The organism is Vibrio sp. 947 (assembly GCF_033339115.1).
Taxonomy (GTDB): domain Bacteria; phylum Pseudomonadota; class Gammaproteobacteria; order Enterobacterales; family Vibrionaceae; genus Vibrio; species Vibrio alginolyticus.
Map to the genome: position 1 here is coordinate 174835 of NZ_JAWOTX010000007.1, position 95590 is coordinate 270424.

Here is a 95590-nt window from a genome sequence, read left to right on the forward strand (position 1 = left end):
CCGCCGTAGTAAAGTGAAGCACCTGCTAGAACTACAACTAGAGCGATTGCGATGATTGAGATGATTAAGTTAAACATTTGTTAATTACCTTTTTTATTATTTATTTATTTATTTGTTCGTTTTGTTTTTTTGTTTTGTGTGATGTTCATCACATGTCTAAATAATATTGTTAATAATGTGACCTAGCAACCATTTTTTTTAAATAATTAAAAACAATTTTTTTAGCAAACTTAATTCTCTTTTTTATTAATTATTTACAAAGTAAAAAAAATTATTTATTGATAAATGTAAAAATTAACTATTTTAAGACAATAAAAAAGCGAGCCGAGGCTCGCTTAAGATTGATTTAACTTACTATTTTATAATGACTTTTTTTGCTGGCTTAAGGGCGAATGTTATTCCAGACATAGGCTCTTTATCACCAAAAGCCCTACATGATTCACCCATACAGTACTCTCTAAGAGTAAATCCTTTGCACCTTTCGATAACTATTGATGACTTGGCAAGCTCTTCTTTCCAGTCTTCAAGACCGACATTCTTCAAAATAAGGTACTTGCTCTTAGGATGGACTGTTACAGCGTAACCAAGCTCTACAGATTCTTTTTTACACTGCTCATAGGCAAACTTTTCAACAGCCTTTTCTTCATACTCAACACCAGGATTGGAAAAAAGGTATACAGAAAGACCAATGACTGATAGTGCAATGAAGAAAATCAGAGTTCCAGCAAATTTGAAAAAGTTTTTCTTTAAAAATGGCATATCTACTCCGCTAATTTATTCAAAACATCTTTCTTAGATTTTTTAGGTTCAGTATTAGCGATTGTGTTTTCTAGATCTTCAATTGAATCCTTTACTTCTTCAACCGTTTCTTCTTTCTTAGTAACACGATCAATAACGTTTTGCTTGATAGAATCATAATTTGGAGTAGGGGATGTAGTGATCTTCCATGTGTTTGTTGCAACCACATAACGCATATCTTTCACATAAACGCCGCTATTCTCATTTGTCATGTGTCTATTGAGCTTATTAATTTCGAGCATAGGGCTTTTAGTCCTACTCTCATATAGATGCTCATTAGTGATTCTGTTCTTTTCATCTTGTCTGTTCACCATAGAAGCGCCAAGCAGAATGAATGAAGCTGTAAGCATAATCAAACTAAAGACAAAGAATCCATATCCAGAAGAAGTAAATTTCTTCATCTTATCTTTGAAAACAATATTTTTGTTTTCTTTGTGGTACTTCAAGTTAGCAGCACTAATTTTAGCTACAGAAATCTTCTCTTCATCCTTGACCACTGCTAATGAAAAGTTTTCCTTGATTATGGTAACGCTATCTGAATCATCAAGCTCTTCTATAATAGAGGTTAAAGCTCCGCGACCTGAACCGCCTTCATGTATTTCCCAAAGATAACCTTCGCCATAAGAAACTATGTTGTAGAAAGCATTATCAATAGGCGTTACATTGGCTGAAGCAAAGTTAAATAAATATTCCTTAACTTCCTTTTTGGTTACTTTTGCATAATAACCCATGTAGAACTCGATTGGCTCAGAAACAACGACTTCCTTTTCTTTAGTCTGCTTTTTCTTATCTTGTTTCTTGGATTTTTTAGCAAAAAAACCTTTCTTATGTTTTTCGTCACTAACATTGATGACTGAGTTTTCATCAGGAGTGCTTGCATCGGAGTTAGAATCATCAACAGCAAAAGAATCAGGAGTAGGAGAATCGTCTATTACAAGCGCCTCCTGGCGCTTGTTTTTTCTTTTGAAAATTCGACTTAAAAAGCCTTTTTTATCTTCACTCATTTTTATTTCTTCTTATCTGTTTCCAAAAATGGTAACTGTTGGACGGATCATTATAAATGTACTGTTTTTAGAATAGTTCTGCTTTTGATAAGCAATATCTGAATCTTCAGCAAATGATGGGGCATTTCTATCATCGCTATATTCATTAAAACTAATACCGCCAATGATTACTGACTCACCAGCCATGATCTTAATAACATCACTAAACTTCTGCTCACGAGTTTGAGGCTGAGAAACCATTCCTAATTGATTACCAGCATTTAGCTCTACCCATTTAGTTAAGCTGCTAATCTCCATGCCAAAATCGATTGTAACGAGCTGGGATTTTGCATCAAACCAAGGTTTCAAATGTAGTTTCGTACCTAAATCAAGGTATGTAACAGAGACATCTGAAGACTCACTATCGGATTCAGTATCTGATGTTCCACTAAGCTCATCTATATACGGAACTTTATCACCAACACTCATCATTACTTCTCGACCTGATAAGGTTTTCATAATTAATGATTGTGATGTTTCAGCTTTACCATAGGTAGATAAGAAATCAATAACGTTTGAAAGAGTAAACTCTCCATTGCCGATCTCCAGGGCTGACGATGTACCAGTTATCGATGCATTTGCTTTAACATCTCTAATTGAGCTTCCTAGTTCTTCGGCAGGATTAGTGCTATTGCTATTATCACTGTCAGAATCTGACGAGTCATCTGATGAATCATCACTGGTTATGGTGTCACCAGTTTGAACGCCGTCACCAATTTTTATTCCAAACTTACTCCAATCAATGCCTTCAGCTTTATGCCTATTCACTTGCACTGTTATGATAGCTACTTGCATTGAAACCAAGCTGGTGTTCACTGTCAGCCTATCAAGATACGTTGTAATCTTCTGATGATTAGCTTTTGAAGCTTTATAGAAGATTGTAGCCGCATTTACAGAGTAGCTTACTTCTTCAGCACCCATTGATTTAAGATCGTTTTGTATCTGTTTGGCTATCACATCATCTTGAGGAATTCGCAATTGGTAAGACGTTAACTTCTCAACAGTAACAATATCGCCAGCATGGTAGCTGAAGTTGATGCCATAAGCTGCCTCAAAAGCATCCAGTAAATGACCAAGCTTACCATCAAAGTCAATCATTACTATTGGCATGGTTCTAATAGCTTCGTCAGGCATAACTAGATACAAACCTTTTTGCTTCAGAATTGGAACCAGGTCATTTAGAGTAGCACTAACTCGAAAACCAGTCTTAATATTCTTATTAGAAAACTTATCTGGTATAGGGGATCCTTCCTCTAAAATTAAAAGGTCGTTAATAGGAACAAATCGAATTGGAGGCTCTTCATTCTTCCAATCATTTACAACATTATTGGTTATCTTGTCCTGATTTAATGCTTCTTCCAATGATTTAGGAATAGATTTACCCGAGGTACAACCAGACAAAGTAGAAACAGCCAGAATACAACCAATTATTAAACTTAATTTGTTAACTTTATTTTTATTCATTATTAGAAATCTCTACATACACGTCTTTAGCTGAATCGTAATAAATCTTGACACCATCTACTTCAGCCACGAAGTCAAGATTTTGGTTAACGGAAGCTCTTCCTGTTTCAGAAAGCGATTGCTCAACTGGATCTACCTTTTCACACATTGCCGATTTATCTTCAATATACTGATATGGCAGGAAAGGATTGGTTTCAGAGGCGATAGCATTAGAACAAAGAAGAATAGAAGTAAAAGCTATAATCTTATTCATAATTTTATTCATAATTTTTGTTTTATAACTTAAACTAATTAATTTCCGTTTTCAAACTTTTTTCTCTTATAAGATGAAGAAGTTTTAACATTTCCGAATACGATTCACTTGCAGCTACATTTCCAATAACTCTATTTTTACCAAAAAGCAGGTAGAAGTCATTGCAAAAAATAAAACCATTGATGAACTTATTGATTTCCACTGGTAAATTACTGTAAACACTTGTCATATCTTCTATAGACTCAAATTTACTGGTAACGCTTGAGAGGTCAAGTCCATCACTAAAAATGCCAACGTAGGCTTTTCTTGTTTTAAAGTTTGATACGAATTCACTCACTGCTCTAAGATCTACAGGGTTAGCATCAATCAACATACTCATTTTTTATTCCTTTTAGAGGTTTAAAAACACCTATTTTTTTTATTGAATTTTTATTTTTGTCGATAATATCATAAAAACCAGAATATACTAAACAAGCTTTTTGATTTTTGTTTACAAGAACAGTACCGCTCATTCCCTTAGGGTAAATACAATTATCTGAATAATATGCAGAACCATCACCATTAGGTGTTAAGTTACACATGTTAAGGTAATTTGCAGTATATCCATAATCTTGACACTCACCGATAAGTTCAGAACTAAACTTTCCAGATAAGGCAATGTCGGAACCTGTTAAGCCAGTGTATTTACCAACATAAAATGGTTTCATTACTTCGTAGTATTTTGCGCCTGAATGTATATAGAGAGGAATGTACTCTTCATCATCACCTGTGAAACAGTGGCTGGCAGTAATGACTAAATCATCGCTCATCAAACCTTTGCATTGATGAACATAGATTCCATCTACTTTCTTAAGTAGATTAATAGAAATGGGTGCTTTGTGATTAGATTTAAGGAGTGAATTAAGAAGAAAAGGGGCTACAAGTAGCCCCAATATAACAATCGGCTTCTTAACCTTGACTAGAAATTTCTTCATTTTTAGCAAGACCACCAAAGCATTCGATAACACCGTTTAGCACGGTATTTGTGTATTTTGTGAAAGCGTTGAATTCAGTGTCGAACTGCTGTAGTTCCGTGTCATATTCATTGCCTTTAAGAATTTCCTTGAAGCATGATCCTAGCTTGAATTTCTTAATCATAAAGCTTTCGTCAATGCTCATACGCGCATTCACTTCTTCATCTTCATTGCTATAAGACAATGCTAGGTTGACAACGCTGTAATTTTTCTCGCCAAGATAAATTTCTAGGTTACGATCACCTTCAAGCGCTTGAGCTGAATATGATATCTTACCTTGTTTACGCCCATCACGCTGTGGTTCGCGAATGACACACTCACTCATAAGCTCAAGTTGATCTGGCATTGTGTTTGTGTCTTCAACCCAAGCTGTCATTTTAAGAGGGATATCTGTAGCCACTTGTAGTGGAGCAAACTCAAAACCTTTGAACTCATTATCGGTTAGTTGGATTGTGCGCTCTAGAAGGTCAATGAATCGCTCTGCTTGCTTCATATTACCAGTGTTTAGGATTAGGCGCTTTTCAGCGATACACAACCATCCTAGAGTGGTTGAAAACTTACTCTGTGCTGTTTTAAGAAGCTCGTTCTCAAGCTTAGTCTTGATCTGAGATTTCTCGTCTTTTGGCACTTTCTCAACATTGTTTTCTTTCTTAAATTTTGCGAACTCAGCATCCAACAGTTCTTTAAGCTCTGAAGTATTAATTTTCTTCTCTTCAGTTTTAAGCGCCATCAGAATATTTCCTTCTGATACAGCACCAAGAACCTGCATGTCAAAATGTGGGGGAACCCAACCTGAATAGTGTCGAACATTGCCAGATACGCGCTTAAAAGGCAGGCTTTCTAGGCATTTATTGATACTGTCAGCAGATAGATTTTGGAAAGCCTCATTTTTTGTTGAAATGAAAGCATTTAAAACGCCAAATGGTTTAAAAGACATATTTATTCCTTAATTTATTTAGTTGTTTAGTTTATTTAAATGATGTGCTCAAAAATAAAAATTTCTAGCAGTTCACTTTTAAATCCAGGGTGATTGAGACATCTAGTGTTCAAGTAGTAGTTAAGGTTATTCCTAAACTGTGTATTGCCCGAATCAATCGATAGAGCTTCATCAACCAAAATTCTTTTATTAGACACATAATAATCATACAAGCTATCATTTTCAAAGGTTTTTTTCATTTTATTTGAATGCTTTGCGATTATAAACATGATTTCCAGACTGATTTTGTTCACAGAGCCATTGAATTCAAGAAAATCAACTGAATTTATATATCTTTTTAATTCGTTGTATAGTAAGTCATTCATATTAAATCCCGTTCAGCAGATTCGCAAAAAATTCTGCGCTCTTAACTGGATCTCCGTCAGGAAGGTCTTGCTTAACTGGTGCCAAGTTCGCTTGTGTTTCTGTAAGCTTTCCGCTGTATACCTCATCAAGAACAATCGCGTACATTGAATCAAATCTAGCTTTCATTTTTGACATTTCACCGACTCTAAGATCGAAACCGCCAATTCTTCGCCTTGTTTCTTTGATAATCCAATTATTGTGCAATTCATTTTTAGGGTTTGTTGCAACACTGTACGCCCTACAAGGAGGTACACAGCCTTCGATTAGGAGAGACTTTGATATTGTAATCAAATGAGACACGTTCGGCGGAAAATCAACGTATCTTGGGTCTTTTGTAATTTCGATTTCTAATGCTTTGAAATCTACACTTTCCAGATTGTTTTGTACAAATTCATTGTATAAAAACACTCGAAAAACACCTGAGTCATCCCATAATCTCTTATACCTGAAGGACATTCTCTGCATAAATGCAACAAATTGCTGATTAACGATTACGCGAGAATTTTCACAAAAATCCACAAACTGGTTTGGAGTAGGGGCGAAAGAGCCAGTCCATCCAGATAAAAGGTTATCCAAGTTTTCTTGTATTGTAGTTGGGTTTATCGATTTACGCTCTAATGCATCCACCCACTCCCTGAACAAGTCGGTGACTTTCGATGGTTCTTTTGGTATTCGAAAGGATTCAAAATAGGAGCTGAATCTTTTAAACATTTCAGCGACATACGGCTGATACGAGTAACGCTTTGCAGCAGCAAGAATTGTATCTAAAGCCTGAGGTGTGTCACCTCGATCTTCAAGGTATTTGCATACAAATTTTTCAATTTTGTCATCCGTAATGCCGTATCTTTGCATTTCAGCCACAATCAACTCTGCATCAACAGAGGTAAAACACACAATATCTTGTGATTTATTATCGACTTTCTTTGTTTTTTGTATATACTGATAAACAGTATCGGATATAGACATATTTATTACCTAAAAATCTACAGGTAGATCATCAAAATTGAATTCTTTATCTTTTTCATTTAGCGCATTAACACTACTTGTAAGCGAGTTTGACAACCAGCGTTGAATAAATGAGTTCATCATTGCTAATGGCTTTCTTTGGAGCGGATTATCCCTAAGCCACTCATATATGTCAAGAATTTCCATGTCAACATCAACGCCAGGAAATGCCTGCCTTAAAAGTGCTAGGTGCTTATCCCTAACACGGAATACCTGCCCCTCGGTTTCATACCTTTTTGTGGGCAACCAACCATTGTATTCGCCAAGAACTTCCAAGGTAGGATCTACATACTTAACAGCAAGTTCGTTATCTTCATTGTTAATCGCATCGAACAAAGATTTGCTTTGTTGCGAAGAGCGAGTATTAAGCATTCGAAGATTTGCAAGCTTTGCTTGCTCTAGCTGTTCATTCTTTAGCAATTTAGCTAGAAAATAAGAAGACACCTTATTACTTAAACTCTCTAAGTCTAGAGATACTGTAAGTATGTCACTATCAATGGAGCTTACCTTGCTAACAAAATCTTCTGCATCACCTGCTTTTCCGAAGATAGCTAGAACATGTTCCGAGTCTATATCTAGATTAGATTGTTCGTCTCCGTGCTCCCATAGCGTAAAAAGCAACATCATTGCTTTTCCAAATTCATCATGCGACAACTTGCCGATTAGTGCTTTTAAGTCCGTTGAAGGACACAGTTTCAGTGTGTGAAATTTCATTTTTTATTACGAAATTGATTTTATGTGTGTTAATATTAAGGAAAGCAATGATATTAATAAATTTGGAAAAAGTAAATGCAAATTAAATTTGACGAACTAAAGACTTACTTCAAGCAAGTTGCTCCACATGTGTCTGAAGACATCATGGATGACTGGCTTCGTTCTGGCGCTGAAATCCTTAAGCTTGACATTGAAAGGGTAGAAAAATCTCTTACTCCAGAGTCACTATCCAAGAAAGTTGAGAATTCATTGCGCTATTCGATTAAACGTCTTTCGACCTTCAATCCACGCGATATGGGGGTTTTATATGTATCCCATAATGGTGGTTTTGTAAGTTATGGTAATGATGATGTTCACAGTGTTTCTACTGTGGTTCAAGAAAAACTAGCAATGACTAACGTACAATCTATGCCTAATGCCGCATTGAGAAGTATGAGATTGAAAGATGATGCGATGAGAGAATTCCTCAAAGAAATGCATCGCTATGAGCTTAAACCGCTAGACGCACTAGTGGCGAAGGTTAAATCTGGTGAGCCGTGGGATGAATACCCTTGGATGTCTGCGAATATCGGCGGTCTTTACAAAGATAAGTTTGATAAGGTCTGGATGGTGGATTTCAGAATCCCTAAAAACCATGAAAAGGCTGAAGCTGCATATAAAGATATTGGTGATGGAAGCCGAGCTGCTATGGCTCAAAATAAAGCATTCATTGAAGGCAAGTACGGTGTGAAAATCGATCATTGCGCTGCTGCTATTCTATCGGTGGAAGATTTTTCTTGTATGGTAACGGTAGAACCAATTAATGATGATCTTTGTTTAGCCGTTAAAGACATCGGTGACTATTACTACAATGAATACGTTCAGAAGGGCATTGTACCTGTTGTTTCCTACGATAAGGAATTCGAAACAGTAAACGATATGCCTTCAGGTCTTAAAGGAGCAATTTCTGAGTATGCTTTATACAATAAGCTGGCTTCAGAATCTGATAAGATGAAGAAAACTGCTCGTAGCAGAGTTGAAGAGCTATTACAGATCCAAGGTGTTAACATCGCTCCTGTAGGCAAGAAAACTCAGGTTGGAGCTATTAGCTTTTCTACATCAGAAACTAAACCAAGTGTGGACAGTAAGCTGCTGATGAAGAAGTTTGTTGAGCTTGGTGGAAATCCTGAAGACCCAGAGATTTTCTCTCAATCTAAATCATCAACAAGATTAAATGTAACAAGAAGCAAAAACCATGTTGATTATGGCTTCATCACGAACCTAGCATCTTCAGTTGAATCATTAATTAAAGACTCTGTTGTTGAAATGAAAGAGATTCACAACATTCATGAAGAAACCAAGCGAAACTTCGATCCAACCGAGCCTGGTGTTTTAGAGGAACTGGAAAAAGAGTCTAAGGAAAAAGCTAGTTCATACGATGACGAACTTGAACTCTTCTAGTTTTTTATTAGTTTAAAAAAATCGACAACTGTAATAACATAGTGGATATATTTTATATCCACTTTTTTATTTAAGAAATAATATGAATATCATACTTTACCCAAGAGTTTATAATAAAAGAGGCGCTGAGAATTCTCATAGCGTCTTAGGTGTGACTCATGAAGGTGAGCTTGTAAATGTTAAACTTCGATTAGATAAAGTAACTGAAAATAGCCCTTCAATAAAAGAGTTTAGCCGTGATGACAGAAAGGCTAAACAGGCTTGTACTGCAACGAAAGATAACGGTAAGGATAAAAGGGAAGGGGTTCTCCTATTTACCCGTTGCTTTCTAGATGAGAAAGATTACAACAATAATGAAACCAACTATGTTGCTAAGTGGGCAACTGTCCTTTGTGAAGACAAGGATAGTAATGAACCATTAATAAGTTTTGGTCGATTGGTTATTCCTAAAGATTTCGAGATCTACAAGTCATTAGCAGAAAAACTTCAAGTGGCATTAGAAAAAGAAGAAGATGATGAAATAGATTCCATCAAAACTGAAATGGCTAAATATTCTGGTTTTTCATTCCCTGGCATTATATATTCACACGATAAAATTAGAACCTTTATTAGTAGCGAAATTGAAGAAGCCAGAAAGTATGTAAAACAATCAATACATGAGACGTTTCAATCTGGAATGGTTGGTGGCTTTGCTATTCGTTTGCTCACAAAAGACTATAAAGTGATCCCAAACTCCTATTTGGAGGTGTACCAAAAATATAACCCAAAAACAAAAGAATATATAACAGCTAAACAAACAGCAGACATGTATTTTGATTCAGACCATGCAAAAACTGCGTTTAAGAGTAATGAGTTTTTGATTGATATTATTCCTTTAAAGAGGATGAATTCAGGAAAATTTACAACTAAGCATTATTCATCCAAAAATGTTTACCCAATGGTCAAATCTCTTTATTCAACGATTAAGGGAAATATCAAAATCTGTAAGGTTGTAGCTAAAACCTACAACTTTGTAAACCCTCAAAATTTCGATGAGACAAAAGTTCTCCTTGATAGAATGCATTCCCTGTCAGAGCCGCTAGGTCATCCCATGAGGCTATCTAAAGACGGAACGATGTCTTTGTTGCTTAGAGGTGAGACAAGTGACTCTATAAACACTGATACTGAAAAGTTCTACTGGGTTGGAAATGATCCATCAAGAATGTCTATGACTAGAAATCAAAGGATTCTGTACCTTCTTGATAAGGGACATATGCCAACTTCTTCAAAGGGTAGAGTAACTGACACCGTTAAACTAATAGAAAATGACTCATATCCAATCAATAATGATGACGATGATGATTCTTCAAGTGAAAACATGAAATCCAATAAAATGGAAATAGAGGAAGACTCTCAAATAATCGATGAAATTGTAACGGATTCTGATGAAAAAGATTTAGGCAAGGATACAGATTGCGAACAAGAGATGGATGGAATCGTAAATCATGTTAAACAATCAGAAAACCAAGTAGAAGCGGAACTTAGCTCAGATGAAGAACTGGAGCAATCAGAGCCATCTCAAGATTCAACTTCTCCACATATTTCAGATGAAGAAAATTTTGTCGATGAATGTCACGTAGATGCTGAATCTAAAAGTGATTCAAATAATAATGAAGGCATTAATTCAACAGATGTAAATATAAATGACGTTGATGAAAATAAAATCCAGACTTTAGATGATCATATACAAACTGAATCAACTGTCACTCATGTTGATTTTGGTTCTCTAGTCGAGCTAGAAGATTCGTTATCAACAACTCAATCGGGCAATCACGAAGATACAAACCCCGAGGGAATTGTTGATGTATCCCCTGAAAACTCATTTGTACAAGATCAAGAACCAATAGAAGTACGTAACGATTCATGTGAAATCGTTGAAGAATCTGATTCTACTGATAATTCAGATGAAGGTGTTGAGGAATATGGTTCTACTGATAATCTAGATGAACAAGTTGAAGAGTCTGATTCTACTGATTATTCAGATGAAGGCATTGAAGAGTCTGATTCTACTGATAATCTAGATGAACGTGTTGAAGAGCCTAACACTACTGATAATTCAAGTGATGAAGATCTACGCCTCACTGAAGAAGAAAAGGAAATCGAACCTCAGGAAGATATTCAAGATGACTATTCATCAAAGTTCATGGAAAGTATCGAGCAGATCAAAAAAGGAAAAGCGTCTGACGTAATATCTGATGAGCAAGATCCTGCTGACATATTGGCTAGATGGACAAATGGTTCTGTAGATAAGAAGGATGTTGAACCTAAACCATCAGAGGTTGAGCCAAAAGAGAAGCCTCAACAAATTGAGGCTTCTGGTGAGGAAGAACTAACAGGCATGGCTGCGTTCATGAAAGGCTATCTTGAGTAACCAGTTGTTTGATTTTTTTCTTTAACAGGCTGCAATCCGAAAGCTCTATACCCAGTGGTTACATCCATTGGGTATTTTTTGGACTCTTTATTGATATCTAACAGCTCTTCTCTAAGAAAATGATATTCCTGGTGCTCGTTAGGATCTATATTGAACTGCTTGCATTCAGATAAAACGATATTGATTTTTTCTTTAATTTTTTTAACTTTTAACGCTTGTTCATGAGTAAGAGTTTCAGTGATAACTTTATTTATTTCAGCGGTAGGGTGGAAATATGCAGTAATAATTTCTTCTCCACCGTAAAGCTCAGTGAAGTATGCAGCTTTAGTTTTTTTTGCAGGGTAAAAAACACCTTTCGTGCCATCCTTACCGTTTGTTGATTTATTTTTTTCTTTAATGTTTATATAGCAAGAAAACCCCTCATTTTCTCGCTTGTTCTGTACCTTTAATTCTATTTCGTAAGTTTTCTTTAGCACACGAATGGAGTTGCCACCAGGGACAGCTATGTTACCAAAGTCATCAAGCTCTATAACTCCATTCATTGGAATGAAGTACTCACCAACTTTAGCAATGTGTTGCTTTCCACTTGGATCCGTTACCTTGTAAGACTTACCTGTACTTTTCTTAGCGCTCCATCCAAAAAGCAAATCTTTACCTTTTTGAATTTTGTAGTCACCAATGATTAAGTCTCCAGTTTCATCTTGTGCTATCACACCGACTTTTGGTAATTCATCACCAACTTTCAGGAGGCAGTGATCATTACTGGCTTCTTCAGAGGCGGAAGGTGGTTCGACTTTCGTACCGTTACTACGGGTAACGATGTATTTTCCACCTTCTACCTCTTCAAATTTCCAGCCATTAAGGATTTCTTTGTTTTGTCCATGCTCAACATACGAAGCTTTGGCTAATAGTGCGTTGTAATTTGACATAATTAATTAGATTAATGATTGTTTTATATCATTATATCAAATTGGCTTTATCCTTACACTAAAAATTAACTGCGACTAATCATGCTCTTAGCCAATCCTATGGACTCCTGTGAATTTTCATCTCCGTTTAACATACGCGCAATCTCTTTGATTTTTTCTTCATCAGATAACATAACAATCTTATTTGATACAGTATCTTGCGTATTGTCTTTAGAGACTACAAGATGGTGATCAGAATAAGAAGCAACAGAAGGTTGGTGTGTAATTGAAATCACTTGTGCGTTAACGCCTAACTGCTTAAGCATAGCGCCCACAGAATCCGCTGATTTACCACCAATACCGACATCAACTTCATCGAAAATCAAAGTAGGTAGCGAACTTCTTTCAGAAATTGCAACTTGCAAGCATAGTGAAACCCTTGAAAGCTCACCACCAGAAATGGCTTGCGAAAGTGGTTGCTTCTCAGTCCCTTTATTCGCGCTGAACAAAATTTCACAAGAAGTTAAACCTGTACTTTTAGCTGCGTCTGTCATTTTTAGCTCAAATGAAATTTGAGCAGTTTCAAGCCCTAAGCCTGGCATCATCTCCTGCATTTTAGCTTCAATCAACTCTGCCGCTTTCAGGCGCTCAGAATGGAGTACTAATCCATGCTCTTTAAACGCTTCAAATTTTTGCTCTGATTTCTCCTTAAGCTCGATGATTTCTTGCTCTACTTCATCAAACCCATTCACATCTCTTTCTAGCCTGGTTTTAACGCTTAAAAGATCATTAGGGTTAACATCATGCTTTTTCGCGATGCTTTCAAACTTGGCGATACGAGAACCAGCTTCATTGATATCAAAATCATCCATTTCATAGTTATTCGATAAGGCTGAAAGATTTGATACTGACTCTTGAACGTTAATTGAAGCTTCTTCAAGCATTCCATAGACATCATCAATCACCTGATCTGTACCAAGTAGGTGATTCAACTTTTTCTGCGCTTCAGTAATTGCTGACGCAACTGAGAAATCCTCATTTTCTAAGACAGAAGCTGCTGAACTTATATCAGATAAGATCTTTTCTTTATTACTATGCTTAGTAAAGGATTCTTTTAAGCTGTCATACTCATCATCATCGGGATTTAGTTCTTCTAGCTCATTCAGATAAAAGCGGTTTAGTTCTTGCTGAACCTTCATAGCTTCCAGTCTGTCTTTAGCTTCTTGCAGGTTCTTTATGGTAAGCATGTATTCCTTATAACTGCTTTTCGTAGCTGCAAGGGCGGAGCTTTCAGCCAGGCACGAATCCAAAACGCTCAGACCACTTTCTTTTTTAGTGAGTTGGTGATGGGAATGTTGAGCATAAATTGAAACCAATTGATTACCTAGCTCTTTGAGTTGAGTAGTAGATATTGGTTCGCCATTAATTAATGAGCGGCTTTTTTTATTCGATTTTAAAATTCGCTTAATGATAATGTTTCCGTCATGAGAAAAGCCGTTAAATTCAAGCCATGAGATAACCTTAGGGTAGTTAACTACATCGAAGGCTACCGTGATAGTGGCTTGATCTTTACCACTCATGATTTTGTTATAGTTTGCTCTTTCACCAAGGGCGAGCGCCAAAGCGTCAAGAATGATTGACTTACCAGCGCCAGTTTCACCAGTAAGCGCGGTAAAGCCTTTATCAAGCATAATGTTGGCATTTTGACAAATTACAAAATCGCCAATAGAGATTTGAGTTATCACATTAGTTACTCCTTAAACTTTTGATAAAAAATAGCATTATTACTTGTCATTTGCAATAATTTTGGTATTATTAAGACAATTAAAAAAGAAAGGTTTACGTTATGCATTTGGTGATTTTTGATGGACAATATTTGTTTCAAATGTTGAAACAAGAGCAAGCGCAGGTTAGTCATACTGCTATGGCTGATGTTGCGGATAAAATCGTCAGCTCAATTGGTGCTACACATGCGCTATTCGTTTTTTCAGACATGGTAAATAGCTGGAGAAAGGAATTAGTTGACACCTATAGCATTAAAAAGCACGACTTTAGCTTTTCGGATTTGGCACTATTGGGTAAGCACAGAGCTTATTTAAAGCAATGTGGATACGCATCTGTACAAGTCTCTAAACTTGAGATGTTTGATATCAGTAGCATTATCTGCAATAAAATTGGCACTGGCAAATGCAAGGTTACGCTGATAACCAATTGCCCATTGTGCTTCTCACTAATAAGCGAAAGTGTCGAGATTAAAGATGCCGCTTTGACATCCACGAAGACTCAAGAGTGGCTTAAGTCGAGAATTGCGTTACCAAAAGCAATGCTTGGTGAATACTATTCCATTCATGGACTCAGTTCGCTTGGTGTTCCTGGAACCCCTGAAATATCAAAGTCAGAAGTTATTGAAGTCCTAAAACAATACAACGGACTATACAACATTCAGAAGATGCTTAGTGAAGAAATTCATGATAAAAAGCTTAAAAGTGTCGTGGATAACTTCGATCAGATTTCGAGAAATTACGGTGTAACTCTTGCTAAAACTGATGTAAAACTAGGGACATCTATGCATGTAATGGAAGTGCGAAACAAAATTGCAGCATAGGATATCTAAATTGAAAAAAGAGGCTTAACCTCAAGCTATTTCGCTTTGTGTGCTAAATAAAAGGAATTAAACAATGTCTCTTAATGATTTAGTTAATAAGATTACTGAATTAAATACCTCAATAACTACGGAGCTAGTATCACCAAGAGAGGTGATTATTAAACCTGATTCAAACAAAGAATCATACATTGAGGTTCGAGACAACTTAGATGCAAACTTTGAGGTTAAGTCATACACCATTCAAGTATTCCTTCATACTAAAAATGGCTATGAATCCAGAAATTATTATGAACCTTGCACAAAGAGAAAAACAAGTACGGCAATTGAGTATATCAATAGGTACATTAATTACATTGCTGACAATAACTGCTGGAAGTAAGTTAATAGAGTGCATTGTATTTTGTTTTATGTAAACCTCCATCACACTGAACGCATATCCAATATTATAGAGGCTTTCTGAGCACCATTCTAGGCAACTATAAGACGAAAGCGAAATGTCTTGGCTTAGATACCTTTTGTTAACCTATATTGACAATTTTAGAGTAGGGCAGTTCACTAAATTCGAACTCTTGTAGATCAATTTCTTTATGCATTAACAATGCAAACAAGATAGGATCTCCATATTTAATGATATTAATCATACTGTCAGACTTTGATAACCCACCATATAATTTATCTTTGTCTACACAAATTAAAGATGCCTGGAATCCATCTATATCCACAACTTTATTAAATAATCCAATCTGATAGTTTTTGGAAAGATAAATTACTATTGCCAAGTCACTATCAGTTTTTGAGCAAGTATGCGCTGCAATTCCTGTTATTTCACAGGATTCCTTCTTTATGGTAGTACTACAAAATGTAGCTCTTTTATCACCTGAGAAAATAGTAATTACATTCTGAGAAATAGTTATTGCGAGATCATTTTCCTGATATATGAATGAAACTCCACAGGAGTTAAGCACAATCAATGAATCTTCTTTCTGTAATAAAATGCAATCATCTTCTTTCAGATCATAAAATGGAAAGGAGTCGAGCCTATCTCTTTTTCTATTGAGATTATCTATAGCTGGGTGAGATTCGGTTTCCATTATGAAATGCATATTTGACTTTGATAGATGTTTCTTGAAGTGACCAAACGAATATATCTCATCAAAAGTATTGTTGAAGCATTTATATGCAGATAACAATCCATTAATAATGCTTACAAGGTCATCATTTAGAGTTGAGAGGGAAACTGTATCTTGGATAGTATAGTTTTGATTAAGAGTTGTAACACATTGCTCAATAGTTTTAAAAAGATTGAGAGAACCAAAGACCGATAAGCTAATGTATTGTTGTTTGATATTTTCTCTGTTTTCAATAAATAAAGATATATCTTGTTCAATTTCTTGGTTATTTATTATCATTTCATTTCTCTATAACTAAATAAAGCCATCAGGTTGATGGCTTTTTTTAAAATGCTTTGTTATTTTTTGATTTCTAGGTTTAATGCATCAAACAATGTAAGGCTATCAAGTGCTTTAAGTTGTAAGAAATCATATGGCGTTAAATCAGCAGTAGGTTTAATGGATATACTAAGTGTCTTTTGATCCTTCAAGAAGTCCATCATATCCATACCTGCTCTCTTGGCTTTAGGGTAGTGGTGTTGAACAAATTTTACAGCGTAAGCATTCAAATCAGATTTGATAGAAGGGTATTCTTTAATTAGCTTATTAAAGGCTGTTACGTTTTTAACGTCAAGATTCACTTCATTAACGACACCCTTTTTAAGCCCCTCATAGATTTGATTGTTGTCAACGCTTGCCTTGTCTAATGTAGACTTCAAAGAAACCGTCAACTGATCGCCATCAAAGGTCGTCAATCCACTATCTAACTGAAACTTATCATATGCTTGTTTAACTTGAATGTTCATATCTGCATTATCAATTAAATTTCCTTTACCATTGATAGCAACGCGATTCAGAGAAATGGAGATATCTTTGTCTTTATTACCTAAATTAAGATTGTGAACATAAATGTTTTCAGCATTACCAGTGTAATCAAAATACTTAAATTTTGCGTTTTGAATGCTGAATTTTCCTTGTTGGATATCATTAAAGTTAATCGTCGCATTGCTAGATTGAACGCTAAGATTCTTTGAAGTGATAGATATATTCTTGATGGTAAATACATCAGATCCAAGGGATGTCATTTTTACATCATCATAGGTTACTGCAAAACTATTACCGTAACTATTAAGAAAAGCACCGATTTGATCCGTTTTTCCTTTGTAATCCATGAATGTGTTGCCTGTCACGCCTACGATTATTGCCGTAACGATAATCGCAATTATCCATTTTAACTGCATTGTGAAGCCTCGTTATTTTAATTATTTAAATATTTTTTGTTTATTGACTCAAATATAATGCTAAAGGCATGAAGAGTCAAAAGTTTTAGAATTGATTAATGAAGGCGACTTAGTCGCCTTCTAATTAAGTTTCATGGAAGAAGATTTCTTTTTTATTTGTATGCTTGCCAAAGAAACTTGAAGCTTCTCCAATATTTACAAGAGACACAGAGTTGTCAATTGGACACTTGCTTGAAACCTTGATCTGATCGTATTCTTTGTCAATGCTTGAGAATTTTGTACTAATAATTCTGTAGTTTACGTATGAACCAGTTTTTGATTCAAGCTCACTAATCTTAGCTTTAATGTCGAAAGAATCTTTATAGTCGAAATGACCAAGATACTTCAATCGCTGTCTTCTGATTAGTTTTCGACAGTAAGAACCCACAAATTTCTTGCTATGAGTTTTGATTTTCTGCCATAGGTAATCATCTGTTAAATCCGCAAAGCTTTCGATACAGGTGAAGCAGCCTTCAATTTCTTTTCTGGTTTCCTCATCGGACATTACTTCTTCAATAGCCAAGTTCAATAGCAACTCAAAACCGTTGGAAGTTTTGTGGTTGTAGACATGTTCAAACATCGAGTATCTGGAATAAACAAAGTTCTGTAGGATACCTAGAGCTTTTGAGTTAACTGTCATTCCAAACCAGCCAGATTCTTCATCATAATGAGCACTGATATTTTGGATGATAATTCCAAGATCTACTGTGCCATGCGCGACACCACAATAAAAGCTATCTCGATTTAGATAATCCATCTTATCAATATCAAGCTCACTTGATAAAATTGTTTGCAATAGACTAAGGATTTTCGTTGCTTTCTCTTTAGAGGACAACTCAGAACCTTTTCCTGGATTGAATGACTTCGCTGAGAAGATCTCCCATAAAGCATCAGAGTGACTGATTAGAGTTTCTGATGGTTCGTTTTTTGTAGTCTCTAGTACGCTGAGTACATCTTTGATGCGGATACCAAGCCTTTCAGCATCAATATCAGTCATAATCTCGTATGCAGCTCTTACACTGTAGTGTTCATGTTCAATAGTTGAAGGAACTTCTTCATAGAACTGTTCGAAGTCGATACCTTTCCATAGTTTTAGGAAAGTCGATTCATTCTCGAAGATATAATGAAGACAGTTCGTTTTTTCAATCTGGTGCGAAAATGCTGCATGTCCTGTGTCATGAAACAACGCAGCCAATCTAATTACATTAATAAGGTAATCTGATGCTAACTGATGCTTTTCGCTAACAGAAGATACATTGTCAGCGAACCGCTCTTTAAGGTACTCGCTTGTCTTGACAGAAATAATCTTACTGATTACACGACCTGCAATATGCATAGCACCAATTGAATGAGAAAATCGGTTATGGGTTGCGCCAGGGAAGACATATTGAAGGACATCGTTTTGTAGAATGTGTCTGTTCTTTTGCATTAAGTAATGGTCAATCGCAGCAGATTCACAACTACTGATTTCAATTGCTCCATGTACAGGACACATCACAAACTTTGCTCTGTTTGTTTTACTCATTTACTATTCCTTTCAATAAAAATCTGTTACCATTTCGTTTAGTATTGTTGTGATTATACGCAAATAAATATAAAATACAAGTTCCAAATCGAAAACAACTAATTTTTATTAATGAAATAAATAGATTATGAATGACAAAAGCATAAGTGAAAAACTAAAGCCCCTACACGGAGGTGTAGTGTTTTATCCAAGGGAATATGTTCTGGATAATCACGACTTTCTTAAGTCATATGCTGACGGTGTAACAGAGGGTGGTAAAGAGGTTCGAGTATACATTGTTCCAGAAGAAACTTTGATTAAAAGGGCGCAAGACACCACTAGTGGTACAACCATTCCTACAATTGATTCATTTTCTGAGACACATCGTAATGCTCACAATCCTTGTCTAGCAGATCCTAATAATTCTAAGGATACACCAACTGGCATTCTTTTAATTGAACAAGCATCAGTCGATGAAACTTCAATCGCGCAAATTGGTAAGCCTACTATCATTGGTAAATGGGCAAGTGTTATACAGATCGGTGATGAAGGAAAACTTTCTGAAATCGGGAAAGGGTATTTAGAAGTTACTATGAGTCCAAAGCCAACAGGCTTGATGCTTGAAATAATGCCAAAATTCAGACAGCTAAATGAACAGGTAGCTCAGGGCATGAGAAACCCTCTTGATGTAATTGAGGAAAAGAGAATGCTCTATTCTCGCATCATGGGTGAAAGAAAAAAATTCTTCGTTGCAGTTATCATCAAGCATCAAGAATTGATGCAGGTAACAGATTACAACATACAAAACTTTAGAAATCTTCTCGCTCAATTGATCACCAGATATACTTCTGAAGGCATGTATGGTGGAGCAATGATTCGCGTAAGAAGTGGCAATGAAGTCTTGAGAAGATTTTGCTACACATGCAACCACAGTTACGATTATCGAAAAGGTGATGGTTCTTTGGCAGATCCATTCGAAAAGGTTGATGAGTTTCTTAAGTACGGTGGTAGACAGTTACTAAACCATTGTCAAAGAAACAATACTTGTGTGTTAGAAGTTATCCCTACTCAGCGTATAAACTGTGCGAGAAATGGTAATGACAGATATTCTAAAGACATTAATAATTCACCTATGGGTGAATCAAAAATACTGAAAACGTATGTGGAAAAGAACCTTCGTGAAGTTCCTGATGTAAATATCGAGAGAGAAAAGGGTTTTGTTTTTTGCAATGTAGCCCTGAGATTGAGTCTGTTAAGAAAGGCTGGTTCTAAAGGGAATAAAGTCTTGAGCGCCATCCACGCTTTTAGTAGACCGCTTGGAAATATCTATACTATTGACCATACAGGTAAACCTCTTTACAAGATTGTATAAACCTTATCTTTCATATTTGGTTCATTGCTTATATGGTTTGATCATATACTCAATCACTTACAGTAAATTTTGGGTATTTCTCAACCTATAACGATCATCATTTAATCAGAGGGCTTTTAAATATTGCCCTCTGATTTTTTTATGCTTTTCTTTTGCCTTGCGTAAACTTCAAGATTTGGTATTATCAACTGACAATTTAAATAACAAATAAAAAATTGAATAAAGGTTAATGATGTCTAACTCACGTAAAGATAATGCTGCCGTGAAAGTCTTAAAAAAGGTTTTCGGGACGCAAAATGATCGAATACTAAAAAAATACAATAAAAAATCACCTGAAATTGCTAAGCATTATGAAGAATTCAAAGATTTCACTGATGAACAGCTTCTAAGCAAGGCAAATGAATTAAGAGCCGAGTTCAAGAAAGATGGAAGTATCGATGCCATAGCAACGCGTACATTTGCACTATGCCAGGTGGCAGGTGAGAACAAGTTAGGTATGAAGCATTACGATGTCCAGCTTATCGGTGGACTTATCCTTAACGATGGTAACGTCGCGGAAATGAAGACGGGTGAAGGTAAAACATTGGTAGCAACCTTGCCTGTAGTATTGAGAGCGTTTACTGGTCATCAGGTTCATGTTGTTACTGTTAATGACTATCTGGCAAGCCGTGATGCTGAGATCATGAGACCGTTATATGAGTGCCTTGGACTTTCCGTGGCTTCTCTAAACAACAAGTTAGGTAATGAAGAGAGACGACCAATTTATGCTTGTAATATTGTATATGGTACAAACTCAGAATTCGCATTTGACTACCTGAGAAAAAACATCGCCCCAGATGTTTCCCAGCAAGTTCAACCAGAGTGTTATTTTGCTCTAATCGATGAAGTGGACTCAATCTTAATTGATGAGGCTAGAACGCCACTAATTATCAGTGGAGCTAGCGATGTTGACTCTCAAGAGGTTGCTCTAATGAGGGAACTTGCAGAGCACTTCACAACAAAGATTCAAGAAGAAACGACTGGTAGCAAACAGGTTGAAGAAGTCGATGCTGATGCCGCTCTTATCCCTAAAACGAAATCAGCTCAATTAACTGAAAAAGGTTACGAGAAATTTGAGCAGTTACTTCTTGAGCACGGTGTAATTGATACCGTTGGTCGCCTGTATGAACCTGACAAAACATACATGGTTAAGTCAATGGAAACTGCAATTCGTGCAAAACATTTGTATGAAAATAACGTAGACTATCTTGTGTCAGACGGAAAAATCAAAATCATCAATTCTTCCACAGGTCGTGTTGAAGAAGGGCGTAGGTGGTCTGAAGGTCTACATCAAGCTATTGAGGCTAAAGAGGGTGTTGAGATCAATCCTGATAACAAAACGATTGCAAGCACATCCCTACAAAACTTCTTCAGACAATATGAATCAATTGCGGGTATGACTGGTACGGGTGATACTGAAGCGCATGAGTTCAAAGAAGTATACGGCATGGATGTAGTGGTGGTTCCTTCTAACAAGCCTGTTCAGCGTCAAGACAAGCAAGATAAAATCTTCATGGTTAAGGAAACAAAGTACAAGGCGATTTTAGAAGATGTTATTGAGATCCATAAGACTGGCAGACCAATTCTTGTGGGTACAGATTCTGTTCAAGAAAGTATCTTGATTTCAAATATATTCGAAAAAGCTGGTCTTAAATTCAATGTTTTAAATGCAAAAAACCATGAAAAAGAAGCTAGCATCATCGCACAGGCAGGTGAGAGAAATGCAATCACGGTAAGTACTAACATGGCTGGTCGAGGTACAGACATTTTGCTTGGTGGTAACTGTGAGGCTTATATTGAAGCCAATAACATTGTAGATGAAGAAGAAATCAAACAAGTTAAAGCAAGATTCAAAGACGAGTCTGAATATATTAAGAGCATTGGTGGTCTTCATGTTGTAGGTACTAGTCGTAATGAAAGTCGTCGAGTTGACCTTCAGTTGAGGGGGCGTTCAGGACGACAAGGCGACCCTGGCAGCTCTCAATTCTATGTGTCGCTAGATGATAAGTTAATGCTAAACTTTGGCGGTGAAAGCACAAGAAACTGGATGAGAGCGGCTGGTTTCGGTGATGATGATGAACTTTCGCATCCATTACTAGATAGAGCAATAGTGAAAGCTCAGGCTAAATGCGAGGGATTAGGCTCGAACATGCGAGCAGAACTGCTCAAGTACGATGATATCATCAATAAACAACGCTTACAGATGTTTGCAATGCGTCAAGAGTGGCTGGAGATTGCAACAAAAGATGACTTTAACCCTGACGAATGTGTTGAACGCGTTAAAGGCATCGTTGCTAGCGCAGTATATGCTCTTGTAGACAAGTACCTTCCAAGTAACAACGATTACACTTGGGATGTGGATTCACTTGATACGTTCTTGCAAGTTGAGTGGGATGTCAAACCGATAGTTAGTGATCTCATTGACAAAGGTTATGGCATTGAGAGCATCAAAGAAGAGTTGCTTCAACTCGTGTATGCAAGGTTTGAAGAAACGCTTAACGAGCTGAATATGCTTCATAATGCTCGTGCTGATATCATGCTTTACAAAACGGTGATGGTTAAAACTTTAGACTCATACTGGTTCGAACAAATTGAGCTTTTAGATGATCTAAGGGAAGGGATCCACTTAAGGGGTTACGCTCAGAAAAACCCTCTTCAGGAATTTGGACTTGGCGCTATTGAATTCTTCAAACAAATGATTGAATCAATTCAAATGGATTTCACAACAACCATGTTCAGCTCAATTTACGGCTCTATCAATCATCAAAAGCGTGTTATTGAACACATGAGACAGATAGAAATGCAAGAGCAGATTGAGAATAGCAAATCTGAAGAAGACGCCAAAGCTGTGAATTAAAAGCATATAAATTGATATGCTTATAATGGGGTGGTAGAATTAACAAAAAATGAATGGATTAAATAAAATGAAAAAGTTAATTCTCTTTTTGATGTTAACAATCTCCACCTCATCATTTGCTAGTGACATTTGCTATAAAAAGCATGACCTTCAATCTGATGAAAGCGCTCAACAATCAGCTCAGCAATATAAAGACAATGAAAACATTCTTGGTGTTTTTATGACTTGTTCTGGCGTGTTTTTAATGGCAATGTCACCACAAGATGTCGTTAAGCAGCAGTGTCCTGATGGTTCAAGCCCTTGTAAGACAGCCGTAAAGAAATTCTGTAAAAAGAACAAATTCGGAGCGCCAGTTGGTAATGGCGTATCAAGCGCACTATGCGCCCCATTTTTATTCATGCTATAAAACATGAGATATGAAAACTAACAACACATTTTCAAGACATGAAACTGGGTTGGTAAGGGTTCTTGGATTTATTTACTTAACAATCATATTTGGTTCTTACTATATTGAGTATGAATCAAATCTTGGTAATAAGTTCAGCCCTAAAATTGACATACTCGCTATGTCAATTTTTTTCTACCTGGTCGTATCGTATTTTCTCGATTACATGCTTACACCAAAGATTGGTGATAAATTTCATAGGCTATTATTGTTCGTAGACTCAGTTTTATGTGGCTTAACCTTTAGCCACTTGAAAAGCGATCCGCTTTTAGTATTTATGCTTTTAATTATTCAAAGCTATATATACATATCAGCAGGAGGGCTTAAATACTGGTTCTACTATATGACATGGTCGTTATTTGTGGCTTTAGCCGCTCAAGGATACAACTTACTACCAGAAATGGACAAAACATCTACGCTAATGCAGTGGGCTGGTGGATTCTATTCAATGATATTCATTGTCATCGTTTCACTACAGAAGCACGATAGAACAAACAAATTGATAGCGATACGTGAAGATTTGTTGAAAAAAGGAAAAAAACAAAAGCAGCTTTCAAAGATACTTTCTAATTACTTGTCTCCGCAGATAGTAAGGATGTATGAAAAAGGTGATGATATAAGCACAAATCTGCAACGAAAGAAAATATCTGTATGTTTTATTGACATAGTTGGGTTTTCATCATTATCTGAAACTTTAGAGCCTGAGCTTTTAGCTATAATTCTGAATGATTTCTTTTCAAAAATGACCGAAATAGCGTTAAGACATGGCGGGACGGTAGATAAGTATATTGGTGATGGCATGATGGTGTTCTTCGGTGATCCTGTCACAAAAGGTGCTTATAAGGATGCCTATAATTGCATTCAAATGAGCATTGCAATGCAGAAGTCTATGGACGAACTAAATGACAAGTGGCTAACTCACGGCATAAAAAGAAACATTCAAATTCGTGTTGGCATTAACAGCGGGTATTGTCATGTCGGTAACATTGGTTCTAGCCAGCGTCTTGCATATACGGTTATCGGAAGGGTCGTTAACATTGCGGCAAGAATCGAATCATTGGCTGAGCCAGGGTCTGTATACATAGCTCAAGAGACATTCAACTTGGTTAACAATAAAGTCGAAGCGATTTATAAGGGACACAAAAAGCTGAAGGGTATAAGCCATGAGGTAGCCGTGTATGATGTTATGCACTTTACAGAAGTATCTCACAATGAAGTGTTGTATATAGACGATAGCAAGATAACAATTTCTGGTGTATCCAGAGATCGGGTCGATTCGATAATTAAAGCTTTAGAGGATTTGAAAGTTGATTAATTTTAGCTGTAATGGTTGTGGAGCTTGCTGCTACGGTGGCATCTCCTTAACGCCAGAAGAATATTTCTTCAAACATTATGATGATTTTGCTGTAAATCTATCACTATCAGCATACGACATACGAAACCTTGTAAGTCCTGAGTTTCCCGATAGAAGTTACAAGCAACAGAAAAAATATCTTTCTGACAATTTCTTTGTATCAATAAAAACGAAGTCTGATCGTAAAGTCGCGGTGTTCTTAGAGTTTATTTCTGTTAATCCCGCAATTGTTCCGTGCCGAAATTTAAATGAATTTAAACAGTGCAGTATCTATTCAAGAAGACCAAAAGTTTGCTCTTTGTATCCATATAGAATTGATACAACTCCAACTGAATTAAAGCATGGACTTCTAATGGAGAAATCGAGAGCTATTGAAACGACAGGTGAGATAAAAGCTTGCGAAGGATTTAAAAATACTCAGGAAGTTATTTTTACAGACAAACCAACAGATCCAAGCGTTATCCCTTTATTGAACGAACGTACAATGGAGCTGAGAAAGTATAAGGCGCTTATCAAACAATTCATTCAATACTTAATGACAAATGAAAGCATTAGCCAGCAGATTGAGAAAAACAGCGCTTTCAATACGCCAAATGGTGAAAGAATTACTTTATCTCTTGTGGATTTAGCAAAATTCTACATTAGTAAGGATGGGTATTTAACGTATAATATGGAGCGTTTATTGATAGCAAATAGTAAAATGCTAAAACGCGAAGCAGTTCGAATAAATGAAATTGGAGATGATAGGTTAAGTAAGTATGCTGAATCTTTAATGACAGACCACGTAGTGCATGAAACATTGCTCGAACTAAATAATACCGCACCGTAAAAGGTGCGGAAATTCAATCGTCTAATCTGTCTTTCTCGTGTGCTTCTGATTTTCTTCTCCGAAACCAGAATCTGAATCAGCTTCCTGATCTTCAACATCCTCCTTCACATTTCTTTCCCCATAGGCTATCTCTTGCGTTTCCGCTACGGCACTATCTACTTGTTTACCCATCGCTTCAATCACATCCTGCTGCGCTCCTGAGAGCTTTTTGAGGCTAATATATAGCGTTATGGCAATTACAGGGGCAACGATGTAAAAAGCGTCTTCTACAGGCTTCTGGATAATGCTAGATATCAATGCCCCAAGAGGGTAGGCAATAAAGAAAGCAATGACAGGTGCTGCTTTGATGCAAATTCCTAAGTTTCTTGCTTTCTTGGATAAAGAGATGTTTTTCTTTCTCATTCTTTCTAGGATATCTTCAGACTCAATATTGATGTAATAAGCTCCATCTTCAGAGACTCTGAAGCCTTGCTTTTGTTCTAATTTCATAGTTTTTCCAAATTTAATATAAAAAAATAGAGGCTTTAAGCCTCTATTTTATACAAATGTTTTTTATTGTCTATTTAAAACATCCACGCCTTTCATTGCATCAACAAGACCATATTCAATCGCAGCTCTTGCGCTCATGAAATTATCTCGGTCTGTATCTCGTTCAATCACATCTAGCGGCTGACCTGTATAGTGCGCTAAATGACGATTGAGATTATCCTTAATTGAAAGGATTTCTTGAGCATGGATCTGGATATCAGATGCCTGACCTTGGAATCCGCCAAGCGGCTGATGAATCATAACTCTTGAGTTGGGCATAACGAAGCGTTTACCTTTAGCACCAGCAGCAAGAAGGAAGGCTCCCATTGAGCAAGCCTGTCCGTGACAAATAGTTACGATGTTAGGCTTAACTGAATTCATGGTGTCGTGAATGACCATGCCAGCAGTTACGCTACCACCAGGGCTGTTGATGTACATGTAAATATCTTTGTTTTCATTCTGCTGTTCAAGCCAATAGAGTTGCATCGAAACTTCATCAGCCATATCATCAGTAACTTGACCAGTTAAAAATACGCTTCTGGATTGAAGTAGTCGAGAAGGCATATCATAAGTAAACATTCCATCTTTTGTTCTTTCAACGACTGTAGCAGCTCTCATTCAATATCATCCTATTTGTTTGCTGATGAGTCATTAAGTGACTGGATTGCCTCATCAAGCTTTTTGTAAGTTAAAAGCAGTGCCGTACCTGGAGAAGCGCCTTCTTCGACAAAGTAGTCGAACATAGCAATTACATCTTCAGATGGCGGAATAAACTTTCTAGCGTAATCGACATCGTTATCAATCTCTTCAAACATGAAAGTTTCTTCTTTATTTGTAGCGAAATTATATAGAGACATTTGTTTTTTTGCAACAGTATTCCTAATAAAATCAGATTGTTGCTCAATATTTATCCCATTATGAACGTCAATCACTTCTGATTGAGTCTCTGACTCGACTTTAACTGGCTCAGCGTGAGATTCTGCTACTTTTACCTCAGGAGAGCCTGTGTTAACAGTAAAGAAATCACTTGCATAGGAATTGACTGACAAGGAAGCACCCAAAGACAGTATTAATAATTTTATTTTCATTTTTTAATCCTTAATTTAATTAAATAAGAAAGGACATGTCGCGCTATCTGATCTTAAACTTTGAACCTGTTTTTCTGTTCTTGTGAAAAAACCAGTTTGCTCGTTTTGTTCTTTTCATTATTTTCTTCTTTTTATCTTTGAGGTGAATGATACGTTACTTTTAGTCGGGATTTCAACATCCAAACCTGTAATCTGGAATTGTTTAAATAAGAAGTACTTGATAAGTCTTTGCTTGTCTTGGCTAGCAACTGCGGTTGCAATGTCAGGAGCGGGATAGGTAACGGGTTCTCTTTGATTGTTCAGAAACTTGATATTGAAGTTTTCATTGTCAATGAAATCGACTTTGAATATTTTTTTTATGAGATCTTTAATGGATTCATGGTCACTGCCTGAATCTAGAACCAATCTTGATTGCAGGATGGGGGTATAACCTGATTCATGGGCAATTGAACTTGGGTTTGACTCGCTTATTGCAAGTGAGATTGACTGAATATCCTGTATTTTCATTTATTAAAAGATTCATTGTTGATTGATTCCTCAATCTTATCATACGTTTGATTTTATTGTAAGCGTAAAAAAGGCACTTCCTAGAAGTGCCTGTGCTGCGATATGTAAGATTATGTTATTTTTTTAGCAAGTAGGAGATTTCACTCTTTACTACAGATATTGAAACTGCGGTTGACAGTAGTGTGCTTAGGATAAACAGAGCGATTGTGTACATGCTGTTGTGAGCCATTTGACTCATAACAGTAGGTACTGCAATGCCAGTAAGCAAAAGGATGGCTGTCACCGTAATTAGAGGTACTCTTTTTGCTAAGCTAATTGTGTCCAAAAAATTTGATAACTTGGATTCATCTTCCAGGCTTATGCTTTCCATACAGACCTTTTCAAGAGCTTTGATGTTTTTAGTTACAAGAACAATAAAGCCAGAAAGAAGAAAAGCTAACATGCAGGGGAAAATCACGACATTGCTTGCAAAAGTCGCATCGCCAGTCTGAAACTTTTCAAGTCCTGAAACGTAAGACATAACACCCACAAACGCGAGCATTACTGTAAATATAGAACCGAGACCTATTTGTATCTTGGTTTTAGATATATGCTCATTCATAATCTTTACTCATCGCAATAACATACTATCACTTATACCACAAGAAAGATAAGAGTCAATAAAAAATGGCAAATAATATCAATTATTTTGCCATCTTTGCAATAAATAATTAAATAAAAACCCCCTATAAGTAAGGGGGTTTGATTTATATAACTAAACAGGTGAATCCTGCGAGTAATAGGGCTGGAGCAAAAGGAATCTCAGCCTCTTTTTCCAGTTTGTAACCTTTAGCAATGAGACCTTTAAACACAAATGTCAAAATGCCGAACAAACAGGAAAGAGCAACTACATTTAATGTGCTTGATAAGCCAGTCCATGCAATGATTGCTGCAAGTAACTTGAAATCACCACCACCCATGCCATCAGTATTTCGAATGCAGCAGTAAAGGTAATTAATCACATACAAAAAGCTGTAAGCAACAATCACCCCTGACACGCTTGATTCTAAACTGGTGTAAGTACCATTGTAGTTAAAAATAACACCTAACCACAAAAGTAAGTAAGTGTACTCATCAGGTATCATTTTAGTTTTGATGTCTATATCGGAAATAGCGATTGCTAAGTATGAGAAGAATACAATACCTAGCGCCTGATAAAACCCGAACATCGCGAATGCAGCACAAGCAAAGGCAGAAAATAAGAACTCGACCAAAAAGTAGCGAATCGGGATTGGTTGCTTACAGCAACCTGATTTACCTCTCAACAGCAACCAGCCTAAAACAGGTATGTTGTAATAAAATGGTATCATCGTTCCACAAGTGGTGCAGTATGATCTTCCCATTAGGGTATTATACTTGTCAGCACCGCACTCTATCGGATCGTGCGCTATTTTCTTTTCCTTCAGATAGAACTTCACGTTTTCAACAATATCGTGCTCCATAATGACTGGCATCCTATAAAGCAATACGTTTAAGAATGTAGCCATAGCAGAACCAAACATGAATACTATAGCGTAAAAGATCCAGCTATTACTCTCATGCATTTGCATTAATATTTCTAGATAATTATTATTCATTTCTTGTTATTCCGTTTATTATAATTTATTTGTTATCATTCTTTTGACGTTATTATATTTCCCGAAATAAATAATTCAACCAAAAAAAATGGAGCTTATCGCTCCATTCCTTTAACATTTGCCATGTTTTTTTGTTTTTTGTTGGCGGACTCCAACTCAAATTGTCGTTTCCGCTCATTATAGATGGGCGCGAAAACAACACTATCAAATTTAACTGTTTCAGAGCGATCATCAGTCCCATCATTATTGAAGGAGAAATGAATCTCTTCTTTTTCAATGATTTTTTGACCTTCCTCGTCTAGCTTATGAACAACAATCCAGTCTGTAATAAATTCAGGGATGATGTCATTAGGGTCTACAACGATTTCTAGTTTTTCTTGTTCATCAACATATTGCTTCCACTGGTCAGTTTTTGTAAATGCTTCCCAAGATTGCTTTAATGTTTCAGCATGATCAGCTTTATAAACCGTTTCGATTACTTCAACTCGACCTCTGCGACTTAGTCTTACTGGATTGTTGAGAATTTCATATCTATCATCATATGTAGGAACATCTGGAAAAGGGTACGAAACCTCAATTTGTGTTCTACCACAATCAGATGCCCAACGATAACAACCTTCATCATTATCTTCATAATCGGAAGAATAAGTGCCGTTTTCCATTACAAACCTTTGAAGCACGTCAAATAACACACCTTTTTCATGCCAAAATTCGTTTTTCTTGTACTCTTTAATGAAGTTAGGTCTCATATCTTATTTACCGTTTATTTTTTCTTTTTTATAATAATACCATTCTTTAATAATAAATAAAAAGACCTCATGAATGATATGGAAGAAGTTTTCTTATACACGGTAAGGCAGTTTAACGAAAAGGATGAAGAGGTTTCACTACTTGAAACAAGTTCTCCCGTTGTGGCAATTTCTGATTTTACTATAAAAACAAAAATGTATTACAAAAACGATTTAAGTCGAGAAGTTACAGTTCAGCAAATGCCTGGAACTGAGCGAGCTGAAATCATAAAGATGATATCCATTGTAATTGATAAGGAGAGTGAGATTAGGGAAAGTGTGATCTATCTAGAAACTAATAAAGTTTCCACAGATAGCGAAATAACAGAAAGATTTTCGGAACAAACAATTAAAAGATATAAATCAGAATCATATGTAAGTGCCTTATCAGAAGTTGCAAACAATTTCTTGAAGCTTTCTGGTGGAAATATCGAAATCATGAAGATAATATCAGTAATTGCTGGCAAAGATCCTTCACATGAATTGTGGCGACCTAGAAAGCCTGGTAAGAAATCTCTTTCTTTAGGGTGATATAACTCTTAAATATCAGTAGATATTGTAGGCTGTTTGATTATCTGTTAGGATTTCGAAAAAATTTAATAATAAAAAGAGGCACTATGTTTTTTAATATATTAATAAGTGGTGGCTTACTGGTTGTTTTCTTTAATTATTTAGATACTAAATACACTGAGATATTCACCCTCGCACCAAAAGAAGTCTTGATAGCCATGATGATTGCCATGATTCTATCTGCTGTAAATCATATTGTCAGAAGCTTTTATGTTTCTAGAGCAAAGGGGTGGCCTTCAGTAACTGGAAAAATTCTTTATGTCACACAAAAGAAAAATGCATTTTCAGAACGCTTTCAGATTGTGTATTCATATGAGGTAAATGGAGTAAGGTATCGAGGCGATCAGTTTGATTTGGCTTCAAGTTACGCAAAGTACGGGTCTCTAAGACGATACTGTAGAATGAAGAAAGAAGAATTAATGAGTAAGGCAGTGCAGGGTAGACAAGTGAAGGTGTTTTACAATCCAGAATTGTCTAGCGATTGTGTGCTGGACAACAATCCAACATTATCATTAGTGGTTAGTCAGATCCCTTCATATACAGTAATTTTCATATCAATGTATTACTTAGCAGCGCTAATTATTGATGTCTTACAACACAATGGAATTATGTAGAGGACTGCTACGGAGCAGTCCTCTAAACATTTACAGAAGTATCTGTCTTATGTACCCAACGCGATCTTTGGTGTTAGGTAACTTCTTGTTAAAATGTATCATTGCCTTTTCACCATGCACAGCAGAGATTTGCATATTCTCAGGGTCTTTAACGAAGATGTTGAGGATGGAATCTCTGTCTTTCACTGAGCGAGAGAAGATAATCTTGCCACCGTCTTCATTTGCATGAATACCAACAATCTTCAGTCTCTTCGCTGCCATTTTAAGCTTAGTGATAAATATTAGGTTTCCGACCAAATATGGAGATTTACCAAATCTATCCTCCATTTCTTGGAATACATCATTTACCTCTGATACCTTTTCAGCCATAGATATTCTTCTATAGTAGTAAAGTCTTAAATTAGGATGAGGTATGTAGTTTTCAGGAATACTGTATTTAACTCCAACGTCTATATTAATAGATTCATCACCTTCTTTAAGCGATTGTAATTGGAAGTCACTCAAGCTTTCAAAATTATTACTCTTAAGGATCTCAATACATTTATTCAAGATAAAGTGATACAGAGAGTATCCCATTTTTGAAATGTGACCACTTTGGCTTTCACCAAGTATTTCACCAGCACCTCGAATCTCAAGATCGTGGTTCGCAAGCTTGTAGCCCTCACCAATCTTGGATGTTTTTTCCATAGCATTTAGTCGTTTCATACCTTCTTCAGTGATGTTGTTCCCTGAAGTAAGTAGATAAGCGTACCCTTGACGAGTAGAGCGACCAACACGACCCCTTAACTGATGCAATGCTGCCAAGCCAAAGGCGTTCGCATTTTCAATAAGGATAGTGTTTGCATTAGGAACATCGATACCGTTCTCAATGATTGTTGTAGCAATGAGCATGTCAAATTCATGCTTATAGAATGCTGACATCACTGCTTCAACTTCTAGAGCGTGCATTTTACCATGAGCAATACCTATCCTTAGATCAGGGAATAGATTTTTAAGATATTCAGCTCTAGCATATATAGAAGTTGTATTATTGTGTAAGAAAAATAACTGACCATTACGAAGCATTTCACGCTTAATGGCTTCAACAATTAACTGATCATTAAATTCAGACACAATTGTTCTGATATTCAATCTATTTGCTGGTGGCTGTCTTAAAGTACTAGTGTCCTTAATTCCACTTAGAGACATATTTAGTGTTCTAGGAATAGGTGTTGCTGTCATGGCTAGTATATTAATGCCTGAAAATCTACTACGTATATTTTCTTTGTCGTTTACACCAAATCTATGCTCTTCATCTATAATAACCAACGCTAAATTATGGTAATCGATAGCTCGTTTTATGGCTTTATGAGTACCAATAATGATATGAGCCTCACCATTTTCTATCTGTTGGATAATTTCCTTTTCAATTTTCTGTGTGCCTGATGTTAGCTCTACAACATTGATTCCAAACGATTCAAACCTAGCTTTAAAGCTTCTATAGTGTTGCTGTGCAAGGATGGTTGAGGGAGCTACCAGGACAACCTGAGCACCAGCAGAGGCAACAATCATAGATGCGCGTAAAGCCACTTCAGTTTTACCAAAACCAACATCACCTGCAACTAATCTATCCATAGGTCGTGCAGAGACCAAGTCGTTTTTGACATCTTCAACGGCTTTTAGCTGATCATTCGTTGCTTGATATGGAAACTCACGACAAAAGCGGTAGTAGTCGGCTTTCGGCTCGGGTATCTGTATACCCACCATTTTTTCACGCTGAATTTGAGCTTCAATAAGGGTTAGGGCAGTGCCTTCGATATCATCGACTACTTTTGCAATCTCATCTTTCCAAGAGCTGCCTTTTTCATCTAACCTATCAATTTTTACAGATTCAGGGTTTAGTCCATTGTATTTATTTACTAAGTGCAAATCGCTGATTTGCACAAAAGCAAGTGCCGAGTCTTGGTACTCTATTGTGAAATACTCATTACCGTCCGTTTCAAGAGATAGTTGCTTAAGCCCCTTGTATTTACCGATACCGTAATGTGTATGTACAACTAAATCATCGATTTCAAGATCTTTAATAAATTGGTGATTGTTATCCTCATCAACTACCTCTGATTCATCCTCTATCTTAGCCTGTATAGGCATACCAAAGATTTCTTTTTCGGTAACAACTAGGATTTTATGAGTATTATCGAAGTAGCCTGTGTTTACATTAGAGTAAACAATCACTGCTTTTTCAGGAGCGTTTTTTGCCTCATCCCACTTTTTAGCAAAGAGGGATTTCATTCTTAGTAGTCTGGATATTGCTACTATTTGGTCGCTACGAGCCTCAGAGTGAAGCACAAAAACGACCTTTTCAGCCTTTTTCACATAAGGAGAAAGCATAGACATGATATCACTCAAGCTATGCTTTTTGCTAAAACCTGTATTCTCAGTATCGTATACTGTATCAAAACCTTTTTTATCTTCAGAAAGAAAGATGCTGTTTGTTCTAGAAATACAGTCAATTAGACTCTCTGAATTTAGCCATACCTTTTGTGGCGGCAGGATTTTTCGCTTCTTATCATCCTTTAACTCTTCATATCTCTCTTTAGCTGTTGAAATAACTTGAGAGTAATGACAGCTAAATCCACTAGTTAGAAATACATTAAACTGCCTTTCAGACAGTTTTTCCATTAGTGTTGTGTGCTGATCATATAAATAAGTGTAGAACTCAATCCCTTCAGGAGTTTCACCTGCTGAAATTTGTGAGTAGGTTACATCACCTGTTGCTGATGAAAATTCTTTCCTGAAGTTTTTGCGAAATAGGATGCTTGATGGTTTATCAAGCGGAACCTCTCTTGCTTGCAAAATTTGGATAGACTCAAGTGTAGCAATGCTCTTTTGAGTAATGCTATCGAAAGTCTTGATAGAGGTAATGTGATCACTGTCTGAAACTGCAATACGTGCAGGTTTATCATGTGATAGGGGGTAGATATCAAGAATGTTATTGATAACCGTGAATTCACCTGGTTTGGTGACTTCAAGATTCGCTTTCTCGTAACCTACAGCAATCAGTTTTTGTTCAACTTGTTGAATTGATACTTGTTCATTAACTTTTAAATTAATCTGAGTATTTATCCAGTAGTCGAAATCCATTATGTACTGGGTAGCTGCCGCAGCAGTGGTAACAACAAGACGTTTGTCACCATTCATACTCGCAAGTTTGTTGAACGCAGAAATTCTTAATGCGGAAACTGACGCGTTCGGTGATTCTGTATCATATGGAAGAACTTCAATCTCTGGAATGTGTATGATTTGGTCTTCATTGACAGCAGAGAAGAATCTCAACTGAGACAAAATCTCAGAAGCTTCATTGTTATCCTTACAAACAATGATTGAGCTTTTTACTAAATCACTAAATATTTCGGAAATTGCTAATGATACAGATGAGCCGCAGAGACCCCCGATTCCCTTTTTACAAACATTTTGAATGTTCTTTAGTTCGGAGCACCCAGTGTTACTCATCGTTAAACCTCAGATAATAGACCAACATGTAATTTAAAAAATATTATGTTTGATGTCAATGATCTGAGGTTTTTTTATTGGTAAATTAAAGAGATGCGCCGATTAAACTTTTAAGCAGGAAAGCACATATGCTTTCTTTGCATCAGGCCATTTCGCAAATCTTTCTTTGAATGCATCCAAGTTATATTGAAACAACTTATTGTAAGAGTAATTCATGTAATTAGACATTAAGTGGTTGATTAGGTAGCTACCTTCCTCACCCTCAAGCAAAGTACCATTAACTTTGTGAGTATACAGAATGTACTTACTAGTTACTTTGATTCGCTCTGATCTTGTAAGCTTCGAAATGATTCGACTGATCTCATGAAACTCAACAGGTAAGTCATCAGGATTATCCCTAACCATTTGGTTGATTAGATATGAATCAACGCTTTCATGGTTAACGCCCTGGCTACTAGCAAGGTGGTCAATGACGATACGATCACGGATTTTACTAAGATGCTCTTTAACTTCTTGCAATTCAGAACCATTTCTATCAACAAGAATTCTACTTTTTAGAAGAATTTCAATAACCTTGTCAATTTCTTGGAAGTTGATGCACTTAATGCCTTTAGGCACTTGGTCGTGAGGAAACTTCTTCTCATCCATAAAGATGACGTATTTATCACCATTCGTCAGATAGATTCGATAAAATCCACCGTAGTGATTTGTAAATACTGAAGTCTTCTTATACTTATTCTTTTTAGGGAGATAGCAATCGTAAGAAATACTTGGTGTCTTACGACACAACGAAGCAAGGTCTTCAAGCTTATCTTCCGAAAGAAATTCAATACTATCAGAGTTTCTCAGTTCTGATACTTTACCCGCGATTTCTTGGTTGGTTTTGATAATTTTTTTCGGTGTATCACAAACAATTGATAGTTCGTGGATATTTAAGATGTCACTCAAACACTCAACGCGAATAACATTATTTTCGATTTCACCAAACACACTATCCAAAGCAGTTAACGCCATGATTTCATTTTTATTGTCGTTAATAAACTTTTTGATAACGAATGGGGTAGATGAGAAAGATAAGCTAATAGAACGCAAGTTTGCCTGACGAACATCAATGATGATGAACTGGCGGTTTACACCATTAGGGTTCAAAAAGCTGCTATCTTCCATCTCAGCAGCAATCTCAGGGCTGTAGCCGCAAATATCGATGTGGAACTCAGTTAGAGTAGTGCGCTTGCCTGTAAGCGCTGCTAGAGCGTTATTGTAGCGCTCTACCATATGGGGTTTATTAACTAACAGTAACTGACTGTTAATCATGCTTTCAAGTTGCTTAGTGTAATTCATAAAATATTCTCATTACTAAAGCGGGTGACTGGCACCCGCTAATAAGACTTACTGATTGTTCTCTGCTTCTCGTTCTTTTTGAAGAAGCAAGGTAGCCTTCTCATTCAGACGGGCTTGACGAACTTTTTCATTAACTTCTTCATTATCGCTCTTGTTCTTAGAGCGGAATTCAGAGTCCATGTAAGCATTAAATTCTTGAAGAATTAGTGCAATCTCAAGTTTCTTCACGTATGACTTGATCATTTCCAGCTTTTCTTCGTAGGACTTGTCGATAAACACTGAGCGTTCTTCGAACCATTCCTCAGGAAGGTCTGCGTCTGAAGCACGACCAAGCGCAGATGATGCAATGTTAGCTACTGATCGACCAGAGAAGTCTGGGTATACTGAAAGTACGTTGTCACAGTAAATCGCTACATCTTCAAAGCTTTCAAATTCATGACCAAGCTGCTTGACGGTAGCTTCGTAAACTTCAAGAAGTTGTGGCTCTTGAGGTTTATTGTGCTGCTCATAGCTTTCTTGAACTGCTGTTTGAATTTCTTGAGTGCTTAGTGGCTCATTATCGCCATATGGGATCTCTGTTTTGTTCTTCGATAGAATGTAAAACAGGTCAGCAAAATCCTCTTTGGTCTTAGGACCGTCAATCAAGAATCGTGTAATTGCACGTTGGCGAAGTGCTGGATCCATATTTTCAGCATGGTTAGTAAACATGCCAAAGATGCAGTTACCACGAACAATTGTTTTAGCGCCAGCAAAAGACTCCATAAGAACTGCTGTCACTTCTTGCTGACCAGCAGAAGATTTACTATCACCACGCTTACCTGCAATCTGGTCGATATCATCAATCGTACCAAAGCCTAGACAGTCAGGATTCACAACATTGTTGATGAATGCTTTAGCATTCTGAGCAGATTTACCCTGATACTCACTGATATTGTCAGTACTGAAGTTTTCGTAGTAGTACGGTAGACCCAGTCGCTCACAGTAATCAGATAGTAAAGTTGAGGTCATCTGGATCAATGTTGTCTTACCAGTACCAGGCTTACCGTCACCAAGAATAGTGAATGGGAAACCACCAATCTCAACAAACGGGTTCATTTTACGCTCAAAGTCGTAACAAAGAAGTTTCTTAACGATTTTCAAGCAGTGTTGCTTTGCAATAGCGTTACCAACAACTTCATGCGGCTCAACACGTTTCATTTGAACTTTTTTAGTTGCGTTCTTGGAGATTTTATCAAAACCGTGAACTTCAAACTTATCTTTTTCAATAAAGAAAGTGTTGCTCTCATAGGCAGATAAGTGTTTTAAGCCTTCAACGTGACGCTCATTGTTTGAAATTACTTTTTCAAAGTAATCAACAACAACGTTGATTAGGACTTCATCCGACTTAGCCTGGTTCTTAACGTTTTCGTTCAAGCCATTAAGCATTGAGTATAGAGCGTTAAGATTTGAGCTTACATCAATGGTGTAAGTTTGCGCTTCAATATTTGAAGTTGTAGTGTGAGCACCTAGAGCATGAACAATGTAAGATGCAGTTACATGAGTACCGATAATCGTGAGAGTTTTGCTCATCTCAGAACGGCGCGTCTTCTCTTCATCAGTTAAGTATTGATTGCGCTTAATCTTTTCTTCTAGATCTGAAAGACCTGAGAAGTTTGTGTATTGTTCATTGATAGCCGTTGATACAGACAGTGCGCGGCGTAATGCATGAATTACTTTGTGCTGAGATTCAGACGCAAGGGCATCATTTGGAGTCACATTCAAGATTGACTTGTTTAGTTCAACAAGAGTGTTGTTTGAAAGTGATGATGTCATTGAAAAAGAAGAGGCACTCGAATCACTCGCACTATCTTTGTTAGAGTAGTTGAATCGATTAATTCGATTCATCGCGTTAGTGTAGTGTTTCTCGATATCCTTCTCATCTATCTTGATTAGGTTTTTATTTGATTCTGTCATCTTTTACTCGTTAATTCATTTATTGATTAATTATTTTAATAACCAAGACTTTTTATCTTGGTTATTATTACGGTAATCTGCATTAAATATCAGGTGTTTACAATCTAATTAGTTCACCATCATCGCCAACCACAAACTTTCTTTCACTTAATAAAGCTTTTTGGTCAGAATCTGCAAGAGCTTGGTATGCGCGGTAAGGGATAATCATACTAACAGCATAATTTGAAATACCGTTATCTACGCAAACAGCATCATGTCTTGGAATGTCGTAAATTTGAATTTCTTGTTTTGAAGATAAAATTCCTCGACTTTTAATTTCCGAACCTTTTGATAATAAGGTTTCAACTTTCCATTGGAATAACCAGTTATCATCAGTATCAGCTACTTTTTTAAGCACATTTTCAATAATGTCATTGTGCTCTGTGATACCACTACAGTAAATTGGACCCAGAGAGACACGCTTCAATTCAACAGGATGAAGGTCGTCAAATTCGCCATCAATGGTTTTAGCAATCTGTAGAAGTTTGTAAGCTGAGACTGTGTTGTCCTTAATAACTTGCTTTAGGCGATCAGTATGCTGATCAACGAAATCTTCAACTTCGAAATCTCTTCGGCTTACTTCAGCCTTCATGATGTAGATGGTTGGGATGCCTCTATCATGGTCGAAGTTAGCCCAAGTCATAAGAATGGTTGGTCGCCCTGTCTTTTCGTTGCTTTTAATTAAACCCCAAGAAGGTTCGTTGTAAGGCAAGAAGACATCATTAGACTCAACCCAATCCAAGTACAATCTGTATGACAGGTTCTTTTGCAAAGCATAAGGAACTTCTTTCTTAGTCATGACATGTGAAAGAATTTTCTCTTTTAATTGCTCAGCAGAAGGGTAGTTTGCTTGTTCATTTTCAATATTCTTTTTGATGGAATCTAGAAAAATGAATTCTTTCCTGGTCGGGAAGCCGCTACCGTCTGTCTGAATTGTAAGTCTTTCAACGCTTTCATCGCGTTCATCGCCGTTAAAGTAGTACTTAAGAGATAGAGCGTTAACCGAACGATAGAAAAGATTAATGTAATGATCTACACCTAATCCATCAGGAAGTTTTGAGCTGCTTCTGAATAAGTTTTCTACTTTTGGTAATACGTGGTTTAGGACATTGAAGTAATGGCGTGTACGTTCATTACATTCAACTTGAGTCCCTTTATTAATTAGATCAGACATTTGATAAACCTTTGAAAACAAATGCCTGATTTAACAGGCATTTGGAAAAGTAGAAACTTTACAATTAGTTGTAATTTGCAGCTTTGTGGTCATCAAGAACTTTACCAAAGCGCTCATAGAACTCTTTGTCAGCAGCTTGTTTCTTACGCAAAATCTCAGTACTGTTAGCCATGTGACCTTTATGAGATTCAAGAGTCTCAGCCATGCGGCGGTTAGTCGCAGCACCAATAGCAGCCATGCCTTCTTGAGTTTTGTTATCCACTGCTGCACCAATATCATTGATTGCGTGAGCAATCATTTGCTGGTCAGCAGTTTTTAGTGAGTGCTCGAATTGATCGTAAAGTACTGTACGGTGCTCAGTATCAGTGGTCAGTTTTTCAATTAGAACAATCTGGTTGTTTAGCTGGTTGCTCAAAGAGTCAATCGCAGTTTTATGCATTGAGATGTACTTTTCAAGTGACTGACCTTGTGAAGTAAGTTTCTGAATTTCATTATTTGCATCATTCAGTTCAATCTTAGCTTTAGAAACTTTTGCTTCAAATTCGGCGCGAGTAGTTTGATCAGCAGCTTCACGCATTTGAAGTTCAAGCTCAGTAAGGGCAGGGGCAAGAACGTCTCGGATATTCTTCTCTGCTTCTTCACGCTTAGCAACCACTTCAACGAAAGTTTTCTGCGCATTTTCAAGGGTGGCTAAGCCAACTTCACGTTTTTCACGTAGAATATCTCGTTGACCTTCTAGGATGTGCTTAATTCGGTTTGATTGGTTGATCAGCTCGTTGAGGTTGTCCGAAATATCATTTGTTTTGATACGTTCAGCTCGCATTTCACGCGCTTTTTTCTTAAAGAAAATACCAACAATCTTTTCAGATAGTTTTTCTTCTTGAAGACTAGAAAGTTGAGCGCCAACCTCATTGGTTTGATTATCAAGACCGTGGATCAGGTTTACAATGTCTGCGTTCATTGAATCGCCAAACTTTGACACTTGGCTCAGAGATGCGTTTTCAACATCAATCATAGAGTCAATTGCTACTTGATCAGCGCCCTCGATAATTTGCTCAACAACTTTTGCTGTGTTTTCAGCATTACGAGCAGTTTCTATAACGCTTTTGGTTTCAGCTTCTAACTTATCAAGATTCGTTAACATTCGTTAATTCCTTCGCTTTTATTGATTGATTTAGATTTATTCTAAAAATTTCATTTTATATTACGTATAAAAAACATTCTGTCAACAGCAAAAGTCTTTATTTTTAAGCGTGTTGAGTTTTTATCTGTGATACAAAATAATTCTTTAAGCGGATTGTATACGCAAGAAAGCGACAAGTGCAACGATTTTTTTGAAAAATTTAAGGCGCTGTGAAAAAAGGGGAATTTTACGATCTACTGGGAAGTGCAGTAGACCTTCATAGCTATGGCTTTATTTTTCTATAGACAGAAATACTAGGTAGGAACGGTTCAGGCTCAATGGTTGAGTCGGATCGCGTAGAAACGTTTCTGTTTTTCATGGATGGAGCGAATGAAACCTTAAAATCACCTGTCGAACGCATAAATATGGGCATTTTAGTTTTAATGGTAAGTGGGGCTGTAACATCTTCAAAAAAAATGTTCGCCTTTATTGTTGGAGCGTTAGCTCTCACTTGAACAAGCGGTATTGAAGACGGGTGTTGGTATAGCTTCTCTAGCTGAATCTTGATGTGTGGTGGCTGAGATTTGTTTAAAGCTATAAGATCAGCTTCAGCTTTCTCTTTGTCATACTTAACAATGGATTTACCTCGCTTGTAATGTGAATAGGCGACACTCTTCACATTACCATCAACACTGTAAATATGACGATATACTTGCTTTATGTGGATACGGTTCAAACCCAGCCTTGAAAGCCTGGCATGAATTGCACCTGATTTACAAAGAGTAACAAGAAAATTGTCCATCTCAAGCTTGGATATTTCATTAAGCGAGTTATATAGCTGGTGGAATTCAACCTTCTTTTTATTCAAAAGGTTTAAGTACTGAATAGTTTGGCGATTGGCTAAAACGATTCCAACATGACATGATGTAAAACGAGCATCTCCTTCACCTGAGTGCCAATAATCATTGAGAGCAGAAGTCAAAAACCCGATACCAGAATTGTGGTTTTCAAATTCAGGCAATATCACAGATTCTTCATCAACCGACTTGACGACAAGATCTGAAAGAAAAAGAATGTCAGTGAAACACTTCTTGAATCTAATCGATAACTCAGAAAAGCTCATGGTATCCATCCCTCTGATAATAATAGTGAATTATTGCAGAGGGGTTGACATAAGGCAATATTTTTTCTTTAATACTTGGGTTAAATAATTAAACTTCGTATCGCTCTTTGATCTTAACAGACTCAAACATGAGTTGCTGGTCATCGATGAGAGAGCTGATAAAAAAGTAACCTTTACTTTTTAATATTGATAAATATGGAGCAGGAAGAAAATCTAAAAGAATTCCACTCTCACCAATAACAAGACAGACTGATCCATCATGATAAAATGCTGAAATAGGCTTGTTTTTTGCGAGTTCAGAAGGTAGTCCGATTATCAGATCGCCTTCCTGAGATAGTACATATTCTAGTTGATAGTTCATATTATTTATTTCTTATAGTTATGATATAATCGAAGTATAAAACAAACAACAAAGAGAAAAAAGCATAATGAAAAAAGAACATAAAGTTCCTGCGTCTGAAGTTATGCAGAATTACAGGGACTCACAAAAAGGAATTAATCATACAATTGAAGTTCACAGGAAATCGATTCCATATGCTACAGAAAATATAACCATTTATACTGATGGTTCTGCTAAAGGCAATGTTCTTAGTTCTGACCAAAAAGGGTTTTGTGGTTGGGCATGGATGGCAGAACGAGCTAGTGGTGAGCAGGGCATGAGATTTGGCTACCGAGATAATGCTGACAACATTGAAGCCGAATTACACGCTATCTTGAACGCTGTCGCTGCTGTTGAAGTACCCTCAAGAATTTTAATTATTACTGATTCTCAAGATTCCATGTATTACTTAAATTCAATGGATGAAATACTTGATGCAACTGGCGAAGAACAGTATGAAAGAACAGGTTTAACTGAATTTGGAATTTCAAGAGAGCTTATTGATGAGCATATTAATGTTTTGTCAAAAATCAGAGAGACATTACAATCCAACCAAATGATTGAATCATTAAAAGCTCAATGGGTACGTTCTCATGTTTTAGATGAATATAGAGGGAAAAAGATCTACATTGATGTTGAAGCAGAGCATCATCGAGAGCTTGTTAACCATTTAATTGGTAATTCGGAATGTGACCATTGGGCTAGTAAAGGGACAGATAAAGCCATTGAGAATGCTATAAGCTACACTCTTCTGAAAAACTCTGAAGGGAAGCATCATACTTATGATACAAGCATTGGCAACCCAGAAAAAATTATTAAGAAGAACTTTTCAGGCTCGTTCCATTCAAGAAGTTACGCTATCGACTACATGATCAAAAGGGGGCTTAAAAGATTCAACTTGGATAAGGTTGATGAGATTATTGGTAGTGGTAGTTTAGATAGACTTAATAAAGCCAATGAAATTTGGAAGAAAGCCAGATCAGTATCGAAGGGTATAGATTACAATCCGCAAGATATGGACTTACGAAATCAAGAGAAGCTATTACTAAAGGAGTATCGTTCTGTATTGGGTTTGAAAACAAAGAAATCTGTCTTGCTGGAAGGAAAAAAAACGCCGAGAATGCTAGCTTCAGTTCTACAGTGGAATGAGAATGTAGAGCTTGTTACTAAGGAAGTAGCTCAGTCGAATAGCGCGTCTGAAAAATTTTCTAAGCGATTCGGCGCGTTTAACGCTGTTTCTTTATCCAAAGTAAATGTTGACGTAATAAAGCAAAAACTGGAAAATACCTCTGAAAATGAAAGAGAACCAGGCTTTATCAGGTAAACGGAATATAAATAAATGAATATTTGGCTGCTTTTATGGGTAGCCTTTTTAATTTTAGCATTCTTTTTTAATTACTATAAGATTCATAAACTCCATACGATCAAGTCAAGTTATGGGAATGCTATAAAGGGAAAGGTTATCCACTTAGATATAGAAAAGAACGAAATAGTTGTAGAGACAAAATTTAAAGGCAAACGCATTCATGTGTCACTAGCATTCAAATACGGCAAGCTATCAAGCTCAAAGTATGAAATTGAAAAGGTGATTGCAAGCGAGAGCAAGTTTAGACAGGTCTACATTAATAGAAGTGACTTAAGACTGTCCTCTTTAACTGACCCAAGGAATGTAATTCCTTTTAGATATTATGGATACTGCACAATTATATTTTGTGTGTTCATTTTTACTTTATGGGTGCTTGTATGAATGTTTTGATTGGAATTTTTGCGCTTCTTCTGTTTGTCTTTCTAGTTAATGACATTAGAGAAAAGCTCATCGACATGAGAGATGTTGTTGGAGACTACCAAAATCAGTCTAAAAAATTAAGAAAATGGTCTAAGAAAAGAGCTGTCATCACAGATGTTCTTATGAATGCGCATTTGATGGAAAATGACGATGCTAATCTAGAAAGATTGGTTTTCACTGAAAACATTAGAATTGATTATGAGTATTTGACTTCAAACGGCAAGACATCTTCGATGTCAGTTACCAACTTTCCTTTGTTTTCCGCTTATGAGCGATTAGTTAAGTTAAAGATAGGTTCTGATGTGCCAGTATGGGTAAATCCAAATAATGAAAATGAATCTTACCTTATCATTCCAAATGATGATGATTTTTCAGACTTTAAAGGTAAACTCATATTAGAAATGCTTCCTCAAATAGCTATTGCTCAATTAATGTTGTTTTTGCTATTGTACCTGATAATTAAATAAACAAAATGAATAAGGTTTGACCCATATGAAAGCCGTAATAGTAAGTTTAGTGTCGATTATCATCTTAATCGGTATTGGGTTAGGTGTAACACATGTTATAAACCCTGACTTAATTGAAGCAACAATGAATAAGTTTAATAAGACAAAAGTCCTTACCATACATGACGCGTACAAAGACCCGTCAGATGCATCAACACTGGAAGAGGAACTTTATGTTCATTATGATGGAGCGGTCGTCCCTCTCTTTTTCAGCGAGTCTGATCTTAGCAGGCTACATTCTCTGGATAAAATCACGTTCGGTAACTCTGACTTAACTGAAGTAGAAGGTAAACTTAAAGAGGCACTTAATGCATACCCACCAAAACCTTATCTTCTCGCGTCAAATTCAGAAGGCAAGAATCGGTGTTTTATGACTGCTCTAGATGACAGAGACTCATCTTCTAAAGCACCATTTTACTACCAGTCTTCAAAGTGCAAAATTGGATTTGAAAACTTTAAAGTACTAATCGAGCCAATTATTCCAAGAGAAGAAGTGCTTGATGCTGCTTACAAATACAAGGAGTTCTACAACCAGAAACAAGATGTAGAGCAAATTGCAGATGAAACCCTATATGAGTATTACTTCAATGTATACGCGGGTATTGACGCCTCTCTGCAAGCAATGAGAAAGGGTGAAGGTCTAACTGATATTGTTCATTACCTAGATCAGAAAGAGAAAAATGTTGATGCACCAGCTTATATGGTGAGTGACTTTGACAGACCTTTCACTATGAGATTAATCAGAGAGGTTCAGGCTGGAAACATTCCGCTAGAAATTGACACTCTTACTGCTTTTAAAATCACTTATGAATCTCTGAAGGGTAGTGTGCCTCATTACATTGTATTGTCAGCAATCATGAACCAAAAAGAAATCGAAGACAGAGGCAACTTTGCTAGGGAAACAGTGCTTCAGTCTGATGAATTTAAAACAATTAAAAGCATCAACTAACAAAACCCGCTTTGCGGGTTTTTTATTGACTTTAAGTGTCATTTTGGGTATAAGAGAAAATATACTTTATTCGAGATGACAGGTGTTAAGATGTTTAGATTCATATTGGGTTCTCGAATATACTCGCTGTCAGCAGTAGTACTAGCATTCGTCATATTGGCTCATGTTAATGAGCTTTTTAAGACGACAAGTTTCGAAGAAGCCTATCCAAGAGGTGCTCGCGCAGAAGTTGCGGAAGCATACAATGTATTGGGTGGTAAAATAATCCCTGTAATCAAGGTTGGTCTTAACGACAATGCTTACCTAAAAGAACTGGACAGCAAGTTTATTAATGATTTACCTATTTCTATTGCAGAAGATGTAACATGGAAGTTTAAGAAGATATCTGATCATGGAGCTTCCGCTGCTAGTTTAAATTTTAAAGGTGGCAGATACAGATATTGCTTCATAGTTTCAAAGTCTGAAGCGGAGTTAAAGGATAGATTCACATATCTACATGAATTGGGGCATTGCTTCAATTTTATACGTGATAACCAAGATATTCCTTCTGAATACTATGAGAGTGAAAGTGCTTATGCTGACGCTCTGCTTTCTTACTTTCCTGAAGATAGATGGGAAAAACTAGAGTCTCCAGTAAACGCGTTAGTCGAGAAGTCTATACGCATACACAAAATGGAAGTGTTTTCAGATGTGTTTTCACTTTATCATCAGCATGTGCTTGATAAAAAAGACTTCGCAACAGCAGCAGATGAGATCTTAAAATTCAGATCTACGATGAAGAATGAGATGTCTGTGATTTACGACTCTTCATATGCGATAAAATATGCAAAAACTCATCCAGTGAAGCCTGGTGAGCGTTTCATAGATTTTTATGATCGAATAATGAAGGGGAGCAAGCCAGATAGACTTACTCCCAAAGATTTCATGGTGTCAGTTTACCAAAAATTACAGTAAGCCCCGAGAGGGGCTTATTTGTTAGAAGTACTTCTTATCTAGGTAGGACGTTCCATCTGCATGATAAACAACTTCTACGGTGTCTCTGAATGTAATCGTTGAGTTTGAATAGGAGTTAGACTTAGCTTCTGAACTCATAGCGAAATTAGCTTTAAGGTTCATAGGCTGATATTGCGGTGAATTTCTTTGGTATTCTACGCGATATGCTTTATATCTTGAGAAGCCGAAGTTGTCTGAAATAGTCTTGGCTTTGTTAAGTGCTGATTTAAAAGCTAACTGTCGCGCTTCATCACGGTACTTATCTTCATCAGCAACTTTTAGCACCATTGAAGATAACCCGTTCATTCCTGAATTCACTCCAACAGATATAATTCCGTTTAACTTTTCTAAGTCATCTGTTTTCAAAAGAACATTTCGAACAGACTCGTAGCTTTCTAAAACCCTCTCACCTTTATCTGGATAGCTGTATATTGGATTAATACGAATGTTCGCGCTTTCAATTGAGATAGTTTCATCAATATCCTTCACATCATTCATAAACTTATTAACCGCCAAGTCTACTTTTATTTTTGCTTGTTCAGGTGTTTTAGCTATGTACTTGGCTGTCATTGTGATCTCAGCCTGGTCAGGCACTGCATGAACAACACCTTCACCTGAAGTTATAAAGTGAGGAAAATCGTAATTAGAGTTATTTGCAAATGCAGTTGAAACAGCACTCATGCTGATCAGTAGAGCTAAACATGATTTTTTAACGTTCATTTTTTCTTTTTTCCAAAAAATTATTTAGGTCTTTTATAAATTCATTTACCATACATAGTTCTTTAAAGTCAATTTCATTCATGATCTTTTCGGGTATTTCATAATTTCCACATCGGTTAGTCTTAATGAAATCCAGCTTTTTCATGAAGCCAAAAGAAGACTCTGATTCCAAGATTGTGAAATCATTCCATTCATCATCCGAGACAGTCAGCACCATTATGGACACTTCCAAAAGATGTATCTTTACTATGTCTGGGATATTAGATTTTAAAAGCTCATAGCCAACACTTCCAAGTTTCGATGCCACTTCAATAGTCATATGATATTTTTGATTCATAGCGCCTTTGAAGTTCACGGACAAGTAATATTTGAATCCATTATCACCATCCTCAATCGACAGTCTTGACTTCCTATCTACAAAAACTTCATCTTTCGCTGAATAGTCAAAAAGCGGGATCATTAGTGCATTTATTAATGGCTTAAGACCAGAATCAAAATTTCCGAATCTGATATCTAAAATTCTTTGTTGAATTTTATTGCACATAAAAAATGCCTTACTATTTAAAAGTCTTTTTATTTCTTTATTCATTTTATTCACATTAAAAAAGGGCGGATAATCCGCCCTAACTTTACTATATCGTATAACCTTTGTCATTGGCTTTACTTGCCATTTCAAGGGCTTTCTTCTTGATGTCTTCTGCTGAGATTCCTTTATTAATTTGAACCGCTTCAGAAGGGGTTTGTTGGTAAACCTCAACATTCGGTGAATCAAAGCCATTAATGTGCGCTTGAATCTGATCCATAGTAGGGAATGTTACATTCGCAGAGAAATACTCTTTGTTTTGAAGTCTATCAAGTTCAGGGTTCATATCCTTAACAACATCCATGAACACATTTGTATCTAGCAGCTCTGGAACACCGTCAGGGTAAGCAGCATTCAATACATGCATTCTGATGTTATTGTGATTAACACCTGAAATGGTCGTTTCTGTAACCGATGGGTTCAAGGCGTTGTAGTCAACAGGAGGGATTTCTAGCAATCCGTCTTGAGCTAACAATGATCCAATGTCTGAGTTGCCTCCAAGCGTTTGGAAGCCAAATAAACCTTCAGACAAGTCTTTGTCTGGGTTTGCCTCTTTTACCATATCAACAAATGCATCGGTATCGATAAAGTCAGGAGCACCATATTTACCGAAAGTGGTGTTGATAATAGCATCGCTAACATCAGGTACTGTATAAACCATATCACCAAGGATAACTTCATCACCAGGACTTAGGTTCGTGATGTCTAGCCCTTCATTCATTTTTTGAATGGCTTCAATAGTCTGACCAGAACCATATGACTGATTGATCATCTCTATATTGTAGAATGATTGAATGCTTGTGACACCACCAGCGCTAATGTCCGCAACTGCTGTAGCACTAGCTGCTGCTGATTGTGGCTCTATCAACCAATCCGCTTGCACCTTACCCAATGAATCAAGGGCATATTTGTCAAAGTTCGCTGGAACCTCAATGACTTGCCCTGGCATGATTTTGTTAGGATCGTTAAGACCAAAGTCATTTACAATCGCAACGATTTGCTGTTCGGTAGGGTAGGAACCCGTAGCATCGAAATAGGCTTGCTTAGCGATGGTCATTGCTTTGTCACCACTCTGAACAACATGTTCAGTCACTTGTGGCGTTACCACTTCGGTTGTTACGCTGTCACCAGCTCCATCAGCTTTTACTTCAACACCATTTGCGCTTGCACCATCTGTTGGAGCACTATCTGTTGGCGTACCATCTGCACCACCAAGAGCATTTTCAAAGCTGTCTTTCAGACCAACCGCATCTAATGGACCGTCTAGCGCTTGCCCAACCAAATCAGAAACTTGACCATCGGTTACAAGGTCTGCAACAGAGCCTACACCAACAACTACGCCAACAACCATTGCAGCTTTCACAAAGCGACTATTCTTCAGACCGCCAAGGAAACCACCAGCTTTTTCAGCAATCTCTTTTGCAGGAGTGATATCGATACCGCGTTTAGCAAATTCACCTTCAACTTTATCGGTAAAGTTTTTGAAAATCCCTTTTACAGTTTCATTCTGCATAGCCATGCCAGCAAACTTGATACCCTGCATAATAAGTGGAACAGTACCGCCAGAGCTAACAGCTAAAGCCAGACCCATTGCATTCATAGCATACTGAGTATTCTTGTTACCCAAGAATCCCATGATCGCGTCTTTATTGACTTTAAGGGCATCAATAAACTGGCGACCTTGTGCAATGTTAGCCATGCCTTTGCCGTTATGTTCAAAAACCATTTCATTGAAGAAAAGTTTTTGCACTTTTAGAGATTCAATACTCTCTTTATCGAATTGAGCGATTTCGTCTTGAGTAAAGCCAGCACTTTCAAGATTTTTCTTGATGTGGGAATCACGGATCTTGGCAAGATTTTTATCCACCTCTTTACGGATTGAGGCGAACTCTTCATCTTCTTCAATGATATTGTATTTAACAAGTGATTTCACAAACTTGTCATTACCGAAATCATCTTCTTCGTCAGCAAGAGACTTATCAACATGTTTAGCAATCAACTTGCTGTAAAGCTCTTCATTCTCAGGTTTTTGAATTTCTTTTAGGTACAGAGCACTCTTGTAGAATTGAGGAAGATCTTTAAACTCTTCGATCATATCATCAGAGAATGTAGCGCCATTTGCTTCAGCAAAAGTAAGAGGCTGATCTTCAGGTTGAGCAGGAATAGGTGCAACTTCTGGTTGCTCTTGTTTAGGAGCAATCGGCTGTTCAGCTTGTTCTACCAGCTCTTCAATTTTGGATTTTTGATTGTCGCTCATGCGAGATGCCTTTTTTATTTTTTATTCAGTTAATAAAAGTATATCAACATAAAAATAGAAATAAAAGATATAAATAATTGAGAAACCCAAAATTATAAACCAATTTTGTTGTTTTTATGATTCCACTTATAGCACCATATTAGTATAATGCATAAAAAACAAAAAAGGATTAAATATGAAAAAGGTAACAACTGAAACTGATACCAATTTAAGTACCAATTCTAATAAAGAATTCTACTCTGAAGATGATTCCAAACTGTTCTCAGATGCGCCAGCTCCCGTAGAGCAACCAAAAGAGAAAGTTGTAGAACACAATAGCAATGGCAAGATTGAAGTTAACGTCAGTATTGATGAAGACTTAAGGAAGCTAAGTTTTTGGTCATACATGAAGTCGATGCACAGCCATCCAATAAAAACACTGCAAGAAGGAGTGTTTCCTAAACTTACTTTTGGTATCTATCACATGCTGATAGGGTCTTTTGTCGTAGGTCTAGCCGTAACTATAAATGCTGCTTTCAAAGTAGGTGTGCCTTCCTGGGAAACCATTCCTTCGTCAATTGTTCTATGTGCTATCGTTGCATTGGTTCCATTTGGTGTGTCTTTATTTAATAACTTTTTTATTGGCTCATTCATTTTCATTTTTGCGAAGACTCTTAGCGTTCATTACGATAATGGCGATTATCAAAAAATGCTCGGGTATCTTTTCCCTGCAACTGCACTTATTTCATCACCATTAACGCTTATTATGATGTTAAATATAGATTGGTCTGACATTGAAATGCAGTTTGCTATTGCAAGCAGTATCATTTCAATGATCCCTGCGATAATTTCTTACAGCGCATTGAAAAGCATAGGCAAGAAAAGCACTCTCGTTTACATCGTTCTCGCATTTTGGGTTGTAGTTTGCTACTTCGTAATGAAGTATGCATTCTAAAATGCATGACCATGAAGAACAAATAAGCTCATAACGAGCAGGGTAATTACCATAACCTAGAAATCCGCACAGAAGTCAAAAAATTAGACTAACGTGCGGTTTTTAGATTATTCAACTAAATTCAGGAAACAAAAATGTTTAAAGATGAATATCCTGAGCTACTAGTTTCTCATTGTATAAAAATGAAAACAGGTCAAACAATCAAGATTTGTGAGAAGAAAAGTCATAGTCGCATATGGAGACATGAGCTTGAAGACAGCAAGTACTTTTTTAATGAATATTTATATCAAATTCCAAAAAGTCTTTTAGATATAAGCATTGATGAGAAACCGCACCCCATAGATAAAGAGCTTGTATTAATTGATAAGAGATTAATAGAAAAATTTCTTATCGTTCATAAATACACAAGCTCAAAAAACTTAGAGGAATCGGTTTTGGAAATTGATGTTAGCATGTAAGCGAACATTTTTCTTTTTTTCATTAGGCATGATAACTATTGTGGCTCATTAGTACGAAGTGTGTATAGAGCCACATTCTTTGAAGTGTTTAAATTCCACACCTTTACTTCTTACAAAAACTCAAAAAGTGCTTTAACGGTCTTTTCTGGTTCCCATTGAGACTCCCAAAACTTTCTTCCTTTAAAGTGCTTGACTCGCTCTTTGTGTATGAGTCCATGTCTCTTCTGATATTCGAATTCATAAATCGTGTCTTTTTGTGGCTCCAATACGTGAAGTTGACCCTTATCATGAAATACAAATCGGTAATCTGGATGAACTGCATGAAACTTAACTTTCCATTTCTTTTCACTGTTGATTGCAATATCGGCATGAGGTTCCATTTCAGAAATGAACACCAGTTCTCTGCCTTTATACTTTATGGTGTTTACATAGTTTTCAGCTTCGAAAGGATTTCTCTTTCTCGACTGATGCCTTTCAAAAAAAGAATATTCTTCATTGGATAAGACTTTCAGTTCCATAACGAACCTATCGATATATTAAAAAGTAAGCCCTATTAATGGTAATAGGGCTGTAATTAATTTTATGCTTCGTAGAACATGTCTTCTGGTTCGAGCTTTTTATCATCCGATTCATCTAGTAAACCGCGCTCTTGCGCAATGGCTAATAGATCATCTGGCAACTCAACATCTTGTTTAACTAATTTATTTAATAGTTCTTTCTCAATCTCATTGCTTTCAAGGAATTCGCTTAGTGATTCCATCACATGAGCAATGGCTCCATCTTCCATCAAGTTTAGACCTTGGTCGTTGATGATAATGGTTTGGCACATTTGCCATAAACGCCATCCTTTAACGCTTAATTTTTGGTAAACCTTTTCACCTAACTCACCCTTAACTGGTGGTTTAGGAAGAGCCTCAAGCTCTTTACCATACTTTGCACATAAAATAGTTTTCATTATTAAACCCTTTGTTTGTAATGTTATTTTAATTTCTTTTGGTTGTGATAGTACTCGAAAATGTCAATACCGTAAATGGCTTTCATCATCTTTTTCTTTAGGTTGTATTCTTTCGTTCTAAAGCCTTTTACGTCTTCAACAACTTCCTCACCATCCTTAACATAAACGAAATCCGCATAATATTTACAGATAAGAATCCCATTTACCTCAAGAGGGTAGGCGACTTGAAGTCTTAAGTTTTCAATCTCTCCAACTCGCTCCAAAACTTTTAAATCCCTATATCTCGCACCCTCATGTCCAGAATCAAACGTAATTCCGTCAATCTCGACCTTCTTGGCACGATACTTACTGTTTTTGGGTTTTTCTTTCTGATCTGGTTTAGAGGATGTTTTGATGCGAGCTTTAGATAGCCCACCCATAGCATGAAAGTCTTTTAGGGAAACTCTCTCACCAGATCTAAGCTCACTGATTTTTTTGTTAGTCGATGTCATGGTATTAATACCTAAAGGATATTTAATTTATTATATTTGAAAATAAATACTGTATTAAATTTAATCATAAAAAACCTTGCATTGAATAAGAATATTCTTACAATATTAGGGGTGAAGCAACCACTTTGTGACATGCTTTCCAAAATTAATTATAATAAAAAAAGAAATAAATAATATCAAATAAACAATAATAAAGGTAGCACGCTATGAAGAACTTTAAAAAAATCGCATTATCCGTTGCATTAACATCAATGTTTGCAGGGTTTGCCGCAACAGCCCATGCAAATGCAGATGAATCATTCGACGCAACTTTAAGTCTTTTGGCTCCAATTGATCTGACAGAAGTTAAAGGTTTGGATTTCGAACCAACTCTTGCAAATCAAAACGTGAATGTAGTGACCGCACCAACTTCTGTTGATGCAGCAGTATTTACTGCTCGTGGTACTGCAAACTGGGAAGTTAAAGGTCAAGTTGTAGAATCATCCATTGTGATGACTACTGGTGATGGTTCAGATGATACCAAGAAAATCACAGTAGATACATTCACATACGGTGGTAGTATGGACGCAAGTGGTAATGCACAGTTCAGTAGCTCTGGTGACTTATCTAACCTTAGGGTAGGTGGTACGGCACACGTACAAGCTAACGATATCGCTGGCGAGTTCCGTGGTACAGCAACATTCCGCCTAACTTATCTGTAATAGATAATCTCCGAAGAAAACGCTCCCAGTGTGGAGCGTTTTTTTATCGTTATAAAAAATGGAGTCATAATATGAGACATAAATACTTGGCTAAGTTTTGCGCTGTAGGGCTATTTACGCTGGCATTCCCTATAAGCTCATTAGCTCATGGATTCAATCCGCCAAATTACCCAAGTAATTCATATTGCAATAGGAATAATCTTGACATTGATAGTATAAAAGGTATACATTTCGATGGCGTAGGAGGTTTTAACCAAGTTCTTACGATACAACCTGATGATTCTGGAGCTGCCATATTTTCCATAACATGCGGAAGACCATATCAGCGGTTTCGGTTGAAGGTTTCAAATAAAAATAAATTTATGTTTCCTTACCCTTATCCTAGTCACCCAAGTGATAAAGTTATGCTTTTCAATTATCGCTTTGGAGGCAGTGTAACCAGGGAGGGATATGGAATACTAAATAGATATGGCTCTTTGTCAGATATTCGACTTGGAGCTTCAGTGAAAATAAAGAGTAAAAATCAAAAGAATTTTTATGCTACAAGACCTGAGATTAGGGTAGAATTTTTATGAGAAATATAAAACGCAGCTTAATTGCAACCGCGCTTCTTTTGTCATCTGCGGCAGCATCAGCAAGCACTAGTTTTCTAGTTGCTCCAGGACGCTTAGAATTTGACATCGACAAGCCACTAACAAAAACATTCATTGTTACTAACACGGGTAGTGAGCAAATCCGCCTCGAAATTGATCCGCAATACTTGGAAATTGGCGAGGAAGGTCTTCGTGCAGGTGAGCATATCAAAGATGGCGTAGCTGACATCGAAAATATTGAGTCTGACATTAGGGTTGCTCCGAAAGTTTTAAACCTAAAGCCTGGTCAAAGACGTGACGTAAAAGTTCGAATCGTTTCCAAGCAGGAAGATGCAGGCGACTACCGTTCACACATCATTGTAAAAATGAAAGAGAACGCTGCTCAAGCTTCAGTTGGTACAGAAACTGAAGGCGTAAACATGAACTTAGATATTAAGTTTGAAACAGCAATTGCTGTTTACGGTAGAAAAGGTGACATTGTCACTGATTACGCTATGAACTGCGGCAAGGGCGAAATCGAAATTAAGAACAACTCCCCATATAAGCTTGATGGTGAATTTAAAGTGGGCGATGAAATTCGCAACACAACCGTTCTTCGAGAGAGTAAGAGAACACTAGGATTTGCTTCTGGTGACAAAGTCACCTTTACGCCAGTTGACGCACCAGCAAAAGCTAAAACCTGTACGGTTCTATAGCGTCAGGTCGCAGGTATGAAAAAGCGACTAGTATTAGTAAGCGCATTGTTTTTATACCACAATCAAGCTCTCTGTTCTGGAGAGCTTGATGATTCATATATTGATATTCTCTTCAAGAAGCAACTCTACACATTCCATCATGTGAAAATGGATTATGATGAAAATCCATTTGTATCACTATCAAATCTATCAGACTGGTCAGATACTAACATTGAGTGCAATCCATCATCTAAGATGTGCATCATTGAAAATACTGAATTCCAAAGAATCGTCTCTTTTGATGCAATGGAAACTTACGATGAATTTGGTGATTCTGTTTGTCGATTTGATGAATCCGAATTCCTTGTTGAAGGTGAACAATACTGGTTTAGATTTGATGCTATATCTAAATGCTTGCCTTATAACACAACGTGGACGTTAAGATCATACGAGCTGTTTCTACAGCCGCTATTTAAGCTTAAAAAAGAACGTCTAGATGAAATCCAAAAACAAAGAACTCAAATGATGAGTAATTCAGAAGAAAAACGCAAAGCTTCTGAGCAACATGATGCAATCGTTGCTCCTAGTGAGTTAGAGAAGGAATTGATGTTGGAATATTCAGTAAGATATGACAACGGAAGTTTCTCTAACGGCTTTTCTTCTGAGTTTGTCATGGATGTTGAAAAAGGCTCTCTATTTGGCAGCTTACAGGTCGTAGATGGCGCGAGTTCGTTCGATTGGAACTATGAGAAGCCAAATGGTCGGGTGTTTGATTACACCTCATATGGTAAAGGCAGAAGCCCTTCCATACCATTAACCTCATTACAGGCAACCAATGCGTCAATTTATATCGACAAGATCGAGCTAAGTGAGAGCTTGAATACTTTTGATTTGGATGAGTATGTTGGCGTGGACTCTGAAGTCGATATTTTCAGAAACGGTTTCTACCTCAAAACAGTTCCCGCAGACAATGCTGGTCGAATTCAGGAAAAAGGGATATCGGCTTCTATCGGTGACAACATCACTTTAAGAATCCTTTCTAAAGAGGGCACGTATGTTGAGCGTACCATACAGGTTAATGGTGAGCGCGGATCATTACTATCTAAAGGGGAATGGGACTATGAGCTATTTGCAGATTTCGAAGGCAATAACTTTGCTTTGAAGAATAGTTTCGGGCTTTCAGATGGTATAACAGCAGGTGTAACTCTACTCAATTCTGACCAAGGCAGTGATTATGTTGTTCACGCAGGTTGGCAACCATCACCTTGGCTCATGACTCAAGCAAACATATCTTCTGACAAGTTCCTATTAAAAGGGTACTTCAACTATTTTAAGTCATCTCCATTTTACGTTGAACTTTTGGATGTTAATGAAGAAAACTCATTTGATGATAGTTACTTAAAGCTCACTCAGAACTGGGGTTTAAGTAAATACCATCAGGAAAACACTTTTACACTAAAAGAAGAATCATATGAATTCGATACGATTAATCGATACAAATTCAACAACAGAGCAACACTTAAGTATGAATTTTCTTTGGAGTCAGAAGATATTGTCCGCACGAATCACAATCTTGGATTGAACTACAATCTTGGCGATGAAGGCAGCTTGGATCTTGCTTACAATTACAGTGAAACAAACAAGAACCTGACTGCCACGTTTCGGTATATGTATACTGGTAAAATTGGCTATATGACCAATGACCACAGAAACAACTTTGTTAACGCCAGGCTTAAAATCTCAGATGAGCAGATCGATTATCGCTTATCAGCAGATTGGAATTTCACGCCATACCTAACAGGTGAACTTGGATTTAGTAACGATGCTGTTTTTGCATCTCTTTCACTATCAACAACCATTAAGCCCAGTCAGGACGTAAAGCATAAGAGCAAAGATGCTTTTGGCAATGCCAAAATAGAAGGGATCCTTTACTACATGCAAGATGGCAAGAGAGTGCCTGTAGAGGGCATTACTCTCTATGCTTCAAACTACAAAACCGTTTCAGACAGCAATGGACACTATGTTTTTGAAAGGATCCCCTCAGATGATGAAGTAAAGGTGTTTATCGATGAGTCTGGACTAGACGTAAACATGACCCCTAAAGAGAATGAGGTGTATGTTCAGTCGCGTCCCGCGACAGTTACACGAGTTGATTTCTTGCTGCTTCCTGTTGTTGGTGTGGACGGATATATTGTTGATGTGATTGTTGATGAAGTAGAATTCATATCTGGCAATAAGACTGTAAAAGCCAATGTTGATGAAGATGGATTCTTTCTATTTGAAAAATTATCGTCAGGCACTAGCTACGTAGTTAAAGCATACAGTGATGGTAAATTAGTAAAAGAAACAAAATTCACTGTAACAGATGACTATTGGGAATCTGACGTAAAACTTTGATGATCTATACAAAATTTCGCAGAAATGCTAATATTTGATGCTATTAAAATAAATGAATAAATACTATGTTGACGAATTCTGCAAAAAGAGAGCGTCTAATAAGAAAAATTGATGCGCTACAAGCGCAACTTTCTTTAAACGACATTCAACAGCTCATATTTCAGGTTGTTTCATCTGGTAAGAATGTATTCATCACTGGCTCGGCAGGCTGTGGTAAATCGTATCTATCAGAGACAATAAAAAAATCCATCCCAAACCTCGTGGTCTTGGGACCTACTGGCATGTCTGCCTTGAATGTAGGAGGACAAACAATACATTCGTTCTTCTCATTTCATACTGGGTACATCGACCCAATTGATTTCATTAAGAAGATTAAAAAAGAGAAGCTTCAACTCTTAAAAAAGGTTAAGTACATTCTGATTGATGAAATTTCAATGGTTAGAGCAGATGTCTTTGATAACATCGATGTTGTCTTAAGAAAGCTAAACAAGAGCAAAAAGCCTTTCGGAGGGTGTCAGATCATCTTAGTTGGGGATTTCTGTCAGCTTGAACCTATAGTGAAAACTTACGAGGAAAGAAAGGCGCTGCAAGAGCGCTACGGTAAGAATGTGTACGCATTTAATGCTGATGCATGGCTGACAGGTAAATTCGTTTGTCTAAGTCTAATCAGTTCAGAGCGTACTTCTGACTCATATTACATTAAGTCCCTAAGAAACATCCGTATGGGGCATGAGATTGAACGCTCTCTGAATACAATAAATCAAATTACAAACAAGAATCCACCACCTCCAGGAACGTTACGGCTGTGTACGACAAATGCTCAGGTGAATAAATATAATGGGGATGGTCTTGATTCTGTTGCTGGCTTTACAAGGGTTTATACTGCTGTTGTTAAAGGGAACATTAATCCTAAGGATTGTATCGCTGAGAAAGAACTAGAGCTTAAAGTCGGGTCTCGCGTAATGGCTATTGCCAACAAGACAGGTTCCTACGTCAATGGTGATTTAGGCGAGGTTATTGAGCTAGGGCAGAATTACGTAAGAGTCAGGTTGGATAGAGGTGGAGACGTAAAAGTCACTGAGCATGTATGGAAACAGCTCAAATACACTGTGGGTAAAAGCGAAGAAACCGATGAGGAAGTTGTTAAGCCAAAAGAAGACGGTAGTTTGAAGCAAATCCCGCTTAAGCTGGCATACGCAATCACCATACATAAGTCACAAGGGCAAACGCTTGATAAAGCCATTCTAGACTTAACGCAAGGCACATTTGGTTGTGGACAAGCCTATGTGGGGCTATCAAGGATGACTAAAGCTGATGGTTTATACCTGGCTGCGCCACTAGATGAAACCTTGGTTTTGTACAATGAGGAAGCTGTCAATTTCTCTAAACAAATTGGGTACGAAATGCTTGAAATGATCCCAATCCTTAAAGAGAAGTACAACCTTGACTCGATACGGGAAAAGCTTGCTAAAGATATTCGTGATGCTGAGGAAGAACTTAGCAATATCGCGATTGAGCACCCAAAAGAAAGAAAAGCTTTAGGGATCCACTTTATCAAAGAAGCAGTAAGAAGAACTGAAATTGGTCTACAGGTCGGTTTGATAAAATACACCCAGATGCTTAAAGCGAACAACATCATTCCTGAGGTGAGTTTTAAGAATGGTAATATTACCAATATGACATTCATTTATGATGACATTACCTACAAATGGAAAGAGGTTGTTAGTGATGAAACTTTTGTGGAGTATTTGGAGCGCAATGAAGTTGATACCGAAGACTATCCAGAAGATTTCATCAATAAAGTGAATAGCTTCAGTAATGCAATCAAACAGGAAGAGGAAGACAAAAAGCAAAGAAGGGAATCTTTACTCAAGAAATTCTTGGGTGGTGGACTATAAAAAGGGAGCCAGGCTCCCTTTATTCTTTTACCGCTTTAAACTTGTTGTGAATGGCTCTGAATCGCTTTCCTCTAGGCAACATTTCCCCCTTTTTCAGATTGATATACCACGCCTTGTAAGGTGTTCGTTTCTCGTAGAGTTCTTTAATTAAGAAAAGCCGCTCATAGAGTGAATGGTCTGCCTTGGGATCAATAAATCTTACACCTTCAGAAAATGCTGGTGGTACAAAGCGTGACAATAATCTCCTCATATCAATCGTAGTAAGTAAAGGGAATGGATTAATGGTTGAAGAGGGTACAAGTATATCTTTTACCTCTTCTGTATTAAAAGGATTGTATTGGACAGTTTCTTTATTCACATTGACTACCTTTATTAATAAGAATAAAAAAAGGTCACTTCTGAAGTGACCTTTTTTATTTTTTGTTCTTCACAATGAAATCTTGTAAAACCACAAGATTTATCGCCAACTTCTACTGCCGTGACAGTTATTATGGCAGTTAGTATGGCAGTTCGAATGACAACATTGAGCTGTTCTTCCTGCTGTTGCTTCAAACTGATTATTAGCGAGAAACGCTTCTATGTCAAGCCCTTCAATCTTACCATCAACCGCGAACATTTCCGCAATATCTCTATCGATAAAGAATTCAGATTCGGATTCAGTTGCATTTAATGCGCCAATGATATCATTAACCATCAAATCATCAACTTGCTCTTTATTGTAATCATTATCTACCTTCACACCTGCATGAGCAAGCTGTGAAATGGCTATTGTGGATGCTGCCACAACAGAATATGGGATACCTTTCATCATAACACCTTTATTATTTATTGTATTAATTTATTGTTTAGTATTTTTCTAAATCATAACAACTAACAACTTGGTCAGCAAGAGTTTTTGTGAGATTGAGCCAGTTTGAATGGTTGTATTTAAATGACAAATAAAATATAATTCGCTACTAATAAAGCCCACAGCGGCAAAAGTAAGCAATTAATTAATAAATAAAATTGGAATTAAAGATGATAGTACTTGTTAAAACTGATCTCGATAATAACAACAACAAATTCTGGAAAGCTTGGACTGACGGCTCCAGTTTTTGTGTCCATAATGGACGAGTAGGTACGAGAGGTCAGATTCAACATCCCAAAATGATGGGGTCTGAATGCTCTGCGGAAAGAGAGCTGGAAAAGAAAAAACGCTCTAAAATCCGTGATGGGTATCGTGAACTGCAAGTCATTGACCAGACTCATCTTGTACAAAGCAACTTCAAGCCAAATGACATTATTCGCAAAGCTGCTCGCGAGCAAATCCGCACAAATAACGAGTCTGTCATTTTTGAACTTATCGATCAGCTAATCGAGAAGAACATCCACAACATCGTGTCTAACACTGAAATTGAATTCGATGATGAGCTAGGACTATTTAAAACGCCACTTGGTTTCGTAGATGCACACATTATTGATGAAGCGGAAAAGCTGCTAAATCAAATGGTGCCATTCTTCAAGAAAGATGATTTTAGCTCAGATAGCGTAAGAACGATGTTTTGTGATTACCTAATGCTTATTCCTCAAAAGGCTAAATCAAAACTCGCTATCGAAACATTCTTCGATACAGAAGAAAAAATCGATAAGCAATTTGGTATCATTGCCGACCTTAGAAGCTCAGTAGAGCAGCTTGATGAAATCAACGAGCAATTACTGAAAGAAGTAAAAGAAAAACGCGAGAATCAACCAACACCTGAACTGTTTGGTTGTTCAGTTAATCTTGTTGAAGATCAGACTGTAATCGATGAAATTAAGAAAATTTACCAATCAAATCAATCGTCATACCACAGCTCTTCAAACATGCGTGTTAAGCGCGTTTTCGAAGTTACTATTGACCATATGACGAAAGGCTTTGAAGAAAATAAAATGTCTGAGCAGAAAAACGTTTGGACGCTATGGCATGGTACTCGTGCTGGTAACGTGGTATCTATTCTTAAGAATGGTCTTATTATCCCACCAGAGACTGCGGGTCACGTAGTAGGGCGCATGTTTGGTAATGGTGTGTACTTCTCTAATAACTCAACTAAGTCATTGAACTACTCAGCAGGCTTCTGGTCAGGCAAGAAAGAGTACACATGCTACATGTTCCTATGTGATGTAGCGATGGGTGAGTACTTTGTCCCTGAATATTCAGACTCTAGCCTGCACAAAGACGGACATGACTCAGTATTCGCGAAAGCAGGTGAGTCTTCAGTAATGAACAATGAAATGATTGTTTTTGATCTGAATCGAATCCGACCAAAATACCTGGTTGAATTTAATTAACAAATAAAAAAAGGCTGGATTTTTCCAGCCTTTTTAAGTATATAGGCTAATAGAAAAGAGAATTAATAAAGGCAGGATTGTGACCAATAAAGATAACTACTTAGTCATTGATTTAGAGATGACCTGTGAAGAAACCACACCAAAAGGCTATGTGCCAGAAATCATTCAAATTGGAATTGTCGAGTTGAACGCTCAAGGTTCACTTGTGTCTGAAAAGATGCTGTTCGTAAAGCCAACCATTAACCAAGTAAGCGCATTCTGCACAAAGCTTACAGGCGTAACTCCAAAACAAGTTAAATCTGCTAGTCCTCTAGTCATGGTGATGAACACATTAGTCAAATATGGCATCAAGAATAAAAAACTTGTTTTTTGGGGGGTAGACAACCTTCAGTTTCAGAATGAGTGCGAGTTGAAAGGAATTGATGTACCAATTTCAACATCAATTATAAACTTAAGCTTGGTTCACTCAGCATTGATGGGAACCAATCAAAAAATAAAGCTTAATGATGCACTGAAGCAATGGGGCATTACTCCTGAAGGTAAGGCTCATGATGCATTAGTGGACGCGAAAAACACGGCTAAGCTCTTTACAAAGCTTATTGGTGTCGCTAACAACATTAACAAACAACAAGGTGAGTAATTATGAAAAAGACCATTTTATGGCTGAGCGCCATACTAGCAGCAACTTTTGCTATTAACGCTTACGCAGAAAGCCCTGTAAAAGACCAGTATACCGATTTCAAAGAGGCTGTTGATGAGCTTAATTGGGATTGCAAGATTGATGATAATAGCTATTTCTACCAAGGGTTAGATCAAAGTAGTGAAGAGCCGAGGATAATCTACAAATTCGTTTATGATGGTGAAACCATCTGTGAGTCAGAAGATCCTCAAAGCCTCTGTAACAGCTACGTGGTTGCTAAAACACCGTGGGCATATAAGAAAGGCGTTATTACGGATAATGCAAACGGTAATAATTACTACCGCATCTGTCGCACAGACAGGGAAACAATACCTGGCGCTGTAGATAAGAAGTTTGAAGTTGGTCTTGATTCCAATAAGTAAAAACAGAGAAATTCAATAAATTAACAATAAAAAGGAAATATTCATGGATAAGGAAGCACTTTTAAAAGTATATCTCGATGAAGTCTATGATAAAACGGAAGAGATAGACCCTACAGGAAGCCAATACTGGTATTCAATTGTATTGGGATGGGCAATAGGCAAGGGATTAGAACCAGAAGCTGCACATGAGTTTGCGTACCATGTCATTTATGAAACAGCCTTTTGTTAAGCAAAAAGCGCTATAAAATGTTATAGCGCTTTTTTATAATCATGAAAGCTTGTCACTATCAAGCATTACAAAGAACATATTCACATCAGTGTTGTCTTTTAATCTTGAAACAAAAAAACAGTCATGTTTTCTAAGGTTCTTAATATCGCGACTATCAATACGTGAAACATACTGATTCAATCCAGAACAAGAATGACTATTATCACGCCTTAGAAAGTTATGAGAACACATTTCTTCATAAGGGTCATCCATCCTAAAAAGTGCATAGTGACCGAAAGAATTAACGATTCCCCTGTATCTTCTTGTGTCATCTGTAGATACAACTAATCCAAAACCCTTTCCTTTAAGCCAGCACATTGCTTTCTCAAGCTCATCTCTGGTTGATTCATTTAAGGGTTGCGATTCTTCAAGTATCACAACGACTTCACGTTTGTTTAATGGTGTATCATGGCTTGCTATACCAGACTCTGCAATCTTATTTAAAAGAGATATAAGTTTAGTGTTGTATAACCCCTTTGCCATATCGTCTTTATATTGCCATCCTGGATTAGTTTTTATGATAGATAACTTTACACCCTTATCAAAGGTTTTTGGATCGAATTCACCAGAAAGCTCAGATATTAAAACCTCGTCATGTTGAAGATTTTTGAATCCAATTTGCTCATGCATATTTTCTAATATTTCATTACCTTTCGAATCACTGTTTAGTCCTGATAATGATTCAGTGATATAGATAACTCTCGCACCATAATCAAGCAAGGTTTTTGCGTAAGCATTAGTAAACGTTACCCGCCCAGAGTTTCCCCAGCTATCACCGATAATAAATAAACCCTGATCAAACAATCTGATTGGCAACTTCCAAGTTTTTGATTTCTTACAAAACAATGAATCATATAATGAACGCTTTCGAATCGTATCGTACCTACAAATTCCAAAATCTATCGTTGGCTGCTCGCAATCACTTTTGGATGAGAAAAATTTATTAAGCATTATAAATATCCTTTTAACAGTCGGTAAGATCTAAAAATTCATAGTCATGATCAGCACAGAAGTCTTCAAACGCTTCTACGAAGCGAGAACCAATGTGTCTTCCTTCCTTTGATGCGTATTCTGCGTGATATGCAAGCTGGACATTAAAGAATCTTGAGCAAATGAGATCATTGTGTAAGTCTTCAAGGAAGCAGTCTAAGAACGAATCAATAAATGTACTAAAAAACGACTGTCCGCGATGATCTGGAAGGATGTAGATGTAGTTAAGCTCAAAAGTTAGCTTTTGTTGGTAATATCCCTCATCCATATACTCTGAACCCCAATTGAAGGTGAATACCATATATCCAATTGGGGAATTATCTTTGTATAGCATGATGCAAGGTTGCCAAAATAAACCATCATCCGATGATAAAGAGACAGGGATATGAGAGTATTTTGATGTGGTAATGACGGAATTTACAAGCATTGAATTTTGTATATCAGGATCAGTTTCTTTCAATAACCTGCAACTCAAACCATTACCAATCTTTATACCGCCTGCAAGAGAGTAGTAGGCTGATTCAATATTTTGTTTCATTATTATTCTTCTTTTTTTTATGTTTTTAATATTTTTCAGGGAGTATACTAATTTGTAAGTAAAGATCAATTTTATTTGTTTTATTTATGCTCGTATGGTTGTAAAATAGACAAAATTTTTAATATTAAATATAATAAATTTGGAAAAAGTTATGAATAACAACACCTTTAATGAGTCCTACGATAACAATGAACAAGATCTACCTGAGATCAATGTAGAAAGTAATCCTGATATATTTGAAAATGAAATTGTAGATGAAGAATAACTCCTGATCTAGGAATGCAACATGGAAAGCTCAAGCCTGTTTAACAAAACCGAGCAGGAACTTATCGGTATAGCTGTTAATCAACTATCTTCTGTTTGCGACATGGCAGCAAAAAAAGATGGTTTGGGCTTCAATAAACCTGACGCTAGAAAGGGGCATCATCTTGCAGCACTACCATTGGATGAGTGGACTGAGCTTGACTACGCCTTTTGCTGGGCAATCCTTTTCAAATATCAAACTCAACTAGAAAGCATCTTTAAGACCAGCATAAGCGAACTTTACAAAGAGAAACTCAAAGGCGTGAAGAAAGAAGACATCCCAAAAGTTCTTATGGATGTTCGAGATAAGCTGCGAGAAAGAATCAATGAAAAGCACTTGGTGCTATTCAGTGAAGATGCATTCATCCTGGTATACAACGACATCAAATACTCCCCAAATGTCGATGATGCATTCAAGTTCCTTAACGCAGAAAAAGTTGAAGGCGAAACTAATACAAAATGGATAGTCAAAAATACTTACTGTAGGGGCTTTGAGTACATTGCTAAGAAGCTTATTGGGCTAGATAACCTCCATTTTTGTAAAGGCGCATATAACCGTTTGCGTGAAGGATTTGAAGGAGAGTTGACCCTAAATGACTTACTACGATCTGGATTCGATGAGAGAGATGTCATTTTCCTAAAAACTTCTGAAGATTCTGAACCTGTCACTTTAGAAATCAAAGCGAGAAACACTTACAAGGAAGCAAAGAAGCTTACTCGATACGAATACATTAAAGACGAGAATAAGGCTGTTGCACAAATGGCTTTCCTTTCAGATTATAGAGTCATAATAACATTGGCTAATGCACTTAAGTTTAAGCTCAAAGTTGATGGTGAGCCTGTCAACCTAAGACAATTCATGGACATAGCTAAACCTAAGATGGTTAAGCCTGATTACTTCCATAAAACAGTATCAGGGAAAACTGTCACGATCACTGACGAAAAGCAGTATTTATCCATCCCTAAAGCTCCAGGAAAGGGCTTGTCAATGAAGAGAGATGGTAACACCTATACATTTGCTGTTTTCAGCGAGAAGGGGCTTAGGAGCATATATTCGTTTATGCAGAGTATTAATTGCGATCTGAGGGATAAGGATATAGTTGAACTCAAGAACAATCTGTTAAACAAAGATATTGTAGCTGATGGAAGCTCTGGAAAATCCGCACCTAAAAAAGATGCGAACAAAACACAAAATCTAAAGTCTTTGCGTAGAGAAGGGGATAACGTCTATATTAAATTCCCGTATTCTCCAATGCTGGTGGACTTAATTAAGAAGAACGTTGATCCAAATAGTAGAAAATACGAGCCTTCAACTCAAGAATGGATGATTAAAGATGATCTTTTGACTTCAAAGTTCGTTCAAAGTTTGCAAGAGGATCATGGATTTCAGTGGTCTTAGAGCGTTCTTGCTCAAGTTCTAGCTTTTCTTTCTCAATTTTAGTTAAGATTTTATTGATGCTAGTAAGAAACAACTCTTTACGTAAAAAGTCATTCATCTCGATAAACTCTTTAGTTTTCATAGCTTGCATTTCAGCATTAAACGCTTTCGCCTGATGCAGCTTTTTAGTAAGGCTGATCATCAGAAATGCGCGGATAGTAACTTTAGAGTCTTCGAGATTATCCACCTCTTCATGGAATTGATTTACTACCACAAATCCTTTAGCAAAAGCTTGAGAAATCCACTGCTTTACTACCGTAATGGTCTTCTCAACCTTAGATAGCTGCATTGGGTCTTTGAACTGTCGGATCTTGGTTCTTTGAAAGTTAGAGGATAACTCAGCTATTTTATGTCGCATCAAATCCACCTCTTTCTCAAGCTCCTTATTGCTTTTAAGAGAAATGGATTCTTCTAGGAGAAGAATCATACGAGCATAAATGGCAATCTCAGGCACAGTGCCGAAACCAATCGCTTTAGCTTCTGTCAATGACCGCATAAGATTATTAACTTTTAAATTAATATCTCTAACACGAGAGTCTACTTGCTTAGATTTTTCTTGTCTTTTGGATAAATAAACAGAAGACCCAATCGTAACAACGACAAGACTAGCTGAAGCTAGGAGAATGGAAGAGTTTAAAATAAAAGAAGTATCGGCGCTCATTTTTTATACTTGATAAAAATAGAGGGGATTAATCCCCTCCATTAGGTTAAACAGACTTAGAAGTTGTAGCTTGCTACGAATGAAACCTTGCCTGTTGCGTCATCCGAACCGTCAGCATGGAATAGACCGTAGTCGGTTAGGTATTCTTGGTGGCTGTACTCAACACCAAACGCAAATTCATTCGACACGAAGTATTCCATTTTTGCAGTAAGATCTTTCTTCTCTGCATAATCAGATCCGAATGTGCTACCGTAGGATACATCAAAATTCAGATGCTCAGCGGCAATGATTTTCAAACCTACGCGAGCAAAGCCAAGGTCTTCATCGTATTTTAGTTCATCAATAGTTTCATTGAAGATACCCGCTTGAGTGTAAAGATCGATGTTCTGATGGATGCGAGTATGGTAGCCAAGACCAAGCTGGTAGCTATCAGACTTATCAAGACCTTTCAGGCTATCGAAATCTACATTTGTGTACTCAGCAATACCGTAAAAGTTATGAGCAAGCTCTTTTGACAGACCAATAGTAATCGCTGTTGGATCTGCACCATCTGCATTGATTGTACCAGCTTTCGCGTAAACGCTATCATAACCAAGACTTGCTGCCATAGAAGTTGCACTAACCATAGCAAGAGCTGCTGCTAGAAATACTTTTTTCATAAAAGAACCTTTTATTGTTAATTTTAGATTTATTTAAGCTTTGATTTTGAGTGAATTACAAGATCAAGTCAACAAAATTAGTAAGAGCTTATGCTCAGTAAAACATTGAGAGCCACATAAAAAATGTCGTTAAAACATCAGATTTTGCATTCACTTTATTTTCGAAAACAGATTTTGATGTAATCACAATGTTATGTCAACTGTCGATCTGCAAAAAGATCAACAGAGACAAGCAAACCATTGTTCATGTATGGCATCTATGCCATACTAAACCCCCAGCCAAAGGCTTTGATAAAATGGAATAATATGGCAATCCGTAGAGATATACCTGAAGGTCATCACATGAATGATTACCTGATGAAATTTCGTAGGGCTAAGCAAGAAGATACGCTTGAAAAAATGGTTGAAGGCGCAATTGATGCTGTAAAAGACCATAAGGATTTCGACTCTGGAACTAGGTTTCGTATAGAGCTTGATATTGAATCTGCCTACGATAAGCGATTAAAAGAAATGGCTTTAGGTAATGTAGATCATCCTGAACCTTCTACAACATGCGCAAGTGAGAAAAGCCAGGATAAGTACGATCCTGAAAAAATGCTAAAAGAGCAACTTTCCAAACTCGGATAAAAATAGCGGGAAATTCCCGCTTTTTTTTGAGATTAATATTCGATATACTTCCAAAAAATAACCGACTAAAATGGTCAAGTATTAAAGGTGAGTTTATGAATATTAATAAAAGAATATACCTGGATTATGCTGCAACTACTCCTGTAGCGCCAGAAGTTATCGAAGAGATGGTCAAGCACTTAGGATACTCTGATAACTTCGGAAATCCAGCCTCAAGAAGCCATGATTTTGGTTGGAATGCAGAAAAAGTAATTGAAGAATCAAGATTACAAATAGCAAAATCCCTTCACACCGATCCTCGAAGCATCGTTTGGACTTCAGGTGCTACAGAAGCAAATAACTTAGCAATTCGTGGCGCTGCACAGTTTTATCAAAAGAAAGGTAAGCACATAATCACAAGCAAGATAGAGCATAAAAGCGTTCTAGACACATGTCGTCAGCTAGAAGCTGATGGTTTTGAAGTGACATATATCGAACCAGACAAAGATGGTCGAGTAACGGTAGAGCGCGTACAAGACCATATCCGACCTGATACAATCTTGGTTTCCATTATGTTTGCAAACAATGAAATTGGGACTATAAACGATATTGAAAGGATTGGGGTTCTAACGCGATCTGAAGGGGTGATTTTTCATGTTGACGCAGTTCAAGCATATGGAAAATTACTCATCGATGTTGAAAATCTAAAAATTGACCTTCTCTCTATTTCAGCTCATAAAATTTATGGACCCAAAGGAATTGGTGCTCTCTATGTAGGTAGAAAACCTCGTATTAGAATAAAGCCTCAAATGCTTGGTGGTGGTCATGAGCGAGGAATGCGCTCTGGAACGCTTCCAACGCATCAAATAGCAGGGTTTGCTGTCGCCTCCAAAATCGCCTACGAACGGATATTTAAGGATAGAATCAAGTATCTGAGATTAAGACATAAACTATTGACTGGAATCAGCGACATAGAACCTATTCAGGTCAACGGTTCCAGTAAATACTATTTGCCTAATATCATTAATATAAGCTTCCCATTTGTTGAAGGGGAGTCATTACTAATGGCAATTGACAAGTTCGCAGTGTCTAGTGGATCCGCATGTACATCGGCATCACTGGAACCATCATATGTATTAAGGGCGCTTGGCTTGGATGATGAAGTTGCACATAGTTCAATAAGATTTAGCTTTGGACGAGAAACAAGCGATAGCGACATAGATGAATTAATTAAAACAATAAAAACTGCTGTTAAAAGATTAAGAGAGCTATCGCCTTTGTGGGATATGTATTTAGATGGTGTTGACCTAAAATCAGTTGAATGGGTTAATCACTAAATAAAAGGGCTGAGAATAATCTCAGCCTTTATCTTTACATGCCTAAACCAGCATCAGCAGTTTTCTTTTTGGCTCTGGTTTTTTTAGGAGCCTTAAACTCTGGTGTCGGAATATCTGGTGACACTTCTTCCAACTCACTAATCCTGGTTATATTCGTAGACTTTCTTCCGTCATCGTGCGTGTAATGTCCCTTAACCGTTGCTTTCATTGTGTATGTTTTACCTATATCCATTTCAATGTAAGACTGGAAATAGGATTTAGCAGAGAATCTTAATCCGCTATCATCAACAAATGAGTAAGAGGTATATGGGTACGCAGTATCATACCTATCATACTTCTCAAGCAATTTAAGCTTTAAGACTCCACGGTCTTTTTCATCGCCAAAGAATTCTTCTTTGAAGGTTAGGTCGGCTTTTGCCTTATTCGTATAAAAGTCTTTTGGCAGTGATACAGCAATGCCTAACGCGCTACCTGTCATAATATCCACATACCCTGTTTTCATGATCACTTTTGAATTGTGGATGTAGTTATTTTTAGAAGGGTTATTTAAAGTTTCCTGAATAATTTCTTTAGCATCATTCAAATATTGGTTTTCAATTTCTGCCGCGTAATGATAAAGAATTTTAAGAGCTTCATCATCAAAGTTCTTACCTGAACGCATCAAGTGATTCATTACTCTTTGTTTTGTTGACGGTTCCTCATCAGATTTTGCAAAACCATATTCCTTAATAAAATAACAAGCTAATGCCATTACAGGCTCGATATGATATCTATATTGACCACGACCATAATCATAGTCTCCTTCATATTCATCGATCTCATCGAAAAGCCTATTTAGGTTAAAGTGGAATAGGGCTTTAGACAAAGTATCATCATCAAGGAAATCGTCCACACAAGTACTACCTACTTGTTTGATTTCTTTGGTTTCAATATTTCGCAAGAGGAAGGTGGTACTTCTTCTTCTCACCGTATCACAATGCTGACAATTGGGTGCGCATCCTTGATGTTCCTGAATGCTTGATTCGAATTCAGCCTGCTGACCAATAAATGGTGAAGTTTCAACAATGTTCAAATATTCACCGCTTTCTTTATCTTTACCCATGTGGTTGATCTTGGCAAAGAACTCCCAGCCTTGAATAACAGGCATGATTCCTTCGATTTCCATTTCAATATATGGAATACCAACAAATGGTTTGCCATTGATTCGCGCAAACCTTACATCATCATCCCAACCATTACTAAGACTTCCACGCTTAAAGGCGGAGTAGTCAAGTTTAGTTTCACCAGTCGGCGTAATAGTAATGGGTTCAGCGCCGATTTTATTCGCTCTTTTAATTAGCTTATCTGCATTTTTAAGAAGCTTAGGAACTAAGGCTTCTCTAATCCAAACTTTCATAAAATTGATTCCATTTTTATTTAATTGTATCAGAAATAAACACCTGCATAAAGCAGGTGAATATCAATTCAATCTCTCTTGTACTCTGTCGTACTTTTTCTTGAGTTGAACAATTAAATCACGATCATATGCCATCGCGTGAATCATAAGCTTATGAAATTTTTTCGTATCTTCTAAAGAGGTGATAATAAATAAATCGGAATTCTTAAACACGTTAACAACATCAATATTATCAAGGTTTAGTTGATAAAGATCATCAGTAATAACAAGACCTGGAAATGACTTCAAAAAATGGTCTTTCTGAGGTAACTCTGATGCAACATAAGGTGTGAACCCTGATTCAACATAAAGGTTGTTGTCCAACATAATCAAATCTGAGCTATCAAATCCTTTAGAGATATGATTAAGCATTTCTGAAGATTCTGACTCAAATTCACCTGTAATGTATTTCCCATACTCAACCTCAGAGTATCCCATGCTGAGGTTTTCTGGATTCTTAGCCCATTTCTTCTTAGCTTCATTAAAGCTTTTCGATTCTTCATCTGTCAATTCGACAAATTTATTGGGAGGGTAGTGTTTATATGTAATTTTAACACCAGAATCTTTATTTGCTTTTACAAATGCATCAATATGATTTTGATAAATTTTATCATTTTGAAAATAGCTTCTATTCCCGTAACCAAAATCAATGATTGGTGCCAAATTAACATCTATGCAGTTATTAATCTTCATCTTAGACATGATGTCTTTTACCTGTGTGTAATAGAGATCTGGCTCCATTTCTACTGCGGCTTTAGGTGATGGTAAGTCATATCCTGAGAAAGTATTAACTTTACCACCTTCGACATCTGCAAATACGAGCTTCCCCTTATCGCTATGGTCACAGGAGAACATTGACTCACCACCTCTGAAGAAGATCATTTTATTAAGATGCTGACTATTAAATGAGTATGGAGAAACAATCAGTGACGATAGCATGTTGGCAGGTGATGGGTAGCTCTTTTCAATCTCAACTTCGCTTTGGGCATTGGTGACTGAAGCAAAGCTGGCTAAGGCTAATAGTGTTATTCTTGAAATTTTCATATTGATAATTTTATTGTTTTCAGTTTTGTAAAATATATCACGCGCACAATTAATATGCCATATAAAAAACAATTGATTATGAAGGCTTTATGATATAAATTAATGGGTAATAACGTATACCAAAGAACGAACGAAATGTTATCGAACAATCAATCAAAAGTAACTAAACATAGAGATGGACACGCGCTTATAAGTGCTGCTCCAGGTTCTGGTAAAACAACAACTTTAGCGCATACAATTCACTGTATGTTCAAAGATGGTTTTTCAGATAAAGATATGCTGATTTTAATGTTCGGTAAAGATGCAAGTGAGCATTTTGCAGAAAAGTTAGCATCATTGTCGGCAGAGTATGGCTACAAAGGTGATATTCCAACAATTAGAACTTATCACTCTCTATGCTTCAGAACACTTCAAGCTCTTGAGAAAAAAGGGGTTATACCACCTCATAAACTAATAACGTTTGAAAAAGCTCGTGAATTGGCAGCATTAAAAGCTTTGAGAAAGTCATGTGACGAGAAGAAGTTTAAAGAGCTTCAAGGTAAGTCAAGTAAAGCTGCTGACGAATTCTTAAGTTTTGTAGATTACGTAAAGGCTGAGTTACTGCCACCAGACGAAGCATTTGACGCTTTTGATATCAAGAAAGAGTTCAGATTTTTTGTGGATGCCTTTGATGTCTTTGAAGAAGAGCGAAAACAAAAGAGAGTGAGATACTTCTCTGATTTGATTTACGATCTTGTACTGTTTTTGAAGGCAAACCCCATTTGGGCAGCATGGATTTCGAACAAGAAGAAGTTTGTAATCGTAGATGAATATCAAGATAGCAACAGGGCGCAGAGCCAGTTACTCGATTACATTGTTGGTACTGAAGGTAATCTAATAGCATGTGGTGATGTTGACCAATCTATCTTTACTTTCGCTGGCGCTGACCCAAGTATTATGCTTAATGAGTTTAAGATGAATTACCCTAAGCATACATTTTACAATCTGCCTCAAACATACCGTTACTCAAGTGCATTAGCAGATCTTTCGAATAATCTGATTCAGAACAACAAAGAACGATTTGATTCTGAGTGCGTCTCTGCTTTCGATGAAGGAACCAAGGTTTTCCTTCGACTTAGTAACAACTTTGGTCGTGATTTTATTGATTTAATCAATGAAAAAGTAAAAGAAGGGTATGAGTACCAAGATATTGCTGCTCTTGTTCGTGTATATTCTAACGCAGTTAAGCTGGAACTAGAGCTTATTAAAAGCGATATACCATACAAGATCACATCAGATAATACATGTCTAAACTCAAGAGAGTTTCGTGGTGCTACAGCGGTATTTGCAAAAGTCGCACATGAAGACATGGCGTTAGAGCACAAAGCTAGACTTAGACTGTATCAAGATATTCTTAAGTTTCCAGTGTTATCAATTGAAGCTCAAGTTTATGAAAAAGCTCTCAAGAAAGCTGAGGATATGCCAAACATAAACTTTGAAAGATTCTGTCAGCTTCTGATTGATGAAAAAATTCACAGCTACATGCGGATTAAGCTGCTAGATTTGATTAAAACTTTTAAACAGTTATCGATAAAATGCAATAACCCAAATACAACAGCTTCCAGTATCTTGCGGGAGTATGCAAAAGACACAAAGCTTGTAGACGGAATACGTTACGCTTCAATTACTGCTTCCTCTCAGGAAGAAGCGATTGACAGATACATGGCAATATTGGAATACATTGAAAATGACAAAACTTCAGCTAAAGATTGCTACAAATCGTTGTCTGAAATGCGTTACAGAGTACAGTCATCAAGCGATAGTGTTAAAGGTATCGTGATAAGCAGCGTACACAAAGCCAAAGGGCTTGAGTGGCCTGTTGTGTATATGCCAGAAGTTGTTCAAAACGTATGGCCTTATGAAAAGAAAGACGTTAGAACAGACTATGAAACTGAGCGTAGACTTTTCTATGTTGGCATGACGCGTGGAATGAAAGAAGTTCATCTCGCAACAGTAGCTGATGGAGTCATGGCATCGATTCTACCTGGCTGCAAGGCAGACTGGAGAGTTGATGATGATTCTAGTTACTTCCTAGAAGAACTAAACTTTGATGCGCTTAAGGTTTCTGATGGTAAATACAAAATTTACGCACAAGGAAAAACATACAAAGGCTATTGAATTAGACCGTTATCCATATTAATAAAGAGAATAAAATACCATGCAGAAACTAAAATATGTGAAAAAAGACATTCTGGATGCATTGCTAATCAAGGATGAAATAGACGTACTTGTGCAAGGTTGCAACTGCTTTTGCAGCTTTGGCAGGGGTCTAGCAGAACAGATACTTGAGAGAGTTCCAGAAGCACTTGACGCTGACAAAAAAACAACTGTTGGTGACAAGAAAAAGCTAGGCTCGTACACATACTGTGAAGTAAACGGAAAAGTTGTTGTAAACGCCTACACCCAATACCACTTCATTGCCAGGAGAAACAATGAACCAAAAGTGAAGGGTGGTAGGGGATATGTCTTAGCCGATTACAGAGCAATCAGAAAAGCATTACTACAAATCAGTAAGGATTTCGAAGGTAAGAAAATCGGCATCCCTTTGATTGGCGCTGGATGGGCTAACGGTGATTGGATAGTGATAGAGAAAATAATTAAAGAAGCATTTAAAGACAGCGATCTTACCATTTACTACATCCCAAAAGATGAAGCTAAATTGAAAGAGCTAGGTTGCATCTAAATCATGAACACTTACATTTTTAACAAATATAGACCTGGATAAACATTCCCCATACGGAGGAATGTTTATGAAAACACTTAATGATTTTTTAGAATATCTACTGTCAAACGAAGTAATTGACGAAATCTCAACAACAGGTAAATGGTCGCATCATGGAAGCTCAATATATGAGTATTTTGAAGATCAAGAATTGACTGACTTTATCGGAGACTCTAAGCTCCGAAAGCAAGAGATTCGCAATTACCTTAAGCAAAAAGCAAATGAGATTTTCCGAGATATCCAAGAGGAAGATCCAGACTATCTCTATAGAAGCGTGTATACAAATTCACCAAACAAGCTCAAACTACAGGATGAATTTGGTATATTCTGGAGTTCTAACCCTCAAACTACACCGTGCGTAAAAAAAAGGGATGGTGATTTTGAAGTGTTAATCACAATTGAATATGACCGTGAGATTATCAATTGGGAAGAAACATTAAGATCACGCATCGATTTTCTTTACGGGGATCGTGAAAAAGAATACCAATTACTTAGCGGTAAAAAGGTAGCAATAAAATCATTTGAACTATTGGAGGTGCCTTAGCGCCTCCTTTTTTTATGAAACTTTCCCCATAGTGGACTAATCTTAATATAAATGTAATAATCCGCGCCTCTCGATATTCATACCCACTGTTCATATTCATGCTAGACAATAGAATCAAAATTGAAAACTTCCTTATGGACGAGGGTTACTCAAAATGGACTTGGTATCAAATACAACACCCAAACAGCAAACCAAGCTTCATAATGAAGGTTGGTGACAGAGACTATGTTTACACAGTACTGGATGAAAACTATTCCATATGTACCACAGGTGTTGGTAAAGTATGGTTTCAAACAGACAGTCCAGACATCACACTTAAAAAGCTTAGGTCTTACTACAAGACTCTTCTTTCATAAAGCCGCACTAGCGGCTTTTTATTTAACATATAAAACCACAAATGGTTGAACTTTACCTAAAGACTAACTTATAATCATCGAAATTAATTAATAAACCAAATAAATAAAGCAATAATAAAAGGATCTTACGATGAAAAGGCATAAGTATAGTTCTTCACACCCTTCAAAAAGAAAAGAGGGTGGTGGTTTTGGCAAAACGCTATTTTTAGGCGGTGTAGCGACAGCCGTTGTTGTTGGCTCTATAGCGGCGATAGATAGTTTTTCTGAAAAGCTTAAAAAGGAGAAGGAATTTGAGCGTAAATTTGATTATGATTTGAAAAAAGCAAAGTCTGAAATAATGTCACTAGACAAGGAATTTGTTACTCAGTTTAATCAAATTGCAAGAAACAACGTTAAAGATTACTACCTTTCCTATTGGGGCGTTGATAAAAACGGTAACAGAGCGCTAGTTGTTGCATTTCATAAGAATAATAAGTCCATCCTTACTTTGTATAAATACACAACAAAGAGTCTAAAAGAGATTAGTCCATTAAGTGATGAGATGAAAAAGTTTGTTGAAATGGATGATAAAACACAATCACCAATTTACAAGAAAATCATAGATGGTCGAATGATATATGCAGAAGAAACAAAGGTGACACGTTTGACTGATATGAACGGCATTCTTGTAAATGACAATGCCGAATATCATCATTCTGGTTCATACAATGGCGGATTACATTATCTCATGCATAGTAATGGATCAGCTTACTACTCGAACAATGCTGCTTATCAGAACAAGGTTAAATCGGTAGCTTCACAGAAGCTTTCATCGAATAGAGCCGCATTTTTCAAATCAACAGCAAGAGCATCAGCATACGGTAAGGGTAGCTAAAATGTCTAAATTACTACGATTACCTCTAAAGTCCACCGAAGATGAACTTTATGAATTGTGTCCAATTACAGCCACGATGCTGATTGCTAGCGGCTATGAGCACGATCTTTATGATCAGTTCTCATATCCAATCGAAAACGATCAAATTAGGTTCTACAATCTTTCAAAAAAGGAAATTGAAGATATTCTTGATCAAGCGCCAAAAATGTACGGTCTGATTGTTGACTCCTTAGAGATCTTATTTGAAAGACATAAGGATAGAGTATCCAAGTATTTCGGAGAAATCTTCAATGAAGCTAAGTACAAAAACTTCTTAGATTATGCTGCTTGGACGTATGAAAATGATCATGTAGCGTTATATGGTCGATTCGACATTCCATATGACTATGAAAATGGCAAGATTAAAGGATTTTACGAATTTAATGGTGACACACCTGTAATGATCCATGAGTCCGTTTATGTACAAGACCTATTTTCGAGGAAAATAGGACAACCCGATTCTCAGGTTAATCTTCACTATGAGTACATGAAGGGGTTTATCAGTAACCACCTAAAGAAAGAGAAAGTTAAGGGTGTTGGTGTATTTGCTGATATGGCGTATATCGAGGATTCATTAACGGCAGAGTACTTCTTTGAGCTTTTTCATAGTGAATTTGGACAAGATAAAACCGTCATTGGTCAAATAAGCGATTTAGGATTTGATGACTGTTCTCTTAGCAATCCTTTCAACGCTTATGGTAAGGAGTTATCACATATCTTTATTTTGCAGCCTTGGGAAGATATGGTGGATGGTTCACCAGAAACATTCAGAACCTGGCGTAAATGGAAAGATAGCGTGAAGTTTTATGAACCTGCTTGGCGTTACTTTATTTCTAATAAAGGAATCTGGGCTTGGGTATGGGATGTGATGAATTCTGAAGAGTTTTCTAATGAAACGGAGTTCAGGAAGAAGTATTCAGATGTGTCAGGTTTGTTGCTTGAGACACGTCTAACTACTGATTCTCACAGCATGAAAGATTTTTGTCGAAAACCTCTGAACGGTAGATTAAGTAATAACATCGAAATCTACAAGTCATCCAAGCTTGTCACTAAGACAGAAGGATTTTACGCAAACACCGAGACTGTTGACCAGAGACTTTGCATGTCTGGCTCAATAGCTCCAAATGAGCCAATGGCAATCTTGGGTGTTTGGATGGCTCCAGACCCCTCAATTGATGATAAGCTGACAATGGAAGGCGTTAACATATCATTCAGGGAATTTGATGATGACATAAACTCCATTGTTAACGAAAAATACATTCCCCATTTATTTGGTGATATAGAAATTGAAGAAATAGTTGGTGAAGAAAACCTCAAAGCTCTATCTGCATAGAAACAACCTGCCTTATGGCAGGTTGTTTTTTATTTTTTATTTTTTATTTTTTATTTTTTATTTTTTATTTTTTATTTTTTATTTGATATGATGGCGAAAATACTAAATTGAAGAAAGAAAAATGGTAGATTTATTAAACAAAATTAGATCTAATGATTTAATTACAGAACGCGTTATTTCAATAAGAAGCATTTCGAATGATCTTCACTGTGCCTCATTATGCTCAAGAGATTTAAATAAAGATGAGATTGCAGATTTAATAAAAGAAAACGTGGATAATTTAAGAGCGAAGCTGAATTCATATGACGAGTCACGAGTGGATAAAATTGCACCACTACAATTGGTTGCTTTAAGAAACCATATCAAAGATGCTTTAATTAAACTTTCTGGCTGCACAGAAATCCACCTGCTATCAAACAACTGCCTTAAAACTTACAATATTCTAGACAACGAAATTGTAAAAAGGAGAAATAACTATTTTGATGTAAGTGCTGGATTGCCGTTAGCAACATACTTATATTATTTACCATTGATTCTAGATATCGATTTTTACGTTATTAACGAAGAATATGAAGTGGATGGAGATGGTCTTGATAAATACGCTGATATCTTAATAGAAAGATCCTGTAAGTTCAGTCATGCAGGTTTTCTAGCACAATTTCCAGAGGATGGGAAAATACCTAATTTTGTTTTTTCTAAGATACACAAAAGAAATGAATTCCCTGAATTACACGCAGCTTCAAAAACAAAGTTTGTGAATGATTCTTCTGAGTCATTTATTGTTAAATTAATAAAGGCGCTGTACTTCAAAAGCATCTCAAAGCAAGAAGTTATTGAGAAAATAAAATCAAGATTGAAAGAAGAGCAACAGTACTTCGATAAGGTCTTCAGTCTGAGTAAATCTGAGGTTTCGAATCCTGAAGCATTCTTTGTACAGCCTTGTAACTTCCAAATTAGCAAATCTGACCTAAACGCTAGAAGAAAAATGTTTGAACAGTTTTCCACTAGTCGTTACCCTGTAACTCTAACTAATCCTCGTAGAAACAAGCCAGAGACTTTACACCAGCATATGCTTGATTTAGTTAATCCAGGGAAGTTAGTAGATGAAAGTGTGAAGCTATCCAATGTTGAGCTAACAAGCAACCTGAGAGTGATAGGTACAACAGGGTCAGGTATTTTCAATTGCTCGAATATTTTATCTGAATTCGCCATATTCAATGATAAGTTAGCAGTTTATATACTTGATTGCGAATCATGTATAGAACCATTAATCTATGCCAAAGCAATTATGGCTGGTCGATCATCAGATATCATTACTATTAATATCTTCGAAGATGAAAAATTTGATATCCGAAAATATGTCGAGCAAGAAAAGATTCTAATATTAAGGGTTCACTCTCAAGTGAAGGAGAAAAACAAAAAGTATCATTGTCATTTGAAAGAAATATTTGAACAAATAGATTCTAATTCAAGCGAACTTGATTATTCTTGTATCACTGTAATGGACTTTATGAATATTGATGAAAACTCTTATGATTGCAAAGATATGGCAAACCATATTCAATCTATAAACAAGAAAAATGGATGCGTAATTTGGTCAACATACTCAATGTTTGACACAAAATATAATGATGCTTTTGAATCCTTATTCAAAAACACAATTTTAATGAAAACATATGAAGCTCCAGATAATTTAAAGGTTGAACCTAATCATCTTCGTTCTGCAAGTGGGCTTAATCCAGGACAGGCATTTATATACTTTAATGGCTTACCAATATCGGATAAGCCATACATGATGAGGTACAATGATGATTTCATCAATAGCATGGAAATCATTCATAATTACCAGCAATGAAAGAAGGCTCCCAATGGAGCCTTCTTTTATCGTTCTAAAGCAGATTCTTTCTTCTTATCCAAAATCCCATTAGACTTTTCATAGACTGATTTTGTCACTGCATGAAGATTTGTATCCTTAAGAATTTCGGAGATATCATCATATAAATGATCAGCAACAACTATACATTGCACGTCTCTCTGTGTAAGCCCCATTTTGGGAACCATTGTCACATCAGAAGAAACAACATGATTTAGCGATATCAAGAATGAATCGATTTTGGTTGCAAATCCTTTTATCTCATTTGGGTTAGAAATCTTACCCTGTAATGAGTACAGTCCATCCCTTTTATATGAGGTAATAACCTCAGACATACTCAAGTCTTTTGCAGTAGGGGAGGATATGTTTGAGAACGCATACTCTAATTGTGAAAGTTTTGCTTCTGCTTGTCTTTCGGTCTGATTATTTGCAGAGTTTGAGTTAACTTTATTCAGATATTGTTTGAATATAAAGTCATCCTTTATACAAACCCCCATCAATTCACGGAACTCATTAAGTCTTGAGCCGCTGTGACGATCATAAGGGTAAATATCGACCTTTGAACTCTTTTGTGAGTTTTGGTTAAGAACTGCTGATATGTCACTTTCACCCACAGCATGAGCCGTTGAAAAACTCTTTTCAATCGGTAAGTCCTGTAAAAGGCTTAGCAAGTCTCTTCTGCTAATGTTTGCAGTCAATTTCATAAAGGTGTCTCTTTGATTTATTCATTAATATATAATATCACAAATATAAAATCTTATGAAATTGTTGATTTAGACCGTTACCTGATTTTTTGGAAAAAACTGAACAATTAATTCTGAGATAAACGCGTACCATTCTAAAAGCCTATCAAGGGTGAGCAAGTTTGCTTCTATTCCCACAAGAATGCATGTAACAACACCCACTAGAAACATCATGAACTTTTCTTTTTCTCCACTATTCCACAAGTTTAAGCAAAACCTAAAACCAAACGGGATAACTGGTATGGATTTTTTATTTGGCAAATCACCAAATAGATGAGTAAGACCACCAAATGCGTACCCTAAAAGTAGTGATAGGATAATCTTTGAATCATGAAGCTCGGAAAGAACACTAAATCTGTCAATAAGCTCCTTAAACCATACCGTTGGATTGATAAGAAGATAGGAAAGTATAAATGCAGTAAACCAATAGAGAATTGTGTGTGTCACACCTCTGTGTGCCAATACAGTTTTAGAAACTGTAATTTCTTTTGGTTTTTGAAAAAACCCACTCTTCTTCACTATTTTCTTTGTATAACGTATTTCAAGATAATCTGGTGCATTAGCGCCTGCAATTGTCATTAAACATGCAGCGAGTGAATAGGGTAGTCCAAAAGAATTAAGCGCTATAAACGCAGGATAGATTGATGCTATAGCACCAGTAATCAAATGCCCGTTTTTCGTCATTTTATTTATTTGCTTTATTAATTAATTGATAGGATATTAACATCGCAAAAAAGCAAAAAACAGGCATTTAGTCAGTTAAAGTATTCGAATGTTAGTTTTTTGATCGATATTTATTAATTAAATATTCCGTTACAGATTCCCAATCTGGAAACTCTTCGCTTCCAAATCTTATAAGCTCACCTTCAAACTCACCCGCACCATTTGCCAACCTATCATCAATTAAATATTCGCCGCGAAGATTATGCTTATTGTGAGTAAGTGTCAGCCTTTTATAGAAATCTTTAGGGAAGTAAGTCTTGATGCAAATAAGCTTATCTGACCATGCACTCGGATTTTCCCAAGGTGATGTTGATGCAACATGACATTCAAAGTATTGAGAAAGCTTCTTTACTGCTTCAATAGCTCCAGGCATCGGCTTCATAAGCGAAAAGATACCTGGAACTTCATCTAATCTACCTTCATATTCACGCTTGATTTCATCAGATAGCTCATCAATTGCAGATACGAAATCAATCAATGTATTGTCCATATCAAAATGGATTATGTCTTTTTTATTCATTTAATTACCTTATCCCTTTGGTTCTATTCACTTAGTTAGAGTGATAAGACCCAGAATAACTTGTTTATTAATTTCTTTAGCATGAGCTACTAAAATACCAGCTAACTTTGGAAAGTCGCAGTTCTCTTTATCAAGCAATTGATTGATAAGATCTAGAGACTCATTTACTTCTTCCGAAAGGCAGCTATGAAGATTAAGAAAGTTTTCGTTCAAAATGTACAAGCATCGGGTAGGAGAAGAAACATCAAGCTCGATATTGCATTCGATAGAATGCTGATCCACCAGCTTTTGAACCCAACCTTGGTATAACTCATTTGCAATGAAGAACCTATGAACAGAAGACAATGCGTCTAAATCGAAATCACCCTGAATGAATTCAGTATCAGCGTAGTCATATAAGGCTATAGGCTCATCCTGGCTTGAATTAGAAACTTCATCAAAACCTGCATTTAGTGAAACGCACAAGCTAGATACAATGGAAGATGCTGTTTCAGAGGATTCCTTCACGGAATCCAAAACCAATGCGGCTTCTTTCTTCTTTACATCAACTTCTTCCAATCCCTTTTCAACACCTATTAGACCATTGTGAATTTCTGAGCAACCTACATTGACTGCTGACAATGAGTTAATGGTAGCCTGAGAAATATCGACATATTTATTTGCCAATTCTTTCGACTCTTGAGATAGGTGAGTTAGGTCAATTACCTCAGAGCTGCTATCTTGCTTTACTGTGCCAATTTCAGTATTCAGAGCTATCAAGTTCGCCTGATCAACTAACTCTTTAAGCATATCTTTTGCATTACCAAGAGATACCGACTGTTCTTGAAATTTGTCCACAATCATACTTGCATCAAACAGCAGCTTCTCGGACGCTTCTAAGCTTTCAGAAATGCCTTCAAGCAGAAAATCAGCTCGGCTGATCCCAGAGTTAATGCCATTAACGGCAGATAGCAATTCTAAAGTTTCGTCCTTAAGCGCGTTTTTTCGTGAAATCATGTTATTAACAATGGCTTTCAATTTAACGCATTCTTTATCAAGCAACTCTTTTTCTAGCTGAGTTCTTAAAGCTGAAATTCTTTCTTGATGCTTGTTAATCTTAGACTTTATCAGTTGATCAATTAGGTTGCTTTCACGAGCTTTTTGTCTAACTTGTAACTCTTGAACCCTAACAAGCTCATGCACCTGCAATTTCGCATCTTCACCTAAGCTAAGAAGGGCATCTATATCATTTTTTATTGTTTTATCTCTTACAAACATGACCCTACCAATATTATTATTTATTTAGGTTTGAATTATCTGCTATTTAGTAATGTTTTTCAAGAAAATTACCTGAAATCTTGCCTTTATGGTTTTTGTTATATATTATTTACCAAACTAAATATCAACATATAATGGAAAACAAATTATGAATCTTGATAAAGGTGACTTAGTGTTTAGGCATGACGGAGCTTGCATTTACATTCTTGGTTCTGACAATCGTTCGTTTCATGGGATTTGCTCTGCAAGAAATGAAAGCTTCATCTCTTACACAAGCATCTTAAAGCATGATTTGAAACCTGAAAGTCAGTCCGAAGTGGTTTTGGACGTTATCAAGTATGCTCATCCAGATATTATTAATGAGGCATTATCAGCAAGAAGGGCAAGCAAATCGCAATTCAATGAATGGTCTTTGAAAGAGCCTGTGGTAGATAACAACACGCTTTCTGGAGAGCATAAATCAAAACTCAAAGCGGGTGTTACCATAGTTGATAGATTTGGTAAGGCATATTTGATTCTTCATGTAGACCAAAACATTGCATATGTTTTTAGGCATGGTACATACAAACAAATTGATTTGAGTGAGTTTAGAGAAAACCTAAAGCATAGATACGCGAGGCTTGGAATCCGCTGTTACTTTGGCTATCTACCGCGTTCAGCGCAAGCTATGGCGCTATCTGTTGACTATTTATCAAACAAAGTCATCGAACAACTGCTGCAACATCAAGGTGTAGACTTGAGAACTGATAAAGATAAGGGGGTTATTCATGGATAATGTGGTTTGCAGAGATTCAGTTAGAGATCGATTTAAGACTGCTGGCATAGGACGTGACAATGTAACGAAAGAGCACTTGCTATTAATCCACCAGCTCATCAATAGCCGAATGATGGCTTCAGATTTGTTTGATGGCACATTGCGAATGACACAGCCGTATAACGGTGAAATGTATCTCCATTGCTGTTCCAAGCAATGGGACAAGAGGGAAGCTGTATCATTCAATACTGACGGTTTTATAGGTATTGCTGGATGGGCTAGCGATAAAAGTGTTGAACCAATAATTCAAGGCTTATGTGATTTCTTAGACCAGATTGGAACTAAATCTAAAAGTGATACAAGAAGTTAATTGACTATTCTCCTTGCTCTCATATACTTAGCAAATGGTGTGATTAGCCCGACCAAGTCGCAAAGGCCAAGTAATCAAATTTTTATGTCAATGGTAGTAACTCTCACTATCCAGACAAAAATGTAGCGACAGCATTTGTGAACAAGGAGTTACTATGTACACTTTAAATCCGTGCTTTAAAAATCTCTACACACTACAAGCTTCATTCATATTTTATCATGTAGCCATACGTTCTTATTGGGATGAGATAAACCCATCTGTTTATGATTTTGAATTCAAAGAGCAAAAGAAAGCATTCCCATTGAGCAAGCGTCAATGTGATAATTTTGTAGCCAGACTCTTAGGTCATGACTCAAATTCATCAGTTATCGCCTTAATGAATCCAAACTCAAAGCATTCTCAATGGCTCTTTGATGCATTTCAAATGAACTTTGATTTCAAAGCTCAAGATCCTAAGAGAGGATTTAAATCCACTGAAGTTGCTGAGTATGTAGCTAACAACATTCCTAACAACCTATTACTCGATGCTGAATGTAAATCAAAGCTCATTAAATCTCTTCAGGTAGCCATTTATGAAATGCCATCATCAGAGCAAATTGATGAGCTTAGACGAGTTAGTAGAAATGACTTATCGGATGAAGCTTGTCTAGTTCTGTCCTGCCTTGGTGACTGGACTGATTGCCAATTTCAAAGTTCATATGAAGGAATAGACGAATATGGTGACAGTGTCACTATCGATGGGTATTACCTTACAGAACTTTCTTCGATGGGGGATTCTGAGTTTAGAGTTCCATTCACCCCTGAATTTGACACCATACAAGAGTTTAGTGAGCACCTAGCATCAAATGCTCAAACATACCTTAAATACGCACTTATCGATCCAGGCAGTAATGACTGGCGTAACGTTGTTGATTCGGTGAATGCTCTAATCTAAGACTGGTTTATAAATGAAAGACGAAATCCTAAAAATCAATGCTCTAGTCACTGAAGGCTTTTTACAAATAAACGCGATAGAACAACGATGTCTAGCTCAATGCGTGACGCTGTCACACATTTTGAGTTCCAAAGGGTACACCGTAGAGCTTTTACCGTGTGAGGTTTTAGGCAAGAGCAAAAAGCTTATTGATGCAGAACGAAAAGGGATGCCTAAAAGCGAAAGGAAAATTCAGAGACTAGCCCAAAGCGGTGCTAGGCAGATCATGATACGAAATGAAGCTAAACCTGGCACTGCTGGCATTGACCGACCTCTAGGTGGACATGTCGCCATGTTTGCAAGCAAGGATGGTCAATGTTATTTCATTGACCCTACGTCTTTTCAATTTCAAAGAACCAAGAAACAGAATGGTTGGTTATTTGATTGCCCTGATTGCGTTATCACTAAGTGCGACCCGCACTATCTTTGTAACACAGCAGAGTTCAATGAGCGCTTTACGCCATCTGAGAAGAAGTTGGATGGCTCTACTTTTATTGCACTTAACATGGAATGCGGGGGTGCTCTGTATTACATACAGTCAGGGGTAGATATTCTTATGGAGTATCGCGATAACCCTAACTCATCAGAATGCAATAATTCAGATTTGAATCTAGAGCGCCACAAGTCTGTAATAGAGCATGTGAATAACAGCCTCAAATAATGAGAAATCCAGTCATCAATGACTGGATTTTTTTATACTTTCAACGGTAACGTTCCTTTGATTTGAAGATCAAAATCCTGTTCTGTATGCCAGCCAAAAGACCAATCAGACGATTCCAAGCTACCTTTAGGGAAAGGGTTGTCAACGAATAAGATACCTTCCTTATAAGCCTCAACACCAATATCAAAACAACTTTTTTCTGGAGTGGATGGAGACCTTATATATTCAACGACATATTTTGATGTGTGATCTATGAACTTCCTTGATTTAACGTTTACTTTAGCTAATTCTCGATCTTCAATTATATATGCAACCTGATCATCGACATTATCCTTTATGTAGTAGCCTTCATTCTCACCACTCTCGTACCAGATTAGTAAATCGACTTGCTCTTGCAAATCTCTCCTTCCATGCGCAACCATTCCACCATCACCACTGTGAATGGAGTACCTTGAATAAATACAACTAATGTCATTTTCTTTACTGAGCTTATTCTTCATTTTGGAAACCTCATTTAACAAAAACCCCCTATATTTTCTTTACATAGAAAGTTCCGATATCGACTCTCTTTCTTTTTGAGCCGCTTTGTTTTTGAATAAACCCCAAGTAAAGTCTGATATATCGATAGTGACCTTACTTGTAATGGGATCACTAAAGAGATGCTTTTTAACGTCTTCCAATCCAGGATGCCCAAGACTCATAGCCAAAGACCTCATTTCTGGGGCAGCAATACTCAAAACGGACTTGGATGGTTCGTCAAGTGATCTGATGAATCTTACGCCACCGTCATATTTCTCAATACTGTGGTTTATACCGTTAACCGAGCACATGAATTGAGAATCACTGATATCACCCAAGCAGTCCAAATACTCGGCTATAGCATTCAATTTTGCAGAAGGAACACCTTGAATGCAGCCCTCATCAATCTCAATAGCTGTTGTTTCAAGAAGCTCTCTGATGCCCTGACATTTGTTGTAATAGTGTTCTTTTTCAGTAGCAAACTGCTTAAGGGACACTTCATTGAAATCTACGCTGGTTGGAGAAATTGGTTTAACCTTAGGAACCTGAAGAAAATGTTCTTTTTTCAGCTTACCTGGCACATCCATTTGAAGTTTTGAAGGCTTCTCAGACAGAAGGTTCGTGATAATCCTAACTGCATCAGTAAGACTCGCTTTGGATACAAACTCATGGTCAATAATTAGCATGTTGGCATCAGGATTGTCTGAGAAAGACACTGCAATCGCTGAGTTTTCGTTCAAATCTTCGAAAACCGTTGCGTCTTTCAGCTCCATTTCTAATTCTACAATTCTGTCTTGTAAATTCATAAAGCACCTATGATTGTTATTGTTTATTATTAATTTCAAATGAAGTAGTATGTCTTCTTCGTTAAGTGAGGAAATCTCTATTGTTAGTCAGAGCCTGCGTCAATTCTGGAATGTGTTGTAAAAAAGGACCATGCGCATACGGCAAATGGGACTCAGAAAAAGGTCAATGCGCATACTTAGCCTTCAATGAGAAACAACATTCAAGATGCCTCAAATACGATGAGATCAGTCAAGATCCCGCCTCATACTACAATCCTGCGTTTGGTCAAGGTTGCTGCATGAGTCTTTTCAACGAGGCTAGGGATTCCATCATCAAACGAGATTACAATGGCGTAATACCAATGGTAGAGATAGAAGGGTACTAGTTACACTGTACCTTGACTACCACCATGCCGATTGAAGCTCTATTCAGTTAAATTCTGTTTTTTAGTTTTTCTTTTTATATGATTTATATTAACATTAATCCCAAAATTTAAAAACAAAATAAATTAAGAAAGGATTAATGATGCACAATCATATTGAGATGTTTGTTGCCGCGCAGCACATTCGAAGCGACAAATTTTTTGTCAGAGGTGTCGCAATGAGCATTAACCTCATGAGACTATTGAGAAAGTACAACAACCCATTCATTCAAAACCCACTCTGGTCAAATGATCTAGAAAAACTTGACCTAGACTTCTTAATCAAATCCTACAAAGACTGCCCAACTTTAAAAATGTACCTTGGATTAATGCCTGGTATAAACACCGAACACCTTGATCCAGACAACATTAGTCAAGCCGCATATGAAAGTCATGGCTATACGCTATTAGGCTTCTTTGAAATTTCACGTTTCAATGATGAGCTTAAGAAAAATTACATGCGTAACAGATCAAAGATTAAAATATCGTTAGATGACGTGTTTGATATAAGTAGGCTCCCTAGTAAAAAGGTTGCAAGACATGCCAATGCATTGATAGGGCGTGATTTTATATACAACAAAAGAAAGAATGTGCTTGTTCATGTTGATGGAAATAAATTACACGTCTACCGCATCAAAGATGGAAAAACATTTGATGTTGATACGTTCAAGCTAATTGAGTAAAAGAGCTTACTTTAGATTCTCGAAAATTAACCAAACCAAGGTCTTTTGGTAATGAAAATCAGAGTTCTTGCTCAAAAAGTTATAAGCTGATAGTATTATTTTGCTGTTATGAGTAGCCCTACGATGGTGCTTAGTGTAGATAAGCTTGATTCTTCGGTTCATAACAAATCGAAGCGGGACGGGCGTTGTAGCTACGAAAACGAGGCAACGCGGTAGCTGTGAACCAATATGATCAGCAGTGACATTCCTTCACTTTACTCCGCACCAAGATGGATAAAAATCGAGAGGCGCTTAAATGCGCCTCTCTTATTCTATATTCAATCCAAATTTTGCATATCAATTGGCATTAAATCTTTTTTGTCTTGAGAAATACTTAGAAATGTAAGACTCCATAGCCTCATAGTCATTATCGAAAGACCATACCTGTATTCTGAAGGGTAAATCAGGATCAAACGACCTCTTGTGCAACAACTCGTAAAATTTTCTTCCAGCATCTGTTACAGCATAGTGATCATTAACTTTTTGAATCAACCCTCGATTTAACAACTGCTCTAATATTGCACTTCTACTCGATGGCGATGCAATGCCTTCAAATGCCGAAGGGGATTCATATCTATCTTCTTTGCAATCTGAAAAATACTTACCAGTACCTTTATAGTCCTGAAGGAAGCTAAATATATAAACATCCATGTTTGAATGAGGCAGTTCATTATAAATGCAATGAAAAGTCATAAGCTCATATTTTGAAAATATGAGGTCGGATTTAGCCCCAGCCATAGCTAATGCTTTACCAAATACTGGCGCTGAGTTTATGTTCCATAGCCAATCAAAATAGTATTTGGCTTTAGCCCTCTGAAACATTTCATTATCGAATACATAAACCTTTCTATTTTCCCATGACATTCTGAGGGTTTCTTTATCAAAGGACACTGATCCTAAAATAGTCACCTTACCAGTAAACCCACTATCTCTAAGAAGTTCTGTTATCGAAAGTTGACTAAAGTAAATGCCTCGGTTATCCATATCGCAAACGATAAGGATTTCATTGTAATCATTGAGCTTAGAGCGATATTCTTTTATCAGTGAACGATAATCAATAGTTAAGTTACCATTAGGGATATGACGCGTTTCCTTAACCTTGTATTTTACTGGAATTATTATTGGGCAACTAGATATAGGAAGGTGTCTAGGATAGTCGTATTCAAAGAAGCCTAAGCCATAAAAGCTGACAACATCAGAGTCAGTAAGTTCAGGAACTGCTCTCATGAGATCTTTTGCCATTGCGTTCTTTTCGCAAAGGATAAGTACATTATTCATTTTGATTACTCTTTTTAAATTTTATTAAAAGGTTGAAATGCAGAGGCTTAGCCACCACCTGCATTTATATACCAAATAAAAACAAGAGACAAGGAAGAATTCGACAATGGCTTCGTAGAAGCCTAAATTTCTAAGGATTGGGCATTCTTAGGGGAAGGGCTTTTAGGATGCTTTACAATTCCTAAAATTGCTTCTTTCGGAACATCATGTGCGATAGATACTTCTCCTTCCTTCGATAAGTACCACAACGCGAATGGTTTGTAGTCAATTGCGTTTTTGTTGGACAGTTCGAATGTTTGCTCAATTAAATATTCAGCTTCTTCAATTGGTATATCAAACTCTTTTATGACATCTTCCACATCGGCAAACAATTCCTCTTGAACTATGCCAACATAGAACGAGTCATCAGGGTATAACTGATCCAATTTTAAATACGAAGAATCGATTTCGATAATCACAACTTCTTCGCTGTCAAACAGATTTGTATGCAAATTGCTACTTTCTTGATGTTTGGAGAAGTATAATGTTTTCTCTTCTGGTCTACACTCCATCTCTCCATGAATCAATCCGCAATGATCTCGTTTGAAACCTTCTTTCAAAATTTTAAAAGCATTACTTTTTGTTGTTGCGTGATAGAGCGATTTTGAGACATCGCTGATTGACTTGTAGGCAGAAAGCTTTTCTTTGAGGACTGGGGTTTTATTAATGTTCATAGTTTAATTTATGTGTCATACAAATTTACATTTTCGTGGTTTTGAATACTAAAATCAATAGCGCTCCATTGAGCGCAGTCATCAATTCGCTTTCTTTTTTTGCTTTGTGGCAAACATAAATCCTATAATTTTCATGACAGTGATTAAAAAATGATTTAAGATACATCTAATTAATTAAATTAAAGATAAAAAAGAAAGTTGCTGATTTTATGAACAAATTACTTAAGTTTGATTACATTTTATCCTTTGGTATCTATCAGCACATAGAGCCAGGAAAGAGCAGTGAAGTTGATGGTGCAAGGTTCGCTCATAGACTATTAAGAAATAGATTAGGTAATACTAATCTTCCTGATGCGCTTCATGATGTCTTAAATGTCGTTTCGACTGAAATGAGCATCATTCTGGGCTGTGACTTTAAAAACCTCTCTGATAGCGGTGTTTCAAAACATGAAGAAATTCGAGAGGTTTGTTCCGATCAGATAAGACGGTTACTAAGGGACGATTTTATCAACAAGCTCACGCTTAAATTCCAAGCTTTCAATCTAATTGATTGGCATTCCTTTGAAGAAGAGGACAAGCATGTATTTGATAAATTCCTAGTAAAGGAAGGGGATGATTATGTAGTTACCAGCGATTTTACGGAAGATACTGCGTCCCAAACAATTCTTGGTGGATTTTCAAAGGAGGTTGAGATCCAACCACTAAGTTACAGGGTAATGATTGGTGATTACACTGTAACAATTGATGCTGCAAGAATTGATGAAAATGGTGATATATCCGCATACTTCATAAAAAACTCATCTTCTGAAGTGCTAACTAAAAATCTTGAATGGGTTGACTACCTGAGACCATCTAGCAGAGATAAGCTATATACTTCTCTGTGCTATTACAGCAGCCCTGAGAGCGCTAAAGAAACAATTTTACAACTTATCCTATCTAAGGATGTAGATAGTGATGCTCTGATTTCTCGCCATATAAAGTTACCTAAATAGTAATAGAAAATAGAGTTAGAAAAAATTAATTAATAATAAAATTAATTAATAATAAAATAAGTTAATCAATAATTAAATGGTGTTAGCCACAAAGGAATTACAACATGAACGAAATAATAAACATCATCCTTGCTGTATTATCCATATCTTTAGTTTCCGCTATGGCACTAGCAAGCTTATATTACGGAGGATATGTTTTCGAGGGTGAAAATGCGACCCACAAAGTATTTGTAAATAGAGTTAAGCGCAAGATATTTAACAAAAATAATCATAAATTACACCATAAAAACATGCGGAAAAGCTAAGAGGTTTGATTTGTACTGTTTAATTTTATCGGCAATAACATTTATTTTGCTTATCCCGCTTATTGTATCTTTATTAATTACAAAAGGCCAATAAACTAATATATCAACAATAAGGTTTACCTAATGTTTAATTTAATAATCTCAATAATAGCCACTACATTAATTGGCATTTTGTTTTATAGCTCATTGAAATATTCCGAGGAAGCTTTTGGTTCCGAGCCGATCTTAATTAGAGATTTAATCAGAGAGTTATTTAGCGCATTCTTTAAATCAAGTGATAAAAAGAATAAAATTTACAACAGAGCGAATAGAAAAACTGCATAAGAGTAACTAATTATGATAAAAATCGAAAACTTGGATAATTTAATCGATGTAATAAAGACGGCTCAAAGATTACAGAGTGAAGTTGATGGCATACCTAGAAATGAACTAGGAATATTCCATACAGTTCAACATTCTGATGCTCTTTCAGTTAAGTTTAGACAAGCGCATACTCTGGCTTGTGAAATACGTATGCTTCTCCCACTTTATGAATTTCTTCCTAAGCTCGGTAGGGAACTTGAGCAACAAGGAAAAATTGATGTAGAGATAGGCGACAGCTACATCGAAAAGGCTATTCAATACATTGCCATGACATTTGGCATGGATGATCTTAGCTTAACAAAACTGAATCCTGAAATCGGTGACAATGTAACAGTTCAATTGTGTGATGCATTTGAAGGGTTGTCGTCAACGCAGAGTTACAAGGGGAGCTTTATTTTCAATAGCGACAACCAAATCGGTTTTGTCGAAGAAGGCTCAGGAAAACTTTTTGCTATCAATAAAGAAAACATTGAAACGCTAAAGAGAGTTGATAACTAAAATGAAAGCGGTGATTCTTCATGGGCTTTACATGCATGGTATTGTAATGATGCCCCTAGCTAAAAGGTTACATGGATATGGTTTTGATACTGAAGTACTTAGTTACAACTCAGTATCAATTTCTGAGAAGAGTCTTTTTGAATCTATCGATAAATCCTTAGACCCTTGTGGTCAAAACATCCTCATTGGTCATAGCCTGGGAGGTATCTTAATCAAGCGTTATTTAGCTTCAAGAAAACCGAGCATTGATACCATTTCCCACGTAGTAGCTCTTGGCTCGCCAATAAATGGATCGTCCATAGCAAGAAAACTGTCAGATGTTGGGGCTTCATTGGTTTTGGGGAACGCAATAGAACACGGTTTGATTGAAGATGACACGCAGTGGCATTTCCCTCAAAAACTCTTCTCAATTGCTGGTAAATTACCTATTGGAATCAGACCAATCCTCATTCGTGATGGGGAAGAGTCTGACGGAACTGTTACAGTAAATGAAACGAAAATTGATGGGATGTTTAAGCATCAAGTCATTGATAGCAGTCACACCAGCATCATTTATAGTAAGCTGACCGCTGAGCTTATTATTCAATTTGTAACTGAGTAGATGATCCCCAGCAGCGAGCTGGGGATTTGTTTACCTGAACGGTACTACATTATCTGAGGTTTTTTGCTTTTCTGGTTCTTTATCCGCATTTATCGTCAGTGTTACTGCTGCTCTTTCAAATGGGTTCAATGAATTTAGTTTTTGCTTAAACATAAATTGATTGTTTTCGTTATGATATGAGACTGCCTCATTAACGTTTGAATCAAACTCTTCAGATAAGGCATCAAAGTCTATATCAATTGACTTTATCCTGTTATTTCTAGCCTGGCGCATAAAGTCAATATGACCACTTAAAGTACTGGAGTTTTCGAAAACCGTCTGAATAAATTCGATAGTGCAGTTTCTACATACGACATTGTCTGAAAGGGTGCTTTGAAGCTCTGATATTATTTCCTTTCGCCAATCAGCACCATGTTGATACATATGCTTTTCACACATATCTGAAACCATTTCCGCATTTTGAAGTAATGGCATAACTACATCTTTTGGAAATAGTGATTCTAAATCATCTGCGAACTGAGAAAGCACTTTTGAAATATCTTCATAGTCCTTATTTTCATCTTGAACTTTAATTAACTCATTTTTGATATTTAGAGAGGCATTATAAGCTGCTACCATTTCTCTCGTGAATTCCTGATTTAGTTCAGAGTTGATGAAATAACCGTAATCTTCAAAATCAATTGAAATGTGGTCGTCTATAACTCTTACAGTGTCATGTTTGACCTGCGCATTGAAAACAGCACCATATATATTCTCGTAGCCATTTTCTGATCTTACTGAATATTCCGTTTTATCTTCTAAAGTAAAATCCTCAAATTCAACCGCTTTTATTGCCCCGTTGAATCTGAAGTCATATTCTCGGAGAAAGTTATATAGCAACTCTCTCTCCAAAGATTTACTTTCTTGAAGCGCTTCAGTTAACTTTTTCACTTTGGATAAATAGAGCTTATTTAGAAATAAATCCCTTTTATTTTCAACACTTCGCATCTCCATCAGGTTACTGATAACATCATCTAGAGTATCAGCACTTAAAAGGGGATTTTCCCTTTCAGAAATTTTGTTAGACACCTGCTTTTCAATCAATTGCTGTAAGGTCTGCTTATCTTGGATGGTAAAATCTTTACCACACATATTCGTGAATAATGTCACTTTGACTTGGTGAGCAGATCTTTCGATAAACTCTTTATCAAAGTTTTCTAAAACACTTCTAATTGCTGAAGCATGAGATGATATATCTTTCAGATTCATGATTTTATTCTTTATTATTGATATTGGATTAATTATATCATTAATAAAAGTAAAAGAGGATAGTGTGAAGCTATCCTCTTTTAATTTAACAATCCCAAATAAATACTCTATCTAACTCAGGCATAGCAGACCTACTATAAATTTGACCATCTAAATCAAATTCTTGATGCGGCAACTCCATAATTGGATTGTTCTTGTGCGTATTTTTGTTTCCAACAAGTATAAGTCTCTTCGTGTGGTTTCTATCTAAAATCCACTTAAAATCGACTCCAAACTTGTTTCCACCAAGATGCATTTTTATTGGATTGTATTTATGTGTAACCCAAGAGCAAACAACTGTCTCTGCTTTATATTTTCTAACAGCTTCTCTACCATCAAGCTCAATAACGTTATCACCGTATGGAACAACCTCTTGACCTAACTTAGAATACTCAGAAATCACACCAGAAAACTTGCTTGCTTTCCTCGGATCTTGCATAAAGTTGTCAGTTGCAATAATCCCCAAAGAGCGACCATAAACACCATTACCTGAACCGATCTCTATGGCTTTTTCAATGTTTAAAATCTTGCCCCTGATGAACTCTATTAGTTCAAGAGTTGGAATGCTGTAGAATCCATGCTTTATGCAGAAAAACTGGAACTGCTTGCGCGTAAACTGAGACAGCTCTTTTTCACTGACAACATTTAACATCCCATCACTATCAAGCAACAACATCTCTAAATCAAAAATGTTTTGTGAAGTGATAACCTGACCTTGTCCAATGGTATGGTTGATTTTATTGCTGAACATACATCACCCTCATTTAGAAGGGTAATGTACGCTATTTTGAGCAAAATATCCAACTGGCTGGTTGTGATTTAACGACAGCTTAAAATCCATAGGATTACAGCGAGATAGGGTAGCATCGCACATGAAACTCCAGTAAATAAACAGGCGTGATATGACGATTTTTTCTTGAAGACAAATGACTGTTCAATCGCAGCCCTTTGCGCTGTTTTGCGAATAGAACTGGCGTAATCTACTAACCATTCTGGAAGCTTGTCTCTGTTCGCGACATACCAATCAACATCGCTATTATGGATCTCTCCAACAAATAAGCTCGCAGTATCTTGCCCTTTGCTTTTAGAATGCGCTACTACATATTCAATCATGTGGATTGAGCGTAGTGGTATACATGCATTAGGCTCAATGTATTCTAACCATATCCAGTCAGGGTCAGCAAATCTCATGCGTTTATTAAACACACCCTCTCTTCGTAACACGTTCAATTTCATGTATTCTTCAGGAGAGAGGAAGCCACACAATTCACGCCTTAGCTCTGGCGCAACACTATGGAACTTCAAAGAAGACGCGACATCATTAACAGAATAAATTCCGTGAATACCGAAACGATGGCTTTTGGTTGTCTTTTCGGCAATCGATGTCTTAATCAGAGAATGAACAACTCCCACTAAACGCTGCGCGTTTTGAAGGAGTTTCAAAAAGAAAGCCTAAGCTACCTTTTTAGGCTGGTTCCCCGCCTGAATACCTAACGCCCAGTTTAAGTTAACTTGCGCACTGGCTACATCGCGGGGCTTCTCACAACCACATTCGCATGAGTGCCAGCGGTCTGCTAAGGATTTCTTCTTCTTAGCTCCGCAGTCTGGACAGGTTTGACTTGGCTTAACTTGCTTTGTTGGTACTTCAACAAATTCGCTACT

General features: G+C 36.8%; 100 protein-coding genes. 45 read left to right on the forward strand and 55 right to left on the reverse strand.

The window, feature by feature from the left end; translation table 11 throughout:
- Positions 1 to 354: 354 nt before the first annotated feature.
- Genes R7Q39_RS11370 through R7Q39_RS11415 form a run of 10 tightly spaced genes read right to left on the reverse strand, consistent with a single transcriptional unit; the run spans position 355 to position 7632 of the window.
- Positions 355 to 759, reverse strand: coding sequence for a hypothetical protein (locus R7Q39_RS11370; RefSeq protein WP_045592764.1), 405 nt, complete (start codon positions 757 to 759; stop codon positions 355 to 357).
- 2 nt (positions 760 to 761) lie between these two features.
- Positions 762 to 1802 (reverse strand): hypothetical protein, encoded by a 1041-nt coding sequence (locus tag R7Q39_RS11375; protein WP_318076262.1) that lies wholly within the window; start codon positions 1800 to 1802, stop codon positions 762 to 764.
- Between the two features lie 12 nt (positions 1803 to 1814).
- Entirely contained in the window at positions 1815 to 3305 is a 1491-nt protein-coding gene (locus tag R7Q39_RS11380) for a hypothetical protein (protein WP_318076263.1), read from the reverse strand.
- Positions 3298 to 3558, reverse strand: coding sequence for a hypothetical protein (locus tag R7Q39_RS11385; protein WP_045592770.1), 261 nt, complete (start codon positions 3556 to 3558; stop codon positions 3298 to 3300). The genes R7Q39_RS11380 and R7Q39_RS11385 overlap by 8 nt, the downstream gene beginning before the upstream one ends.
- Before the next feature lie 34 nt (positions 3559 to 3592).
- Positions 3593 to 3937, reverse strand: coding sequence for a hypothetical protein (locus R7Q39_RS11390; RefSeq protein WP_318076264.1), 345 nt, complete (start codon positions 3935 to 3937; stop codon positions 3593 to 3595).
- The gene (locus R7Q39_RS11395; protein ID WP_318076265.1) at positions 3921 to 4532 is read right to left on the reverse strand and encodes a hypothetical protein; all 612 of its coding nucleotides are present in this window, start codon (positions 4530 to 4532) and stop codon (positions 3921 to 3923) included. Before R7Q39_RS11395 ends, R7Q39_RS11390 begins: the two co-directional genes overlap by 17 nt.
- Positions 4507 to 5508 carry a recombination-associated protein RdgC gene (gene rdgC / locus R7Q39_RS11400; RefSeq protein WP_318076266.1) on the reverse strand — a complete coding sequence of 334 codons (1002 nt, stop codon included), beginning with the start codon at positions 5506 to 5508 and terminating at the stop codon, positions 4507 to 4509. Before rdgC ends, R7Q39_RS11395 begins: the two co-directional genes overlap by 26 nt.
- 35 nt (positions 5509 to 5543) lie before the next feature.
- Positions 5544 to 5873, reverse strand: a complete 330-nt coding sequence (locus R7Q39_RS11405) for a hypothetical protein (protein WP_318076267.1) — start codon at positions 5871 to 5873, stop codon at positions 5544 to 5546.
- Between the two features lies 1 nt (position 5874).
- The gene (locus tag R7Q39_RS11410; protein ID WP_318076268.1) at positions 5875 to 6879 is read right to left on the reverse strand and encodes a hypothetical protein; all 1005 of its coding nucleotides are present in this window, start codon (positions 6877 to 6879) and stop codon (positions 5875 to 5877) included.
- A 9-nt stretch (positions 6880 to 6888) separates the two neighbouring features.
- Positions 6889 to 7632, reverse strand: coding sequence for a hypothetical protein (locus R7Q39_RS11415; RefSeq protein ID WP_133297333.1), 744 nt, complete (start codon positions 7630 to 7632; stop codon positions 6889 to 6891).
- A gap of 75 nt (positions 7633 to 7707) precedes the next feature.
- Here R7Q39_RS11415 and R7Q39_RS11420 point away from each other — a divergent pair, with 75 nt between their 5' ends.
- Entirely contained in the window at positions 7708 to 9072 is a 1365-nt protein-coding gene (locus tag R7Q39_RS11420; protein WP_318076269.1) for a hypothetical protein, read from the forward strand.
- Between the two features lie 82 nt (positions 9073 to 9154).
- Positions 9155 to 11482, forward strand: coding sequence for a hypothetical protein (locus R7Q39_RS11425; RefSeq protein WP_318076270.1), 2328 nt, complete (start codon positions 9155 to 9157; stop codon positions 11480 to 11482).
- Here R7Q39_RS11425 and R7Q39_RS11430 read toward each other — a convergent pair.
- Positions 11470 to 12411, reverse strand: coding sequence for a hypothetical protein (locus R7Q39_RS11430; RefSeq protein ID WP_318076271.1), 942 nt, complete (start codon positions 12409 to 12411; stop codon positions 11470 to 11472). The two genes, R7Q39_RS11425 and R7Q39_RS11430, sit on opposite strands and share 13 nt — an antisense overlap.
- 65 nt (positions 12412 to 12476) lie before the next feature.
- Positions 12477 to 14135: a DNA repair protein RecN gene (gene recN, locus R7Q39_RS11435; RefSeq protein ID WP_318076272.1), complete on the reverse strand. Its 1659-nt coding sequence runs from the start codon at positions 14133 to 14135 to the stop codon at positions 12477 to 12479.
- 101 nt (positions 14136 to 14236) lie between these two features.
- Between recN and R7Q39_RS11440 the strand changes: the two genes are divergently transcribed.
- Complete coding sequence (locus R7Q39_RS11440) at positions 14237 to 14995, forward strand: hypothetical protein (RefSeq protein WP_318076273.1); 759 nt, start codon at positions 14237 to 14239, stop codon at positions 14993 to 14995.
- Between the two features lie 73 nt (positions 14996 to 15068).
- Positions 15069 to 15374 carry a hypothetical protein gene (locus R7Q39_RS11445; protein WP_318076274.1) on the forward strand — a complete coding sequence of 102 codons (306 nt, stop codon included), beginning with the start codon at positions 15069 to 15071 and terminating at the stop codon, positions 15372 to 15374.
- 139 nt (positions 15375 to 15513) lie between these two features.
- Here the strand turns inward: R7Q39_RS11445 and R7Q39_RS11450 are convergent, their stop codons facing one another.
- The 3 genes from R7Q39_RS11450 to R7Q39_RS11460 all read right to left on the reverse strand — a co-directional run bounded on the left by R7Q39_RS11450 (position 15514) and on the right by R7Q39_RS11460 (position 18909).
- Positions 15514 to 16404, reverse strand: a complete 891-nt coding sequence (locus tag R7Q39_RS11450) for a hypothetical protein (RefSeq protein WP_318076275.1) — start codon at positions 16402 to 16404, stop codon at positions 15514 to 15516.
- 59 nt (positions 16405 to 16463) lie between these two features.
- The gene (locus R7Q39_RS11455; RefSeq protein ID WP_318076276.1) at positions 16464 to 17345 is read right to left on the reverse strand and encodes a hypothetical protein; all 882 of its coding nucleotides are present in this window, start codon (positions 17343 to 17345) and stop codon (positions 16464 to 16466) included.
- Positions 17346 to 17469: 124 nt separating this feature from the next.
- The gene (locus R7Q39_RS11460; protein WP_318076277.1) at positions 17470 to 18909 is read right to left on the reverse strand and encodes an HD domain-containing protein; all 1440 of its coding nucleotides are present in this window, start codon (positions 18907 to 18909) and stop codon (positions 17470 to 17472) included.
- A gap of 127 nt (positions 18910 to 19036) precedes the next feature.
- On the opposite strand from R7Q39_RS11460, the gene R7Q39_RS11465 reads away from it, so the two are divergent.
- From R7Q39_RS11465 to R7Q39_RS11485, 5 genes are all read left to right on the forward strand, one after another.
- On the forward strand, positions 19037 to 20260 hold the full coding sequence (locus tag R7Q39_RS11465; RefSeq protein WP_318076278.1) for a hypothetical protein: 1224 nt from the start codon (positions 19037 to 19039) through the stop codon (positions 20258 to 20260).
- A gap of 229 nt (positions 20261 to 20489) precedes the next feature.
- Positions 20490 to 23156, forward strand: a complete 2667-nt coding sequence (gene secA / locus R7Q39_RS11470; protein WP_318076279.1) for a preprotein translocase subunit SecA — start codon at positions 20490 to 20492, stop codon at positions 23154 to 23156.
- Positions 23157 to 23223: 67 nt separating this feature from the next.
- On the forward strand, positions 23224 to 23562 hold the full coding sequence (locus tag R7Q39_RS11475; RefSeq protein ID WP_038129952.1) for a hypothetical protein: 339 nt from the start codon (positions 23224 to 23226) through the stop codon (positions 23560 to 23562).
- A gap of 10 nt (positions 23563 to 23572) precedes the next feature.
- Positions 23573 to 24916, forward strand: a complete 1344-nt coding sequence (locus tag R7Q39_RS11480; RefSeq protein ID WP_053318348.1) for an adenylate/guanylate cyclase domain-containing protein — start codon at positions 23573 to 23575, stop codon at positions 24914 to 24916.
- Complete coding sequence (locus R7Q39_RS11485) at positions 24909 to 25784, forward strand: YkgJ family cysteine cluster protein (RefSeq protein WP_318076280.1); 876 nt, start codon at positions 24909 to 24911, stop codon at positions 25782 to 25784. The genes R7Q39_RS11480 and R7Q39_RS11485 overlap by 8 nt, the downstream gene beginning before the upstream one ends.
- A gap of 21 nt (positions 25785 to 25805) precedes the next feature.
- Here R7Q39_RS11485 and R7Q39_RS11490 read toward each other — a convergent pair whose 3' ends face one another.
- The 7 genes from R7Q39_RS11490 to R7Q39_RS11520 all read right to left on the reverse strand — a co-directional run bounded on the left by R7Q39_RS11490 (position 25806) and on the right by R7Q39_RS11520 (position 30272).
- The gene (locus tag R7Q39_RS11490) at positions 25806 to 26273 is read right to left on the reverse strand and encodes a hypothetical protein (protein ID WP_318076281.1); all 468 of its coding nucleotides are present in this window, start codon (positions 26271 to 26273) and stop codon (positions 25806 to 25808) included.
- A gap of 63 nt (positions 26274 to 26336) precedes the next feature.
- Positions 26337 to 26930, reverse strand: coding sequence for an ATP-dependent Clp protease proteolytic subunit (locus tag R7Q39_RS11495; protein ID WP_411977343.1), 594 nt, complete (start codon positions 26928 to 26930; stop codon positions 26337 to 26339).
- Between the two features lie 11 nt (positions 26931 to 26941).
- Complete coding sequence (locus R7Q39_RS11500; protein ID WP_318076282.1) at positions 26942 to 27400, reverse strand: hypothetical protein; 459 nt, start codon at positions 27398 to 27400, stop codon at positions 26942 to 26944.
- Between the two features lie 117 nt (positions 27401 to 27517).
- Positions 27518 to 27907, reverse strand: a complete 390-nt coding sequence (locus tag R7Q39_RS11505; protein WP_053318352.1) for a hypothetical protein — start codon at positions 27905 to 27907, stop codon at positions 27518 to 27520.
- Between the two features lie 115 nt (positions 27908 to 28022).
- Positions 28023 to 28508, reverse strand: a complete 486-nt coding sequence (locus tag R7Q39_RS11510) for a hypothetical protein (protein ID WP_318076283.1) — start codon at positions 28506 to 28508, stop codon at positions 28023 to 28025.
- A 145-nt stretch (positions 28509 to 28653) separates the two neighbouring features.
- On the reverse strand, positions 28654 to 29523 hold the full coding sequence (locus R7Q39_RS11515) for a prepilin peptidase (protein WP_273981652.1): 870 nt from the start codon (positions 29521 to 29523) through the stop codon (positions 28654 to 28656).
- A gap of 95 nt (positions 29524 to 29618) precedes the next feature.
- The gene (locus tag R7Q39_RS11520; RefSeq protein WP_318076284.1) at positions 29619 to 30272 is read right to left on the reverse strand and encodes a hypothetical protein; all 654 of its coding nucleotides are present in this window, start codon (positions 30270 to 30272) and stop codon (positions 29619 to 29621) included.
- 69 nt (positions 30273 to 30341) lie between these two features.
- Here R7Q39_RS11520 and R7Q39_RS11525 point away from each other — a divergent pair, with 69 nt between their 5' ends.
- Both R7Q39_RS11525 and R7Q39_RS11530 read left to right on the forward strand, forming a co-directional pair.
- Positions 30342 to 30842, forward strand: coding sequence for a hypothetical protein (locus tag R7Q39_RS11525; protein WP_318076285.1), 501 nt, complete (start codon positions 30342 to 30344; stop codon positions 30840 to 30842).
- Positions 30843 to 30928: 86 nt separating this feature from the next.
- Entirely contained in the window at positions 30929 to 31495 is a 567-nt protein-coding gene (locus R7Q39_RS11530) for a DUF3592 domain-containing protein (protein ID WP_053318357.1), read from the forward strand.
- 30 nt (positions 31496 to 31525) lie between these two features.
- On the opposite strand, the gene mfd is transcribed toward R7Q39_RS11530, so the two are convergent.
- From mfd to R7Q39_RS11565, 7 genes are all read right to left on the reverse strand, one after another.
- On the reverse strand, positions 31526 to 34987 hold the full coding sequence (mfd, locus tag R7Q39_RS11535; RefSeq protein ID WP_318076286.1) for a transcription-repair coupling factor: 3462 nt from the start codon (positions 34985 to 34987) through the stop codon (positions 31526 to 31528).
- 102 nt (positions 34988 to 35089) lie between these two features.
- Positions 35090 to 36328, reverse strand: a complete 1239-nt coding sequence (locus R7Q39_RS11540) for a DUF6638 family protein (RefSeq protein WP_118895333.1) — start codon at positions 36326 to 36328, stop codon at positions 35090 to 35092.
- Positions 36329 to 36376: 48 nt separating this feature from the next.
- Positions 36377 to 38281 carry an ATP-binding protein gene (locus R7Q39_RS11545; protein ID WP_318076287.1) on the reverse strand — a complete coding sequence of 635 codons (1905 nt, stop codon included), beginning with the start codon at positions 38279 to 38281 and terminating at the stop codon, positions 36377 to 36379.
- A gap of 97 nt (positions 38282 to 38378) precedes the next feature.
- Positions 38379 to 39494 carry a hypothetical protein gene (locus R7Q39_RS11550; RefSeq protein WP_318076288.1) on the reverse strand — a complete coding sequence of 372 codons (1116 nt, stop codon included), beginning with the start codon at positions 39492 to 39494 and terminating at the stop codon, positions 38379 to 38381.
- A 64-nt stretch (positions 39495 to 39558) separates the two neighbouring features.
- On the reverse strand, positions 39559 to 40638 hold the full coding sequence (locus R7Q39_RS11555; protein WP_241619718.1) for a hypothetical protein: 1080 nt from the start codon (positions 40636 to 40638) through the stop codon (positions 39559 to 39561).
- Between the two features lie 262 nt (positions 40639 to 40900).
- Positions 40901 to 41740 (reverse strand): hypothetical protein, encoded by an 840-nt coding sequence (locus R7Q39_RS11560; RefSeq protein ID WP_318076289.1) that lies wholly within the window; start codon positions 41738 to 41740, stop codon positions 40901 to 40903.
- 88 nt (positions 41741 to 41828) lie between these two features.
- Positions 41829 to 42101: a hypothetical protein gene (locus R7Q39_RS11565; protein ID WP_038129974.1), complete on the reverse strand. Its 273-nt coding sequence runs from the start codon at positions 42099 to 42101 to the stop codon at positions 41829 to 41831.
- 67 nt (positions 42102 to 42168) lie between these two features.
- Between R7Q39_RS11565 and R7Q39_RS11570 the strand changes: the two genes are divergently transcribed.
- From R7Q39_RS11570 to R7Q39_RS11585, 4 genes are all read left to right on the forward strand, one after another.
- Positions 42169 to 43443: an RNase H family protein gene (locus R7Q39_RS11570; RefSeq protein WP_318076290.1), complete on the forward strand. Its 1275-nt coding sequence runs from the start codon at positions 42169 to 42171 to the stop codon at positions 43441 to 43443.
- A 419-nt stretch (positions 43444 to 43862) separates the two neighbouring features.
- The gene (locus R7Q39_RS11575; protein WP_318076291.1) at positions 43863 to 44372 is read left to right on the forward strand and encodes a hypothetical protein; all 510 of its coding nucleotides are present in this window, start codon (positions 43863 to 43865) and stop codon (positions 44370 to 44372) included.
- A gap of 25 nt (positions 44373 to 44397) precedes the next feature.
- Entirely contained in the window at positions 44398 to 45360 is a 963-nt protein-coding gene (locus R7Q39_RS11580; RefSeq protein WP_094131748.1) for a hypothetical protein, read from the forward strand.
- 156 nt (positions 45361 to 45516) lie between these two features.
- Positions 45517 to 46314, forward strand: coding sequence for a hypothetical protein (locus R7Q39_RS11585; RefSeq protein WP_318076292.1), 798 nt, complete (start codon positions 45517 to 45519; stop codon positions 46312 to 46314).
- Between the two features lie 21 nt (positions 46315 to 46335).
- Here R7Q39_RS11585 and R7Q39_RS11590 read toward each other — a convergent pair whose 3' ends face one another.
- From R7Q39_RS11590 to R7Q39_RS11600, 3 genes are read right to left on the reverse strand one after another with little or no spacing between them, the layout of a single operon-like run.
- Positions 46336 to 47073, reverse strand: coding sequence for an SIMPL domain-containing protein (locus tag R7Q39_RS11590; protein WP_318076293.1), 738 nt, complete (start codon positions 47071 to 47073; stop codon positions 46336 to 46338).
- Positions 47063 to 47662, reverse strand: coding sequence for a hypothetical protein (locus R7Q39_RS11595; protein ID WP_318076294.1), 600 nt, complete (start codon positions 47660 to 47662; stop codon positions 47063 to 47065). The genes R7Q39_RS11590 and R7Q39_RS11595 overlap by 11 nt, the downstream gene beginning before the upstream one ends.
- 43 nt (positions 47663 to 47705) lie before the next feature.
- Positions 47706 to 49913, reverse strand: coding sequence for a LysM peptidoglycan-binding domain-containing protein (locus tag R7Q39_RS11600; RefSeq protein ID WP_318076295.1), 2208 nt, complete (start codon positions 49911 to 49913; stop codon positions 47706 to 47708).
- A 175-nt stretch (positions 49914 to 50088) separates the two neighbouring features.
- Between R7Q39_RS11600 and R7Q39_RS11605 the strand changes: the two genes are divergently transcribed.
- Together R7Q39_RS11605 and R7Q39_RS11610 are read left to right on the forward strand one after the other, a co-directional pair.
- Positions 50089 to 50847, forward strand: a complete 759-nt coding sequence (locus R7Q39_RS11605) for a hypothetical protein (RefSeq protein WP_318076296.1) — start codon at positions 50089 to 50091, stop codon at positions 50845 to 50847.
- Positions 50848 to 50981: 134 nt separating this feature from the next.
- Positions 50982 to 51305, forward strand: coding sequence for a hypothetical protein (locus tag R7Q39_RS11610; protein WP_318076297.1), 324 nt, complete (start codon positions 50982 to 50984; stop codon positions 51303 to 51305).
- 110 nt (positions 51306 to 51415) lie between these two features.
- Here the strand turns inward: R7Q39_RS11610 and R7Q39_RS11615 are convergent, their stop codons facing one another.
- The 3 genes from R7Q39_RS11615 to R7Q39_RS11625 form a co-directional block, all read right to left on the reverse strand.
- Positions 51416 to 51823 (reverse strand): hypothetical protein, encoded by a 408-nt coding sequence (locus R7Q39_RS11615; RefSeq protein WP_318076298.1) that lies wholly within the window; start codon positions 51821 to 51823, stop codon positions 51416 to 51418.
- A gap of 62 nt (positions 51824 to 51885) precedes the next feature.
- The gene (locus R7Q39_RS11620; RefSeq protein WP_318076299.1) at positions 51886 to 52260 is read right to left on the reverse strand and encodes a Fe(2+)-trafficking protein; all 375 of its coding nucleotides are present in this window, start codon (positions 52258 to 52260) and stop codon (positions 51886 to 51888) included.
- Between the two features lie 23 nt (positions 52261 to 52283).
- Entirely contained in the window at positions 52284 to 52751 is a 468-nt protein-coding gene (locus R7Q39_RS11625) for a DUF1064 domain-containing protein (protein WP_200859694.1), read from the reverse strand.
- A gap of 206 nt (positions 52752 to 52957) precedes the next feature.
- On the opposite strand from R7Q39_RS11625, the gene R7Q39_RS11630 reads away from it, so the two are divergent.
- From R7Q39_RS11630 to R7Q39_RS11650, 5 genes are all read left to right on the forward strand, one after another.
- A complete protein-coding gene (locus R7Q39_RS11630) occupies positions 52958 to 53452 on the forward strand; it encodes a DUF4402 domain-containing protein (protein WP_318076300.1) in 495 nt (164 codons plus the stop codon).
- A gap of 71 nt (positions 53453 to 53523) precedes the next feature.
- Complete coding sequence (locus R7Q39_RS11635; protein WP_318076301.1) at positions 53524 to 54027, forward strand: hypothetical protein; 504 nt, start codon at positions 53524 to 53526, stop codon at positions 54025 to 54027.
- Entirely contained in the window at positions 54024 to 54740 is a 717-nt protein-coding gene (locus tag R7Q39_RS11640) for a hypothetical protein (RefSeq protein WP_318076302.1), read from the forward strand. The genes R7Q39_RS11635 and R7Q39_RS11640 overlap by 4 nt, the downstream gene beginning before the upstream one ends.
- 15 nt (positions 54741 to 54755) lie before the next feature.
- Positions 54756 to 57116 (forward strand): hypothetical protein, encoded by a 2361-nt coding sequence (locus tag R7Q39_RS11645; RefSeq protein WP_318076303.1) that lies wholly within the window; start codon positions 54756 to 54758, stop codon positions 57114 to 57116.
- Between the two features lie 65 nt (positions 57117 to 57181).
- The gene (locus R7Q39_RS11650) at positions 57182 to 59014 is read left to right on the forward strand and encodes a DEAD/DEAH box helicase (protein WP_318076304.1); all 1833 of its coding nucleotides are present in this window, start codon (positions 57182 to 57184) and stop codon (positions 59012 to 59014) included.
- 19 nt (positions 59015 to 59033) lie between these two features.
- Here R7Q39_RS11650 and R7Q39_RS11655 read toward each other — a convergent pair whose 3' ends face one another.
- Entirely contained in the window at positions 59034 to 59372 is a 339-nt protein-coding gene (locus R7Q39_RS11655) for a hypothetical protein (protein WP_318076305.1), read from the reverse strand.
- A gap of 99 nt (positions 59373 to 59471) precedes the next feature.
- The gene (locus tag R7Q39_RS11660; protein WP_318076306.1) at positions 59472 to 59825 is read right to left on the reverse strand and encodes a hypothetical protein; all 354 of its coding nucleotides are present in this window, start codon (positions 59823 to 59825) and stop codon (positions 59472 to 59474) included.
- Positions 59826 to 60031: 206 nt separating this feature from the next.
- Between R7Q39_RS11660 and R7Q39_RS11665 the strand changes: the two genes are divergently transcribed.
- From R7Q39_RS11665 to R7Q39_RS11680, 4 genes are all read left to right on the forward strand, one after another.
- A complete protein-coding gene (locus R7Q39_RS11665; protein WP_318076307.1) occupies positions 60032 to 61321 on the forward strand; it encodes a WGR domain-containing protein in 1290 nt (429 codons plus the stop codon).
- A 79-nt stretch (positions 61322 to 61400) separates the two neighbouring features.
- A complete protein-coding gene (locus tag R7Q39_RS11670) occupies positions 61401 to 61961 on the forward strand; it encodes a 3'-5' exonuclease (protein WP_318076308.1) in 561 nt (186 codons plus the stop codon).
- A 2-nt stretch (positions 61962 to 61963) separates the two neighbouring features.
- Positions 61964 to 62383 (forward strand): hypothetical protein, encoded by a 420-nt coding sequence (locus R7Q39_RS11675; RefSeq protein ID WP_318076309.1) that lies wholly within the window; start codon positions 61964 to 61966, stop codon positions 62381 to 62383.
- Between the two features lie 43 nt (positions 62384 to 62426).
- Positions 62427 to 62612 carry a hypothetical protein gene (locus tag R7Q39_RS11680; RefSeq protein ID WP_094132139.1) on the forward strand — a complete coding sequence of 62 codons (186 nt, stop codon included), beginning with the start codon at positions 62427 to 62429 and terminating at the stop codon, positions 62610 to 62612.
- Positions 62613 to 62651: 39 nt separating this feature from the next.
- Here R7Q39_RS11680 and R7Q39_RS11685 read toward each other — a convergent pair whose 3' ends face one another.
- Both R7Q39_RS11685 and R7Q39_RS11690 read right to left on the reverse strand, forming a co-directional pair.
- Positions 62652 to 63602 carry a hypothetical protein gene (locus tag R7Q39_RS11685; protein WP_318076310.1) on the reverse strand — a complete coding sequence of 317 codons (951 nt, stop codon included), beginning with the start codon at positions 63600 to 63602 and terminating at the stop codon, positions 62652 to 62654.
- A gap of 13 nt (positions 63603 to 63615) precedes the next feature.
- On the reverse strand, positions 63616 to 64179 hold the full coding sequence (locus R7Q39_RS11690) for a hypothetical protein (RefSeq protein WP_045592849.1): 564 nt from the start codon (positions 64177 to 64179) through the stop codon (positions 63616 to 63618).
- A gap of 286 nt (positions 64180 to 64465) precedes the next feature.
- Here R7Q39_RS11690 and R7Q39_RS11695 point away from each other — a divergent pair, with 286 nt between their 5' ends.
- On the forward strand, positions 64466 to 65881 hold the full coding sequence (locus R7Q39_RS11695) for a hypothetical protein (RefSeq protein ID WP_318076311.1): 1416 nt from the start codon (positions 64466 to 64468) through the stop codon (positions 65879 to 65881).
- On the opposite strand, the gene R7Q39_RS11700 is transcribed toward R7Q39_RS11695, so the two are convergent.
- Entirely contained in the window at positions 65811 to 66581 is a 771-nt protein-coding gene (locus R7Q39_RS11700; protein ID WP_318076312.1) for a hypothetical protein, read from the reverse strand. The two genes, R7Q39_RS11695 and R7Q39_RS11700, sit on opposite strands and share 71 nt — an antisense overlap.
- 56 nt (positions 66582 to 66637) lie before the next feature.
- A complete protein-coding gene (locus tag R7Q39_RS11705) occupies positions 66638 to 67240 on the reverse strand; it encodes an outer membrane beta-barrel protein (protein ID WP_053318381.1) in 603 nt (200 codons plus the stop codon).
- Positions 67241 to 67546: 306 nt separating this feature from the next.
- On the opposite strand from R7Q39_RS11705, the gene R7Q39_RS11710 reads away from it, so the two are divergent.
- A complete protein-coding gene (locus R7Q39_RS11710; RefSeq protein ID WP_318076313.1) occupies positions 67547 to 67867 on the forward strand; it encodes a hypothetical protein in 321 nt (106 codons plus the stop codon).
- Between the two features lie 101 nt (positions 67868 to 67968).
- Positions 67969 to 69183, forward strand: coding sequence for an IscS subfamily cysteine desulfurase (locus R7Q39_RS11715; RefSeq protein WP_318076337.1), 1215 nt, complete (start codon positions 67969 to 67971; stop codon positions 69181 to 69183).
- A 34-nt stretch (positions 69184 to 69217) separates the two neighbouring features.
- Here the strand turns inward: R7Q39_RS11715 and R7Q39_RS11720 are convergent, their stop codons facing one another.
- Together R7Q39_RS11720 and R7Q39_RS11725 are read right to left on the reverse strand one after the other, a co-directional pair.
- Positions 69218 to 70579 (reverse strand): hypothetical protein, encoded by a 1362-nt coding sequence (locus R7Q39_RS11720; protein WP_318076314.1) that lies wholly within the window; start codon positions 70577 to 70579, stop codon positions 69218 to 69220.
- A gap of 63 nt (positions 70580 to 70642) precedes the next feature.
- On the reverse strand, positions 70643 to 71662 hold the full coding sequence (locus R7Q39_RS11725) for a hypothetical protein (RefSeq protein ID WP_318076315.1): 1020 nt from the start codon (positions 71660 to 71662) through the stop codon (positions 70643 to 70645).
- A 102-nt stretch (positions 71663 to 71764) separates the two neighbouring features.
- On the opposite strand from R7Q39_RS11725, the gene R7Q39_RS11730 reads away from it, so the two are divergent.
- The 7 genes from R7Q39_RS11730 to R7Q39_RS11760 all read left to right on the forward strand — a co-directional run bounded on the left by R7Q39_RS11730 (position 71765) and on the right by R7Q39_RS11760 (position 79424).
- The gene (locus tag R7Q39_RS11730; protein WP_318076316.1) at positions 71765 to 73819 is read left to right on the forward strand and encodes an ATP-dependent helicase; all 2055 of its coding nucleotides are present in this window, start codon (positions 71765 to 71767) and stop codon (positions 73817 to 73819) included.
- A 40-nt stretch (positions 73820 to 73859) separates the two neighbouring features.
- On the forward strand, positions 73860 to 74384 hold the full coding sequence (locus R7Q39_RS11735; RefSeq protein ID WP_118895295.1) for a macro domain-containing protein: 525 nt from the start codon (positions 73860 to 73862) through the stop codon (positions 74382 to 74384).
- Positions 74385 to 74451: 67 nt separating this feature from the next.
- Positions 74452 to 74967 (forward strand): hypothetical protein, encoded by a 516-nt coding sequence (locus R7Q39_RS11740; RefSeq protein WP_273981623.1) that lies wholly within the window; start codon positions 74452 to 74454, stop codon positions 74965 to 74967.
- A 98-nt stretch (positions 74968 to 75065) separates the two neighbouring features.
- The gene (locus tag R7Q39_RS11745; protein WP_318076317.1) at positions 75066 to 75323 is read left to right on the forward strand and encodes a hypothetical protein; all 258 of its coding nucleotides are present in this window, start codon (positions 75066 to 75068) and stop codon (positions 75321 to 75323) included.
- A 130-nt stretch (positions 75324 to 75453) separates the two neighbouring features.
- The gene (locus R7Q39_RS11750; RefSeq protein WP_053318387.1) at positions 75454 to 76197 is read left to right on the forward strand and encodes a hypothetical protein; all 744 of its coding nucleotides are present in this window, start codon (positions 75454 to 75456) and stop codon (positions 76195 to 76197) included.
- Position 76198: 1 nt separating this feature from the next.
- Positions 76199 to 77569 (forward strand): glutathionylspermidine synthase family protein, encoded by a 1371-nt coding sequence (locus R7Q39_RS11755; protein WP_318076318.1) that lies wholly within the window; start codon positions 76199 to 76201, stop codon positions 77567 to 77569.
- Between the two features lie 121 nt (positions 77570 to 77690).
- Positions 77691 to 79424: a hypothetical protein gene (locus R7Q39_RS11760; RefSeq protein WP_318076319.1), complete on the forward strand. Its 1734-nt coding sequence runs from the start codon at positions 77691 to 77693 to the stop codon at positions 79422 to 79424.
- Positions 79425 to 79450: 26 nt separating this feature from the next.
- Here R7Q39_RS11760 and R7Q39_RS11765 read toward each other — a convergent pair whose 3' ends face one another.
- The 4 genes from R7Q39_RS11765 to R7Q39_RS11780 form a co-directional block, all read right to left on the reverse strand.
- Positions 79451 to 80146, reverse strand: coding sequence for a hypothetical protein (locus tag R7Q39_RS11765; RefSeq protein WP_318076320.1), 696 nt, complete (start codon positions 80144 to 80146; stop codon positions 79451 to 79453).
- Positions 80147 to 80215: 69 nt separating this feature from the next.
- Positions 80216 to 80869, reverse strand: a complete 654-nt coding sequence (locus tag R7Q39_RS11770; protein WP_318076321.1) for a metal-dependent hydrolase — start codon at positions 80867 to 80869, stop codon at positions 80216 to 80218.
- A gap of 91 nt (positions 80870 to 80960) precedes the next feature.
- Complete coding sequence (locus R7Q39_RS11775) at positions 80961 to 81428, reverse strand: 5' nucleotidase, NT5C type (protein ID WP_118895282.1); 468 nt, start codon at positions 81426 to 81428, stop codon at positions 80961 to 80963.
- A 27-nt stretch (positions 81429 to 81455) separates the two neighbouring features.
- Entirely contained in the window at positions 81456 to 82685 is a 1230-nt protein-coding gene (locus R7Q39_RS11780; RefSeq protein WP_318076322.1) for a hypothetical protein, read from the reverse strand.
- Positions 82686 to 82833: 148 nt separating this feature from the next.
- On the opposite strand from R7Q39_RS11780, the gene R7Q39_RS11785 reads away from it, so the two are divergent.
- The 4 genes from R7Q39_RS11785 to R7Q39_RS11800 all read left to right on the forward strand — a co-directional run bounded on the left by R7Q39_RS11785 (position 82834) and on the right by R7Q39_RS11800 (position 85443).
- Positions 82834 to 83460 carry a hypothetical protein gene (locus R7Q39_RS11785; RefSeq protein WP_318076323.1) on the forward strand — a complete coding sequence of 209 codons (627 nt, stop codon included), beginning with the start codon at positions 82834 to 82836 and terminating at the stop codon, positions 83458 to 83460.
- Positions 83453 to 83809 (forward strand): hypothetical protein, encoded by a 357-nt coding sequence (locus tag R7Q39_RS11790; protein ID WP_052697535.1) that lies wholly within the window; start codon positions 83453 to 83455, stop codon positions 83807 to 83809. The genes R7Q39_RS11785 and R7Q39_RS11790 overlap by 8 nt, the downstream gene beginning before the upstream one ends.
- Before the next feature lie 154 nt (positions 83810 to 83963).
- On the forward strand, positions 83964 to 84743 hold the full coding sequence (locus tag R7Q39_RS11795) for a hypothetical protein (RefSeq protein ID WP_318076324.1): 780 nt from the start codon (positions 83964 to 83966) through the stop codon (positions 84741 to 84743).
- A 13-nt stretch (positions 84744 to 84756) separates the two neighbouring features.
- Entirely contained in the window at positions 84757 to 85443 is a 687-nt protein-coding gene (locus R7Q39_RS11800; protein WP_318076325.1) for a hypothetical protein, read from the forward strand.
- 32 nt (positions 85444 to 85475) lie between these two features.
- Here R7Q39_RS11800 and R7Q39_RS11805 read toward each other — a convergent pair whose 3' ends face one another.
- Together R7Q39_RS11805 and R7Q39_RS11810 are read right to left on the reverse strand one after the other, a co-directional pair.
- On the reverse strand, positions 85476 to 85943 hold the full coding sequence (locus R7Q39_RS11805) for a hypothetical protein (protein WP_318076326.1): 468 nt from the start codon (positions 85941 to 85943) through the stop codon (positions 85476 to 85478).
- Between the two features lie 39 nt (positions 85944 to 85982).
- A complete protein-coding gene (locus R7Q39_RS11810) occupies positions 85983 to 86768 on the reverse strand; it encodes a hypothetical protein (RefSeq protein WP_045592896.1) in 786 nt (261 codons plus the stop codon).
- A 580-nt stretch (positions 86769 to 87348) separates the two neighbouring features.
- Between R7Q39_RS11810 and R7Q39_RS11815 the strand changes: the two genes are divergently transcribed.
- Entirely contained in the window at positions 87349 to 87852 is a 504-nt protein-coding gene (locus R7Q39_RS11815; RefSeq protein WP_318076327.1) for a hypothetical protein, read from the forward strand.
- Between the two features lie 336 nt (positions 87853 to 88188).
- Here R7Q39_RS11815 and R7Q39_RS11820 read toward each other — a convergent pair whose 3' ends face one another.
- The gene (locus R7Q39_RS11820) at positions 88189 to 89169 is read right to left on the reverse strand and encodes a hypothetical protein (RefSeq protein ID WP_318076328.1); all 981 of its coding nucleotides are present in this window, start codon (positions 89167 to 89169) and stop codon (positions 88189 to 88191) included.
- A gap of 122 nt (positions 89170 to 89291) precedes the next feature.
- Positions 89292 to 89882: a hypothetical protein gene (locus tag R7Q39_RS11825; protein WP_318076329.1), complete on the reverse strand. Its 591-nt coding sequence runs from the start codon at positions 89880 to 89882 to the stop codon at positions 89292 to 89294.
- Between the two features lie 209 nt (positions 89883 to 90091).
- On the opposite strand from R7Q39_RS11825, the gene R7Q39_RS11830 reads away from it, so the two are divergent.
- The 4 genes from R7Q39_RS11830 to R7Q39_RS11845 all read left to right on the forward strand — a co-directional run bounded on the left by R7Q39_RS11830 (position 90092) and on the right by R7Q39_RS11845 (position 92641).
- Positions 90092 to 90874: a hypothetical protein gene (locus R7Q39_RS11830; RefSeq protein WP_318076330.1), complete on the forward strand. Its 783-nt coding sequence runs from the start codon at positions 90092 to 90094 to the stop codon at positions 90872 to 90874.
- Positions 90875 to 90978: 104 nt separating this feature from the next.
- Positions 90979 to 91179 carry a hypothetical protein gene (locus R7Q39_RS11835; RefSeq protein WP_318076331.1) on the forward strand — a complete coding sequence of 67 codons (201 nt, stop codon included), beginning with the start codon at positions 90979 to 90981 and terminating at the stop codon, positions 91177 to 91179.
- Between the two features lie 336 nt (positions 91180 to 91515).
- Positions 91516 to 92040: a hypothetical protein gene (locus tag R7Q39_RS11840; RefSeq protein ID WP_318076332.1), complete on the forward strand. Its 525-nt coding sequence runs from the start codon at positions 91516 to 91518 to the stop codon at positions 92038 to 92040.
- Between the two features lies 1 nt (position 92041).
- The gene (locus tag R7Q39_RS11845) at positions 92042 to 92641 is read left to right on the forward strand and encodes a triacylglycerol lipase (RefSeq protein WP_318076333.1); all 600 of its coding nucleotides are present in this window, start codon (positions 92042 to 92044) and stop codon (positions 92639 to 92641) included.
- Between the two features lie 30 nt (positions 92642 to 92671).
- On the opposite strand, the gene R7Q39_RS11850 is transcribed toward R7Q39_RS11845, so the two are convergent.
- From R7Q39_RS11850 to R7Q39_RS11865, 4 genes are all read right to left on the reverse strand, one after another.
- The gene (locus tag R7Q39_RS11850; RefSeq protein ID WP_318076334.1) at positions 92672 to 93889 is read right to left on the reverse strand and encodes a hypothetical protein; all 1218 of its coding nucleotides are present in this window, start codon (positions 93887 to 93889) and stop codon (positions 92672 to 92674) included.
- Positions 93890 to 93974: 85 nt separating this feature from the next.
- Positions 93975 to 94679, reverse strand: coding sequence for a hypothetical protein (locus R7Q39_RS11855; RefSeq protein ID WP_020331322.1), 705 nt, complete (start codon positions 94677 to 94679; stop codon positions 93975 to 93977).
- 68 nt (positions 94680 to 94747) lie between these two features.
- Entirely contained in the window at positions 94748 to 95371 is a 624-nt protein-coding gene (locus tag R7Q39_RS11860) for a hypothetical protein (protein ID WP_318076335.1), read from the reverse strand.
- A gap of 9 nt (positions 95372 to 95380) precedes the next feature.
- Positions 95381 to 95590 (reverse strand): zinc ribbon domain-containing protein (locus R7Q39_RS11865; protein ID WP_318076336.1); only part of this gene is annotated, 210 nt, incomplete at its 5' end.

Excerpts from the sequence above, each read along its gene's own strand:
- R7Q39_RS11520 (WP_318076284.1), bottom strand. The coding sequence starts at position 30,272 with ATGAGACCTAACTTCATTAAAGAGTACAAGAAAAACGAATTTTGGCAT.
- R7Q39_RS11495 (WP_411977343.1), bottom strand. The coding sequence starts at position 26,930 with ATGAGAGCTGCTACAGTCGTTGAAAGAACAAAAGATGGAATGTTTACT.
- R7Q39_RS11570 (WP_318076290.1), top strand. The coding sequence starts at position 42,169 with ATGAAAAAAGAACATAAAGTTCCTGCGTCTGAAGTTATGCAGAATTAC.
- R7Q39_RS11515 (WP_273981652.1), bottom strand. The coding sequence starts at position 29,523 with ATGAATAATAATTATCTAGAAATATTAATGCAAATGCATGAGAGTAAT.
- R7Q39_RS11765 (WP_318076320.1), bottom strand. The coding sequence starts at position 80,146 with ATGAAATTGACTGCAAACATTAGCAGAAGAGACTTGCTAAGCCTTTTA.
- R7Q39_RS11605 (WP_318076296.1), top strand. The coding sequence starts at position 50,089 with ATGAAAAAGGTAACAACTGAAACTGATACCAATTTAAGTACCAATTCT.
- R7Q39_RS11695 (WP_318076311.1), top strand. The coding sequence starts at position 64,466 with ATGGAAAGCTCAAGCCTGTTTAACAAAACCGAGCAGGAACTTATCGGT.
- R7Q39_RS11700 (WP_318076312.1), bottom strand. The coding sequence starts at position 66,581 with ATGAGCGCCGATACTTCTTTTATTTTAAACTCTTCCATTCTCCTAGCT.
- R7Q39_RS11755 (WP_318076318.1), top strand. The coding sequence starts at position 76,199 with ATGTCTAAATTACTACGATTACCTCTAAAGTCCACCGAAGATGAACTT.
- R7Q39_RS11730 (WP_318076316.1), top strand. The coding sequence starts at position 71,765 with ATGGGTAATAACGTATACCAAAGAACGAACGAAATGTTATCGAACAAT.
- R7Q39_RS11380 (WP_318076263.1), bottom strand. The coding sequence starts at position 3,305 with ATGAATAAAAATAAAGTTAACAAATTAAGTTTAATAATTGGTTGTATT.
- R7Q39_RS11390 (WP_318076264.1), bottom strand. The coding sequence starts at position 3,937 with ATGAGTATGTTGATTGATGCTAACCCTGTAGATCTTAGAGCAGTGAGT.
- R7Q39_RS11440 (WP_318076273.1), top strand. The coding sequence starts at position 14,237 with ATGCATTTGGTGATTTTTGATGGACAATATTTGTTTCAAATGTTGAAA.
- R7Q39_RS11770 (WP_318076321.1), bottom strand. The coding sequence starts at position 80,869 with ATGACGAAAAACGGGCATTTGATTACTGGTGCTATAGCATCAATCTAT.
- R7Q39_RS11630 (WP_318076300.1), top strand. The coding sequence starts at position 52,958 with ATGAAGAACTTTAAAAAAATCGCATTATCCGTTGCATTAACATCAATG.
- R7Q39_RS11460 (WP_318076277.1), bottom strand. The coding sequence starts at position 18,909 with ATGAGTAAAACAAACAGAGCAAAGTTTGTGATGTGTCCTGTACATGGA.
- R7Q39_RS11525 (WP_318076285.1), top strand. The coding sequence starts at position 30,342 with ATGAATGATATGGAAGAAGTTTTCTTATACACGGTAAGGCAGTTTAAC.
- R7Q39_RS11675 (WP_318076309.1), top strand. The coding sequence starts at position 61,964 with ATGAAAAAGACCATTTTATGGCTGAGCGCCATACTAGCAGCAACTTTT.
- R7Q39_RS11450 (WP_318076275.1), bottom strand. The coding sequence starts at position 16,404 with ATGATAATAAATAACCAAGAAATTGAACAAGATATATCTTTATTTATT.
- R7Q39_RS11760 (WP_318076319.1), top strand. The coding sequence starts at position 77,691 with ATGGTAGATTTATTAAACAAAATTAGATCTAATGATTTAATTACAGAA.
- R7Q39_RS11580 (WP_094131748.1), top strand. The coding sequence starts at position 44,398 with ATGAAAGCCGTAATAGTAAGTTTAGTGTCGATTATCATCTTAATCGGT.
- R7Q39_RS11475 (WP_038129952.1), top strand. The coding sequence starts at position 23,224 with ATGAAAAAGTTAATTCTCTTTTTGATGTTAACAATCTCCACCTCATCA.
- R7Q39_RS11500 (WP_318076282.1), bottom strand. The coding sequence starts at position 27,400 with ATGAAAATAAAATTATTAATACTGTCTTTGGGTGCTTCCTTGTCAGTC.
- R7Q39_RS11795 (WP_318076324.1), top strand. The coding sequence starts at position 83,964 with ATGTACACTTTAAATCCGTGCTTTAAAAATCTCTACACACTACAAGCT.
- R7Q39_RS11615 (WP_318076298.1), bottom strand. The coding sequence starts at position 51,823 with ATGGAACTGAAAGTCTTATCCAATGAAGAATATTCTTTTTTTGAAAGG.
- R7Q39_RS11820 (WP_318076328.1), bottom strand. The coding sequence starts at position 89,169 with ATGAATAATGTACTTATCCTTTGCGAAAAGAACGCAATGGCAAAAGAT.
- R7Q39_RS11385 (WP_045592770.1), bottom strand. The coding sequence starts at position 3,558 with ATGAATAAGATTATAGCTTTTACTTCTATTCTTCTTTGTTCTAATGCT.
- R7Q39_RS11785 (WP_318076323.1), top strand. The coding sequence starts at position 82,834 with ATGAATCTTGATAAAGGTGACTTAGTGTTTAGGCATGACGGAGCTTGC.
- R7Q39_RS11835 (WP_318076331.1), top strand. The coding sequence starts at position 90,979 with ATGAACGAAATAATAAACATCATCCTTGCTGTATTATCCATATCTTTA.
- R7Q39_RS11625 (WP_200859694.1), bottom strand. The coding sequence starts at position 52,751 with ATGACATCGACTAACAAAAAAATCAGTGAGCTTAGATCTGGTGAGAGA.
- R7Q39_RS11775 (WP_118895282.1), bottom strand. The coding sequence starts at position 81,428 with ATGAATAAAAAAGACATAATCCATTTTGATATGGACAATACATTGATT.
- R7Q39_RS11375 (WP_318076262.1), bottom strand. The coding sequence starts at position 1,802 with ATGAGTGAAGATAAAAAAGGCTTTTTAAGTCGAATTTTCAAAAGAAAA.
- R7Q39_RS11610 (WP_318076297.1), top strand. The coding sequence starts at position 50,982 with ATGTTTAAAGATGAATATCCTGAGCTACTAGTTTCTCATTGTATAAAA.
- R7Q39_RS11490 (WP_318076281.1), bottom strand. The coding sequence starts at position 26,273 with ATGAAATTAGAACAAAAGCAAGGCTTCAGAGTCTCTGAAGATGGAGCT.
- R7Q39_RS11510 (WP_318076283.1), bottom strand. The coding sequence starts at position 28,508 with ATGAATGAGCATATATCTAAAACCAAGATACAAATAGGTCTCGGTTCT.
- R7Q39_RS11595 (WP_318076294.1), bottom strand. The coding sequence starts at position 47,662 with ATGAATAAAGAAATAAAAAGACTTTTAAATAGTAAGGCATTTTTTATG.
- R7Q39_RS11455 (WP_318076276.1), bottom strand. The coding sequence starts at position 17,345 with ATGCAGTTAAAATGGATAATTGCGATTATCGTTACGGCAATAATCGTA.
- R7Q39_RS11810 (WP_045592896.1), bottom strand. The coding sequence starts at position 86,768 with ATGAATTTACAAGACAGAATTGTAGAATTAGAAATGGAGCTGAAAGAC.
- R7Q39_RS11410 (WP_318076268.1), bottom strand. The coding sequence starts at position 6,879 with ATGTCTATATCCGATACTGTTTATCAGTATATACAAAAAACAAAGAAA.
- R7Q39_RS11825 (WP_318076329.1), bottom strand. The coding sequence starts at position 89,882 with ATGAACATTAATAAAACCCCAGTCCTCAAAGAAAAGCTTTCTGCCTAC.
- R7Q39_RS11540 (WP_118895333.1), bottom strand. The coding sequence starts at position 36,328 with ATGAATTACACTAAGCAACTTGAAAGCATGATTAACAGTCAGTTACTG.
- mfd (WP_318076286.1), bottom strand. The coding sequence starts at position 34,987 with ATGAGTAACACTGGGTGCTCCGAACTAAAGAACATTCAAAATGTTTGT.
- R7Q39_RS11805 (WP_318076326.1), bottom strand. The coding sequence starts at position 85,943 with ATGAAGAATAAGCTCAGTAAAGAAAATGACATTAGTTGTATTTATTCA.
- R7Q39_RS11650 (WP_318076304.1), top strand. The coding sequence starts at position 57,182 with ATGTTGACGAATTCTGCAAAAAGAGAGCGTCTAATAAGAAAAATTGAT.
- R7Q39_RS11405 (WP_318076267.1), bottom strand. The coding sequence starts at position 5,873 with ATGAATGACTTACTATACAACGAATTAAAAAGATATATAAATTCAGTT.
- R7Q39_RS11445 (WP_318076274.1), top strand. The coding sequence starts at position 15,069 with ATGTCTCTTAATGATTTAGTTAATAAGATTACTGAATTAAATACCTCA.
- R7Q39_RS11645 (WP_318076303.1), top strand. The coding sequence starts at position 54,756 with ATGAAAAAGCGACTAGTATTAGTAAGCGCATTGTTTTTATACCACAAT.
- R7Q39_RS11750 (WP_053318387.1), top strand. The coding sequence starts at position 75,454 with ATGAAAAGGCATAAGTATAGTTCTTCACACCCTTCAAAAAGAAAAGAG.
- R7Q39_RS11685 (WP_318076310.1), bottom strand. The coding sequence starts at position 63,602 with ATGCTTAATAAATTTTTCTCATCCAAAAGTGATTGCGAGCAGCCAACG.
- R7Q39_RS11780 (WP_318076322.1), bottom strand. The coding sequence starts at position 82,685 with ATGTTTGTAAGAGATAAAACAATAAAAAATGATATAGATGCCCTTCTT.
- R7Q39_RS11815 (WP_318076327.1), top strand. The coding sequence starts at position 87,349 with ATGAGCATTAACCTCATGAGACTATTGAGAAAGTACAACAACCCATTC.
- R7Q39_RS11415 (WP_133297333.1), bottom strand. The coding sequence starts at position 7,632 with ATGAAATTTCACACACTGAAACTGTGTCCTTCAACGGACTTAAAAGCA.
- R7Q39_RS11690 (WP_045592849.1), bottom strand. The coding sequence starts at position 64,179 with ATGAAACAAAATATTGAATCAGCCTACTACTCTCTTGCAGGCGGTATA.
- R7Q39_RS11620 (WP_318076299.1), bottom strand. The coding sequence starts at position 52,260 with ATGAAAACTATTTTATGTGCAAAGTATGGTAAAGAGCTTGAGGCTCTT.
- R7Q39_RS11565 (WP_038129974.1), bottom strand. The coding sequence starts at position 42,101 with ATGAACTATCAACTAGAATATGTACTATCTCAGGAAGGCGATCTGATA.
- R7Q39_RS11395 (WP_318076265.1), bottom strand. The coding sequence starts at position 4,532 with ATGAAGAAATTTCTAGTCAAGGTTAAGAAGCCGATTGTTATATTGGGG.
- R7Q39_RS11725 (WP_318076315.1), bottom strand. The coding sequence starts at position 71,662 with ATGAAAATTTCAAGAATAACACTATTAGCCTTAGCCAGCTTTGCTTCA.
- R7Q39_RS11680 (WP_094132139.1), top strand. The coding sequence starts at position 62,427 with ATGGATAAGGAAGCACTTTTAAAAGTATATCTCGATGAAGTCTATGAT.
- R7Q39_RS11600 (WP_318076295.1), bottom strand. The coding sequence starts at position 49,913 with ATGAGCGACAATCAAAAATCCAAAATTGAAGAGCTGGTAGAACAAGCT.
- R7Q39_RS11830 (WP_318076330.1), top strand. The coding sequence starts at position 90,092 with ATGAACAAATTACTTAAGTTTGATTACATTTTATCCTTTGGTATCTAT.
- R7Q39_RS11545 (WP_318076287.1), bottom strand. The coding sequence starts at position 38,281 with ATGACAGAATCAAATAAAAACCTAATCAAGATAGATGAGAAGGATATC.
- R7Q39_RS11635 (WP_318076301.1), top strand. The coding sequence starts at position 53,524 with ATGAGACATAAATACTTGGCTAAGTTTTGCGCTGTAGGGCTATTTACG.
- R7Q39_RS11420 (WP_318076269.1), top strand. The coding sequence starts at position 7,708 with ATGCAAATTAAATTTGACGAACTAAAGACTTACTTCAAGCAAGTTGCT.
- secA (WP_318076279.1), top strand. The coding sequence starts at position 20,490 with ATGATGTCTAACTCACGTAAAGATAATGCTGCCGTGAAAGTCTTAAAA.
- R7Q39_RS11745 (WP_318076317.1), top strand. The coding sequence starts at position 75,066 with ATGCTAGACAATAGAATCAAAATTGAAAACTTCCTTATGGACGAGGGT.
- R7Q39_RS11740 (WP_273981623.1), top strand. The coding sequence starts at position 74,452 with ATGAAAACACTTAATGATTTTTTAGAATATCTACTGTCAAACGAAGTA.
- R7Q39_RS11575 (WP_318076291.1), top strand. The coding sequence starts at position 43,863 with ATGAATGTTTTGATTGGAATTTTTGCGCTTCTTCTGTTTGTCTTTCTA.
- R7Q39_RS11705 (WP_053318381.1), bottom strand. The coding sequence starts at position 67,240 with ATGAAAAAAGTATTTCTAGCAGCAGCTCTTGCTATGGTTAGTGCAACT.
- R7Q39_RS11790 (WP_052697535.1), top strand. The coding sequence starts at position 83,453 with ATGGATAATGTGGTTTGCAGAGATTCAGTTAGAGATCGATTTAAGACT.
- R7Q39_RS11850 (WP_318076334.1), bottom strand. The coding sequence starts at position 93,889 with ATGAATCTGAAAGATATATCATCTCATGCTTCAGCAATTAGAAGTGTT.
- R7Q39_RS11550 (WP_318076288.1), bottom strand. The coding sequence starts at position 39,494 with ATGTCTGATCTAATTAATAAAGGGACTCAAGTTGAATGTAATGAACGT.
- R7Q39_RS11530 (WP_053318357.1), top strand. The coding sequence starts at position 30,929 with ATGTTTTTTAATATATTAATAAGTGGTGGCTTACTGGTTGTTTTCTTT.
- R7Q39_RS11665 (WP_318076307.1), top strand. The coding sequence starts at position 60,032 with ATGATAGTACTTGTTAAAACTGATCTCGATAATAACAACAACAAATTC.
- rdgC (WP_318076266.1), bottom strand. The coding sequence starts at position 5,508 with ATGTCTTTTAAACCATTTGGCGTTTTAAATGCTTTCATTTCAACAAAA.
- R7Q39_RS11425 (WP_318076270.1), top strand. The coding sequence starts at position 9,155 with ATGAATATCATACTTTACCCAAGAGTTTATAATAAAAGAGGCGCTGAG.
- R7Q39_RS11855 (WP_020331322.1), bottom strand. The coding sequence starts at position 94,679 with ATGTTCAGCAATAAAATCAACCATACCATTGGACAAGGTCAGGTTATC.
- R7Q39_RS11505 (WP_053318352.1), bottom strand. The coding sequence starts at position 27,907 with ATGAAAATACAGGATATTCAGTCAATCTCACTTGCAATAAGCGAGTCA.
- R7Q39_RS11800 (WP_318076325.1), top strand. The coding sequence starts at position 84,757 with ATGAAAGACGAAATCCTAAAAATCAATGCTCTAGTCACTGAAGGCTTT.
- R7Q39_RS11640 (WP_318076302.1), top strand. The coding sequence starts at position 54,024 with ATGAGAAATATAAAACGCAGCTTAATTGCAACCGCGCTTCTTTTGTCA.
- R7Q39_RS11735 (WP_118895295.1), top strand. The coding sequence starts at position 73,860 with ATGCAGAAACTAAAATATGTGAAAAAAGACATTCTGGATGCATTGCTA.
- R7Q39_RS11480 (WP_053318348.1), top strand. The coding sequence starts at position 23,573 with ATGAAAACTAACAACACATTTTCAAGACATGAAACTGGGTTGGTAAGG.
- R7Q39_RS11430 (WP_318076271.1), bottom strand. The coding sequence starts at position 12,411 with ATGTCAAATTACAACGCACTATTAGCCAAAGCTTCGTATGTTGAGCAT.
- R7Q39_RS11560 (WP_318076289.1), bottom strand. The coding sequence starts at position 41,740 with ATGAGCTTTTCTGAGTTATCGATTAGATTCAAGAAGTGTTTCACTGAC.
- R7Q39_RS11370 (WP_045592764.1), bottom strand. The coding sequence starts at position 759 with ATGCCATTTTTAAAGAAAAACTTTTTCAAATTTGCTGGAACTCTGATT.
- R7Q39_RS11720 (WP_318076314.1), bottom strand. The coding sequence starts at position 70,579 with ATGAAAGTTTGGATTAGAGAAGCCTTAGTTCCTAAGCTTCTTAAAAAT.
- R7Q39_RS11590 (WP_318076293.1), bottom strand. The coding sequence starts at position 47,073 with ATGAACGTTAAAAAATCATGTTTAGCTCTACTGATCAGCATGAGTGCT.
- R7Q39_RS11840 (WP_318076332.1), top strand. The coding sequence starts at position 91,516 with ATGATAAAAATCGAAAACTTGGATAATTTAATCGATGTAATAAAGACG.
- R7Q39_RS11465 (WP_318076278.1), top strand. The coding sequence starts at position 19,037 with ATGAATGACAAAAGCATAAGTGAAAAACTAAAGCCCCTACACGGAGGT.
- R7Q39_RS11555 (WP_241619718.1), bottom strand. The coding sequence starts at position 40,638 with ATGTTAACGAATCTTGATAAGTTAGAAGCTGAAACCAAAAGCGTTATA.
- R7Q39_RS11845 (WP_318076333.1), top strand. The coding sequence starts at position 92,042 with ATGAAAGCGGTGATTCTTCATGGGCTTTACATGCATGGTATTGTAATG.
- R7Q39_RS11660 (WP_318076306.1), bottom strand. The coding sequence starts at position 59,825 with ATGATGAAAGGTATCCCATATTCTGTTGTGGCAGCATCCACAATAGCC.
- R7Q39_RS11710 (WP_318076313.1), top strand. The coding sequence starts at position 67,547 with ATGGCAATCCGTAGAGATATACCTGAAGGTCATCACATGAATGATTAC.